The sequence below is a fragment of the Agromyces sp. ISL-38 genome, assembly GCF_018613935.1.
GTDB lineage: Bacteria > Actinomycetota > Actinomycetes > Actinomycetales > Microbacteriaceae > Agromyces.
Genome location: NZ_JAGGPF010000001.1, coordinates 394034 through 506709, shown reverse-complemented (window position 1 = coordinate 506709; position 112676 = coordinate 394034). Strand labels below are relative to the sequence as shown.

Annotated in this window: 107 protein-coding genes (2 of these 107 running past the window's edge); 51 read left to right on the top strand and 56 right to left on the bottom strand. The window is 70.0% G+C overall.

The annotated features are described in order from the left end of the window. The 7 genes from J7E25_RS02425 to J7E25_RS02395 form a co-directional block, all read right to left on the bottom strand. Positions 1-132, bottom strand: partial view of a class I SAM-dependent methyltransferase gene (locus J7E25_RS02425; RefSeq protein WP_214867577.1) — the 5' portion only. It extends 987 nt beyond the left edge of the window; the window shows 132 of its 1119 coding nt (coding positions 1-132); it begins with the start codon at positions 130-132; the stop codon falls past the left edge of the window. 38 nt (positions 133-170) lie between these two features. Further along, entirely contained in the window at positions 171-851 is a 681-nt protein-coding gene (locus tag J7E25_RS02420) for a GntR family transcriptional regulator (RefSeq protein WP_214867575.1), read from the bottom strand. A 22-nt stretch (positions 852-873) separates the two neighbouring features. Next, positions 874-1167, bottom strand: coding sequence for a hypothetical protein (locus tag J7E25_RS02415; protein WP_214867573.1), 294 nt, complete (start codon positions 1165-1167; stop codon positions 874-876). Continuing rightward, positions 1154-1558 carry a phage holin family protein gene (locus J7E25_RS02410; protein ID WP_214867571.1) on the bottom strand — a complete coding sequence of 135 codons (405 nt, stop codon included), beginning with the start codon at positions 1556-1558 and terminating at the stop codon, positions 1154-1156. Before J7E25_RS02410 ends, J7E25_RS02415 begins: the two co-directional genes overlap by 14 nt. 22 nt (positions 1559-1580) lie before the next feature. Continuing rightward, positions 1581-2012, bottom strand: a complete 432-nt coding sequence (locus tag J7E25_RS17690; RefSeq protein WP_215006662.1) for a hypothetical protein — start codon at positions 2010-2012, stop codon at positions 1581-1583. Positions 2013-2100: 88 nt separating this feature from the next. After that, positions 2101-3600 carry a protoporphyrinogen oxidase gene (hemG, locus tag J7E25_RS02400; protein ID WP_214867569.1) on the bottom strand — a complete coding sequence of 500 codons (1500 nt, stop codon included), beginning with the start codon at positions 3598-3600 and terminating at the stop codon, positions 2101-2103. Continuing rightward, positions 3597-4796, bottom strand: coding sequence for a uroporphyrinogen decarboxylase (locus J7E25_RS02395; protein WP_214867568.1), 1200 nt, complete (start codon positions 4794-4796; stop codon positions 3597-3599). Before J7E25_RS02395 ends, hemG begins: the two co-directional genes overlap by 4 nt. A 69-nt stretch (positions 4797-4865) precedes the next feature. Here J7E25_RS02395 and J7E25_RS02390 point away from each other — a divergent pair, with 69 nt between their 5' ends. Both J7E25_RS02390 and J7E25_RS02385 read left to right on the top strand, forming a co-directional pair. Then, complete coding sequence (locus J7E25_RS02390; protein ID WP_214867566.1) at positions 4866-5612, top strand: hypothetical protein; 747 nt, start codon at positions 4866-4868, stop codon at positions 5610-5612. A gap of 2 nt (positions 5613-5614) precedes the next feature. Then, on the top strand, positions 5615-6052 hold the full coding sequence (locus tag J7E25_RS02385) for a helix-turn-helix domain-containing protein (protein ID WP_214867564.1): 438 nt from the start codon (positions 5615-5617) through the stop codon (positions 6050-6052). Between the two features lie 528 nt (positions 6053-6580). Here J7E25_RS02385 and J7E25_RS02380 read toward each other — a convergent pair. Continuing rightward, positions 6581-7597, bottom strand: a complete 1017-nt coding sequence (locus J7E25_RS02380; protein WP_308164317.1) for a LacI family DNA-binding transcriptional regulator — start codon at positions 7595-7597, stop codon at positions 6581-6583. Positions 7598-7697: 100 nt separating this feature from the next. On the opposite strand from J7E25_RS02380, the gene J7E25_RS02375 reads away from it, so the two are divergent. Then, positions 7698-9455: a beta-galactosidase family protein gene (locus J7E25_RS02375; protein WP_214867560.1), complete on the top strand. Its 1758-nt coding sequence runs from the start codon at positions 7698-7700 to the stop codon at positions 9453-9455. Continuing rightward, positions 9452-10027 carry a hypothetical protein gene (locus J7E25_RS18410; protein WP_214867558.1) on the top strand — a complete coding sequence of 192 codons (576 nt, stop codon included), beginning with the start codon at positions 9452-9454 and terminating at the stop codon, positions 10025-10027. Before J7E25_RS02375 ends, J7E25_RS18410 begins: the two co-directional genes overlap by 4 nt. 264 nt (positions 10028-10291) lie before the next feature. Here the strand turns inward: J7E25_RS18410 and J7E25_RS02365 are convergent, their stop codons facing one another. The 3 genes from J7E25_RS02365 to J7E25_RS02355 are packed head-to-tail and all read right to left on the bottom strand — an operon-like array spanning position 10292 to position 13442. Continuing rightward, positions 10292-11803, bottom strand: a complete 1512-nt coding sequence (locus J7E25_RS02365) for an aldehyde dehydrogenase family protein (RefSeq protein ID WP_214867556.1) — start codon at positions 11801-11803, stop codon at positions 10292-10294. A gap of 50 nt (positions 11804-11853) precedes the next feature. Continuing rightward, positions 11854-12645 carry an IclR family transcriptional regulator gene (locus tag J7E25_RS18250; protein ID WP_214867554.1) on the bottom strand — a complete coding sequence of 264 codons (792 nt, stop codon included), beginning with the start codon at positions 12643-12645 and terminating at the stop codon, positions 11854-11856. Then, positions 12642-13442, bottom strand: a complete 801-nt coding sequence (locus tag J7E25_RS02355; protein ID WP_214867552.1) for an NAD(P)-dependent oxidoreductase — start codon at positions 13440-13442, stop codon at positions 12642-12644. Before J7E25_RS02355 ends, J7E25_RS18250 begins: the two co-directional genes overlap by 4 nt. Positions 13443-13596: 154 nt before the next feature. On the opposite strand from J7E25_RS02355, the gene J7E25_RS02350 reads away from it, so the two are divergent. From J7E25_RS02350 to J7E25_RS02320, 7 genes are read left to right on the top strand one after another with little or no spacing between them, the layout of a single operon-like run. Beyond that, on the top strand, positions 13597-14928 hold the full coding sequence (locus J7E25_RS02350) for an ABC transporter substrate-binding protein (protein WP_214867550.1): 1332 nt from the start codon (positions 13597-13599) through the stop codon (positions 14926-14928). Continuing rightward, entirely contained in the window at positions 14925-15863 is a 939-nt protein-coding gene (locus tag J7E25_RS02345) for a carbohydrate ABC transporter permease (protein WP_214867548.1), read from the top strand. Before J7E25_RS02350 ends, J7E25_RS02345 begins: the two co-directional genes overlap by 4 nt. Further along, complete coding sequence (locus tag J7E25_RS02340; RefSeq protein ID WP_214867546.1) at positions 15856-16737, top strand: carbohydrate ABC transporter permease; 882 nt, start codon at positions 15856-15858, stop codon at positions 16735-16737. Before J7E25_RS02345 ends, J7E25_RS02340 begins: the two co-directional genes overlap by 8 nt. A 44-nt stretch (positions 16738-16781) precedes the next feature. Beyond that, on the top strand, positions 16782-17687 hold the full coding sequence (locus tag J7E25_RS02335) for a 5-dehydro-4-deoxyglucarate dehydratase (protein WP_214867544.1): 906 nt from the start codon (positions 16782-16784) through the stop codon (positions 17685-17687). Then, positions 17684-18937 carry an enolase C-terminal domain-like protein gene (locus J7E25_RS02330; protein ID WP_214867542.1) on the top strand — a complete coding sequence of 418 codons (1254 nt, stop codon included), beginning with the start codon at positions 17684-17686 and terminating at the stop codon, positions 18935-18937. The genes J7E25_RS02335 and J7E25_RS02330 overlap by 4 nt, the downstream gene beginning before the upstream one ends. After that, the gene (locus J7E25_RS02325; RefSeq protein ID WP_214867540.1) at positions 18934-20019 is read left to right on the top strand and encodes a hypothetical protein; all 1086 of its coding nucleotides are present in this window, start codon (positions 18934-18936) and stop codon (positions 20017-20019) included. The genes J7E25_RS02330 and J7E25_RS02325 overlap by 4 nt, the downstream gene beginning before the upstream one ends. A gap of 33 nt (positions 20020-20052) precedes the next feature. Next, positions 20053-21363, top strand: coding sequence for a BNR-4 repeat-containing protein (locus J7E25_RS02320; RefSeq protein ID WP_214867538.1), 1311 nt, complete (start codon positions 20053-20055; stop codon positions 21361-21363). A gap of 71 nt (positions 21364-21434) precedes the next feature. Here the strand turns inward: J7E25_RS02320 and J7E25_RS02315 are convergent, their stop codons facing one another. Further along, positions 21435-23423 (bottom strand): DUF2264 domain-containing protein, encoded by a 1989-nt coding sequence (locus J7E25_RS02315; RefSeq protein WP_214867536.1) that lies wholly within the window; start codon positions 23421-23423, stop codon positions 21435-21437. Between the two features lie 64 nt (positions 23424-23487). Here J7E25_RS02315 and J7E25_RS02310 point away from each other — a divergent pair, with 64 nt between their 5' ends. Next, complete coding sequence (locus tag J7E25_RS02310) at positions 23488-24507, top strand: hydroxyacid dehydrogenase (RefSeq protein ID WP_251038703.1); 1020 nt, start codon at positions 23488-23490, stop codon at positions 24505-24507. A 135-nt stretch (positions 24508-24642) separates the two neighbouring features. Then, on the top strand, positions 24643-24975 hold the full coding sequence (locus tag J7E25_RS02305; RefSeq protein WP_214867534.1) for a hypothetical protein: 333 nt from the start codon (positions 24643-24645) through the stop codon (positions 24973-24975). On the opposite strand, the gene J7E25_RS02300 is transcribed toward J7E25_RS02305, so the two are convergent. Together J7E25_RS02300 and J7E25_RS02295 are read right to left on the bottom strand one after the other, a co-directional pair. Continuing rightward, positions 24967-25329 carry a type II toxin-antitoxin system PemK/MazF family toxin gene (locus J7E25_RS02300; RefSeq protein ID WP_214867532.1) on the bottom strand — a complete coding sequence of 121 codons (363 nt, stop codon included), beginning with the start codon at positions 25327-25329 and terminating at the stop codon, positions 24967-24969. The genes J7E25_RS02305 and J7E25_RS02300 overlap by 9 nt on opposite strands. Beyond that, positions 25326-25547, bottom strand: a complete 222-nt coding sequence (locus tag J7E25_RS02295) for a ribbon-helix-helix domain-containing protein (protein WP_214867530.1) — start codon at positions 25545-25547, stop codon at positions 25326-25328. The genes J7E25_RS02300 and J7E25_RS02295 overlap by 4 nt, the downstream gene beginning before the upstream one ends. A 242-nt stretch (positions 25548-25789) precedes the next feature. Here J7E25_RS02295 and J7E25_RS02290 point away from each other — a divergent pair, with 242 nt between their 5' ends. The 4 genes from J7E25_RS02290 to J7E25_RS02275 all read left to right on the top strand — a co-directional run bounded on the left by J7E25_RS02290 (position 25790) and on the right by J7E25_RS02275 (position 29597). Then, positions 25790-26332 carry a GNAT family N-acetyltransferase gene (locus J7E25_RS02290; protein WP_214867528.1) on the top strand — a complete coding sequence of 181 codons (543 nt, stop codon included), beginning with the start codon at positions 25790-25792 and terminating at the stop codon, positions 26330-26332. A gap of 382 nt (positions 26333-26714) precedes the next feature. Further along, positions 26715-27434: a hypothetical protein gene (locus J7E25_RS02285; RefSeq protein WP_214867526.1), complete on the top strand. Its 720-nt coding sequence runs from the start codon at positions 26715-26717 to the stop codon at positions 27432-27434. Positions 27435-27510: 76 nt separating this feature from the next. Beyond that, positions 27511-28842 carry a glutamyl-tRNA reductase gene (locus tag J7E25_RS02280; RefSeq protein ID WP_214867524.1) on the top strand — a complete coding sequence of 444 codons (1332 nt, stop codon included), beginning with the start codon at positions 27511-27513 and terminating at the stop codon, positions 28840-28842. 65 nt (positions 28843-28907) lie between these two features. Then, on the top strand, positions 28908-29597 hold the full coding sequence (locus J7E25_RS02275; protein ID WP_214867522.1) for a GNAT family N-acetyltransferase: 690 nt from the start codon (positions 28908-28910) through the stop codon (positions 29595-29597). Positions 29598-29683: 86 nt separating this feature from the next. On the opposite strand, the gene J7E25_RS02270 is transcribed toward J7E25_RS02275, so the two are convergent. From J7E25_RS02270 to J7E25_RS02255, 4 genes are all read right to left on the bottom strand, one after another. After that, positions 29684-30271 (bottom strand): VOC family protein, encoded by a 588-nt coding sequence (locus tag J7E25_RS02270; protein ID WP_214867520.1) that lies wholly within the window; start codon positions 30269-30271, stop codon positions 29684-29686. Between the two features lie 173 nt (positions 30272-30444). Continuing rightward, positions 30445-31185, bottom strand: a complete 741-nt coding sequence (locus J7E25_RS02265; protein ID WP_214867518.1) for a cytochrome c biogenesis protein CcdA — start codon at positions 31183-31185, stop codon at positions 30445-30447. Beyond that, on the bottom strand, positions 31182-31673 hold the full coding sequence (locus tag J7E25_RS02260) for a thioredoxin (protein ID WP_214867516.1): 492 nt from the start codon (positions 31671-31673) through the stop codon (positions 31182-31184). The genes J7E25_RS02265 and J7E25_RS02260 overlap by 4 nt, the downstream gene beginning before the upstream one ends. A 176-nt stretch (positions 31674-31849) precedes the next feature. Then, on the bottom strand, positions 31850-33235 hold the full coding sequence (locus J7E25_RS02255; protein ID WP_214867514.1) for a glycine--tRNA ligase: 1386 nt from the start codon (positions 33233-33235) through the stop codon (positions 31850-31852). Between the two features lie 178 nt (positions 33236-33413). On the opposite strand from J7E25_RS02255, the gene J7E25_RS18245 reads away from it, so the two are divergent. Genes J7E25_RS18245 through J7E25_RS02240 form a run of 3 tightly spaced genes read left to right on the top strand, consistent with a single transcriptional unit; the run spans position 33414 to position 37724 of the window. Then, the gene (locus J7E25_RS18245; RefSeq protein ID WP_214867512.1) at positions 33414-34718 is read left to right on the top strand and encodes an alpha/beta hydrolase-fold protein; all 1305 of its coding nucleotides are present in this window, start codon (positions 33414-33416) and stop codon (positions 34716-34718) included. Positions 34719-34727: 9 nt separating this feature from the next. Further along, entirely contained in the window at positions 34728-37289 is a 2562-nt protein-coding gene (locus J7E25_RS02245; protein ID WP_214867510.1) for a bifunctional lysylphosphatidylglycerol flippase/synthetase MprF, read from the top strand. 27 nt (positions 37290-37316) lie between these two features. Continuing rightward, positions 37317-37724, top strand: coding sequence for an NUDIX domain-containing protein (locus J7E25_RS02240; RefSeq protein ID WP_214867508.1), 408 nt, complete (start codon positions 37317-37319; stop codon positions 37722-37724). A gap of 37 nt (positions 37725-37761) precedes the next feature. Here J7E25_RS02240 and J7E25_RS02235 read toward each other — a convergent pair whose 3' ends face one another. From J7E25_RS02235 to J7E25_RS02215, 5 genes are read right to left on the bottom strand one after another with little or no spacing between them, the layout of a single operon-like run. Beyond that, positions 37762-38538 (bottom strand): ABC transporter ATP-binding protein, encoded by a 777-nt coding sequence (locus J7E25_RS02235; protein WP_214867505.1) that lies wholly within the window; start codon positions 38536-38538, stop codon positions 37762-37764. Further along, positions 38535-39461: an ABC transporter ATP-binding protein gene (locus J7E25_RS02230; RefSeq protein ID WP_308164314.1), complete on the bottom strand. Its 927-nt coding sequence runs from the start codon at positions 39459-39461 to the stop codon at positions 38535-38537. Before J7E25_RS02230 ends, J7E25_RS02235 begins: the two co-directional genes overlap by 4 nt. Then, positions 39458-40354 (bottom strand): ABC transporter permease, encoded by an 897-nt coding sequence (locus tag J7E25_RS02225; RefSeq protein WP_214867503.1) that lies wholly within the window; start codon positions 40352-40354, stop codon positions 39458-39460. Before J7E25_RS02225 ends, J7E25_RS02230 begins: the two co-directional genes overlap by 4 nt. Beyond that, entirely contained in the window at positions 40351-41424 is a 1074-nt protein-coding gene (locus tag J7E25_RS02220; protein ID WP_251038702.1) for an ABC transporter permease, read from the bottom strand. Before J7E25_RS02220 ends, J7E25_RS02225 begins: the two co-directional genes overlap by 4 nt. After that, positions 41408-42991, bottom strand: coding sequence for an ABC transporter substrate-binding protein (locus tag J7E25_RS02215; RefSeq protein ID WP_214867500.1), 1584 nt, complete (start codon positions 42989-42991; stop codon positions 41408-41410). Before J7E25_RS02215 ends, J7E25_RS02220 begins: the two co-directional genes overlap by 17 nt. Positions 42992-43165: 174 nt before the next feature. On the opposite strand from J7E25_RS02215, the gene J7E25_RS02210 reads away from it, so the two are divergent. Beyond that, on the top strand, positions 43166-43726 hold the full coding sequence (locus J7E25_RS02210; protein WP_214867498.1) for an Lrp/AsnC family transcriptional regulator: 561 nt from the start codon (positions 43166-43168) through the stop codon (positions 43724-43726). A 12-nt stretch (positions 43727-43738) separates the two neighbouring features. Here the strand turns inward: J7E25_RS02210 and J7E25_RS02205 are convergent, their stop codons facing one another. Next, complete coding sequence (locus tag J7E25_RS02205; RefSeq protein WP_214867497.1) at positions 43739-44128, bottom strand: hypothetical protein; 390 nt, start codon at positions 44126-44128, stop codon at positions 43739-43741. A 183-nt stretch (positions 44129-44311) separates the two neighbouring features. Between J7E25_RS02205 and J7E25_RS02200 the strand changes: the two genes are divergently transcribed. Both J7E25_RS02200 and J7E25_RS02195 read left to right on the top strand, forming a co-directional pair. Further along, a complete protein-coding gene (locus J7E25_RS02200; RefSeq protein ID WP_214867495.1) occupies positions 44312-45724 on the top strand; it encodes an aminopeptidase P family protein in 1413 nt (470 codons plus the stop codon). Positions 45725-45733: 9 nt separating this feature from the next. Continuing rightward, positions 45734-47242, top strand: a complete 1509-nt coding sequence (locus J7E25_RS02195) for an alpha/beta fold hydrolase (RefSeq protein ID WP_214867493.1) — start codon at positions 45734-45736, stop codon at positions 47240-47242. Between the two features lie 98 nt (positions 47243-47340). Here the strand turns inward: J7E25_RS02195 and J7E25_RS02190 are convergent, their stop codons facing one another. The 4 genes from J7E25_RS02190 to J7E25_RS02175 all read right to left on the bottom strand — a co-directional run bounded on the left by J7E25_RS02190 (position 47341) and on the right by J7E25_RS02175 (position 52497). After that, on the bottom strand, positions 47341-48246 hold the full coding sequence (locus J7E25_RS02190) for a serine hydrolase (RefSeq protein ID WP_215006712.1): 906 nt from the start codon (positions 48244-48246) through the stop codon (positions 47341-47343). Positions 48247-48344: 98 nt separating this feature from the next. Next, positions 48345-50327: a M13 family metallopeptidase gene (locus J7E25_RS02185; protein WP_214867489.1), complete on the bottom strand. Its 1983-nt coding sequence runs from the start codon at positions 50325-50327 to the stop codon at positions 48345-48347. Between the two features lie 102 nt (positions 50328-50429). After that, positions 50430-51128, bottom strand: coding sequence for a TrkA family potassium uptake protein (locus J7E25_RS02180; RefSeq protein WP_251038701.1), 699 nt, complete (start codon positions 51126-51128; stop codon positions 50430-50432). Next, positions 51121-52497 (bottom strand): TrkH family potassium uptake protein, encoded by a 1377-nt coding sequence (locus tag J7E25_RS02175; RefSeq protein WP_308164312.1) that lies wholly within the window; start codon positions 52495-52497, stop codon positions 51121-51123. The genes J7E25_RS02180 and J7E25_RS02175 overlap by 8 nt, the downstream gene beginning before the upstream one ends. 31 nt (positions 52498-52528) lie before the next feature. On the opposite strand from J7E25_RS02175, the gene J7E25_RS02170 reads away from it, so the two are divergent. From J7E25_RS02170 to J7E25_RS02160, 3 genes are read left to right on the top strand one after another with little or no spacing between them, the layout of a single operon-like run. After that, positions 52529-53950, top strand: coding sequence for an MATE family efflux transporter (locus J7E25_RS02170; protein WP_214867487.1), 1422 nt, complete (start codon positions 52529-52531; stop codon positions 53948-53950). A gap of 54 nt (positions 53951-54004) precedes the next feature. Next, the gene (locus J7E25_RS02165) at positions 54005-54754 is read left to right on the top strand and encodes an SDR family oxidoreductase (protein ID WP_214867485.1); all 750 of its coding nucleotides are present in this window, start codon (positions 54005-54007) and stop codon (positions 54752-54754) included. After that, entirely contained in the window at positions 54751-55191 is a 441-nt protein-coding gene (locus tag J7E25_RS02160) for a DUF4345 family protein (RefSeq protein WP_214867483.1), read from the top strand. The genes J7E25_RS02165 and J7E25_RS02160 overlap by 4 nt, the downstream gene beginning before the upstream one ends. Here J7E25_RS02160 and J7E25_RS02155 read toward each other — a convergent pair. The 4 genes from J7E25_RS02155 to tdh form a co-directional block, all read right to left on the bottom strand. Continuing rightward, positions 55157-56377 carry an amidohydrolase gene (locus J7E25_RS02155; RefSeq protein WP_214867482.1) on the bottom strand — a complete coding sequence of 407 codons (1221 nt, stop codon included), beginning with the start codon at positions 56375-56377 and terminating at the stop codon, positions 55157-55159. The two genes, J7E25_RS02160 and J7E25_RS02155, sit on opposite strands and share 35 nt — an antisense overlap. A 51-nt stretch (positions 56378-56428) precedes the next feature. Next, positions 56429-57490, bottom strand: coding sequence for a LacI family DNA-binding transcriptional regulator (locus tag J7E25_RS02150; RefSeq protein WP_214867481.1), 1062 nt, complete (start codon positions 57488-57490; stop codon positions 56429-56431). 217 nt (positions 57491-57707) lie between these two features. Further along, positions 57708-58895: a glycine C-acetyltransferase gene (locus tag J7E25_RS02145; RefSeq protein ID WP_214867479.1), complete on the bottom strand. Its 1188-nt coding sequence runs from the start codon at positions 58893-58895 to the stop codon at positions 57708-57710. Then, the gene (gene tdh, locus J7E25_RS02140) at positions 58895-59938 is read right to left on the bottom strand and encodes an L-threonine 3-dehydrogenase (RefSeq protein ID WP_214867477.1); all 1044 of its coding nucleotides are present in this window, start codon (positions 59936-59938) and stop codon (positions 58895-58897) included. The genes J7E25_RS02145 and tdh overlap by 1 nt, the downstream gene beginning before the upstream one ends. Before the next feature lie 255 nt (positions 59939-60193). On the opposite strand from tdh, the gene J7E25_RS02135 reads away from it, so the two are divergent. From J7E25_RS02135 to J7E25_RS02110, 6 genes are all read left to right on the top strand, one after another. Next, complete coding sequence (locus tag J7E25_RS02135) at positions 60194-61438, top strand: sugar MFS transporter (protein ID WP_214867475.1); 1245 nt, start codon at positions 60194-60196, stop codon at positions 61436-61438. Positions 61439-61582: 144 nt separating this feature from the next. Then, positions 61583-62278, top strand: a complete 696-nt coding sequence (gene nucS, locus J7E25_RS02130; RefSeq protein ID WP_214867473.1) for an endonuclease NucS — start codon at positions 61583-61585, stop codon at positions 62276-62278. Between the two features lie 84 nt (positions 62279-62362). Further along, complete coding sequence (locus J7E25_RS02125; protein ID WP_214867471.1) at positions 62363-63055, top strand: HAD hydrolase-like protein; 693 nt, start codon at positions 62363-62365, stop codon at positions 63053-63055. A gap of 77 nt (positions 63056-63132) precedes the next feature. Beyond that, a complete protein-coding gene (locus J7E25_RS02120; RefSeq protein ID WP_214867469.1) occupies positions 63133-63999 on the top strand; it encodes an endonuclease/exonuclease/phosphatase family protein in 867 nt (288 codons plus the stop codon). Positions 64000-64008: 9 nt separating this feature from the next. Further along, positions 64009-64614, top strand: coding sequence for a hypothetical protein (locus tag J7E25_RS02115; protein WP_214867467.1), 606 nt, complete (start codon positions 64009-64011; stop codon positions 64612-64614). A 133-nt stretch (positions 64615-64747) separates the two neighbouring features. After that, the gene (locus J7E25_RS02110; protein WP_214867464.1) at positions 64748-66034 is read left to right on the top strand and encodes an amidohydrolase family protein; all 1287 of its coding nucleotides are present in this window, start codon (positions 64748-64750) and stop codon (positions 66032-66034) included. 9 nt (positions 66035-66043) lie between these two features. Here J7E25_RS02110 and J7E25_RS02105 read toward each other — a convergent pair whose 3' ends face one another. Beyond that, positions 66044-66994: a PDR/VanB family oxidoreductase gene (locus J7E25_RS02105; RefSeq protein ID WP_214867462.1), complete on the bottom strand. Its 951-nt coding sequence runs from the start codon at positions 66992-66994 to the stop codon at positions 66044-66046. Next, positions 66991-67665 carry a helix-turn-helix domain-containing protein gene (locus J7E25_RS02100; protein WP_214867460.1) on the bottom strand — a complete coding sequence of 225 codons (675 nt, stop codon included), beginning with the start codon at positions 67663-67665 and terminating at the stop codon, positions 66991-66993. Before J7E25_RS02100 ends, J7E25_RS02105 begins: the two co-directional genes overlap by 4 nt. 198 nt (positions 67666-67863) lie before the next feature. On the opposite strand from J7E25_RS02100, the gene J7E25_RS02095 reads away from it, so the two are divergent. The 8 genes from J7E25_RS02095 to J7E25_RS02060 all read left to right on the top strand — a co-directional run bounded on the left by J7E25_RS02095 (position 67864) and on the right by J7E25_RS02060 (position 75769). Further along, positions 67864-69117 (top strand): amidohydrolase family protein, encoded by a 1254-nt coding sequence (locus J7E25_RS02095; RefSeq protein ID WP_214867458.1) that lies wholly within the window; start codon positions 67864-67866, stop codon positions 69115-69117. A 7-nt stretch (positions 69118-69124) separates the two neighbouring features. Next, positions 69125-69892, top strand: a complete 768-nt coding sequence (locus tag J7E25_RS02090; RefSeq protein ID WP_214867456.1) for an ABC transporter ATP-binding protein — start codon at positions 69125-69127, stop codon at positions 69890-69892. Continuing rightward, the gene (locus J7E25_RS02085; protein ID WP_251006818.1) at positions 69889-70815 is read left to right on the top strand and encodes an ABC transporter permease; all 927 of its coding nucleotides are present in this window, start codon (positions 69889-69891) and stop codon (positions 70813-70815) included. Before J7E25_RS02090 ends, J7E25_RS02085 begins: the two co-directional genes overlap by 4 nt. Before the next feature lie 83 nt (positions 70816-70898). Next, positions 70899-72062, top strand: a complete 1164-nt coding sequence (locus tag J7E25_RS02080; protein ID WP_214867455.1) for an ABC transporter substrate-binding protein — start codon at positions 70899-70901, stop codon at positions 72060-72062. A gap of 89 nt (positions 72063-72151) precedes the next feature. Then, positions 72152-73504, top strand: coding sequence for an FAD-binding oxidoreductase (locus J7E25_RS02075; protein ID WP_214867453.1), 1353 nt, complete (start codon positions 72152-72154; stop codon positions 73502-73504). Further along, entirely contained in the window at positions 73501-74334 is an 834-nt protein-coding gene (locus J7E25_RS02070) for a creatininase family protein (RefSeq protein ID WP_215006742.1), read from the top strand. The genes J7E25_RS02075 and J7E25_RS02070 overlap by 4 nt, the downstream gene beginning before the upstream one ends. A 29-nt stretch (positions 74335-74363) precedes the next feature. Next, positions 74364-75011: a pyridoxal 5'-phosphate synthase gene (locus tag J7E25_RS02065; RefSeq protein WP_214867451.1), complete on the top strand. Its 648-nt coding sequence runs from the start codon at positions 74364-74366 to the stop codon at positions 75009-75011. Between the two features lie 2 nt (positions 75012-75013). Beyond that, a complete protein-coding gene (locus J7E25_RS02060; RefSeq protein ID WP_214867449.1) occupies positions 75014-75769 on the top strand; it encodes an SDR family NAD(P)-dependent oxidoreductase in 756 nt (251 codons plus the stop codon). 36 nt (positions 75770-75805) lie between these two features. Here the strand turns inward: J7E25_RS02060 and J7E25_RS02055 are convergent, their stop codons facing one another. The 7 genes from J7E25_RS02055 to J7E25_RS02025 all read right to left on the bottom strand — a co-directional run bounded on the left by J7E25_RS02055 (position 75806) and on the right by J7E25_RS02025 (position 81996). Then, a complete protein-coding gene (locus J7E25_RS02055) occupies positions 75806-76183 on the bottom strand; it encodes a hypothetical protein (protein WP_214867447.1) in 378 nt (125 codons plus the stop codon). Positions 76184-76478: 295 nt separating this feature from the next. Then, positions 76479-77546, bottom strand: coding sequence for a hypothetical protein (locus J7E25_RS02050; RefSeq protein WP_214867444.1), 1068 nt, complete (start codon positions 77544-77546; stop codon positions 76479-76481). Between the two features lie 280 nt (positions 77547-77826). Further along, positions 77827-78504: a TetR/AcrR family transcriptional regulator gene (locus J7E25_RS02045; RefSeq protein ID WP_214867443.1), complete on the bottom strand. Its 678-nt coding sequence runs from the start codon at positions 78502-78504 to the stop codon at positions 77827-77829. Between the two features lie 63 nt (positions 78505-78567). Beyond that, positions 78568-78921 carry a putative quinol monooxygenase gene (locus J7E25_RS02040; RefSeq protein ID WP_214867441.1) on the bottom strand — a complete coding sequence of 118 codons (354 nt, stop codon included), beginning with the start codon at positions 78919-78921 and terminating at the stop codon, positions 78568-78570. Continuing rightward, on the bottom strand, positions 78918-79733 hold the full coding sequence (locus J7E25_RS02035; protein WP_214867439.1) for an ATP-binding cassette domain-containing protein: 816 nt from the start codon (positions 79731-79733) through the stop codon (positions 78918-78920). The genes J7E25_RS02040 and J7E25_RS02035 overlap by 4 nt, the downstream gene beginning before the upstream one ends. Beyond that, positions 79730-80770 (bottom strand): ABC transporter permease, encoded by a 1041-nt coding sequence (locus J7E25_RS02030; protein WP_214867437.1) that lies wholly within the window; start codon positions 80768-80770, stop codon positions 79730-79732. The genes J7E25_RS02035 and J7E25_RS02030 overlap by 4 nt, the downstream gene beginning before the upstream one ends. Positions 80771-80895: 125 nt before the next feature. Continuing rightward, on the bottom strand, positions 80896-81996 hold the full coding sequence (locus J7E25_RS02025) for a substrate-binding domain-containing protein (RefSeq protein ID WP_214867435.1): 1101 nt from the start codon (positions 81994-81996) through the stop codon (positions 80896-80898). Positions 81997-82112: 116 nt separating this feature from the next. On the opposite strand from J7E25_RS02025, the gene J7E25_RS02020 reads away from it, so the two are divergent. The 3 genes from J7E25_RS02020 to J7E25_RS02010 all read left to right on the top strand — a co-directional run bounded on the left by J7E25_RS02020 (position 82113) and on the right by J7E25_RS02010 (position 87224). After that, positions 82113-83171 (top strand): LacI family DNA-binding transcriptional regulator, encoded by a 1059-nt coding sequence (locus J7E25_RS02020; RefSeq protein ID WP_308164310.1) that lies wholly within the window; start codon positions 82113-82115, stop codon positions 83169-83171. A gap of 3 nt (positions 83172-83174) precedes the next feature. Beyond that, positions 83175-84119 (top strand): carbohydrate kinase family protein, encoded by a 945-nt coding sequence (locus J7E25_RS02015; RefSeq protein WP_214867433.1) that lies wholly within the window; start codon positions 83175-83177, stop codon positions 84117-84119. A 159-nt stretch (positions 84120-84278) separates the two neighbouring features. Then, the gene (locus J7E25_RS02010) at positions 84279-87224 is read left to right on the top strand and encodes a GH32 C-terminal domain-containing protein (protein WP_374196186.1); all 2946 of its coding nucleotides are present in this window, start codon (positions 84279-84281) and stop codon (positions 87222-87224) included. A 95-nt stretch (positions 87225-87319) separates the two neighbouring features. Here J7E25_RS02010 and J7E25_RS02005 read toward each other — a convergent pair whose 3' ends face one another. Both J7E25_RS02005 and J7E25_RS02000 read right to left on the bottom strand, forming a co-directional pair. Then, a complete protein-coding gene (locus tag J7E25_RS02005) occupies positions 87320-87799 on the bottom strand; it encodes a RidA family protein (protein ID WP_214867431.1) in 480 nt (159 codons plus the stop codon). Between the two features lie 485 nt (positions 87800-88284). Next, the gene (locus tag J7E25_RS02000) at positions 88285-89871 is read right to left on the bottom strand and encodes a glycoside hydrolase family 68 protein (RefSeq protein WP_214867429.1); all 1587 of its coding nucleotides are present in this window, start codon (positions 89869-89871) and stop codon (positions 88285-88287) included. A gap of 751 nt (positions 89872-90622) precedes the next feature. Here J7E25_RS02000 and J7E25_RS01995 point away from each other — a divergent pair. Then, complete coding sequence (locus J7E25_RS01995; protein WP_214867427.1) at positions 90623-92383, top strand: glycoside hydrolase family 32 protein; 1761 nt, start codon at positions 90623-90625, stop codon at positions 92381-92383. A gap of 121 nt (positions 92384-92504) precedes the next feature. On the opposite strand, the gene J7E25_RS01990 is transcribed toward J7E25_RS01995, so the two are convergent. The 3 genes from J7E25_RS01990 to J7E25_RS01980 form a co-directional block, all read right to left on the bottom strand. Next, positions 92505-95462, bottom strand: coding sequence for an AAA family ATPase (locus tag J7E25_RS01990; protein ID WP_214867425.1), 2958 nt, complete (start codon positions 95460-95462; stop codon positions 92505-92507). 65 nt (positions 95463-95527) lie between these two features. Next, positions 95528-95710, bottom strand: a complete 183-nt coding sequence (locus tag J7E25_RS01985) for a hypothetical protein (protein WP_214867423.1) — start codon at positions 95708-95710, stop codon at positions 95528-95530. Between the two features lie 321 nt (positions 95711-96031). Then, positions 96032-96694 (bottom strand): pyridoxamine 5'-phosphate oxidase family protein, encoded by a 663-nt coding sequence (locus tag J7E25_RS01980; protein ID WP_214867421.1) that lies wholly within the window; start codon positions 96692-96694, stop codon positions 96032-96034. An 85-nt stretch (positions 96695-96779) separates the two neighbouring features. Here J7E25_RS01980 and J7E25_RS01975 point away from each other — a divergent pair, with 85 nt between their 5' ends. The 4 genes from J7E25_RS01975 (at position 96780) to J7E25_RS18240 (ending at position 100341) form a co-directional block, all read left to right on the top strand. Continuing rightward, positions 96780-98279, top strand: coding sequence for a PLP-dependent aminotransferase family protein (locus tag J7E25_RS01975; RefSeq protein WP_214867419.1), 1500 nt, complete (start codon positions 96780-96782; stop codon positions 98277-98279). Positions 98280-98436: 157 nt separating this feature from the next. Further along, entirely contained in the window at positions 98437-98919 is a 483-nt protein-coding gene (locus J7E25_RS01970) for a DUF4383 domain-containing protein (RefSeq protein ID WP_214867417.1), read from the top strand. Between the two features lie 100 nt (positions 98920-99019). Further along, positions 99020-99580: a GIY-YIG nuclease family protein gene (locus J7E25_RS01965; RefSeq protein WP_214867415.1), complete on the top strand. Its 561-nt coding sequence runs from the start codon at positions 99020-99022 to the stop codon at positions 99578-99580. Between the two features lie 395 nt (positions 99581-99975). Next, the gene (locus tag J7E25_RS18240; RefSeq protein WP_214867413.1) at positions 99976-100341 is read left to right on the top strand and encodes a LysM domain-containing protein; all 366 of its coding nucleotides are present in this window, start codon (positions 99976-99978) and stop codon (positions 100339-100341) included. 35 nt (positions 100342-100376) lie between these two features. Here J7E25_RS18240 and J7E25_RS01955 read toward each other — a convergent pair whose 3' ends face one another. From J7E25_RS01955 to efeU, 6 genes are all read right to left on the bottom strand, one after another. Beyond that, positions 100377-100643 carry a type II toxin-antitoxin system RelE/ParE family toxin gene (locus tag J7E25_RS01955; protein ID WP_214867411.1) on the bottom strand — a complete coding sequence of 89 codons (267 nt, stop codon included), beginning with the start codon at positions 100641-100643 and terminating at the stop codon, positions 100377-100379. Next, positions 100640-100903 carry a type II toxin-antitoxin system Phd/YefM family antitoxin gene (locus J7E25_RS01950; protein WP_214867409.1) on the bottom strand — a complete coding sequence of 88 codons (264 nt, stop codon included), beginning with the start codon at positions 100901-100903 and terminating at the stop codon, positions 100640-100642. Before J7E25_RS01950 ends, J7E25_RS01955 begins: the two co-directional genes overlap by 4 nt. A 71-nt stretch (positions 100904-100974) precedes the next feature. Then, positions 100975-101994: a LacI family DNA-binding transcriptional regulator gene (locus tag J7E25_RS01945; protein WP_214867407.1), complete on the bottom strand. Its 1020-nt coding sequence runs from the start codon at positions 101992-101994 to the stop codon at positions 100975-100977. A gap of 71 nt (positions 101995-102065) precedes the next feature. Then, positions 102066-103361, bottom strand: coding sequence for an iron uptake transporter deferrochelatase/peroxidase subunit (gene efeB, locus J7E25_RS01940; protein WP_214867405.1), 1296 nt, complete (start codon positions 103359-103361; stop codon positions 102066-102068). Then, positions 103361-104566: an iron uptake system protein EfeO gene (gene efeO, locus J7E25_RS01935; RefSeq protein ID WP_214867403.1), complete on the bottom strand. Its 1206-nt coding sequence runs from the start codon at positions 104564-104566 to the stop codon at positions 103361-103363. Before efeO ends, efeB begins: the two co-directional genes overlap by 1 nt. Next, positions 104563-105492, bottom strand: a complete 930-nt coding sequence (gene efeU, locus J7E25_RS01930) for an iron uptake transporter permease EfeU (protein WP_214867401.1) — start codon at positions 105490-105492, stop codon at positions 104563-104565. Before efeU ends, efeO begins: the two co-directional genes overlap by 4 nt. Positions 105493-105698: 206 nt before the next feature. On the opposite strand from efeU, the gene J7E25_RS01925 reads away from it, so the two are divergent. Next, positions 105699-107861 carry a S9 family peptidase gene (locus J7E25_RS01925; RefSeq protein ID WP_214867399.1) on the top strand — a complete coding sequence of 721 codons (2163 nt, stop codon included), beginning with the start codon at positions 105699-105701 and terminating at the stop codon, positions 107859-107861. A 30-nt stretch (positions 107862-107891) separates the two neighbouring features. Here the strand turns inward: J7E25_RS01925 and J7E25_RS01920 are convergent, their stop codons facing one another. Further along, positions 107892-108500 carry a dihydrofolate reductase family protein gene (locus J7E25_RS01920; RefSeq protein WP_251038700.1) on the bottom strand — a complete coding sequence of 203 codons (609 nt, stop codon included), beginning with the start codon at positions 108498-108500 and terminating at the stop codon, positions 107892-107894. 100 nt (positions 108501-108600) lie between these two features. Here J7E25_RS01920 and J7E25_RS01915 point away from each other — a divergent pair, with 100 nt between their 5' ends. Next, positions 108601-109920, top strand: coding sequence for an FAD-binding oxidoreductase (locus J7E25_RS01915; RefSeq protein WP_214867396.1), 1320 nt, complete (start codon positions 108601-108603; stop codon positions 109918-109920). A gap of 61 nt (positions 109921-109981) precedes the next feature. Here the strand turns inward: J7E25_RS01915 and J7E25_RS01910 are convergent, their stop codons facing one another. Genes J7E25_RS01910 through J7E25_RS01900 form a run of 3 tightly spaced genes read right to left on the bottom strand, consistent with a single transcriptional unit; the run spans position 109982 to position 111730 of the window. Continuing rightward, on the bottom strand, positions 109982-110599 hold the full coding sequence (locus J7E25_RS01910; RefSeq protein WP_214867394.1) for a DUF1349 domain-containing protein: 618 nt from the start codon (positions 110597-110599) through the stop codon (positions 109982-109984). A 28-nt stretch (positions 110600-110627) separates the two neighbouring features. Beyond that, on the bottom strand, positions 110628-111365 hold the full coding sequence (locus J7E25_RS01905) for an MIP/aquaporin family protein (RefSeq protein WP_308164308.1): 738 nt from the start codon (positions 111363-111365) through the stop codon (positions 110628-110630). Beyond that, positions 111362-111730, bottom strand: coding sequence for a metalloregulator ArsR/SmtB family transcription factor (locus J7E25_RS01900; protein ID WP_214867822.1), 369 nt, complete (start codon positions 111728-111730; stop codon positions 111362-111364). The genes J7E25_RS01905 and J7E25_RS01900 overlap by 4 nt, the downstream gene beginning before the upstream one ends. Before the next feature lie 102 nt (positions 111731-111832). On the opposite strand from J7E25_RS01900, the gene J7E25_RS01895 reads away from it, so the two are divergent. Further along, positions 111833-112676 carry the 5' portion of an FAD-dependent oxidoreductase gene (locus tag J7E25_RS01895; RefSeq protein ID WP_214867392.1) on the top strand. 527 nt of this gene lie beyond the right edge of the window, so the window shows 844 of its 1371 coding nt (coding positions 1-844); its start codon is at positions 111833-111835; the stop codon falls past the right edge of the window.

Genomic DNA, 112676 nt, shown 5'->3' with positions numbered 1-112676 from the left:
CCGGTACCAGCCGAGTCGAACGCCGAGATAGATGCTGAGAATCTCGAGCGCGCCGAGCGCCGAGGCGAACACCCGGCCGACGAAGTCGCTGACGGCGTCGCCCTGGCCCTCCTCATTCGAATCATCGGACATGAGTCGCTCCCTTCCGTGCACGCGGGCGGGTGCCGCGATCAGCCGTCGACGAGCAATCGCGTCGAGTGCTCGAGGTGTTCGCGCAGGGCCGACGGGCCGCGGGCGGGCAGCTCGTCGAGCAGGGCGCGATGCTCGGCGATGAGGCTCCCGAGCGTGTAGTGCGGGCGCACGTGCAGCAGGAACAGCAGCAGTTCGCTGCCGAGTGCGGTGTGCGTCTCGATGATGCGGGGGCTCGCGGATGCCGCGACGAGCGCCCGGTGGAAGTCGGCGTGGATGCGCTCCACCTCGAGCCAGTCGACGGGCTCGCCGCGCGCCTCGCGTGCGCTGATCGCGTCGAGGCGGCCGAGCGCGTCGCGGGCGGGCGCGAGCGCCGACTCGGGCCACTCCGCTCCGAAACGCTCCCCGGCGATGCGCACCGCCTCCACCTCGAGCGCTGCGCGCAACTGCTGCAGCGCGATCACCTGGTCGCGGTCGAAGCTCGTCACGCGCACCCCGCGGTACGGCTCGGCGACCGCGAGCCGCTCGGCCACGAGGCGCTGGAAGGCGGCTCGCACGGTGTGTCGCGACACCGCGTAGTGCTCGGCGGCGGATTCCTCGCGCAAGGGCGAGCCGGGCGCGAGCGCGCCGCTCAGGATGTCGGCGCGAACGGCCGCGGCGACCCGGGCGACCGCGGTCTGGGCGACCGCGGGCTGCGCGGGGGCTGCGGCAGTCGTGGGCATCGCAGCATCCGCCCGCCCGCTGCTACCGGTCGAGGTTCGCACGCACGACGAGCCAGACCGTCACCCCGACAGCGGCGACCGCCGCCACTGCCACGCCGATCGCGGCCACCGGCTGCTCGTCGGCGAACCTGCGCAAGCGCACCTTGGCCGCAGCCGACTTGGCCCTGAACTGCTTCGGCACGTTGAGTTTCTCTTCGAGCGCGTTGAGCGTCGAGACGAGGTCGGCTCTCGCGGCCGCGGCGTTGTCGTGCGCCTGGATGCGGGTGAGGTTGCGTTCGGTCTTCTTGTTCAGCCGTTGCCGGTCAGTAGCGGTCATAGTCGCCGACTCCCTTCACCGCATCGAGGTCTTGGCGCACGCTCTCGATGGTCTCGAGGGGTTCGCTGCCGCGCTTGAAGCTCCGCCAGGCGATGCCGAGCAGGATCAGCACGATGAGCAGCAGCACGCCCGAGACGATGAGGGCGGCCGCCCAGCCGGGCATCACGAGCGAGAGGGCGAGGATGCCGGTGGCGATGAGCGTGCCGAGCAGGAAGATGCCGACGAAGCCGGCGATCACGACGAGCCCGGCGCCGATGCCGAAGTGCTTCGCCTTGTAGCCGAGTTCGGCCTTGATCTGGTCGATCTCGGCGCGAACGAGGTTCGAGAACCGCTCGGGGAGCTCACCGATGAGGGTGAGCAGGGAGCGCTCGTCGTTCACGGGTGCAGCCATCGCGTGGTCACCTTCCGCGCGATCAGGAGTCGGATGCCGCGGTGGAGCCGCGCGGCGTGGTCGCGGGTTTCACCGTCTTGGGCTTGGCTTTCTCGCCGGTGGCGCCCGGACCGCCCGTCGGCTCGTCGCCGACCCTCGTGGGCCCAGATGACCCCGAGGACTCCTTCTTGCCGGTGCCCGATGCCTTGGGCTTCGTGGCCGACCCCTTCGCCCCGCTCTCGCCCTTCGTGACGGTGCTGACGAACGACTTCACATTGTCGAGCACGGTGTCGCTGAGGTCGCCCACCCGCGACATGGCGAACTCTTTGGCCGTGCCCACGGTCTCTTGCACCGCCGGCGTGTTCCAGATCTTCTCCGCGCCCTTGCGGATCTGCTCGTAGCGTTCTCGGCCCGCTCGCGTGCCGAGCACGTAGCCGACCCCAAGCCCGACGACGAAGAGGATCTTGCCCTTCATGTGGAACCCCATTCCATGTAGGCGTCTAACCAGAGTAGACCCCGAGCCGCGGCGCGCAAGGGGGTTGCGCCGCAATATTCCCCTCGGGCTATGCGATGTCGCCGGGGTGCACGGCGTCGTGCCGGATGCGGCGCGCAGCCGCGAGCGCGTGCGGGATCACCGACGCCAGGCCGGTGCCAGAGACCCATGAGCCGGTCGCCTCGATGCCGGGTTCTGCGGCGAGTGCCTCGTCGAGTGCGCGCACCCGATCTCGCTGGCCGATCGCCGCGTGTGAGAGCGCGTCGCGCCACGCGGTGCGCGCCGAGGCCCTCAGCATGGTCTCGTCGAGGGGAACGCCGAGCAGCGCTGCCGCGTCGGCGAGCGCGAGCCGCGCCACCTCGTCGTCGCCCAAGCCGTCGAGCGGGTTGGGCTCGCCTGCCCGGCCGTACGAGAGGCGCACGACGTGCCGCCCGCCCGCTGCCTCGGCGAGCCACGACCATTTCGCGGTCGCGTGGGTGAGCGCCTTCGCGGTCACGCCGGGGGATCCGGATGCCACGAGCACGCCGGTTCCGCGCGGTGCGGCGTCGAGCGCGGGTGCGTCGAGCACGAGGGTCACGAGTTCGACGGATGCCGCGGCAGGCCAGCTCGCGGCATCCGCCCATCCTTCGACGGCGTCGCCGAGCAGGCGGCGCGACGTCTGCGCCGGGGCGGCGAGCACGACGTAGCGGGCATCGACGAGGAGCTCGGCCGCGGGGGTGGTCGCGGTGACGCGCCACTCGGGTGCAGCGGTGTGCGATCGGGAGAGACCGTTCACCTCGGCGAAGACGACCACCGTCACGCCGAACCGGTCGAGCTCGCGCCGCAGCGCGTCGACGAGGCGGTGCATGCCTCCGCGAAGTCCCAGCACCGCGCTCCCGGCCTTGCGCGCCTCGACGAGCTCGCCGACGCCGCCCGAGAGCGAACCGGCGCGGGTCATCGCCTCGTTGAGTCCGGGTGCCACGACATCGAGATCGAGATCGTCGGGGTCGGCCGAGTACACGCCGGCCGAGATCGGGGTGACGAGCCGGTCGAGCACGGCTTGCCCCATGCGCGTGCGCACGAGCTGTCCGAGGCTGTGGGCGCGGCCGATGCGAACGATGGGCATGAGCCGGTCGGCATACGCGCGGATCGCACCGCCCCACCCGATGATGCGCCGCACGTCGTCGCCGAGGGGGTTCGCGGGGATGCCGAGCACGCCCGTGCGTGGCAGGGGCGCTGCCGTCAGGTCGCCGTTCGAGCCGGGCATGGCGAGCCACGCGCCTGCCGGGTTCGGACGCTCGATGTCGCCCGTGAGGCCGAGCGAGCCGAGGAGCTCTTCGACCGAGCCGCCGCGGGTCGCGAAGGACTCGGCGCCGCTGTCGAGCGTGAGGCCGTCGAGCTCGACGCGCCCGACGCATCCGCCGACCTCCTCGCGCCGTTCGAGCAGCGTGACGTGCAGCCCGACCTTGGCGCACTCGAGCGCGGCCACGAGACCCGCGACTCCGCCGCCGACCACGACGACGTCGGCGCTGAGGCTGACGGTCTCGAGGTCGTCGTCCGACCCGAGCGACACAGTCGGGTCGTCGGTCATGCGCCCGCCTCGTGCACGAGCTCGACGACCCGGGTGAGCACGGTGGGATCGGTCTCGGGCGGCACGCCGTGGCCGAGGTTGAACACGTGGGCGGGAGCGACCTCCCCGCGGCGCAGCACCTCGCGCACGGCTGCCTCGAGCACGTGCCACGGCGCGGCGAGCAGCGCGGGGTCGAGATTGCCCTGCAGCGGCACGCCGGCGCCGACACGCTGGGCGGCGACGTCGAGCGGCACGCGGTAGTCCACACCCACGGTGTCGACGCCCACGCCCTCCATCGCGCCGAGGAGTTCGCCGGTGCCGACGCCGAAGTGCACGACCGGTACGTGGCGGGTCACGGCCGTGCCCGCGGCATCCGTCGCCTCGTACTCGAGGTCGTGCACGAAGCTGAGTGCCTTCGCCGAGGCGGGCGCGACGTGCCGCTCGTAATCCTCGAGCGAGAGGGCGCCGGCCCACGAGTCGAAGAGCTGGGCTGCGGATGCCCCGGCGAGCACCTGTGCGCGCAGGAAGCGTCCGCTGAGTTCGGCCGTCCAGTCCATGAGCGCGCGCCATGCGCCGGCGTCGGCGTGCATGAGCGTGCGGGCGGCGAGGTGGTCTTTCGACGGCCCGCCCTCGGCGAGGTACGCCGCGAGCGTGAACGGCGCCCCCGCGAACCCGATGAGCGGGGTCGCCCCTCCGGTGGTCGAGCCTGTCGAAACCCCACTGCTGGTTGAGCTTGTCGAAACCCGCCCCCGCGGCGCCGTCTCATTGAGCTCAGCGATCGTGCGTGCAACCGCCTCCGAAATCGGCCCCGATGCCTCATCAAGCCGAGCAGGATCAACCTTCGTCAACTCAGCGACGCCCGCGGCATCCGCATACGCCCTGCCGAAGACGGGCCCGCGGCCCGGCTGGATCTCGACGTCGACGCCCACGAGCTTCAATGGCACGACGATGTCGCTGAAGAAGATGCCCGCGTCGACCTTGTGCCGCCGCACCGGCTGCAGCGTGATCTCGCTCGCCATCTCGGGGTCGAGGCATGCGTCGAGCATGCGCGTGCCGACGCGCAGGTCGCGATACTCGGGCAGAGACCGCCCGGCTTGCCGCATGAACCACACGGGCGTCGTGTCGGAACGCTCTCCCCGATATGCGCGCACGAGGCGCGAGTCAGACGTGAGGCCGGCGGAGAGCGGATGCTGCGGGGAGAGGATCACGCGTGACATTGTCTCGTATCGGGCTGGGTGGGAAGCTTGCCGTTCGAGCAATTGTATCGGATCTGATACGCTTCTTGCATGGCGGAATTGGAACCGGCAAAAGCTTCCGAGCTGATTTCTGCCGACATCGCTGCGCTGCATCCAGACGTCCGCGACGTGCTCGAATCGGCGGCGCGACTTCAAGAACTCGTACCCGACGCAGTGCTCGTCGGCGGCTCGGCTGCGGCGATCTACGCACAGCACCGCGCCTCGTACGACCACGATCATGTGCTCGTCGACCTGCGCGATCGATTCGACGTCGTGCTCGAGGCGCTCGAGAGCGAGGGAGGGTTCGTCACGAACCGGCTCACGCCGGGCAAGATCATCCTCGGCGAGCTCGGCGGCATCGAGACCGGCATCCGACAGCTGATCCGAACGCGCCCACTCGAGACCCAACGGGTCACGCTGCCGTCGGGGCGCTCACTCACCGTTCCGACGATGGCAGAGACGCTGCGCGTAAAGGGATTCCTCATCGTGAGGCGCAATCAGACGCGCGACGTCATCGATGTCGTGGCACTCGCCTCCCGCTACGGCCTCGATCGCGCGGCCGAGGTGCTTGCGCGAATCGACGACGCGTACCGCGACGACACCGGGCCGGCCGACGAGCGCCCCGTGCGCGACCAATTGGTGCGTCAGCTCGCCGACCCTCAGCCGCGCGACCTGCGCACCACCCGTCGGCTCGCCGACTACAAGGGGTTGCAGCCGCGATGGCACGACTGGTCGACGGTCGTCGACACGGCGCAGTCGCTTGCGCGCGCGATCTACGACGTCGAGAAGGAGCGGTAGGCATGGCGCTCAGGTTCCGCAACCTCAACGTCTCGCCCGATGACCCAGTTACCGAGTGGGGGGTTGAGGGCATCCTCGCCGCGATTGACCGTGGTGGCCTCGATGACTGGTCCAAGGTCGGCGTCGCCGTCGAAGTCGCCCCATACGGTCCTGTCGCAGCCGACCTCGAAGAAGCGCTCGCGATCGCGGAGTCCGGAGGAGCGGCAGCGCTGCTGCGCCGCGTGCTCGACGACGCACGAGCGAGCGCCGAGGAGCGCACCGTTCGCCGACTGCGCGAGCTCGCCCGCGCCGCCGACCTGCCGCAGCAGCGCCTCGCCGAGCGGATCGGCACCTCGCGATCGCGGCTGAGCAGCTACCTCTCGGGCGCGGTGACCCCGTCGGCCGTGGTCATCACCCGGCTCGAAGAGGTTGCACGGAGCCGCCAATCCGAACTGGCGTGACCTGCGTCTGAACTTACGAAGCTGTGGCTGGAGGCGCTCTAGTGTCCTCTAGGCGAAGCCCAGTTCCGTTCAGAGTGCGTCGTGGCTCACCTCCGTCGCTGTCGCAAAAGGACCACGACCACGATCACTGGTGCGAGTGCTCCAGGCCTGAGAGAACGATGTACCAGTTGTCAAACGAACCGACTACCGACCCTGATACGTCGAACGAAGTGATCACTACCGCCAGGAGGAATGCCCCATCACAACTTCTGATTCCCAGATTGCCCGCCACATCATGCGGATGCTGACTCAGCGAACACTCGCCGATGGGAGTCCCTGCGAGAAGGCCGCGCGATCGGGTACGAGCCACGCGATGACTCGGATTTCTTTGCAGAGCGGATCCTCGCCCGCGAAAACGACGGTGGCCTCGCCTGGGACAAGACTCGCCGGGCCGTGGAGAAGCTCCGACGAGGACCACCGTTGGCCAGACGAAGCTTCTCGTCAGCCGTATAAGACGCTTCCCCAGCGGGACGATTGACACAGCTGCCCCTACGCACGCGGTCTCGCTACGGAGTCACGGACAACGACGTGCGTCGCGAGCGTGACCACCTGGCTGGGATCCCGCACGTCACCGTCCTGGTGCTCGAGGGCGCGCCTGACGGCGGTTCGTCCGAGCTCCTGAGCAGGGACCGCGACGGAAGTCAGCGCGGGGGTGAGATTCGAGGCCAGGAGACTGTCGTCGTAGCCGATGACCGAGACATCCTCCGGCACGCGCAGGCCCGCCTGACGCACCGCCAGAAGCGCACCCGCAGCAATGTGGTCGTTGTAGGCAACGATGGCCGTGAAATCGCGCCCCCTCGCGAGACGCTCCTGCACCGCCGTCCGCCCGAAGGCTTCCCGGTGCGAGCCGAGGAGCACACGTCCCTCCGTCGGCAGGCCGCGCTCCTGCATAGCCCGTCGAAAGCCACGCACACGATCGTCCGTCGTGGAGATTCCCTCGACGCCTCCGACAAAGATCACGTCCTCGTGTCCTTTCGACAGAATGTAGTTCGTGGCGGCGTATGCGCCCTCTTCGTTCTCGTACGCGACGACCAGATGAGGCACGTCGGCGTCCAGTCGCGGCCTCCCGCACAGGACGAGTACGGAGCCGACCGCGTTGAGGGACTCCGCGTAGCGGGCCATGCGAATCTCGTACTCACGTGAGGGGGTAATTCCCCCGACGATGATCACCGCGTCGGTACCCTGATCGCGCAGCATGTTCACAAGCGCGAGCTCCTGGGCAGGATCCCCGTGCGTCGTACAGATGAGGCACAGGCGCCCCCCGGCGGCGGCCTGCTCCTCCACGCCCTGGGCGACCGCCGCGTAGAACGGAGAGGTGACCTGCTCCACGAGTATCGCGATCGTCCGGGTTCCCTGTCCTGCGAGCCCGCGTGCGTGCGCGTTCATCACGTAGTTCAGCTCGTCGATCGCCGCAAGAACTTTCTTCTTCGCATCCTCCGATGTCGGGTAGTTGCCGGCCAGCACGCGCGACACGGTGGCGACAGAAACTCCGGACTTCGCTGCCACGTCCCGGATGGTGGTTCGCGAACCCGCCTGTTTCCTTTGCCTGCTCATCTGCCTAGTATCAACGTAGTAACCGATTACTGCTTCTCTGAAGGAGACACGGATGCGGGATTTCGAGCCGGCCACCAACGGAGGAGTACGCGTGTTCTCTGGTGCTCTGCATTACTTCCGCGTCCATCCCGACCAGTGGGAGCACCGCATCGCGATGAGCGTCGCGCTCGGACTCGACACCATCGAGACCTACGTCCCCTGGAACCTCCATCAACCCCGGCCCGGCATCACGACCTTCGACGGTCGGGCGGACCTGGCGCGGTTCCTCGATCTCGCACACGCAGCCGGGCTCGGGGTCATCGTGCGGCCCGGCCCGTACATCTGCGCCGAGTGGGACAACGGAGGCATCCCGAGCTGGGTGAGCGCGATCCCGCAGATCACGCTGCGTTCGCGGGATACCCGCTGGCTGCAGCACGTCGACGAATGGTTTGACGTGCTCGTGCCGTTGATCGCCGAGCGCCAGGGATCCCGCGGCGGGCCGGTGCACATGGTGCAAGTCGAAAACGAGTACGGGTCGTACGGCTCTGACGCCGGCTACCTCGCGCACCTCCGGGACGGTCTCCTCCGCCGCGGAATCGACGTCCCCCTTTTCACGTCCGACGGACCGACACAGGTGATGCTGACGGGCGGCTCCGTGCCCGGGGTGCCCGTGACCGTGAACTTCGGCAGCGACCCCGATCGCGCCTTCACCGCCCAGCGCGCATTCCGACCGGAGGATCCGCTCTTCTGCATGGAACTCTGGATTGGTTGGTTCGACCACTGGGGAAGCACTCACACCGTGCGGGACGCAGCCGACGTCGCGGATCTTGCGCGCCGGACGCTCGATGCAGGCGCCTCCCTCAACCTCTACATGGCGCACGGAGGCACGAACTTCGGCACCGGCGCAGGCGCCAACCGTTCCGGCCCACTGCACGACGGCGAGTATCAGCCAACCACGACGAGCTACGACTATGCAGCCCCCATCGACGAATGCGGCGCTGCCACGGCCACCTACTGGGCGCTTCGCGACGTATTCGCCGAACGACGAGGGATCATCCTGCCGGATCCCCCGCCGCCGAACAACCCGGCGGTCGCCGGGCCCGTGCGAATGCACGCGCACAGCTCGCTCGACTCGGCGTATCGCCCCCTCGGACGCTGGCCCGTGCCGCCGACCTTCGAACAACTCGGCGTGGACCATGGCCTCGTCCGCTACCGCGCACGCGTGCCCGGCCCCCGGGCGGAAGCGGCACTGCGCATCGACGACGTACGGGATCGCGCGCACCTCGTTGTCGACGGCCGACTGGTCGCGGTGCTCGAATCGGGCGACCACATCGTGCCGCTCGAGGTCATGGGATCGGGCGTGGATATCGAGGTGATCGTGGAGTCCATGGGCCGCGTCAATTACGGACCGCGCCTGGGTGAACACAAGGGACTCGTGGGCGGCGTGCGTCACGAGCGTCAGATCGTGCACGGCTGGGACGTCGACGCCATTGAGCTCGCCGCCCTCCCGTCGATCCAGGGGCTGGGCGTCGGAACCGGGTCGACACCGGTGACCGAGGGGTTACCGGTGCGATCCGAGGGCATCGTCGACGTCTCGATAGTCGGCGACGCCGTGCTGGACGTCGGCGGGTTGTCGAAGGGATACGTCTGGATCAACGGGGAACTGCTCGGACGCTACTGGGACATCGGGCCGACGAGAGGGCTGTATGTCCCGGCGCCCGTGTTGCGGCGGGGCCGGAACGACGTCACCGTCGTCGACGTGAACGGCGTGATCCTCGACGAGCTGTCCTTCACGGAAACCATGGGGATGCTATTCGAGGCCGCCCGATGAGCGTGCCGATTATCGTCGGAGCCCGCGCGGTCCCCCTCGCCTTCCCGGATCCGCCGCTCCTGAACGCTGTCGGCGTCCACGAACCTTGGGCGCTGCGATCCGTCATCGTCGTACGCACGGACGAGGGGATCACGGGTCTCGATGAGAGCTACGGACAGGCATCGCATCTCGCCCTGCTCGATGATACGGCCCGCCGACTCCACGGGACACCCGTGCACGACATCAACGGGCTACGCCGGATCGCTGAAGACGTCGCACGGTCGTCGGTGACGGGCCGGGCGCACTTCGACGCTCGCGGCGTGGCCGAGACGGCGGCCCGCCTCGTCTCCGCCTTCGAGGTCGCCCTGTGGGACGCGCGAGCACGGCGAGACAGACTGCCCGTGCACGCCCTGCTCGGCGGACGGGTCCGCGCGTCCGTCCCGCTGGCCGGCTACCTGTTCGCCCAGCCTGCAGGCCGCCCGGCGGGTGGAACGAGACGCCCGGCAGCCAGCCGCCGATCGCCGCGGCCCAGGCGGGATAGTCGCGGAGGCTCGCGACGCTCGTGTGCATCGCGAGCACGCCGATGCCTATGAGGGCGCGGTCGAGGGCCGCGACCGCAGCGGGATCGGGCCAGCGTCGGGGTCCGGACCGCGCCACGGGTCGCCCGCGTGACGACGAGCAGCTCGACGCCTGCGAGCGAGCCGTGCGCGGCATCCACGTTGCCGGCGACACGCGTCGTGAAGCCTGCATCCCTCAGCAGCGCCGCGAGGCGGTCGGTCGTCTCGTCGAAGGGATGCCAGGGGTCGGCGTAGCGGCCAACCCCCGGGAGCACGAGCGCGACGCTCATGCGCGGAGCGTCACGGCAGGACCAGCACGCCGTCGACGCGGCGTGGTACCCCGGCGGCGCCGTCGCGGAGCTCGACGGGCAGCAGCTGCTCTGGCGCGTTCTGCCAACTCACGGCCCGCACGAAGCGGCCGATCGCGGCCGCACCGACACTCGTCTGCGACGTCGTGGCCGCGGGGAACGGGCCGCCGTGTTGCTGCGACCAGTTGACGGCGACGCCGGTCGGAAAGCCGTCGACGATGACGCGGCCGGCGCGCAGCGCCAGCAGCTCGCCGAGTCCGTCGGGCACCGGCTCACCCTCGCCGAGGTGCACGCTCGCGGTGAGCGAGCCGGGCATCTGCTGCAGCAGCGAATCGAGCTCCGATCCGTCGTAGCGGACAGCGACGCCGAGCGGGCCGAAGACCTCCTCGAAGACCCAGGCGCCCGCGTCGGCGGCATCCACCTCAAGGAGAGTCGGCGCGACACTCGGCCGCTCCTGCACGGGTGCGGGCGTCGCGGTGAGCGTACGCACGGCCGTCCGCGCCCCCGCCTCATTCGCCGCGGCAAGGTAGCGCTCGCCGATCATGGTGTTGAGCGGGGTCTGCGCCCCGACGGCATCCATCGCCGAGACGGCCGCGGCGAGCAGGCGGTCGCCAGCCTCGCCGCGCGGGACGAAGGCGATGCCCGGCTTCGTACAGAACTGCCCGGCGCCTCCGGTGAGTGCGCGCGCGAGTCCGTCGCCGATCGCCTCGGCGCGCTCGGCCGCGGCTGAGCCGGTGATCACGATGGGGTTGCTCGAGCCGAGCTCGCCGTAGAAGGGGATCGGCGACTCCCGCTCCTGGATCGCGCGCATGAGCGCCTGACCGCCGCCGAGCGAGCCGGTGAAGCCGACCGCGGCGATCGTCGGGTGGCGGACGAGGTCGAGCCCGGCGTCGACACCGAAGACCATGCCGACGGGCGGGTTGGTGAGGCCGGTCTCGCGGGCGGCGCGGACGAGCGCCTCGTGCACGGCGATCGAGGTCGCGGGATGAGAGGGATGCGCCTTCACGACGACCGCACAGCCCGCAGCGAGCGCACTTGCGGTGTCACCGCCCGCGACGCTGAAGGCGAGCGGGAAGTTGCTCGCGGCGAAGACACCGACGACGCCGAGCGGCAGGTGCATACGGCGGAGGTCGGCGACGGGCGGCACGGCGTCGGGATTCGCGCGGTCGATCGCCGCGTCGAGGTAGGCGCCCTCGCGCACGACCCCTGCGAGGAAGCGGAGCTGGCCGGTGGTGCGGCCGAGTTCGCTCGCGATCCGGGCCGTGCCGAGCGCCGACTCCTGCTCGGCGAGGGCGCGAATGCGCTCGCCGTCCGCCTCGAGCGCCGCCGCCATCGCGTCGAGCAGTGCCGCACGGGCCGATCGGTCGAGTCCCCTCAGCTCCGCCCATGCGGCTTGCGCCACGGCGACCACCTCGGCGAGCTCCCCGGCGCTCGTCTCGTGGGCGAGCGTGTCGCCCCATCGTCCAGTTCGGGCATCCCAGGCGCGTACCTCGGGCTGGCTCATCGGTCCTCCTGTTCGTGTCGCGCTCGGTGGCGCTGACGTGGTCGTGGGTTTCAGCGGATGCCGAGCCAGCGCAGCTGCGAGGCGAGGCCCGCCACCTCGCGCTCGAGGACGCCGATGACCTCCTCGAGCCGCTCCGGCGTCGCCTGCGCGAGCGACATCGAGCAGCTGATGGCATCGGTCGCGGGCAGTCGGTACGGCACCACGACGGCGACGCAGACGACGTCGTCGAGCGTCTGCGAGCGCTCGATCGCGTGGCCGTTCGTACGCGCCGCCCGGATCTCCTCGAGCAGCTCGTCGAGGTCGGTGGTCGTCGACGAGGTGACCTGGAGGCGCGGATGCCGTTCGAGCTCCTCGCGCACCTCTTCGTCGGTGAGCTCGGCCAGCAGTGCCCGGCCGAGCGCGGTGGCGAAGGCGGGCACTCGTCTGCCGGTGCGCGACGGCAGACTGCGCCGGTCGGCCGCTTCGCGGGTGGCGAGGTAGATGACCTCGTCGCCGATGCGGCGGGCGAGGTTGGTCGTGCAGCCGAGCTCCGTGCGGAGCCGTTCGAGCGCCGCGGTCGCGTGGGGCGCTGCGGGGTCGCGGTCGATGTAGGAGACCCCGACGCTCAGCGCGAGCGTCGAGATGGTGAAGCGGCCCGGATCGACCTCCTCGATCCAGCGCTGCCCGAGCAGCGTCTGCAGCAGCCCGTGGAGGCTGGATCGCGGGAAACCGGTGCGCGCCGCGATCTCGGTCGCGGTGAGCGGTTCGGCGGCCTCGCCGAACAGCTCGAGGAGTTCGAGAACGCGCTTCGCGCTTTTGACGCTTGCCGATTCGCCGCCATCCGCGGCCCGTGCGGCACTCACGGGTTCGCCTCCTGCCACCGGAAGTCGGGATCAGGACCGCTCCAGGGTCCGCCGAGCGTGGACCAGGCGAGAGAGTCGTCGTCGGGGTTGGCGAGGATCGGCGGCGCGAAGTGCTCCGAGTCGTCGCGCGGCACGTAGCCGATCACGCGTCCTGCCGAGAGATCCACCCATCGCCTGGCGTTCGCGGAGACCGCCCAGACGGGGAAGGCGCCTCCCTGCTGCAGGCCGACGGTTGCGTCGACGAGCCTGCCGAGGTCGTCGGGGGAGAGCCAGGTGGCGAGCTGCCGCTTCGTGCGCGGCTCGGCGAGGACCGTCCCGATGCGGGCGAGCACGATGCGCATCCCGAACTTCGAGGCGTGCACGCGGGAGATCGCCTCGACGGCGACCTTGGATGCGCCGTAGAAGGAGCCGGGGGCGACGTCGTCGGGGGCGAGGAGGTGCGCGCGGTCGATGCCGGCCGCGCCGACGGCGTGCGCGGAGCTCGCGACGAGGACGCGGCGGACGCCGCATTCCCGCGCGGCCTCGAGCACGGTGTGGGTGCCGCGGATGTTCACGTCGATCATCGGCTCGAACCCGCCCTCGGTCGAGATGCCCGCGAGGTGCACGATCGCGGTCGCGCCCGCGAAGGCGTCCAGTAGCAGCTCGCGGTCGAGGATGTCTCCCTGCACGGCGCGCTCGCCCGGCTGGGCGGTGAGCGGCTGCCGATCGACGAGCACGAGTGCATAGCGATCCCGCAGCACCGGCCGGAGTAGGGTTCCGGCGATGCCGCCCGCTCCGGTGATGACGACCTTCTGCATCCTCGGCACCTCTCGCTTGTTACAACTTCGTGTCGGGGGGTGGATTGTGCACCGATCGTAGCGTAGATTCCTGAAGCACGTCGGGTATATGAAGTGAATTCATATACATGAACGTCTCGGAAGTTCGAACCCTTCATCGATTGAGAGCGCAGAGATGCCCAAGTCTTCCATCCTCCGTATCGGCGCGGCCGGCCTGGCGATCGCCGGACTCACCGTGCCCCTCGTGGCCTGCTCGAGCGAGCCCGCGACGACCAGCCCCGACCTTGCCGAGCAGACCATCGAGGTCTGGACCCGCAGCGATGAGACGGCCGCCGTCAACTACGAGGCGATCTTCGAGGCCTTCACGGAGGCGACCGGTATCAAGGTCGACTACGTGCCTGACCCCGACCTCGCCACGAGGCTCCAGACGGCCGCGGCGGCCGGGGACCTCCCGGACCTCGTCATCAACGACGCCTCGTCGCTCGGCTCCTACCAGACGCAAGGCCTGCTGGTGAAGGTCGACTCCTCGACCGTCGACCCCGACGGACTCGTGGGCGAGGAGCTGTGGGAGTCGGTCGTCGGCATCGACGGCGAGACCTACGGTGTCCCGTACTCCCGTCACGTCATCGGAGCGGGCATCCGCACCGACTGGCTCGAGAGCCTCGGCCTCGAGGAACCGACGACCCTCGAGGAATTCACCGAGGTCGCCTCGGCGTTCTCCGCCGAGGACCCGGACGGCGACGGCCAGGACAACTCCGACGGCTGGTCGGTCGCGCTCTCCTCGGAGTCCGGCTACGCCGCCTGGTGGACGGCGCCCTTCATCTGGTCGTACGGCGGCGACCTGGTCACCGACAACGGCGACGGCACCTACACCTCCGCGATCCTCGACGACGCCACGGTCGAGGGCGTCGAGGCCGCCAAGCAGCTCGTCTGCACCGAGCCCAGGGTCGTCCAGGCCGACGCGATCACCGCGACCACCGGGAAGGCAGCCGACCTCTTCTACAGCGGCGGCGCCGGGATCTACAGCATGGGCCCGTGGCAGATGAAGGGGCTCGACACGAACGTCGGCGCGGAGAACTGGACCGTCGTCGCGCCCGCATCCGGCCCCGAGGGCACGCAGGCGCTCGCCGAGGGCGAGAACGTCTACCTCATGGCGGGCTCCGAGGTCCCCGTGGCGCAGCTCGCGCTTGCCGAGTTCCTCGTCAGTGCCGAGGGGCAGAAGATCGGCATGACCGCGGGCGACGTGCCCTCGGTGCGGCTCTCGGTCAACAGCACGCTCGACGCCGGCGAGGTCCGGGACGACGAGCGCTGGGCGAACATCCAGGAGATCTACGAGGAGTCCGGCCACGCCTTCCCGTCGGCGATCGACTTCGCGCCGATCCGCTCGGCGGCGGGCGAAACGCTCAACGCGACCTACGCAGACTGCTCGAGCGACGTCGCCGCTCAGCTCGCCTCGCTCGATGACGCGGTGACCGAGATCCTCGACGAGCAGGGTGTGCTCGGATGACGTCTCTCGCCGAGCGGGCGATCTCGAGGCGTAGCCTCGGGGTCGCCCGGAAGGGCCAGCTCGTCATGCGCTTGAAGCTCGGTTCGATCGCGTGGGCGTTCGCGCTCCCCGCCATCGTCCTCGCGCTGCTGTTCAAGTTCATCCCGTTGTTCAACAGCTTCATCTATAGCTTCCAGAAGGTGCAGCCGTTCCTCGGCAACGAATTCATCGGGCTCGAGAACTACACCGAGGTCCTCACCGACGAGAAATTCCAGCTCGCGGCACTGCACACCGTGCAGATCGCGTTCTTCCAGACCCTCGGCGGGGTGGTCGTCGGGCTCGGGCTCGCGCTGCTGCTCGAGGGCCAGGCGCGCAGCCTCTGGTTCGTGCGCACGACCGTCTTCCTGCCCGTCGTCGCGGCAGTCGCCGTCGTCGCCGAGGCGTGGCGCTCCCTGCTCTACCCGAGCGAGCTCGGCTTCGTGAACTCGCTGCTCGGTTTCGTCGGGATCCCGCCGCTCGAGTTCCTCAACAGCCCGGGCACGGCGATCTGGACCATCATCTTCATCGGCATCTGGTCGGGCGCGCCGTACAACATGGTGATCTTCATCGCCGGACTGACGAGCATCGAGCGCGAGATGTACGAGGCCTCGGCGCTTGACGGCGCCAACCGCTGGCAGCGGCTGCGCTACATCGTGATCCCCTCGTTGCGCGCGTCCTTCGCGATCGTGCTCACGCTCGCCGCGATCCGCGCGCTGCGCGTGTTCACTGAGGTCTACGTCCTCACCGGCGGCGGGCCCGCCGGGTCCACGGATGTCTGGATGACGCGCATGTACAACGTCGGCACGATCGGCAACAACGTCGGCCAGTCCTCGGCCGCGGCGATCATCCTGCTCGTCGTCATTGGCGCGCTCGCCGCAGTCACGCAGTACATCACCAGAAGGAGGAGCGATGCCTAGGCGACGCAGCGACGTCGAGGCGCAGACCGCGACCGCGATGGGCTGGAGCGCCCGCTTCGGCCCGAACATCCTGGTGCGGGCGCTGCTCATCGCGGCGGTCCTCGCGCTCTTCCTCGGCCCCTTCCTGACGACCCTCTCGGGCGCGCTGGACGCGCGGGTGACTGCTCGGTCGATCTCGTTGTGGCCGAGTGACCCGACCATCGAGCACTTCATCACCGCCGCCGAGTACGGCATCTACGAATACCTCGGGCGATCGCTCGTCATCGTCGGCGGCGGCCTCGCGCTGCAGATCACCACCTCGGTGCTCATCGCCTACGCGATCTCGCTGCTGCACATCCCCGGCAAGCGCTTCGTGATGGCGCTCATGCTCGCGACGATCATGGTGCCCGAGGAGCTCATCGCGGTGCCGCTCGGCCTCGTGCTGCGCGACGTGCCGATCTTCGGCGGCAGCCTCATCGGCTCGATGTGGGGCGTGATCCTGCCGGTCGCGGTGTGGGGCTTCTCGGTGCTGCTGCTGTCGGAGTTCATGGCCGAGATCCCCAAGGAGCTCGTCGAGGCGGCGAAGCTCGACGGGGTCGGTCCGCTGCGGATGCTCTGGGCGATCGTCCTGCCGCTCAGCACGCCGGCGCTGGGCGTCGTCACGATCTTCGGCTTCAACATGATCTGGGATCAGTACCTGCTCCCGCTCATCGCCGCGAAGGACACTTCGGACTACACGCTCACGGTTGCCCTGCAGGGCCTCGCGGGGCAGGCGGAGGCCTCCATCGGTACCGTGCTCGCGGGATCCTTCCTCGCGCTGCTGCCCTCGCTCGTCATCTACATCCTGCTGCAGCGCTCGATGGTCCGCGGGATCACGAGCGGAGCGCTCAAGTGACGCGCGCAGCCCGAACCACCGACCACCACCCAGAAAGACGTTCGATGAACCTCGAAGGACTCCTCTTCTTCCCCGTCACCCCGTTCCGCGCCGACGGCGCCGTCGACCTCGAGGTCTTCGGTGAGCACGTGCGGGGCGGCGTGGAGCGCGGCGCGGGCGCGGTCTTCGCCGCGTGCGGCACGGGCGAGTTCGCCGCGCTCGACGGCACGGAGATCGACGAGCTGCTCGCGGTCGCCGTCGCCGAGTCGGCGGGCCGGCTGCCCGTCTTCACCGGTGCGGGCGTGGGCGTCGGACCGGCGTGCGAGCGCATCCGCCGCGCCGCCGAGCTCGGCGCGGACGGGGCTTTGCTCTTCCCGCCGAGCGGCGCAGCGAGCGGCGACACCGGCTACGTCGGGTACGTCGAGCGCGTCGCAGCGGCCAGCCCGCTGCCGATCATCGTCTACCAGCGCGCCGGCATGATCCTCTCGGTTGACGCGGCGACCCGCATCGCGCAGCTGCCGCAGGTCATCGGCCTGAAGGACGGCTCGGGGAAGATCGAGCTCGTGCAGGGCCAGGTGCGCGCGATCCGCGCCGTCCGCGAGGACTTCCTCTTCGTCAACGGCCTGCCGACGGCCGAGGTGACGATGCCCGCGTACCGGGCGGTGGGCGTCGAACGCTACTCTTCGGCCGTGTTCGCCTTCGCCCCCGACGTCGCACTGGCCTTCCACCGCGCCTTCACCGAGCACGACGTCGCCGAGCAGCAGCGCCTGCTCGACGCGTTCTTCCTGCCGCTCGCACAGCTGCGCTCGGTGCGGCCGGACTACGCAATCTCGCTGGTCAAGGCCGGCGTGGAGCTGCGCGGGCTCGCCGTGGGCTCGCCCCGCGCGCCGCTCGGCCGCCCCGAGCAGGGCGTGCTCGACGCGCTCGAAGAACTGTTGCAGGTCGAGCGCGGGCTGGTCGCCGTCCCGTGACCGAGCGCATCCGCCGGATCACGGTGACGCCCATCGCGTTCCCGGATCCGCCGCTGCTCAACTCGGCGGGCGCGCACGAGCCGCTCGCGCTGCGCGCGATCGTCGAGCTGGAGACGTCGAGCGGCGTCGTCGGCCTCGGCGAGGCGCACGGCAGCGCGCGGCTCCTCGCCGAGATGGGCGAGATCGCGGATGCGCTGCTCGAGCTGCCCGTGCATGCGACCGCCGAGGCCGGCGCCCGCGTCGCCGCGATCCTGGGGCGGGCGCGGGGCGACCGCGCCTTCGCCCCGTTCGAGGTCGCGATGCTCGACGCCTTCGCGCGGCTCCTCGGCGTGCCGCTCGTCGAGCTGCTCGGCGGGGCGGTGCGCGAACGCGTCGAGTTCTCCGGTTACCTCTTCTACAAGTGGGCGGGGCACCTGGACGAGGAGCGGCCCGACGCCTGGGGCGAGGTCGCGACGCCCGAGCAGCTGGTCGGGCTCGCGCGGCGCTTCGAGGCGAGCGACGGGTTCCGCTCCTGGAAGCTCAAGGGCGGCGTGCGCCCCATCGCCGAGGAGCTCGAGGGCGTCCGCGCGCTGCGGCACGCGTTCCCGGACTCGCCCGTGCGGATCGACCCGAACTGCCGCTGGAGCCTCGACGCGTCCGTCGAGGCCGCGCAGCAGCTGGACGGGGTCGCGGAGTACCTCGAAGACCCCTGCCTCGGCCTCGCGGCGATGCGCGAGCTGCGTGAGCGGGTCGCGGTGCCGCTCGCCACGAATATGCTCGCCGAGGACTTCGACGCCCACCTGCCGGTGATCGCCGAGCGCGCGGCCGACATTGTGCTGCTCGACCACCACGTCGTTGGCGGGCTTCGCCGCGCCGTCACCCTCGCGTCGCTCTGCGAGGCGGCGGGCATCGGCCTGTCGATGCACTCGAACTCGCACCTCGGCATCTCCTTCGCCGCGATGATCCACCTCGCTGCGGCCGTGACGGGCGACGTCCGCACGAATGACACCCACTACCCCTGGAACCGCGAGCACGACATCATCGTCGGTGGCCCGATCCCGATCGAGGGCGGCACCGTCGCGGTGCCCGGCGCTCAGGGACTCGGCGTGGAGCTCGACCACGAGCTCCACGCCATCGCGCATGAGCGCTATCTCGCCTCGGACATCCGGGAGCGCAACGACGGGGCGTACGCGCGGCGGCTCGTACCGGGCTTCAGCGGCGGCCTCGGCCGCTGGACGGCCCGGCGCTCCGGCTGGGTGGTCGGGTCGTGAGCCCCGCCGAGCTCGTCGGGTACGCCTACCCGTGGGATGCGGGTGACCGCCTCGCCCGCGTGCTCGACGAGCTCGCGCCCCACCGTCTCGCCGTCGCAGGGCTCTACCACGCCGTCCGCGCGGCGAGCTTCGCCGACGGCGTGCCGCGCGTCGTGGACGCGTGGCACGCCGCGAGCTACCTCGGCACTTCGCGCTGGCGGGACGCGGCGATCCGGCCGCTGCCGCCGAGCGGCTGGGCGTCCGGCGATGCCTTCGGCCGCACGAGCGAGCTCGCCCGCTCCCGCGGCATCGCCGTCGACGCCTGGCTTGTGCTCACCCACCTCGACGGCTCGACCGGCCGCGAGCACTTCGCGGTCGACGCGAGCGGCACGACGCTTCACCACACCGTCTGCCACGCGGGCACCGGCATGCGCGAGCACGCCCGCGCCGCCGTGCTCGCCGCGGCCGACGCGGGCAGCGACGGCATCGTGCTCGAGGCCATCGCCTCGCTCGGTGCTGATCATCCCGTCGGCCACGACAAGACCGCCTCCCTGCGGCGGAGCGCGACCGTGCGGCGCTTCGCTTCCTGGTGCTTCTGCGATGACTGCCGCACGCGCAGAGGCGACGCGGGCGAGCGGCTACGCAGCGTCGTCGACGACGTCCTCACCGGGCGCGTGGATCCCGGGACGCCCGACGCGGTCGCCGCAGCGGCCTCCCTCGTGCTCGAACGGCTCGCAACGCTGCGCGTGCTCGTCGCCGAGCTCGCCGCGACGGCGCGCGATGCGGGCATCGAGCGGATCGCGGCGTTCGTCACGGCGGCGCCCGACGCCTTCTCGCCCGCACTGCCGCTGCTCGCACTGCCCGAGGGCGCGGTGGACACGGCGATCGTCCCCGCCTGGGGGCCGCCGGCCGCCGCGGCCGAGGAGCTCGGGATCGTCACGCGCCGAAGTGGCGTCCGCACCGGCGCATACGTGTCGGTGCTCCCCGAGTCCGGCATCCACCGCAGCACGCGCGCCGAGGCAGAACGCCTGGGCGCCGACGAACTGCATCTCTACCACCTTGGACTCGCTGACGACGAGGTTCTCCGCGCCTGGAGACCCTGACCCCCATCCACCGCATCACCGAGAGGAACCAACATGACACGTCCCGCCGGCAGACGCCGCATGGCGCTCGCGATCGCGACCGCGACCGCGATCACCCTCCTCACCCCCGCCGCCGCGTTCGCGACACCCGAGCAGGCGGATGCCGCGGCGAGCGTCACGACCGAGGTCGTCGCCGACGACGCCAGCTACCAGGCGCGGCGCACCCAGGGCGGCGGGCTGTACGACGCCGTCTCCGACACCACATACATCGTCTGGAACGCCTCGGCGATGGACATCTGGATCCGCGGGTACGACCACCCGAGCGAGAGCTGGGAGGACCCGATCAAGGTCGCCGCCTGGGGCAACACCGGCACCTGGGCGTACCACGACTATGCCGTGCTCGACCAGTTGCCCGACGGCCGCCTCGTCGTCTACGGCTCGCACCACACGAGCGATCTCGTGCAGCACGTCGCACCGACGCCGCACTCCGCCCAGGGCACCTGGACGAGCAGCACGGTCTCCACGGACCTTGTCGCCTACCCCGAGCCGGTCGTGCTCGACGGCACTGTGTACCTCTCCTACAACCGCAACGATGACCAGAGCTTGCCGTACCGGACGTACAAGATGATCCGCTCGAGCGACAACGGCACGACCTGGAGCGGCCCCTCGAACATCATCGACACGGGCAAGACCGAGGAGGGCTTCGACGAGGTCTACGTGAAGAGCGCCGACGCCGTCGACGGCAGGGTCTGCCTCACCTGGACGCTCGCGGGCGGCACCGCGCACAACGCCGCGAGCCGCAACCTCTACGCCGCCTGCTACGACCCGTCCCAATCTCGCATGGAGACCCTCCCAGGTGCCTCGCTCGGCACGACCGTCGACGCCGGTGACCTCGCGGCCACGCTCGTGCTGGCGGCGCCCACCTCTGCCGCGGTCGCACACCCGGTACAGCTCGCCTCGATCGCGCTCGATCCGGCGACGGACGAGCTCGTCGTCGGCGTCGGCGTGACGCTCGACGGGGTCGGGCAGGTGCTCGTCGGCCGCCAGGGGAGCGGCGGATGGAACTGGACGACGGTGCAGAGCGGAAGCTCTCGCTTCCGTGACATGACCGCCGACGAGGGGCAGATCGAAGTGCTCAGCATGACCGGCACCACGACGCTCAGGGCCGACGTCGTGAGCGGCGCCACGGTGACGAACCTGTGGTCGACGGCCGTGCCGTATGGCACCAGCGGGGCCGACGATAGCTACACCACGAACTTCATCGAGCACCGTGACTCCATCACCGCCGTGATCGCCACGATCAACGTCGCGAGCCGCACGAGCGACTACAGCGGCAGCTGGCCTGTCGCCGTCGTGCACCGTTGACCCTGCTGCGCCGCGCAGCGGACGACGCGATGGTGCCGGCCATCCAGGCTCCCCGGGCCGGATGCTGCGGATCAGAAGCGGTGTGCGGGCACCTCGAACACCACGGTGTCGACGACGGTGTCGTCCGGCCAGGCGACCGAGACGCTGTCGCGATCGCCGACGGTGAGCGTCGGCCGCGCCGCCCGCTCGCGGTCGCCCCGCAGCGACACGAGCACGCCGATGACCGCGCCGTCGGCGAGCGAGCCCGGGACCGCCCGCGCGAGCGGAACGGCCGTGCGCGGCCCGAGCGGGCTCACGTCGCGCAGTCGCCGCAGCCCCGGCTCGAGGGGTCCGGCGACGAGCTGCAGCCCGCTGCGCAGCCCCGCCGCCGTCACTGCCTCGATGCCGTGCGCCGTGGCGCGCGCCGAGGGCTCTGCGGCATCGTCGATCGGCCAGCCGCTGCACTCGAGTCCCAGCCGTGCGAGCGGCACGCCATCGGAAGCCTCGTCGACGCAGATGAGGCGCAGTTCGTCCACGCCGTGCACGATCGAGGCGACCGTCACCCACGGGCCGAGCAGTGCGGTGCCGCGCCGTGGGTGTCCGGCGTCGTAATCGTCGTCCCGGTCGAGCATCCAGTGCGCCCGCGCGCGACTCAGGCGCGCACGGCCCTGCGTGGGGAGGCGCTCGAAGCCGGTGCGGTGCGAGCCGCGGCCCACGCCGTCGACGAGCACGACGGCGTTGTCGAGCGGGCGATCCCACGACGCAGCGCTGACCGGCGGCACGGTGGCGGTGGAGTACGCGAGTCTCGCGTACCAGGGGGAGTCAGATCGCTGCTCACCCGGGAGGGCGTGGTCTGTGCCGTGGTTCGTGACGCGCACGATGCCGTCGGCGGGCGCCGAGACGAGCTCCCAGCCCGCGGCCTCGATGACGTCGCGCTGCGGGCCCCGCTCGACCAGCAGCTCGGCTTCGCGGGCCGTCCAGACCGGATGGTCGGCGGGCAGCATGAGCCCGGCCATGCCCTTGACGGCCCAATACGGCGAGCCCGGGCCGGAGTAGCTCTGCGACATCGCGGGCCACGACTGCCCGAGTCCCTGGGTGAGGAGCCCCCGCTCGTCCGGCGCGCCGCGGCGCAGGAAGGAGCCGAGCATGCCGGAGGCCGCCCTGCGCAGCATGCCTGGATCGGGCAGCGACGCGCGGCGGGCCGGGTCGAGCTCCTCCTCGTCGAGCGTGGCCGCGAGCCACAGCGGTGCCGCGGGGGCGAAGCGGTAGATGAGGCTCCTGCCCTGCAGCAGGGGCGTGCCGTCCGCGCCGATGAGGGCGAGCAGCCGCGGCAGTGCGTCGGCGAGGCGCTCGGCGTAGCGCCTGCGTCGCCCGTGCTCGCAGGCCTCGCCAGCCATACGCGCCCACAGCAGCGGGTAGAAGTGCAGCGCCCAGCAGTTGTAGTGGTCGTAGGCGCGCTCCTCGCCGTCGCTCATCCAGCCGTCCGCGCGTACGAGTGTCTCGTGGAATGCGAGATCGGCCTCGAGCTGCTCCCCGGAGGCGCTGCCGCCGTGCCGCCGCAGGAAGGTCGAGACGACGATGCGGAACCACACCCAGTTGTTCGCGTGGTGAAACGATGCCGCGGAGCGTGCAAGCCACGCCAGCACGCGCTCGCGCGTGCGGTCGTCGAGCTCGTCCCAGAGCCACGGCTCGGTGAGCCAGAGGGAGAGCGCAATCGACGCCGCCTCCACCCGCGCCTGCGGTACGGCGTCCGGCAGCGGCCAGGCGTCCGGCGCACTCGGATCGACGCCGGCGCGGATGCCGTCGGCAAGCCGTTGCGCGAGCCCGCCGTCGCCGCGTTCGCCGCGAAGCCGGAAGGCCGCGAGCAACATCGTGCGGGCGAAGCCCTCAAGACCGTCGGAGTGCCTGCCGCTGTGGCTCGGGGGGCCCGGCAGCTGGATGAGCGCGCCGCCGGGCGAGGCATAGGGGCGCACCGAGCGCAGCATGTGGTCGGCGAGTTCCGCCCAGTGGGCGCGGCCGAGCCCGGTCAGCGGCGAGCGGGGGTCAGCGGGCTCCGAGAGCGCCGGATGGTTGGGAAGCATCCCCGACAGCTTCGCCGGGATCCGGCGCGAACCGCAAGCGACGTCAGCAACGGAGGACACGACAATGACAACGGACGACCGGCCCGCGGGCCTGCTGCTCATGAACGACCTCGCCCACCGTATGCACTTCGATGCCGCCAGGCATGCCGAGCTGGAGCGCCGGATCCGGCTCGTGGCGCCCTCGCCACGCACCTTGCTCGAGGGGCTCGACGACGCGGCGCTCGCCGAGGTCGAGGTCATCGTGAGCTCCTGGGGCGCCCCGGAGCTCGACGAGGCGGCGATGGCGCGGCTGCCCGGTCTGCGCGCGCTGTTGCACGGGGCGGGAAGCGTTCGAGGCATCGTCACCGAGGCGCTGTGGTCGCGCGGCGTCGAGGTGACGAGCAACGTCGACGCGAACGCCGTGCCCGTCGCGGAGTTCGCGCTCGCGGCGATCGTGTTCGCCGGCAAGCAAGCGTTCCGCCTCGGTCGCGATGGCGGCGCCCAGCTCGATGGGCGGCGCGAGCTCGGCGAGCGCTTCGACCTGTCGAACTATGAGCGGACGATCGGGATCGTCGGCTTTTCGCGCATCGGGCGCCGCGTCGTCGAGCTGCTTCGCGTCGTGCTGCCGACGGCGAGGATCCTGGTGCACGACCCCTACGTCGACGCCGACGCGGTCGCAACGGCGGGTGCCGAGTTGCTCCCGCTCGAGCGCATCCTGCCACAGGTGAGCGTGCTCTCGCTGCACGCGCCGGCGCTCGACAGCACGCGCGGCATGATCGGCGCCGCGGAGCTCGCGGCGCTGCCGGACGGTGCAACGCTCGTCAACACTGCGCGCGGCGCCCTCGTGGACCACGCAGCGCTCGAATCCGCCTGCGCGAGCGGGCGACTGTCTGCAGTGCTCGACGTGACAGAGCCCGAGCCGCTGCCCGCCGACTCGCCGCTGCGGGCGATGCCGAACGTGTTCCTCACGCCGCACATCGCGGGCTCGCTCGGCAGCGAGGTGCACCGGATGACGGACGAGACGCTCGCCGAGCTCGACCGCTTCCGGCGCGGCGAGGCACTCGCGCACCGCCTCACCCTGGCCGTGCTCACAACCTCCGCGTGAGCCCGCGCGGCTCGCGACGCGGCGGCTGCGAGGATCGCAGGCGTGATGTGCAGATGATCGAACCCGCGGGCGGGCTGCTCGTCGCCCTGGTCATTGCCGTCTGGGCGATCACGGGGCCGGTGTGGGTATCATCGGGTGCTTCCGCTCGAGAGCGAGGGAGGGTTCGTCACGAACCGGCTCACGCCGGGCAAGATCATCCTCGGCGAGCTCGGCGGCATCGAGACCGGCATCCGACAGCTGATCCGAACGCGCCCACTCGAGACCCAACGGGTCACGCTGCCGTCGGGGCGCTCACTCACCGTTCCGACGATGGCAGAGACGCTGCGCGTAAAGGGATTCCTCATCGTGAGGCGCAATCAGAGTGACCTGCGTCCGCCCCACCCGAATACCGTCGGCCGCGGCCGGCTGGGTTGGTTGCTTCAGCGCCCGTTCTGCGGGAGTCGCCCTGAAGCCAGCGGCTCAGAGTGAAAGGTGGAACCGCAGCGCCGCGTCGACCGACGCGAGAAGCGGCGCGGGAAGACGACCGACGACGCGCCGCACGCGGGCTGCCGAGATCGAACGCACCTGCTCGGCCTGCGCCTTGGACGGTACTCGAAGGCCGGCGGCAGTCAGATCGTCATCGCCGAAGATCGGCACCTGGAATGCGTCGAAGACCCGCGACACGTTGGACGTCACCGGAACGACCGTGATCGTCCCTCGGCCGAGCCGCTCGACGGCGAGGTTGGCGCCCTCGTTGCTCACAACCACTGCGGGCCTGAGCTTCGCAGCCTCACCCGCCAGCGCCGGATCGAGGTCGACCAATACGACGTCACCGCGCCTCACGAGTCGATGCCGTCTGCCGTCGTGGCCTCCCACTCCACATCCGTATCGGAACTCGACCAGTCTGCGAACGCGACGGCGTACTCCCTGGCCGCGTGAACCTCGCGCGCCGTGCGGATGACCTCGTGCACTGCGGCTGAGCGATTACCGTCGAAGGACTCTGCGAGCGCGTCGAGGAAGCGGAGATCGTCGTCGGGAAGACTGACGCTGAGCTTGGTCATACTCCGATACTACTCTGGTCGTACCGTCGCTTTCCGCGCCGTTGACCCCCGGGCTGACCCCGTTTGTTCGGTCCGACCCGTGCCCGGGATACCCGCAGCGACCGGGTTCAGCCCCGGACCCTGCGTGCTCGGCAGGGTCTGGCTCGGCACTGACTCGCGACCGAACGGCACCCAGCGGGTGCGCACGCTCCTTCCAACATGCTGCGGGATGTGGCGTAGCCGTTCGCCTGCGACAATCGACCATGGTCCTCGAACCACGGATGCTGCAGCCGCCGATCGAGCTCCCGGCCGACGCCGCCCTCCCGCGCGGTTTCATGGTGCGTCGCCCTCGGGTCGCCGACCAGCCCGCGGTCGTCGCCGCGATCCCCGACTGGTGGGGCATGCCCGGCACCTCGATCCACCTGCTCCTGCCACCCCTGTTCTTCCAGCACTTCAGCGACACGAGCTTCCTCGCCGAGGACGCTGACGGCCTCGCCGCTTTCCTCATCGGGTTCCACTCGCAGGCACAGCCCGGCGTCGCCTACGTCCACTTCGTCGGCGTCCGCCCCGACCTCCGCCAGGCGGGGCTCGCACGCACGCTCTACGAGACGTTCTTCGCCGAGGCACGAGCGGCCGGATGCCACCGCGTCGACGCGATCACGGGGGTGCCGAACCGTCGCTCCCAGGCGTTCCATGCGGCGCTCGGATTCGAGGCATCCGGCGACGCCGACTTCGACGGTGTGCGGGCTTGGCACGACTACGACGGCCCGGGCGAGCACCGCGTGGCGTTTTCACGGGCGCTCTGACTCACAAAACGTGCGCGGCACTAGGTGTGACGTCCAGGGACGCCCTGCGGGCAATCCGATCCAACTGTGTTGCCCCGGTCGATGAGAGCCCGTCACCTTCTGATCCTGTCGAGGCGCTGGTCCGCCATCCTGCATCCCAGCGGATGCAGGTCGCGCGATGTGGGTCAACCGCCCCAGAAAGTACTGTCGCTGAGAGCGCTCCCGCGCTACAGTCGGTTCCGTCGTGTTCACCCAAACATGACGACGCGCCGAGTTCCCGATGACGCGCCTCCGCCCCCCACGGAGAAGACATGCCCAATATCATGCTGTGCCCGTTACCCGTTGAATCACACCTGACCTCGCCGGCTGGTGCACCTGTGCCCAGGCGACGGGCGGCCGAGCGATGAACGTCGCCGCACCGCACCGTCGCGGCCTGACCGCGCTCGTCGCGGCCGCCGCGGCGCTCCTCGTCGGCGGCATCATCGCTGGTTCATCGTTCCTCGATCGGCTGATGACCTTGCTGCCACCGGTGCCCGGCGCTCGTGCCGCGGTCGGCTTCGTCGCGATCGTGGCGATCGGCGCGTTCGTCTGGCTGTTCATGCACCTCAGCGATCTGGCCCGGGCCCGCTCGCGACGAGCCGCGCTCGAAGACACGATGCGGGGCGAGGTGAGCTGCGGCATCCGGAGCCGGATGCTCGTACGCAGCCTGAACGAGCTTCTGCCCGAAGGGTCGCGCGAAGTGCGCCTCGCGCGACGCTACTCGATCGTCGTCGACCCCTCCGGCATCTCATTCTGGAACGGCGGGCGCCGGCCGCGGCGCGCGATCCAGTTCCCGTGGCGCGAGGTGCGCAACATCCGCAGCGACACGATCGTGGTTGGCACCTCAGTGGTGCCCGTGCTCGTGATGCGCGTGCGCCGGCGCGGCACGAGCGTCGAGTTGCCGATCATGCTCGGCAACGAACGGCCCGGTTCGTTCGCGCTCAGCGAGGCTCCGTTCTACGCGGTCGTGCGCAGCTGGAAGGCCAAGCACCGCGACGCGCTGAAGGCCGAGGGGCTCGAGCTGAGCCCGCAGACGGCACCTACTGCGCTGGGCCGGTCGAGGTCGCAGCTCGCGATGCGCTGAGCTCCGCGACATCCGCTCGGTTCAGCGGATGACGCCCCACGGCAAAAACGGATTCGACGGCGGGTAGAATCTCATCGTGCTCATCTGCCTCACCGCGAGTCACAAGAACGCCGGGTTCGATACGCTCGAGCGTCTTTCGGCGAACGCGGAACACGCCGCGCCGCGCATCCTCGCGGTCGACGACGCGGTTCAGGGCGCCGTCGTAGTGGCCACGTGCAATCGCTTCGAGGCCTACCTCGATCTCGACGCGCCTGAAGGCTCGTCGCCGGTTCCGCTCGTGCACGAGGCGATTCGCGCGGTGGGCACCGCTGCAGGCCTCGAGCCTGAAGAGCTGCGCACGACCTTCGGCTTCGTCCACGGCAACGCCGTGGCCGGCCACCTGTTCGCCGTGGCAGCCGGACTCGAATCCGTCGTCATCGGCGAGGGCGAGATCGCCGGCCAGGTGCGCCGTTCGCTCGAACGCGCTCGCGCCGAAGGCACGACGACCCCTGATCTCGAGCGCCTCTTCCAGCGCGCCTCGCAGACCTCGCGCCGCGTGAAGAACGAGACCGGCATCGGCGGCGCAGGCCGCTCGCTCGTGCGCCTCGCCCTCGACCTCGCCGAGAGCCGCGTGCCCGACTGGGCCGAGACCCGGGTACTGCTCGTCGGCACGGGCCGCTACGCCGGCGCCTCGCTTGCGGCGCTGCGCGAGCGCGGCGCGACCGACGTGCGCGTCTACTCCCCCTCGGGCCGCGCCGGCAAGTTCGCGGCGAGCCACGCGATCGACGCCGTGACCAAGGGCGACTACGCGGTCGCCGCGGCGAGCGCCGACATCATTGTCACGTGCACCACGGTCGAGCACCACGTGGTCGACAAGGCGGTGCTCATCGAGGGTCGCGAGGTGCTCGCGGCATCCGCTTCCGATGCCGCCAAGCCCGGTGCCCGGCAGCTCGTGGTCGATCTCGGCCTGCCCCGCAATGTCGCCCCAGACGTCGCCGAGGTGCCCGGCGTCGACCTGCTCGACCTCGAGACCATTCGCATCCATGCGCCGCTCGAAGAGCTCGGAGCCACGGATGCCGCCCGCGAGATCGTCGGCCGCGCCGCCCGCACCTTCGGCGAGTCACGCGAAGAGCTCGACGTCGCCCCGGCGGTCGTCGCCCTGCGCAAGCACGTGTTCGGCATCCTCGAAGACGAGATCGAGCGCGCTCGCGCCCGTGGCGACGAAGACGGCCGTACCGAGGCAGCGCTTCGCCACCTGGCCGGCGTGCTGTTGCACACCCCGATGGTGCGCTCGCGCGAGCACGCACGCGCCGGCGAGCAGCGCGCCTGGGTCGACGGTGTCGCCGCGGTCTTCGGTGTGACGCCGGATGCCGCTGCGTCCGAGGTGTCGCGGCCGCAGTCGGCGGCCGGGGCTGCCGACGCGTCCTGAGCTTCGGCCGTCGGCGAGATTGTTCCGCTGAGGCATCCGCTAGTGGAATCAGTAGATTTGTAGACGTGCACGAGACAGCGGAGCCCACGGTGGATGACGAGCGCGCGAAGCTCGCGGCTGCCGACGGGCCGCCCGCCCTCGCCGTGCCGTTCGACGCGACCCCCCTCGACGCGACGCCGCTGCGCACGGAGCGCATGGTGCTTCGCCCGCTCCTGCCGAGCGACGCCGACGACGTCTACGAGTACCAGCGATTGCCCGAGGTGCTGCGGTTCATCCCGTGGCCGGAGCGCGACCGGGTTGAGGGCCGGCAGCACACCGAGAAGCGCGCCGCGTGGCGCACGATCGCCGACGACGATGACGCACTGATCTTCGCGATGGTGCTCGTGGGTGAGCCCTCGGTCTCGATCTCTCGCGAGGGCGCCAAGGGCGACCGCGTGATCGGCGACCTGATGCTGCGGGTGTCGAGTGTGGAGCATGCGCAACTCGAGATCGGCTGGGTCGTGCATCCCGCGTTTCAGGGCCGCGGACTCGCGCTCGAGGGCGCGCGCGAGGTGCTGCGGTTCGCGTTCGAGTCGCTCAGGGCGCACCGCGTGCATGCCCTGCTCGCCGCACGCAACCTCGCGTCGGCAGCGCTGTGCGAGCGCCTCGGAATGCGCCGCGAGGGAACGATGCTCGAGGAGGAGTACCACTACGGCGAGTGGGAGGACTCGGCGGTCTACGGCATCCTCCGGCGCGAGTGGGCGGCCTACCTCTAGGGCGTGTCCGACAAATGCGGACCGCGCTGGGGTTTTGGCCTCGTGGGAAGACGAAGATCTCGACGTACTCGAACCGCCCGCTCCGCTCAGCGCGGCAGAGGGTTCGGGCCAGTCGCCGTGACGAGCCGCTGCGGGACCCAGCCGTCGACATGGTGGATGCCGTCGAACGTCCCGCCCTGCAGCTCGATCACCGCGCGCAGCGAGCGGCGGTGGAACTTCACGTGAGTGAAGTCCTCGAACAGGACGTAATACGGCTCGTTCCACTGGCTCTGGAACTGCTGGCCGGTCAGCGCCGCCCGATGCCGGCGGGAGAACGCGTCGACCTCCTCGCCGACGACCACGCCGAAGTGCTCCATGCCCATCTTGTAGACGCGCTGGTGGACGGGCGGGATGAGCTCGATGAGCGGGATCACCTGGCCGTCGAGGACGCGGAGCGGCTCAGCGAGGAGGATCATGGACATCGGCCGCCCGTTCCAGACGTTCTCCATATTGGCGATGGCGTGGCGTTCGAGCAGGGTCCGCAGGTGGACATACTGGTCCCACTCCGGCACGCGGACGGCGAGGTGGCTCAGCTCGTACGGCGCGATGTCGATGCCTCGCGCGAGCATGCGGTCGCGCTGCTGCGCGGCGAACGCCCGATAGTCCCCGATGATGTCGCCCACCGGATCGGCCATCGCCCTCCTCCTCTCCGCCGCCTGCTTACGACGGGGTATGCGGCGAACCTATCAGGCCACCGCACGCCGGCCGACGGAGCGACTTGCGCCGGCGGGCCCGAAATCCCCGCGGAGGGGCTTAGCGCCGCTGACCAGCATCGCGCCGCACCGGCGCCGCGTTTTTCAGACACGCCCTAGCTGAAACCGAGGAACTCCTCGAGTCGCGCGATCGGCTCGTACCAGCCGAGATCGAGGATGAGGGTCTGCAACTGCTTGTCGAGGCCCGCGACGACCGCGACGCCGACGAGGATGAACACGGCTCCGATGGTGCGCCGGAACCATCCGTTCGGGTTCGCGAGCCAGCCGAGTCGGCGCACGAAGGCGCGGCCGAGGAGCGCGATGAGCAGCAGCATCCCGGCAAGTCCGACCGCGTAGGCCGCGACATAGCCGAGCCCTTCGCCGAACGAGACGGGCAGCACTGCCGCGACGATGAGGGCGTACGTGGGGCTGCAGCTGCTGAACACGGGCCCGAGTGCGGCGCCCGTGAGGATGTCGCCGGCAACGCTCTGCCGCCGCACCGACCGATCGAGCAGCTCTCCGCTGCGCGACTGGAGGCGGAGCGCGCTCGAGAGCCGATCCCACAGGAAGGGGAAGAGCAGGTCGACGCCGAGCAGGATGATGATGCCGCCGGCGATCACCTGCCAGACCTGCGGGGGGATGCCGAGCAGCGCGGTCGTCGCCTTCAGCAGGAGGGTGAAGACCACGACGCTCACCGCGAGCGAGCCCGCGATGACGAAGGGCCGCCATTGGGCACGCCGTTCGTCGCCGTCGCGCACGATCGATCCGCCGATGATCACGGGCAGGAGCGGCAGCACGCACGGGGCGGCGACCGTCAGCACGCCGGCGGCGAGGGCGAGGAAGAGCGAGGCGGTCACGGGCCCGCGGCGACGAGCGAGGCGACCGACGGCTCGTCGTAGATCACGGCGCTCGAGAGCATCTGCCCCGCGTCGTCGACGTAGACGACCGTCGTCTGCAGGGTGACGCCGTAGCGCTGCCGCAACTCGGTCATGCTGTCGTAGTCGACCTTGATGACGGTGAGCCCGTCGGGCACACCCTGGGTACGCAGCTCCTCGTCGAGGGCGCGGCACTGCGGGCACCAGCTCGCGTGGAAGAACAGCACCTTCTGGCCCGGGGTCGTCGCGATGACGTCGTCGGTGTAGTCGACGTAGGCGCCCGGAGCATCCGCCGCCGGTTCCTCGGTCGGCTCAGCAGTGGGCTCGTCAGTCATCGGGTGGTCGGTCATCGGCGATTCGGTCATCGGTGCCGTGGTGGCCGGCGCCTCGGTGCCGCCGGCGCACCCCGCGAGCGTGAATGCGGCGAGCGCGATCGCGATCATCGCACCGGTCGTTCGTGCCTGCTGCATCAGTTCCCCACCTCGGTTCGCGAGTCACTGAGACTCTGCCTGCTCTCACGCTAACCAAGGCGGCATGCAGAGACGCGGCGAAGACCTTACGGAATGCTGACGGGGTGGGGGCGGCGGCGACGACGGCGCGTCGACGAGACCCGGGCGCCGGGCGCCGTGCGCCGATGGAATGAGCGCTACGCGCCGAGCAGTCGCGACGCCAGGTAGCCCTGCAGCTCGGCGAGCGGCACCCGCTCCTGCTGCATGCTGTCGCGGTCGCGCACCGTCACCGCGTTGTCATCGAGCGAGTCGAAGTCGACGGTGATGCAGAACGGCGTGCCGATCTCGTCTTGGCGACGGTAGCGGCGCCCGATGGCGCCCGCGTCGTCGAAGTCGACGTTCCAGTTCTGGCGAAGGGATGCCGCGACCTCGCGAGCAAGCGGCGAGAGTCGTTCGTTCCGCGAGAGCGGGAGCACGGCGGCCTTCACGGGCGCGAGGCGCGGGTCGAGGCGGAGCACCGTGCGGGTGTCGACGCCGCCCTTCGCGTTCGGCACCTCTTCGACGTCGTAGGCGTCGATCAGGAAGGCCATGAGCGCTCGGGTGAGGCCGAACGCGGGCTCGATGACGTAGGGGGTCCAGCGCTCGTTCTTCGACTGGTCGAAGTAGGAGAGGTCTTTGCCCGAGTGCTTCGAGTGGGTCGAGAGATCGAAGTCGGTGCGGTTCGCGACGCCCATGAGCTCGCCCCACTCGCCGCCCGTGAACCCGAAGCGGTACTCGATGTCGATCGTGCGCTTCGAGTAGTGCGACAGCTTGTCTTTCGGGTGTTCGAAGTAGCGGATGTTGTCGGGCTTGAGGCCGAGGCCCGTGAACCAGTCCCAGCAGTGCTGGATCCAGTAGTCGAACCACTCCTCGTCGGTGCCGGGTTCGACGAAGTACTCCATCTCCATCTGCTCGAACTCGCGCGTGCGGAAGATGAAGTTGCCGGGCGTGATCTCGTTGCGGAACGATTTGCCGATCTGGCCGATGCCGAACGGCGGCTTCATACGCGCCGTCTGCAGCACGTTCGCGAAGTTCACGAAGATGCCCTGCGCGGTCTCAGGGCGGAGGTAGTTCATGCCGGCTTCGTCTTCGACCGGGCCGAGGAACGTCTTCAAGAGGCCCGAGAACTCGCGCGGCTCGGTCCACTGGCCGCGCGTGCCGCAGTTCGCGCACGCGATCTCGGCGAGGCCGCCGACGGGCTCGCGACCCTTCTTCTCCTCGAACTCCTCGAGGAGGTGGTCTTCGCGGTAGCGCTTGTGGCAGTGCAGGCACTCGACGAGCGGGTCGCTGAAGACCTCGACGTGACCGGATGCCTCCCACACCTGCCGCGGCAGGATGACGCTCGAGTCGAGGCCGACGATGTCGTCACGGCTCTGCACCATGTAGCGCCACCACTGCCGCTTGATGTTCTCCTTCAGCTCCACGCCGAGGGGCCCGTAGTCCCACGCCGAGCGGGATCCGCCGTAGATCTCGCCGGCTTGGAAGACGAAGCCCCGGTGCTGGGCGAGGGTGATGACGGAATCGAGACGGCTGGCTGCGGCCACGGTGGCTCCAATGGTCCTGGGGGAATCGGGCGAAGGCCCGGAAACGTACGGACACCATCTTATGGGCGGGCGCGGGCGCTGCCGTGTCCCCCCGACTCGGGGCATCCGCTTCATGGCCCGGCGCCGGTGCGACCACTACGCTGGCGTCATCGTCACTCCTGGGGCGAGGGGGCGCACTGTGTGGGATTTCCTGCTCGACGTGAACGTGATCGATGGTCCGTTCCTCTGGGCCGTGTATGCGCTCGGCGCGCTCGTCGCGATCTACCTGCTCGGCCGCGAGGCATCCGGACACTGGGTTCTCACCGCGATCGTGCTGATCATCGTCGGCGGGATGGTCGGCGCGGGCGTGCTCTGGGCGGCAGTGTACGTGCTCAAGTGGTTCGGCGGACCCGTGACCGAAGCGGCGTGGTTGTGGGTTCCGGCGGTGTTCGCGGGCATCTTCGTCGCGATCTGGAACCTGTGGTTCACACGGTGGTGGCGCAAGCTCATAGCCCTGCTCGCGATTCCGATCTTCGCGCTCACGGCCGTGTTCGGCATCAATGCGGCCTACGGGCTGAACGCCACGCTCGGATCGATGCTGCACATCTCCACCGTCGGCACGATCGACCCTGAAGCACCCGACCTGAGCGAGACCGACCCGGTCGACCCCCTCTACCTCACGTGGCAGCCGCCGGCCGGCATGCCGGAGACCGGCTCGATCGGAGCCGTCGAAGGAGGGATCCCGAACGCGAACTCGGGGTTCCCGGCCCGGCCGGCACAGCTCTACCTGCCGCCGGCAGCGCTCGTCGACGACGCCCCGCGACTGCCCCTCGTGATCATGATGATGGGCCAGCCGGGCGACCCCGACGCGAGCTACATCGGCGCGGTCCTCGACGAGTACGCGGCGCAGCACGACGGCCTCGCGCCGATCGCCCTCGTCATCGACCAGCTGGGCGACCCGGCCGATGACCCGCTGTGCCTCGACTCGGAGCGCGGCAACGTCGAGACCTACGTGATGAGCGACGTCGTGCCGTGGGCGTTGCAGGAGCTGAACGTGCTGCGCGGGCGCCAGTTCTGGACGGTCGCGGGCTACTCCAACGGCGGCGAGTGCGCGGCGTACTTCGGCACGAAGTACTTCGACACCTTCGGCAACCTGCTCGCGGTGTCGCCCGTCGAGTTCCCGGGCGCCGAGCAATCCGAAGAAGTGCTCAGCACGATCTTCGGGGGCGACCAGGCCGCCTACGACGCCGTGAAGCCCGCCAACATGATGGCCGCCAGGGCGCCGTATCCCGACACGACGGCGATCTTCACGGTCGGCGCCGACGACTCCGGGTTCGGCCCGGGAACGCAGCGATTGTCGGATGCCGCGGCGCTGGCCGGCATGAACACCACCTTCTACGCCGTGCCCGATGCCGACCACGGGGTGAGCGCGCTGAACGGCGCCCTCGAGAAGGGCTTCAAGGTGCTCTCCCCACGGCTCGGACTCGCAGCACCGGCACCTTAGGAGCGCAGTATGAGCGACACCGACCGAGCGGCCGGCGCATCGGCCACTGCCGAGACCGACGTCGAGCCCGCCGGCCGGCTCCGCTCGACCGCCTCGGCCGTCGCGGGGTTCGCGCGGCGCGTCCCGTTCAGCTTCGCCCTCGCCGTGCTCCTCATCGCGACGGCGCTGATCACCGGTTCGATCTTCGGCGCCGCGAGTGCGGACGTCGAGACGACCTGGGCGGCCGGAGTCGGAACCACGATCGAGCTCGGCCACGGGTGGAGCGTGCTCACGGCGCTCGCCATCCCCGCCGACCCGTTCCAGCTCGCGGCCGGCGTGGTGCTCGCGGCGACCCTGCTCGGCATCGCCGAGCTGCGCCTCGGCACCGCGCGGTCGATCCTCGCGTTCGTCGTCACGGGCGTCATCGGCGTGACCCTCGGCGTGTCGCTGCAGTGGCTGGGCAGCCTCGCCGGGGAGTGGTGGGCGACCGGCACCTCGATCGACCTCACGCTCGATCCGCTGACGGGCATCGTCGGCGCGCTCATCACCGCCACGGCGTTCATGACGGCGCTGTGGCGCCGACGCATCCGTATCGTCACCTTCGCCTTCGTGCTCGTGTTCGTGCTCTACGACGGCGACTCCTCGAACGTCTACCGGCTGATCGCGGGCATCGCGGGACTCGCGCTCGGCGCGGTGCTCGCCCGCAGTCCGTCGACGCTCGCGCCTCGCCGCAGCTCGCACCGGGAGACGCGCACCCTCATCGCGACCGCGGTGGCGATCACGGCGATCGGTCCGATCGTGTCGCTCATCAATGGCGAGGAGCTCACGCCGTTCGCGTTCTCGGCGACGCTCTTCGGCGCGGAGGTGCCCGACGCCGACACCGTGCTCACCGAGTGCGCGAGCGCGGCCTCGGCATTCTGCGACCGGCAACTCGCGCTGCTGAGCGCGCAGGGGCCGGGCGTCATCGTGCTCTCCTTCCTGCCGCTCGTGCTCCTGTTGCTCGCGGCATGGGGGCTGCGCAACGGCCGCCGGTTCGCGCTCATGCTCGCTGTCGCGGTGAACCTCGCGCTCGCCCTGCTCGCCTGGTTCTCGTTCGATCTCGCGGCGACGATCGCCGACGGCGAGGAGTGGACGGGCTTCGACATCGGCGAGCTCATCGTCTGGACGGTGGCCGCGGTGCTGTTGCCGCTCGGCATGGCCCTGCTGCTGCTCGTGTTCCGGCGGCAGTTCGCCATCCGCGCGCCGCGTCGCGCCGTCGCCCGCTTCACGAGCGTGGTGGTCGGTTCGTTCGTGGTGCTCGCGGGGGCGTACTTCATCACCGCGCTCGTGACGATCGAGGAGTTCGTTCCGGATGCCTCGCCGCCCGACGTGCTCGTCGACACCGTCAAGCGATTCGTGCCGGTGCATTTCGTGGCCGCGTTCGACCCGATCGTCGTGCCCGTGCACGACTTCACATTCGTGCTCTACCAGCTCGTCGGGCCGCTGTTCTGGGCGATTTTCGTGATCGCGGCCGTGCCGTTCCTGTCGGCGACCGCCGATCGCTCGCATGCGCGCGACCGCGCCCGCGTGCTGGCGAACCTGCAGCGCGGTGGCGGCGGTTCGCTCGGCTTCATGGCGACCTGGCCGGGCAACTCCTATTGGTTCAGCGACGACGAGCAGGCCGCCGTGGCCTACCGCGTGGTGAACGGCATCGCGATCACGATGTCCGACCCGATCTGCCTTGCGGAGCGCGATGCGCAGGCGATCCGCGAGTTCGCGGCCTTCTGCGACCGAAACAGCTGGGTGCCGGTGTTCTACAGCGTGCACGATCGCTACCTGCCGGTGTTCGAGGCGCTCGGCTGGCAGCACATGTCGGTCGGCGAGGAGACCGTCGTCACGACGACGGGCCTCGAACTCACGGGCAAGCCCTGGCAGAAGGTGCGGCAAGCGCTCAACCGCGGCATCAAGGAGGGGCTCACGACGGTGTGGACGACGTGGGCCGAGCTCCCGCTCGCGACGGTCGCCGAGATCAACGCGATCTCCGAGGAGTGGGTCGCCGAGAAGGAGCTGCCCGAGATGGGCTTCACGCTCGGCGGCATGGAGGAGCTGAAGGATCCAGAGGTGCGGCTCATGCTCGCGGTCGGCCCGAACGGGCGCCTGCAGGCCGTGACGAGCTGGCTGCCGACGTTCCGCGACGGCGTTCCGGTCGGCTGGACGATCGACTTCATGCGCAGAGCCGACGGCTCGATGAACGGCGTGATGGAGTTCCTCATCGCGTCGGCGGCGCTGCATATGAAAGAGGAGGGCGCCGAGTTCCTGAGCCTCTCCGGCGCTCCGCTCGCGACGAAGCCCCTCGCACTCGGCGAGGAGCCGCCGCCCGCGACGGTGATGACCCGCTTGCTCGACTGGCTCGCCAAGACCCTCGAGCCCGCCTACGGCTTCACCTCGCTCTTCCGCTTCAAGGCCAAGTTCAACCCGGAGTACCACACCATCTCGATGGCCTACCCCGACCCGCTCGCACTGCCGGCGATCGGCGTGGCGATCGGCCGCGCCTACCTCCCCGAGGTGTCGCCGAAAGAGGCCGTCGCACTCGTGCGCACGCTCACCAAGTAGCCGCCGGGGGCACATAGGGTGGAACGGATGCCGCACCTGCCCGACCTCCTCGTCGCCGCGATCGCCCTCGTGCGCGATCGCCGCGTGCTCATGGTCACCGCACGCGACCGCGACGTCTACTACATGCCCGGCGGCAAGATCGACGCCGGCGAGAGCGCAGCGGATGCCGCGGCGCGCGAAGCCCGCGAGGAGGTCGCGCTCGACCTCGACCCCGCCGCACTCGACGAGCTCTTCGAGGTCGTCGTGCAGGCGCACGGCGAGCCCGATGGCCGGCTCGTGCGCATGCGGGTCTTCCGGGCCGAGACGGATGCCGCGCCCGCCGCCTCGGCCGAGGTCGGCAGCGTGCACTGGGTGACCACGGCCGACGCGCACCGCTGCCCGCCCGCGGGCGCCGAGGTGCTCGCCCGGCTCGCGGCATCGGGCGTCATCGACTGAATCGGCCCACCCGGCGCCGAGCGCACGCGGCGTCGGATCAGCCCGGGAGCACGCCCAGACCGTCGACGACGGGGATGGCCGCCAGCAGGCGCTGGGTGTACGCATGCTCGGGTGCCGACCAGACCCGGTCGACCGGCCCGTGCTCGACGATGCGGCCGGCGCTCATCACGGCGACGTCGTCGGCGATCACCCGCACGACCGAGAGGTCGTGGCTGATGAACAGCAGGGCCGCGCCCGTCTCGACGGCGAGGTTGCGCATGAGGATCGCGATGCGGGCTTGCAGCGACGCGTCGAGCGACGCGATCGGCTCGTCGCCGATGAGCAGCTCGGGGCCGGCTGCGATGGCGCGGGCGATGGCGACCCGCTGGCGCTGACCGCCTGAGAACTGGTGCGGGAACCTCGAGCGGCTGGCCGGGTCGAGTTCGACGTGCTCGAGCAGGTCGGGCACGTTCCAGGCGTCGCGGTCGGGATTCACCCGCAGGCCGTCTTCGATCTGGCTGCCGATGGTGCGCCGCGGGTTGAGCGACGCGTACGGATTCTGGAACACCATCTGGATCCGCATCAACGCGGGGTCGCGCCTGCGCAGGCCGAGCTTGCCGACCGGCCGGCCGTTGAACGAGATCGAGCCACCCGATGCCGGCTCGAGGCCGCACACCGCCCGGGCGAGGGTCGACTTGCCGCATCCGGACTCGCCGACGAGCCCGAGCACCTGGCGTGGCTCGAGGTCGAAGCTCACGCCGTCGACCGCCTTGAGCGAGCCGCGACCGGGCAGCTTGTACGAAACCTCGAGGTCGTCGAGCTTCAAGAGGGTCATGATGCGGTCTCGCTTCCGGACGTGCGGTCGCTGCGTTCACCCGGGTCGCCCGCGTCGCCCGGGCCCCCGTCGCCCGAGCGCGCCCCCGACTCGGGCAGCGCGTCGATGAGTGCCTTCGTGTACGGATGCCTCGGGGCGGTGATCACCTGGTGCCGATCACCGTGCTCGACGATCTCGCCCATGCGCATCACCGCGATCGTGTCGGCGAGCGCCGACATCACCCCGAGGTCGTGCGTCACGAGGACGATCGCGATGCCGAGCTCATCGCACAGCTTGCGCAGGAGCCGGAGGATGCCCGCCTGCACGGTGACGTCGAGCGCCGTGGTCGGTTCGTCGGCGATCAGCACCGACGGCTCGCACATGAGTGCCGACGCGATCGCGATGCGCTGCAACTGGCCACCCGAGAACTGGTGCGGGTACTTCCGCAGCGCCGCCTCGGGGTGCGGCACGGCGACGAGACCGAGCATCTCGAGCGCGCGTTCGCGCGCGGCGCGCTTCGACGCACCGGTGTGATGGCGGTAGTGGTCGACGAGCTGCGCCTCGATCGTGAGCATCGGGTGCAGGCTCGCCGTGGGGTCCTGGAAGATCATGGCGATCTTCGCGCCGCGGAAGCGGTTCATGCTGCGCTGCTTGAGGCCGATGAGCTCGGTGCCCTCGAAGCGGATGCTGCCGCCGAGGTCGGCGCCGGCCGGGAGCAGTCCGCACACCGCCAGGCCCGTCATGGTCTTGCCCGAGCCCGACTCGCCCGCGAGACCCGTGATCCGCCCGGCGGGCACGTCGAGGTCGATGCCCCGCAGGATCTCCTTGCGCGCCTCGCCGCGGCCGAAGCCCAGCGTGAGGCCCGAGATGACGACGCCGCCCTGCGCGGCATCCCGTTCGGTCATACCGGCTCGGTTCGTGGTGTTCACCGTGCTCTCGCTCACAGCGCCCTCCCCTGCACGGCCTCTTGCGACCGCGGATCGAGGGCGTCGCGGAGCGCGTCGCCCAGGAAGTTGAAGGCGAGCACCACCGTGAGGATGGCGAGGCCGGGGAACACCGCGATCCACCACGACGAGAAGTTCTGCACGCCGTCGGCGACCATCGAACCCCAGTCGGGCGTGGGCGGCACCGCGCCGAGGCCGAGGAACGACAGCCCGGAGAGCAGGAGGATCGCCGTTCCGACGTCGAGCGTCGCGAGCACGACAACGGGCGAGAGCACGTTCGGCAGGATGTCCTTGCCGAGCGAGGTGAACGGGCCGTTGCCGAGCAGGCGGCCCGCGATCACGTACTCGGCGTTGCGCGCACCGAGCACGAGCGACCGGGTCACGCGGGCGTACGCCGGCCACGACACGATGAGCATCGCGATGACGGCGTTGGTGAGGCTCGGGCCGAGGGCGGCCGCGATCACCATCGCGAGGATGATCGTGGGGAAGGCGAACACGAGGTCGGCGATGCGCATGATCGTCTCGTCGATCGCCTTGCCGAAGTAGCCGGCGATCGCACCCAGTAGGGAGCCGATGAGCATCGCGAAGACCACGAGCATGACGGCGAGCGGGATCGACACCTGGGCACCGCTGATGACGCGCGAGAGCACGTCGCGACCGACCTGGTCGGTGCCGAACCAGTGCTCGGCGCTTGGCGCCTGCAGCCGCTGGAAATATTGGGCGAGCGGATCGTACGGGCTGAGCCACGGCGCGAACACCGCGACGAGCAGCCAGAACACCACGATCGCCCCGCCGGTGATGGCGAGCGGCGTGCGGAGCTGCTTCGAGATGCGCAAGCGGCCCTTCCGCCGCGTCTGCACGGCGAGGACGTCGGTCGTGCCACGCTCGGTCATGCCACCCTCACCCTCGGGTCGATGAAGCCGTAGAGCACGTCGACCAGGAAGTTCAAGCCGATGTAGACACATCCGACGACGAGGCCCACCCCCATGATGGCCGGCAGGTCGAGCTTGGTGGCGGCCGAGTAAGCGTACTCGCCCAGCCCGTGCCAGGAGTAGACCTTCTCGACGAGCACCGTGCCAGAGAGCAGCGAGCCGAACGCGACGCCGAGCACCGTGATGATCGGCACGAGGGCGCCGCGCAGCACGTACCGGCTGACGACCACCCGGCCGGGCAGGCCCTTGGCGCGGGCGGCACGCACGTAGTCGAGATCGAGCACCTCGAGGATGGCCGACCTTGCGAAGCGCGTCAGGAGGCCGATCGTGTAGAGCGCGAGCACGGCCGCCGGCAGGATCAGGTGCGCGACCGCGTCGGCGAACGTGACCCACTGGCCGGCGAGCAGGGAGTCGACGGTGTACATGCCGGTCACCTTCGGCGGCGGGATCGCCGCGGGCGAGAGGCGACCGGAGCCCGGGAACCAGCGCAGCTGCGAGAAGAACACGAAGTAGACGACGAGTGCCAGCCAGAACGACGGCACCGAGATGCCCACGAGACTCACGACCCGGATGACCTGATCGGTGATCGTGCGTCGCCGCAGCGCCGCCCACATTCCCAGCCCGACCCCGAGGACGATGGAGATCAGGATCGCGGTGAGCGCGAGCTCCGCCGTCGCCGGGAACGCCTTGCCGAGGTCATTCGAGACCGGTGCCCGCGTCTGCTGCGACACCCCCAAGTCGCCCTGGAGCACGTTGCCGAGGTAGGTCACGTATTGCACGGGGAGCGGCTGGTCGAGACCGGCGTTCTCCCGGAACTGCGCCACGATCTCGGGGTTCGCGGCGGCCTGTTCGCCGAGCGCCGCCTGCACCGGGTCGGCCGGCACGAGGTTCGTGAGGGTGAAGGTGACGAGCGTCACCCCGAATAGCAGGAGGATCGTCAGGGCTGCCCGGACGCCGAGATAGCGCGCGAGCGGGTGGATGCCCGCTCGCGCGCCCTGCTTCTCTGGTGCCGTGTTACTCGATACCGGCAAGATCGACAGTCCAGGTGGGGTTGAGGGGCACCGAGGTGATGCTCGTCGCGGTCACCACGTTCTGCGCCGGCTGCAGCAGCGGGATGAACGGTCCGCTCGCGTTCTGCGCCTTCTGCAGCTCCTCGTAGGCGCCAGCACGGGCGTCGGCGTCGGTCGCGGCCACGGCAGCGGCCGCCAGATCAGTCACCGCGGGGTCGGCGCCTGCAGCCCAGCCGGCCCGCAGGCCCACGAGCTCGCCGGGGGTGAAGGCCAGGTAGTTCGACGGGTCGGGGAAGTCGGGGCCCCAGTACCAGAGCCCGACCGTCTCCTTGCCGTCGCGGTAGGCGTCGAGTTCGGTGGCGACCGGTGCGGGGGCGAGCGTGATGGTGATGCCCACGTCTTTCAGTTGCGCCTGGATCGACTCCGCGACGCTCTGGAGCGAGAGCCCCTGCACGGTGATGTCGTTGGGGAAGTTCAGCGTGACCTCCTCGCCGGCGTACCCGGACTCGGCGAGCGCGGCCTCTGCCGCGTCGGCGTCGAACTGGTTGCCGTCGGCCGCGTCGAGGGCGCCGTTGAAGATCGACGGGATGAAGCCGCCCGGACGAATCGAGCCCTCGCCGGCGAGATCGACGATCTTGTCGTAGTCGATGCCGAGCTTGAACGCCTCGAGGAACTTCGGGTTGCTCGTGATCTGGCTGACCGCGGGGTCTTGGTTCAGGAACAGGAAGATCATGTACCGCGAGGGGTTCGCGATGATCGAGACCTTGGAGGAGTCGAGCTCGGAGACCTGGTCGGGATTGAGGTCGAGCGCCACCTGCGAGTCGCCGGCCTCGACGTTGAGCTTCTGCGTCGGGCCCTGCACGTTGCGGAGCACCACGCGCTCGTACGCGGGCTTCGTGCCGGTGTACTCGGGGTTCGCCGTGAACACCACTTGGGATGCAGCGTCGAAGGACTCGAGGATGTAGGGACCGGAGCCCGCCGACTCGGTGTTGAGGAACTCCTCGGCCGCGTCGTCGGCCGTGGTGGTGCCGCCGTTCTCCTCGACGACCTCCTGGTTGACCACGCCGAGCGCCGGGTTCGGGAGAATGAAGGGCAGCGCCGGGTTCGGCGTCGCGGAGGTCAGCGTGAGCGTGGTGTCCGACGTCTTTTCGATCGTCACGCCGTCGAGCAGGAACGACGGATTGCCCTTGACGCCCTGCACGCGCTGCAGCGAGAACACCGCGTCGTCGACCGTCACCTCCGAACCGTCTGAGAACGTGTGGCCCTCGTTCATGGTGAGCGTCAGCACGGTGTTGTCGGCGTTCATCTCATAGCTCGCGAGCCCGTCGACGGGCGTCGTGACGTCGTCGCCGTCGAAGGTGAGGAGCGTCTCATAGAGGGCCTTCGCGACGATCGAGCCGGTCGTCTCATACTCGCGATTGGGGTCGGCGGTCTTCAGGTCGAACGAGGCATCGACGACGAGCGACTCGCCGGGGGCGGAGTCAGGGGAGGCTGCGGGCGAGCAGGCGCTGAACGCGAGCGAGGCGGCGAGGGCCAAGCCGAGTGCTGCCGCGCTGCGCCGGGCTGTGCGGCGGAACGATCGTGACAAGGTGGTGCTCCTTATCTGAATGGAGGATGAGTGCGAAAATAGTGCGCCCGGAGATCATTCGTCAATCATCGATGCGGTAACGAAGAAGAATTGTCTCGATTCTGCCACCCGAATGGCATATTCTCTCAATCGAAGTCCCTCCCCATTGCTGCGACTGGACAGATGGAGTCCTTGATGCAACTCGATGACACGCACATCCGGATGCTGGAGCTCTTGCGCGAAGACGGCCGCACGTCCGTCGCAGCCCTCGCAGAGCACCTCGGCATCTCCCGGTCCAACGCCTACACGCGCTATGAAGCCCTCGTGCGTGCGGGCGTCATCCGGGGCGTTCATGCCGAGGTCGATCCGGCGGCCGTCGGCATCGGCGTGGCCGCAATGGTGTTCGTCACGCTCCGCCAGAGCCAATGGGCCGACTTCCGCGCGCGACTCTCGTCGGTGCCCGAGCTCGAGTACTTCGCGGTGACCACGGGAGAACACGACGCCATGCTGCTCGTGCGCGCTCCCGACGTGGCGGCGATCCATGAGCTCGTCGCCACCAGGCTCGCGCAATGGCCGTCGATCAAGGCGACGACGACCGTGTTCCTCATGGACGAGGAGCGCGCCCAGGTCTCGCTCCGGATGATCCGGTCGGAACGCACCTCGGTCGAGGACTCCGGTGAGCGCTTCGGGATGACGCGGTTCGTGCGCACGAGCGACGATCGTGCCCAGCGCGTGCCCGATCGACGCCGGCGCTGAGCGCCGAGCAGATCAGGCGGGCTGCGCCCCCACGACCTCGCGGCAGACGCTCGTGTGGAGCACGCCGTCGGGCGTGCGGAACTCCTCGGTGAGCAGGAGGGTGCCGTCCTCGTTCCGCGAGATGACCGACGAGGCGTTCCCGGTGGTCGTCCCGGCGTCATGGCCACGGTGCACGAAGGAGATCTCGATGCGGGCCTGGTTCCGCACGCCGCAGAAGCGGCCGACCGCAACCGTGTCCCCCACGTACTCCCCCCACAGCACGCCGTCGGCCTCGTGGTAGACGAAGCGCGTCGGGGCATCGTGGTCGACGATGCTCGAGGTGGACGAGACCATGTCGAACACCCGCCGGTCGAGGTCGACGTCGAGAGTGGCTGGGGTGGTCTGATGGTCCGATCCGGTCATGACGACATTGTGTGGAGGCGGCGAAACGAGTGTCAACCGCGTCGCGTTCCGTCTCGATTCGAGGCGCCTGGTGGTCTGGTTCTGAGACAAACTGCACCGGATGTCGCTTCCTGCCCGGATGTTTCGTCGAGGGCCCTCCTGATGACTTGACGACCTTTCCCGGCTGGTGGCTTACTGGGCACTATGCGTCCAGAGCCTTTCGTCTTCCGCGACCCTCGCACCCAGCCGCTCCCCGCGACCGAGGAGTTCCGGCGCTACCTGGCCTCCGGTTGGGGGCCCGTCGATCGACGCGCTGACGTCGTCGCCGGCGCCGGCCCCGCTGCGAGTCGGCACCGCGCGACGATCGGGGAGCAGTTCCCGGGGCGCACGATCGTCGTGCCCGCCGGCCGCGCCCACGTGCGCTCGAATGACACGGAGTACGGCTTCCGCCCGGACAGCGACTTCGTCTGGTTGACGTCATGCCAGGCCGAAGGCGCGGTGCTCATCATGACGCCGGCTGGCGGCGGACACGATGCCACGCTGTTCATCCCGGAGCCCGTCGCGCCGGGCGATGAGGCCTTCTACGCCGACCCGCTGCGCGGCGAGCTGTGGATCGGCCCGGCCGCGGGCCTCGTGGAGTGGACGACCGCCCTCGAGGTCGACGTCAGGTCGCTCGACGCGCTCGGTGACGCGCTCGACGCCGACACACTCGGGGCGGGCGCATCCGAGCCTCGACTCATGGGTCGGGTCGCCCCGTCGGCGGACCTTCTCGTGGCACTCTCGGCTGCGAAGCTCGAGAAGGACGACTGGGAGATCGCGCAGCTGCGTTCGGCGGTGGATGCCACGGTGGCCGGATTCCGTGCCGTCGCCGCCGAGTTCCCGGCAGCCATGGACTTCGGCGGGGAGCGCTGGTTGCAGGCCACGTTCGAGCGCCACGCGAGGACGTTCGGCAACGGTGTCGGTTACTCCACCGTCGTCGGCAGCGGCCCGCATGCTCCCACCCTGCACTGGACGCGGTGCGACGGCCCTGTGCTCGCAGGGCACGTCGTGCTCATCGACGCCGGCGTCGAAGCCCGTTCTCTCTACACCGCTGACGTGACCCGCTCGCTGCCCGTCGACGGCACCTTCACACCCGTGCAGCGGGAGGTGCACGATCTGGTCGAGCGCGCGCACCGCGCGGCGATGGCCGAGGTCGGCCCCGGCAAGTCGTTCCTCGACATGCGGAGCACCGCCTACGAGTCGATCGCGACCGCGCTGCGCGAGCTCGGCATCCTCCAGGTCTCCGTCGACGAGGCCATGTCACCGACCGGGCAACAGCACCGTCGGTATCTCCCGAGTGGCACCGGGCACCACCTCGGACTCGACGTGCACGATTGTGCGAAGATCGGCGATGAGCGGTACCTCGCTGAGCCGCTACGCCCCGGAGCGGTCCTCACCGTGGAACCGGGCCTCTACTTCCAACCGAACGACCTCACGGTGCCGCCCGAGTTGCGCGGCATCGGCATCCGCATCGAAGACGACCTGCTCGTGACGGCGACAGGGCATGAGGTGCTCACCGCGGCGTTGCCGATCGACGCCATCGGTCTCGAGGCCTGGTTGCAGGAGTCGCCCGCCTAGACTGCCGTCATGGCGAGCGCCCGTGAATTCCGCAGCGGCGAATACGTGGTCGTCATCCGGCAGTCGGGCATCGCCGACGGGCCCGACTACGTGCTCGTGCACGGCCTCGGCATGGCGCACGAGTACTGGGACGGCGTCGCCGAGGTGCTCGAGCCGACGGGTACCGTGTACGCCCTCGACCTGCCCGGATTCGGCGACGCTCCTGAGCCGGTTGAACCGCTGAGCATGTCCGAGTCGGGTGAGCTGCTCGCCGAGCTGCTCGTGGCGGAGGGCATCGAGCGGCCGGTGCTCGTCGGGCATTCCACGGGCGCGCAGGTCGCCGCCGAGACCGCGGCGCGGCATCCGGAGCTCGTCGACCGGCTCGTGCTCATCGGGGCCAGCGTGAACCCCCGCGAGCGGACGCTCGCGAAGCAGATCCTGCGGTTCCTGCAGGACATCGCGGTCTTGAACCCCAAGGCGCTCGTGGAAGGGTTCGCCGCGTACACGCAGGCGGGGCCGCGGTGGTTCGTCGCGAACCTGCGGCCGATGCTCGAGCACCGCCTCGAACGGGCACTGCCGCTGATCGAGGCCGACACGCTCGTCATCCGCGGCGAGCACGACCGCCTCGTGCCGCGCTACTGGGCCGAGGAGATGGCGGCGCTCACGCCGAAGGGCCGCTTCGTCGAGGTCCCCGGCCGTGGCCACGACACGATGATCGTCGGCGGGCGCGAGGTCGGCGAGATGGTGGTCCGACACGCACGCGGCGAATCGGTCGGCCGTGTGGTGACACAGCCCCGGGAGCCGCTCGAGGCCGAGCGGATGAATCGGCTCAGTGCCCTCGGATGGTGGGCCCGCGACTACGCCTACGCCGCCGGCCGGCAGCTCGCCTTCGCCGGCGCACGCCGGCCGCCGGTGCACTGGCGCACCGGCGACCCGGCGAAGCCCGAGGTCGTGCTGCTGCCCGGCGTGTACGAGCACTGGTCGTTCCTGCGGCCGCTGGGCGATGCGCTGAACGCCGCGGGCCATCGCGTGCTCGTCGTGCACGGACTCGGCCCGAACCGGCTGGGGGTCGCCGAGACAGCGACGCGTCTCGAGCGTGCCCTCGCCCGAGTGCCGGTGCCCCCGGCGGGCCGCGTGATCGTGGGGCACAGCAAGGGCGGGCTCATCGGCAAGTATCTGCTGGTCGGCGGCGACGACAGCGGCGACCGTGCCGGCGCGCTCGGCATCCGCGGGGTCGTCGGCGTGTGCACCCCGTTCGGCGGAGCGCGGCGGGCGCGGCTGTTCCTCGACCCGAGCATCAGGGCACTGCTGCCGAGCGACGAGACGATCGTGATGCTCGGGAGCGCGGCATCCGTCAACGCCCGCATCGTCTCGGTGTTCGGCACGTACGACCCGCACGTGCCCGACGGCAGCGTGCTCGACGGCGCCACGAACGTGCGAGTGCCGGTGGCCGGGCACTTCCGGGTGCTCGCGGCGCGCGAGACGCTGCTCGCGGTGATCGACGGCATCGCGCAGCTCACCGCCGACACCCGCCCCTGAGCCGCTCGAGCCGGTCCCCGCGATTCGGCGCAGGTACATCGCCGGGGCGCAACGAACACCGTGCGCCGAGCCGGCCAACGTGCGCCGGATCGGCAGTGTCAGTGCACGTACTCGAGCAGGTCGAGGCCGACCTGGTGCATGCCGTCGAGCACCGCGAGGCGCGACGAGAGCATCGTGTCGGCGAAGTACATCGACACGGCGTAGGACACGCTCGCCCGCGGGCCGCGGAGCACCCCGACCTCGCTGCGCACGCCGCCGTCGGTGCCGGTCTTGTTCATGAGCAGCACGTTGTGGTCGGGCATGCGGTGCGCGAGCGGGTCGAGGCCGAACGCGCTCGCGACCATCGACAGGTCGGAGTTGAGTGAGAGCCATCCGACGACCCGCTGCGAGACCTCGGGGCTCACGATCTCGCCGCGCGCGAGCGAGGCGAAGAGCCACGTGAGCTCTTTGGCCGAGCCGATCGAGAGCTGCGGGGCGTCATCGGGGCCGCGATGGTCGCGCACGAGGTCGAGGAGCGCGGTGCGGGTGAGGCCGAGGGTCTCGGTGCGGGCGCGCACCGCTTCGAGGCCCACGTGGCGGATGAGCACGTTCGTGGCGAGGTTGTCACTCGTGGCGCCGATGAGCGAGGCGAGATCGGCGAGCGGCAGCGACGGCGACTGCATGTGCTGCCAGATGCCCGAGTCGCCCACGGAGTCGCGCGGGGCACGGTCGAGCACCGTGAACGCCTCGGCGCTCGTGCCCGCGAGGCGGGAGGCCACCTCGACGAGGAGCAGCACCTTGCCGATCGATGCCGTCGGCATCACCACGTGGTCGTCGACCGAGAACAGCACCTTGCCGGTCGCGAGATCGGTGGCGCGTGCCGAGACCTGCACGCCCGCGAGCGCGAGCTCGCCGAGGGAGTGGAAGCCGCGGGAGAAGTTCTCGTTGGGCTCCTCGGTGCGATGCCGTCCGCGCCGGATGCTGGCGTGCCTCGCTCGTCGCTCGGAACCCTGCGACGACGTCACCACGGTGCTTGCACGATCTTCCTCGGACGGTCGGCGCTCCCCCACCGCGGTCTGCGGCGCGCTCGAACTTGGTGAATTTGGCGGTTGCGAGAAGTCGACTACCAGATCGTCACCCGCTCGGCTGGATCCAGCCAGAGGGCGTCATGAGAGGTCACTCCGAAGCCAGCATAGAACTCGTCGATGTTCCTGACGATCTGGTTGCAGCGGAACTCGTTCGGCGAGTGCGGATCGATCGCGAGCAGGCGCACGACCTCCTCGTCACGGCCTTTCATCTGCCAGGCCTGTGCCCAAGAGAGGAAGAACCGCTGCGAACCCGTGAGGCCGTCGATGACGGGCGGCTCGCTGCCCTCGAGCGAGATGACGTAGGCCTTCCATGCGATCGCGAGTCCGCCGAGGTCGCCGATGTTCTCGCCGATGGTGAGGGCGCCGTTGACGTGGTGGTCGGGCACCTGGGCCGGCGCGAGCGCGTTGAATTGCTCGATGAGTGCCTTCGTGCGCTCCTCGAACGCCTCGCGGTCGGCCGCGGTCCACCAGTCGGTGAGCCGGCCGTCACCGTCGTACTTCGACCCCTGGTCGTCGAAGCCGTGCCCGATCTCGTGCCCGATCACCGCGCCGATCGCGCCGTAGTTCGCCGCGGCATCCCGCTCGGGCGTGAAGAACGGGTACTGCAGGATCGCCGCCGGGAAGACGATCTCGTTGAAGCCCGGGTTGTAGTACGCGTTGATCGTCTGCGGGGTCATGAACCACTCGTCGCGATCGATGGGCTTGCCGATCTTGCCGAGCTCGCGGTTGAACTCGAATTCGGCGGTCGCGCGCACGTTGCCCACGAGGTCGTCGCCGATCTCGAGCGCCGAATAGTCACGCCATTTCACGGGGAACCCGATCTTCGGCGTGAACTTGTCGAGCTTGTCGAGCGCCTTCGCGCGGGTCTTCGGACCCATCCAATCGAGCCCCGAGATCGACTGCCGGTAGGCCTCGACGAGGTTCGCGACGAGCTCGTCCATCTCGGCCTTCGCCGCCGGCGGGAAGTGCCGCTCCACGTAGATGCGGCCGACGGCCTCGCCCATGGCGCCCTCGACGAGCGAGACACCGCGCTTCCACCGCTCGCGCATCTGCGGCGTGCCGGTGAGGGTGCGCCCGTAGAAATCGAAGTTCGCCTCGACGAAGTCGTTGGAGAGGTAGGCGGCGCTCGACCGGATCACCTGCCAGGTCAGCCAGTCGCGCCAAGCCGGCAGGCGGTCATCGGTGAGGAGCGCGCTGAGGCCCTCCACGAACGAGGGCTGGCGCAGCACGAGCTCGTCGAACGCTCCCGCGGGCACGCCCATCGCGTCGCGCCACGTGGCCAGGTCGATGCCGCCATCGGCTTCGGTGGTTCCGGATGCCGCCGCTGCGGCATCCGCCCACTGGTACAGGTTGTACGTCTTCTCGCTGTCGCGCGACGCCACGTTGTCCCAGTGCGCCTTCGCGATCTCCGTCTCGAGGTCGAAGACGCGGACCGCGCGGTCCGCGGGATCCTCGAGCCGGGCGAGCCCGAACATCCGCTCGAGGTGGGCACCGTAGGCGGTGCGGATCTCGGCGAAGCGCTCCTCGCGGAAGTAGCTCTCGTCGGGCAGGCCGATGCCGCCCTGCTCGACGAACACGAGGTAGCGCTCGGGGTCGCCCGGGTCGTTGTCGACATAGAGCTGCGCGAAGCCCGAGACGCCTTGGCGTTCGAGTCGGCCGAGCGTCTCGAGGAACGTGTCGATCGAGGCGATGAGCGACACCTCGACGAGCTGTCCGGCGATGGGCGTGGCGCCGAGGAGGTCGGCTCGCTGGTCGTTCATGAAGCTCGCGTAGAGGTCTCCGACCTTGCGCGCCTCGGTGCCGGGCTCAGCGTCCTGTGCCTCTTCGATGATCTCGCGCACCGCGTGCTCTGCCTCTTCGTGCAACACGAGGAAGGAGCCGTAGCGCGCCTTGTCTGCGGGGATGGCGGTGCGTTCGATCCACTTGCCGTTGACGTGCCGGAAGAGGTCGTCTTGGGGGCGGACCCCCTCGTCGAGCTCGTCGTGCGCGATTCCTGAGGAGAGCGTGACGTCAGTCATTCCGCCAGCCTACGTCTCGGTGCCCTGCGAGCGGATGCTTCGGCCGCGCGTCTCACGGCGCACTCGCAGCGTGGCGGCATGCCCGCGGCATCCGGTACCCGCTCACCGCAGCTGCGCGAAGCCCTCGGCCATGCGGGTCGGACCCACGATGAGGATCCTGTCGTCGGGCCCGAGCACGGTGTCTGCGTCGGCGTTGTGCCAATCGGCGCCCGGCTTCTTGAATGCGGCGACGGTGACACCGAACTCCTTTCGGAGGCCGCTCTGGCCGAGCGGCACGCCGCAGAGCCGGGCAGGCGGCGACGCCTTGACGATCGCGTAGCCCTGCTCGACCTCGATGTAGTCGAGCGCCGCACCGCGCACAAGATGCGCGACGCGCTTGCCCATGTCCTTCTCGGGGTAGATCACGTGGTGCACGCCGAGCTGCTCGAGGATGAGGCCGTGCCGGTCGTCGACCGCCTTCGCCCAGATGATGGGCACGCCCATGCCGAGCAGCACGGAGCACGTCAGGATCGAGGCCTGGATGTCGTTGCCGATCGCCACGACGACGCGGTCGAACTCATCGACTGCGAGCTGACGGAGGGCCTCCTCCTTCGTGGCGTCCGCGCGCACGACCTGGGTGAGCTGGGTGTTCAAAGCCTGCACGAGCTCTTCGTCCATGTCGATGCCGAGCACGTCCGTGCCGGCAGCCATCAACTCGAGCGCAAGCGACCGGCCGAAGCGGCCGAGGCCGATGACGGCGACGGAGTCGGCCTCGGCGATGCGGCGAGTGGTGTCGCCGCCGAAGATCGAGAATCTAGCCAATGGCGGGCCTTTCCTTGGGGTACTCGTAGAGGATGCGGCGGTCGCGGAGCGCGATGGCCGAACCGAGGGTCAGCGGCCCGAGTCGGCCGAGGAACATGAGCACGACGAGCACGAGCTTCGCGGCATCCGGAAGCTCGAACGTGATGCCCGTGGAGAGCCCCACCGTGCCGAACGCGGACACCGCCTCGAACATGACGCGGTCGAGGTCGAGGCCCGTGATGAGCATCAGGGCGAGTGTGCCTGCCATCACCGCGGCGACCGCGATGAGGGCGACGGTGATCGCCTGGCGGTGCACCGCGCGGGAGAGCCGCTTGCCGAAGATGTTCACGGCGGCCTCGCCGCGCAGCTCCGTCATGATGATGAAGAAGAGCACGGCGAACGTCGTGACCTTGATGCCGCCCGCCGTGCCCGCAGGGCCGGCGCCGATGAGCATGAGCACGTCGGTGCCGAGCCACGACTCGTTATGCATCGCGGCGGTGTCGATCGAGTTGAACCCGGCGGTGCGCGCCTGCACCGACTGGAAGAAGCCTGCGAGCACCCGCGCGCCCGGGTCGAGGCCTCCGAGCGTCTTGGGGTTGTCCCACTCGAGCAGGGTGATGTAGACGGTGCCGAGGACGAGCAGCACGAGCGTGGCCCACAGCACGATCTTCGTGTTCATCGACCAGTGCAGCGGATGGCGGAACTCCTTGCGCAACTGCATGATGACCGGGAAGCCGAGGCCGCCGAGGATCACGGCCGCAGCGATGGGCAGGCAGATGAAGGGATCGCTCACGAACCCGATGAGGTTGTCGCTGTAGAGCGCGAAGCCGGCGTTGTTGAACGACGACACGGAATGGAACACCGCGTGCCACGCGGCCTCGCCCACGCCGTAGCCGTATCCGAACAGGAAGCGCAGGAACAGGAGGAGGAACGTGGCGGCCTCGACCAGGAGGGTGATGAGCACGATGCCCCGCACGAGCCCGCGCACGTCGTCGTAGCCGACGGACTTCGCCTCGGCCGCCGTGTTGAGCCGCGACCGAACCGAGAGCTTGCGCGCCAGCACGAGGCCGATGAGGGACGCGAAGATCATGATGCCGAGGCCGCCGAGCTGGATGAGCAGCAGGATCACGACCTGCCCGAACGAGCTCCAGTACGTCGGGGTGTCGACGACCACCAGACCCGTCACGCAGACCGCCGAGGTCGACGTGAAGAGCGCATCGACGAAGGAAGCGGGTGTGCCGGTCGTGGTCGCGAAGGGCAGCGAGAGCAGGCCGGTGCCCGCGAGGACCGCCGCCGCGAAGCCGAGTACCACGGTCTGTGCGGGGTGCAGTCGAAGGCCGCGGCGGGCAGACCCGCGCCGCGCCGCGTCCACCGTCGAACGTGTGGTCACCTCGGTACTCTAGACCTCCCTGCACTTCGCCATGCCTCGACGTGACGAAGTGCTCCGAGATCGAGCGAGCGGATGCCGCGAGCCGGCCGTGTCGGCCCCGCCGCGTAGGCTCGAAAACATCAGCACCACCACGTCCCGCGGCGTCGACCGCGACATCCTGCGCCTCGCCGTGCCCGCGCTCGGGGCGCTCATCGCCGAGCCGTTGTTCCTGCTCGCCGACACGGCGATGGTCGGCCACCTCGGCGCAACACCGCTCGCGGGCCTCGGGCTCGCGAGCGCCGTGCTGCAGACGATCATCGGCCTCATGGTGTTCCTCGCCTACGCGACGACCCCCGCGGTCGCGCGGCGGCTCGGCGCGGGCGATGCGCGCGGCGCCGTGGCATCCGGCATCGACGGGTTGTGGCTCGCGCTCGGCATCGGTGCGGTGCTCGCCCTCGCCGGGTGGTGGGCGGCGCCGGTGCTGGCGGGCGCGTTCGGTGCTTCGGCGGAGGTGACGGCCGAGGCATCCGTCTATCTGGCGATCTCGATGGCGGGGCTGCCGGCGATGCTCATCGTCTTCGCGGCGACGGGCCTGCTGCGCGGGCTCCAAGACACGCGCACGCCGCTCTTCGTCGCGGGCATCGGCTTCGCGGCGAACATCGCGTTGAACTACGTCTTCATCTACGTCGCCGGCTGGGGCATCGCGGGCTCGGCGGTGGGCACGGTCATCGCGCAGTGGGGCATGGTCGCGGTATACCTCGTGGTCGTCGGCCGGCATGCCGCGAGGGTCGGCGCGAATCCGTGGCCGCACCACGCGGGAGTGCTGCGAGGGGTGGCGTCGGGCGGCTGGCTGTTCCTGCGCACCCTGAGCCTGAGGGCCGCGCTCCTGCTCGCCACGTGGGCGGCGACTTCGCTCGGCTCAGAGGAGCTCGCGGCGTTCCAGGTCGCGATCACGATCTACTTCACGCTCGGGTTCGCGCTCGACGCCCTCGCGATCGCCGCCCAAGCGCTCATCGGGCACGGGCTCGGCTCTGGCGACGTCGACGCCGTGCGGGCGGTGCTGCGCCGATGCCTGCAGTGGGGTGTCGCGAGCGGTGCCGTGCTCGGCGCCCTCGTGGTCGCGACCGCGTGGGTGATCCCGGCGGTGTTCACGAGCTCGGGCGAGGTCGCGGCGCTCCTGCCGCCCGCCCTCGTGGTGCTCGGCATCTCGGCGCCGCTCGGCGGGCTCGTGTTCGTGCTCGACGGCGTGCTCATCGGAGCCGGCGACGTGCGCTACCTCGCCTGGACCGGCCTCGTGAACCTCGCGGTGTTCGTTCCGCTTGCCGTCGCGGTCGTGACGGTGGCGCCACCGGGGGCTGCCGGGCCCGCGTGGCTCATGGCCGTGTTCGCGATCGGCTACCTCGCTGCCCGCGCCGTCACCCTCTCGCTCCGCGCTCGCGGGTCGGCGTGGATGGTCACGGGCGTGCTTGGGTGAGCTTGGTGAGCTTGTGAACTCGTGAACTCGTGAACTTGTGAACGAAAGGCAAAAATGACCTCCATCCTCGTCACGGGCGGCACCGGCCGGCCCGGCAGGCCCACGGTCGAACTCCTCCGATCCGCCGGCCACGACGTTCGCGTGCTCAGCCGCCACGAGGGCCCTGGCCGCGTAGTGGGCGATCTGCGCTCGGGCGACGGAATCCGCGAAGCGGTCACCGGCGCGGGCACGGTCGTGCACCTCGCGACGCGGAACAGCTTCGGCGACGGCGCGCTGATGCGAACCCTCCTCGATGCGTCGCATGCGGCCGGCGTCGGCCACGTCGTCTACCTCTCCATCGTGGGCGTCGACCGGATCCCGCTCGGCTACTACCGGCAGAAGCTCGAGGCCGAGCACCTGCTCGAGTCGTCCGGCCTGCCGCACACCATCCTCCGGGCGACGCAGTTCCACGAACTCGTCGCCGGGCTCTTCGCGGCGCAGCGGTTCCTGCCCGTCGTGTTCGCCCCGAAGATCTCGTTCCAGCCGATCGCGGTCGGCGATGTCGCGACACGGCTCGCCGAGCTGGCCGGCGGCGAGCCCGCGGGCCGCGCTCCCGACGTCGGCGGGCCCGAGCAGCTGCCCGCACGCGAGCTCGCACGGCAATGGGCGGCGGCGGCATCCGTGCACCGCAGGATCGTGCCGGTGTCAGTGCCGGGCCGCACCTTCGCCGCGGTGGCCGCCGGCCACAACCTCGTTCCCGGGCCGGCGTTCGGCACGACGACGTTCGCCGACTTCCTCGCCGCGAGATACGGGGCGAGCGTATGACGCTCACGCTGCGCATCGGGCTCGCCGTGCTCGCCCTCATCGAACTCATGCTCGGCGTGTGGACGTCGTTGTTCCCCGAGAGCTTCTACCGCGACGTGCCGACCGTGAACCTCACGCCGCCGTACAGCGAGCATCTGTTCCGCGACTTCGGCGGCGCCACGCTGGGGCTCGCCATCGTGCTGGGCGCGGCAGCGATCTGGCCGACAACACGACTCGTCGTCATCGCGCTGCTCGCGTACCTCGCGTTCTCGGCACCCCATTTCGTGTTCCACCTCGGACACCTGCACGGCGCAACGGCCGTCGAGGCGAGTCTGCTCACGGTGGCGCTCGCCGCGACGGTCATCCTGCCGTTCGCCCTGATCGGCGTCGCGACCATCCGTGTGCGGCGAGCTCCCGGCGGAGTCAGCGCACCCCGAGCCACTCCCGAGCAGCAGTGACGAGCGTGCTGACGCCGACCGTGAGCGTCGGCTCGATCACCGGTGCGAACTTCGGCGAGTGGTTCGACGGCAGGTTGTCGGGCAACCGCCCGGTCATGTGGAAGTCGGCGAAGAGCTCCGGGTCGGCCCCGCCGAGGAGCCAGTAGCAGAGTGGTGCGCCCGCCGAGGTGGCGAGCACGCTCACGTCCTCGCTGCCCGAGACGACGCCAGGGTCCAGCACGCGCTCATCGCCGAGCAGCCTGCGCAGGGCCGCGGCCGTGCGCGCCGTCGCGGCCTCGTCGTTGACCGTGCGCGGGTAGTGGTCGTCGTAGTGCACCTCGGGCTCGATGATGGCGCCGGATGCCGCAGCCTCCGCCTTCACGATGCGCTCGATCGCGGCGAGCACCCTCACGCGCACGGCGTCATCGAACGTGCGCACCGTGAGGCCGAGCCGCGCTTCGGACGGGATGATGTTGTTCTTGGTGCCGCTGTGCACCTGGCCGACCGTGACGACGGCACCGTCGGCAGCCGCGATCTCCCGCGACACCACGGTCTGCAGCCGCATGATCGTCGAGGCGGCCATCACGACGGGGTCGACCGTGGTCTCGGGGCGCGAGCCGTGGCCGCCTGATCCGTGCAGCACGATCGTCATCGAGTCTGCGCTCGCGAAGGCGACGCCGGCCCGCACCGCCGCGAACCCCGCCGGCAGCGGGCCGACATGCTGGCCGAGCACGACGTCGGGCTTCGGCATCCGATCGTACAAGCCGTCGTCGACCATCACGCCGGCGCCGCCGCCCCACTCCTCGGCGGGCTGGAACACCACGGCGAGGGTGCCCGTCCACTCGGCGCGGTCGCCGGCGAGCTGCTCGGCAGCCCCGAGCAGGCACGTGACGTGCACGTCGTGGCCGCACGCGTGCATGACGGCCACATCGTTGCCCTCGTGATCGGTGCCGCGCGCCGTGCTCGCGTACGGCAGGCCGGTCGCCTCTTCGACGGGCAGGGCGTCCATGTCGGCGCGGAGCAGCACGGTCGGCCCGTCGCCGTTGCGGAGGAGGCCGAGCACGCCGGTCGTGCCGATGCCGGTGGTGACGTCGTAGCCGAAAGATCGGAGCTGGTCGGCGACGATGCCGGCGGTGCGATGCTCCTGGAACGACAGCTCGGGGTTCGCGTGCAGGTCACGATAGGTCGCTTCGAGGTCGACGCTCATCTCGTCAGCCTAGGGACGACCGTGCGGTCGATCAACGACCCCGTCAGGGGTTCAGTGGCGCGGCGGCGCGGTCGTGTCGCCGATGTGCAGGGTGCTGACGAAGGCGACGGATACCGCCTGCTCACCCGCGAGCATCCGCACGAGCGCCTCCCCGGCCGCACGGCCCTTCGCAACCGACGGTTGCACGAGCGTCGTGAGGTCGTGCTGCAGGCCGTCGACGCGGATGCCGTCGAAGCCGAGCACACTGAGCTCGCGCGGCACGGCGATGCCGAGCTCCTCGGCCGCCTGGATCACGCCGGCGGCGAGCAGGTCGCTCTGCGCGATGATCGCCGTCGGCCGGTTCGCGGGATCGGAGAGCAGCGCACGGCCCGCCTCGAGGCCCTCTTCGATCGAGCTCGCGGCGGCTGCGAGACCGGTGGCGTCGGGGAACACGGCGCGAGCGCCCGCAAGTCGCTCGGTCGCGACGGCGGTGGTGCTGTCTCGTTCGAGCTCGGCGGTGAGCCGGCCGCGGGTGCGCTCGGCGTCGAGCGGCAGCGTGACGAGGGAGACCTGCGAGTGGCCGAGCTCACGCAGGTACTCGGCACCGCGGCGAGTGGCATTGCGGTTGTCGATGGAGATCTCGGGGATGTCCTCGCCCGTCTGCCCTTCGATCGCCACGGCCGGGATGCCGCGCCGGCGGAGCACCTCGACCGAGTGCCCGAGCCGTGGGCTGCAGCCGATGAGCACGACCGCATCCACGGGGGCGCTCTCGATGCCCACGGCCTGGCCGCCCGCCTCGCCGGTGTCAGTGAGGAGCAGGAGGCCCGCCCCGAGCGGGGCGATGCCTTCGCTGATGCCATCGAGGGTCTGGATTTTCACGGGGTCGAGGAAGGCGGCGCGAACTCGCTCCTCGAGTACCACGCCCACGATGCCCGAGCGCCCACGGCGGAGCGAGCGCGCTCGCGGGTCGGGCCCGGCGTAGCCGAGCTCGGTGGCGGCGGCGAGCACGCGCGCCTTCGTGGCATCCGACACCGGTCCTGAGCCGCTGAAGGCGAGCGACGCCGTCGACGCCGACACCCCGGCCCTCGCCGCGACGTCGGCGAGGGTGGGGCGCGGAGCGGCATCCGTCTGCATACGCCTGATTGTAGGCCGAATCGATTCGAGTGGGCCCGGATGGGCGGTTTGACGAGTCCGCGCCGAAGAAGTGCAGGAGAAACGCGCCTATGCCCCGCCGAGCGGGTGCATGCGACGAAATCTCCTGCATTTTCACGCCGCGGTCAGCAGCCAAGCGCCCGAACGCGCCGTTCACGCCGGTGCCAAGCGGGTGCCCAGCGGATGCCTCGACCCGCCGTCACACCGAGACCGCCACCTCGTCGCGCGCGGCGACGAACGCCTCGACGCAGCGCCGCACCTCCTCCTCGGAATGCGCGGCCGACAGCTGCACGCGAATGCGTGCCCGCCCGCGCGGCACCACCGGGAAGCTGAACGCCGTGACGAACACCCCGCGCCCCTGCAACGCCTCGGCCATTCGGCCCGTGAGCACGGCATCGCCGAACATCACCGGCACGATCGGGTGCTCGCCGGGCAGCAGGTCGAACCCGGCATCCGTCATCAGCGACCGGAACAGCTCGGCGTTGCGGCGCAGGGTGGCCCGCAGCTCGCCCGATTGCTCGACGAGGTCGAGCGCCTGCAGCGTGCCCGCGACGATCGCAGGCGCGAGCGTGTTCGAGAAGAGATACGGGCGCGCTCGCTGGCGGAGCAGATCGACGATCTCGCGGCGACCGGCGACATAGCCGCCGGATGCCCCGCCGAGCGCCTTGCCGAACGTGCCCGTGTAGATGTCGACCCGGCCCTCGACCCCGCAGAACTCGGGGGTGCCGCGGCCGTGCTCCCCCACGAAGCCGACGGCGTGCGAGTCGTCGACGAACACGAGCGCGTTGTAGCGCTCCGCGAGGTCGCAGATTTCGGCGAGCGGGGCGAGGTAGCCGTCCATCGAGAAGACGCCGTCGGTCACGACCACGCGGCGCCGGGCGTCGGATGCCGCGGCGAGCTGCGCCTCGAGGTCGGCCATGTCGCGATTCTTGTAGCGGTACCGCGCGGCCTTCGAGAGCCGGATGCCGTCGATGATCGACGCGTGGTTGAGCTCGTCGGAGATGATCGCGTCGTCGGGCCCGAAGAGCACCTCGAAGATCCCGCCGTTCGCGTCGAAGCACGAGGAGAAGAGGATCGTCGCGTCGACGCCGAGGAACTCCGACATCCGCTCTTCGAGCCGCAGGTGCAGCTCTTGCGTGCCGCAGATGAATCGCACGCTGGCGAGCCCGTAGCCCCACTCGTCGAGGCCGCGGCGGGCCGCCTCGACGATGCGCGGGTCGTTCGCGAGGCCCAGGTAGTTGTTGGCGCAGAAGTTCAACACTTCGCGGCCCGCGACCTCGATCTCGGAGGACTGCGGTCCGTGGATGCCGCGCTCCCGCTTCGTGAGCCCGGCGGCCTCGATCTCGTCGAGCTCGGCTCGCAGCTGTTCCTTCACCGATCCGTACATCACAGCTCCGTCCAGTCGAGGATCACCTTGCCGACACCGCCGGATGCCGCTGCGTCGAACGCCGCGCGCCACTCGCGTGCCGGATAGCGGTCCGAGATGATCGAGGCGACGCGGTCGTGCAACGTCTCGCTCGTCTGCAGCATCGCGCTCATCGAGTTCCAAGTCTCGAACATCTCGCGCCCGTAGATGCCCTTCATCGTGAGCATGTGGGTGACGACCTTGCCCCAGTCGATCGCGAAGGGCTCGGCGGCGAGGCCGAGCAGGGCGATGCGGCCGCCGTGGTTCATGTTCTCGATCATCTGCGGCAGGGCCGATGGCGCGCCGCTCATCTCGAATCCCACGTCGAAGCCCTCGCGCATGCCGAGCCGGTGCTGCACGTCGTGGAGGTTCTCGAGCGTCACGTCGACCGCGGCATCCGCGCCCATCTGCAATGCGAGCTCGAGGCGAGAGGGGCTGACGTCGGTCGCGACGATGAAGCGGGCGCCGACGTGCCGGGCGACCGCGATCGACATGAGCCCGATCGGGCCGCAGCCCGTGACGAGCACGTCTTCGCCGACGACCGAGAACGTGAGCGCGGTGTGCACGGCGTTGCCGAACGGGTCGAAGATCGCGCCGACGTTCGGCTCGATGGGCGAGGTGTGCACCCACACGTTGGCCCCCGGGATCACGACGTATTCGGCGAACGCGCCGTCGCGCTGCAGGCCCACGCCCTGGGTGCGGATGCACATCTGCCGTCGCCCGGCGCGGCAATTGCGGCACATGCCGCACACGATGTGACCCTCGCCCGAAACGCGGTCGCCCACGATGACGTCGTGCACGAGCTCGCCGACCTCGACGACCTCGCCGTAGAACTCGTGGCCCGGAATGAGCGGCGCCGCGATCGTGGATGCCGCCCAGTCGTCCCAGCGCTCGATGTGCAGGTCGGTGCCGCAGATGCCGGTGCGCAGCACCCGGATCTTCACGTCGGCGGGACCCGTCTCGGGCTCGGGACGATCGACGTACTCGAGCCCCGCGCCGGGTGCGGGCTTGAACAGGGCCTTCATCGAAACCTCGGTGTTTCTCTGGAACGCGAGCCGGCTCGTCTCCGGCTCTGGGCGGGGCGGGATTGTGTCCGGATGCCCCGAGTGCCAGTCAGCTCATCGTATCCACGGATGCCGCGGCATCCGTCACTCCTCACGACTCGGGCGGGTGGGCGAGTGGTGTTGCGGACGTCGGACGTCATCGATATGGTTCTTCAACCGGGGTTGTCGAATCGATTCGACCTGCACGGCCGCGTCAGAGACAATGAAGTAGAGACCATGACGGAAACACCACGCGAAACCACACGAATGCGCCACTCCACCCGTGAACTCGTCGGGTGGCGCAACGCGATCTTCACGGTCTTCTTCCTCAGCGGGCTGAGCCTCGCGAGCTGGGTGGCTCGCATCCCGGCGATCCGCGACGACACGAGCCTCAACACCCAAGGCGTCGGCCTCGTCATCCTGAGCGGGTCGATCGCCTCCGTGGTGGGCCTCATCGCCGCGCCGGGCATCCTGGCGCGCTTCGGCGCGCGCTCCGGCATGATCGGGGCGCTCGTGACCGTGTCGACGGGTCTCGTGCTCGTGGGCCTCGGCGGGTCCGTAATGCCGTCGATCCCGCTCCTGGTGATCGGCCTCGCACTCTTCGGATTCGGCAACGGCGCGGTCGACGTGATGATGAACGTCGAGGGGGCCGAGGCCGAGCGGGAGATCGGCCGCACCCTCATGCCGCTCATGCACGCGTTCTTCAGCTTCGGCACGGTCGCCGGCGCGGGGCTCGCCGCTGCGGCATCCGCTCTTTCCATCTCGGTCGCCGTGCACCTCGTCGTCGTCGCCGTGCTCATCGCGGTCGGCGTCGTCGTCGCCGTGCGCTTCGTGCCGTTGCGCGAGGAGCTCGGCGACGATCCGCACACCGAGACACCCCGAGTGCCGTGGCGCGATCGCCTGCGCGAGAGCCTCTCGGTCTGGGGCGAGTTGCGATTGATTCTCATCGGCGTGGTGGTGCTCGGCATGTCCTTCGCCGAGGGCAGCGCCAATGACTGGCTCGCCCTCGCGGTGGTCGACGGGCACGGGTACGACGAGACGATCGGCGCCGCGGTCTTCACCGTGTTCACGGTCGCGATGACGGCGGGGCGGGTGCTCGGCGGGCCGTTCATCGACCGCTTCGGCAGAGTCCCGATGCTCCGAATCCTCGCCGCGACCGGCGTCGCCGGCCTGGCACTATTCATCTACGCCACCGAGCCGTGGATGCTCGTCGTCGGCACCGTGCTCTGGGGTATCGGCGGCGCGCTCGGCTTCCCCGTCGGCATGTCGGCCGCGGCCGACGTGCCCGACCGCCGCACCGCGGCTGCACGCGTGAGCGCCGTGGCGATCATCGGATACTGCGCATTCCTCGCCGGCCCGCCGTTCCTCGGATTCCTCGGCCAGCAGTTCGGCATCCTGAACGCGTTGCTCGTGATCCTCCTCCTCATGGTGATCGCAGGGCTCGCGGCCCCGGCTGCCCGCGAGTCCCGGCGCGGCGCGTAGCGACGCGGCAGGACTCGAAAGGCGGCAGCCGTAGCGCTCGCGACGCGCCAGCGTTGCGAAGCGTACGCGGCAGATCCGAGAACGGGACGCTTGCCCGCAACCATGCGGGCGCCCCGCGTCATCCGCTCCCCGTACACTCGACAGGTGCGTCTCGTCATCGCCCGCTGCTCCGTCGATTACGCGGGCCGCCTCACCGCCCACCTGCCGCTCGCAACGCGGCTGCTCATGGTCAAGGGCGACGGCAGCCTCCTCGTGCACTCCGACGGCGGCAGCTACAAGCCGCTCAACTGGATGAGCCCGCCGTGCACGCTTGCAACCCTCGAGCCCGACGAGGACCAGCGCGAGGCCGGCATCCTCGAGCTCTGGAAGGTCACGCACACGAAGACCGCCGACCAGCTCATCGTGTCGATCCATGAGGTGCTGCACGATTCGGCGCACGAGCTCGGCGCTGACCCGGGCCTCCAGAAGGACGGCGTCGAGGCGCACCTGCAGAAACTGCTCGCCGAGCAGATCGAACTCCTCGGCGAGGGCCACCGGCTCGTGCGCCGCGAGTACATGACCGCGATCGGTCCGGTCGACATCCTGGCGACGGATGCCTCGGGCGCCTCGGTCGCGGTCGAGCTCAAGCGCCGCGGCGACATCGACGGCGTCGAGCAGCTCACCCGCTATCTCGAGCTCATGAATCGCGATCCGCACCTCGCACCGGTGCGGGGCGTGTTCGCCGCGCAGGAGATCAAGCCGCAGGCCCGCATGCTCGCCCAGGACCGCGGCATCCGCTGCCTCGTGCTCGACTACGACGCGATGCGCGGGCTCGACGACAGCGACTCCCGCCTCTTCTGAGGATTCCCTGACGATTCCCTGACGAAGCACTGGCCAACGCTTTCCTGAGAATGGCTCACGTCTAAGTCCGCGTAGGATGTCACGGTGACTTCCCCGACCACACCCATAACGACGACCATTGCGCCGACGCGCACCTGGTCTGCCGTGCTCTTCGACCTCGACGGCACCATTGTCGATTCGGCGTCGGACATCACGGCATCGCTCGCCCACATGTTCACGGAGCTGCGACTCGACGTTCCCTCCGAAGAGGTGCTGCTCGCCTACGTCGGACCGCCGCTGCTCGACAGCCTTCGACTGAGCGCCGGGTTCGACGACGCCGAAGCGTGGGCAGCCCTGAACATCTACCGCGACCACTACGCACACAGTGTGCTGAACTCGCCGGTGTTCCCGGGCGTCGCCGGCGTGCTCGAGCGGCTGCACGCCGCGGGCATCCCGGTCGCGCTCGCGACGAGCAAGCCCGAGTCCATGGCTCGGAAGGTGCTCGATCACGCCGGACTCAGCGAGTACTTCACCGAGATCACCGGCGCGAGCGACGACGAGGAGCTCAGCACCAAGGCCGAAGTCGTGCGCGAGGCGCTGCGCCGCCTGGAGGCGAAGGGCGTCGACACCGGCAACACCGTGATGGTCGGCGACCGTGGCTACGACACGCTCGGCGCCGCCGCGAACGGCGTGCCGACGATCATGGTGGAGTGGGGCTACGGCTCCCCCGCCGAGGCCGGCGACGCGATGGCGGTCGTGCACTCCGCCGACCAGCTGCGCAACCTGCTGCTCGGCTGAAACGCTCCCGAGTACCCGCCCGTCGCCTTCGCGCGCAGCGGGCTGAGGCCGGCCGCGTCGCGAACTACGCTGGGGCCATGACCGATGCCGCGCTGATCGGTCCGGTGTCGCCACCTGACCTGCATGTGATGACCTTCAACATCCGCCGGCGCTTCGCCCGGGTCAGGCCGGGGAGTCCCGATCGTTGGGTCACGCGCAAGCAGCTGGTCCGCCGCATCCTCGCCGCAGAACAGCCGACGCTCCTCGGCGTGCAGGAGGCATTGACCGACCAGGTCGACTTCGTCGCGGAGGCCCTCGGGCCGCACTACCGATGGGTCGGCCGCGGCCGCGATCCGTCGGGTGGTGGCGAGCATTGCGCCATCTTCTATGACTCGCGGCGATTGGAACTGACGGACTGGCAGCAGCTTGCCCTGTCGGCGACGCCCGATCTGCCGGGTTCCAGGTCGTGGGGCAACCTGACACGGCGCGTCGTCGTGTCGGCCGCCTTCACGGATCTGGCGACCGGGGCACGGCTCGTCGCCTTCAACACCCATCTGGATCACCTCTCGTGGCGGTCGCGGCTCGAGTCGGCGCAGCTGATCCTGAAGCTTGCGCAGGATGCGCGTGACGCCCAACCGGGCACCGCGGTCGTCGTGCTCGGCGACTTCAATGCAGGCGAGGGTTCCGCCGTCTACCGCCGGCTGACGGCCGACGGCGTGCTCCGTGATGCGTGGGATGCAGCGGCGGAGCAGCTGACGCCGCAGTGGGGCACCTTCTCGCACTACCGGGGCCGCCGCCCGGGCGGCAAGCGCATCGACCTCATCCTCCTTGGCGAGGGAGTCGAGGCGGTGAGCACGGGAATCAACGCCGCTCGATTCGACGGCAGGGCGGCATCCGACCACGAACCCGTGCAGGCGGTGCTTCGCTACGGCAACCCCTCGTCCGGGGCATCCGACCGGGTCTAGTCTGCTGCCATGATCCGCCGGTGGATGCGTGCCCCCACGGGGCCCGCCGAGGTGGTCGCCGACGCGCTGCGGGCGCTCGCCGCGATCGGCATCGTCGTCGCCGGCATCGGCTGGGGGCCGCTCTCGGGGGTGAGCCTTGCACTGGTGACCGGCGCGATGTTCCTCCCCCGCCTGATGGGCGTTCGGCCGGCCTTCGACATCGCATTCGGCATCGCGTCTCTCGTCGCCGTATGGAGCAGCGTGCTGGACATCTACGTCACGGTGCGCTGGTGGGATCTCCCGGTCCACTTCCTCACCAACGGACTCTGGGCGGCGCTCGCGTACCTCCTGCTCGTGCGACTCGGCGTCTTGGCGGACGCCGCGACGCTCCCGCGCCCGGCGGTCTCAGCCGCAGTGATGACAACGGCACTCGGGCTGTCCTTCGGCGTGTTCTGGGAGATGTTCGAGTGGTTCGGGCACACCTTCATCGACGGTGAGATCTATGTCGGCTATACGGATTCGATCGGTGACCTGCTCGTGGGCGGCGTCGGGGCCCTGCTCGCGGGGTGCGGCATGGCGTACCTGGCGGCCCAACCCGGTGCCGCCGAGGACCGACTGCCCTCGGTGGTTGAGTAGCCCGCACCCGGTGGTTGAGTAGCCCCGGTGGTTGAGTAGCCGCGCGAAGCCGGCGTATCGAAACCACCCCGCCGTCCCTCCTCCGGAGGCATCCGACACACCCGCGACACACGCCGTTGCTAGAACGGTGGGCATGCTCTCCCTCACCGGCGCCGAAGCGATCCTCGTCGACCCCCGCACCGTGCGGGGCGGCGACCTCCATGTGGCCGACGGCGTGATCGTGAACGAGGCACTGCCAGACGCCGAGTTGATCGACGTGAGCGGCTGCGTCGTCACCGCCGGCCTCGTGAACGCGCACCACCACTTGCTGCAGAGCGCGTTCCGCACGCTGCCCGGCACTCGCAGCGTGCCGATGGCGGAGTGGCTGCCGGCGATGGCGGCCGCATACTCGACAGCGGTCGTCGACCCAGAGCTCGCCTCAGTCTCCGCGCGGGTCGGGCTCGCCGAGGGCCTGCTCTCCGGGGTGACCACGGTGGCCGACCACCACCTCACCTGGCCGAGCGGCGCCGACGGCGTCGGCATCGCGCAGGCGACGGCCGATGCCGCCCGGAGCCTCGGTGCGCGTCTCGTCTTCGTGCGCGGCGCCGCTCGCGACGACGCCGAGGAGGCCGCGGCCTCCGCCGCTGGGATCGCGCGGGCGCTCCCGCTCGGCGCAGGCGGGGTCTCTGCCGACGGCATGCTGCAACTCGCGGTCGGGCCGGCCGGCGTGCACAGTGACGGCGAGGAGACGTTCCGTCTGCTCGGCGAGGTCGCCGCGCGACACGGACTCCGCCGCCGCACCCAGGCGAACGAGCAGGTCGACGTCGCGATCGCACTCGAGCGGTACGGCCGGCGCCCTCTCGACCTGCTCGAGGAGTGGGGATGGCTCGCGCCCGATGTCACGCTCGCACACCTTTGCGGTGTGACCGACGACGAGATCGGCCGGCTCGCGGCATCCGGCATCACCGCCACCCACGCGCCGGGCTGCGACGTCATGATGGGCTGGGGCGTCGCCCCCGTCGCCGCGCTCCGCAACGCCGGCATCGTCGTGGGGCTCGGCACGAGCGGCGGCGGATCGAACGACGCGGGACACCTGCTCGCCGATGCACGGCTCGCGATGCAGGTCTCCGGACTCCTCGGCCCGGCGCTTGCAGCGCAGGACGTGCTCGGGATGGCCACCGAGGGGTCGGCACTCGGCCTCGGGCGGCCCGAGCTCGGCCACCTGAGGCCCGGCGCTGCCGCCGACCTCTGCGTGTGGGATGTCTCGGGCGTCGCAGATGCGGGCGTCGCCGACCCGGTCGCGGGACTGCTGTGGGCGTCGCCGGGGCGCCGGCCGAAGCACGTGATCGTCGCCGGCCGCGTGGTGGTGCGCGACTCCGTGCTCGTCACCGCCGCTGAGCACGACCTCGTCGCGGCGATGCGAGCCCGTGTCGGACGCTGAGCGCCCCGACTACAGCTCGAGCACGAGGCGGGGACACGCCGCCCGTGAGACGCAGATCATCATGCGGTCGTTCGCGCGCTGCTCCTCGGGGCTCAGGATCGAGTCGCGGTGGTCGACCTGGCCCTCGACCACGACGGTCTCGCACGTGCCGCACGTGCCCTCGCGGCACGAGGAGAGCACGAAGAGCCCCGCCTCCTCGACGACGTCGAGCACGGTGCGCTCGGGGGGCACCGTGAGGGTCTCCCCCGAGAGCAGGAGCTCGACCTCGAACGACTCGTGCAGCACGGGTTCGGCGAGCGGCTTCGCCTCGAAGCGCTCGACGTGCAACGTCGAGGGCGGCCAACCGGTCGAGAGCGACGTGAGCTCGTCGATCATCCGCGCGGGGCCGCACGCGTAGACGAGCTCCCCTGCCTGCGGGGTCAGCGCTGCGAGATCGAGGCGCCGCCCCTCGTCGGCGACATGCAGCCGCACCCGTTCGCCTCCGAGCGCGGCGAGCTCGGATGCGAAGGCCATCCGCGACGTCGAACCTCCCGCGTAGTCGAGGGTCCATGAGGCACCGGATGCCTCAGCGGCACGGATCATCGGCAGCAATGGCGTGATGCCGATGCCACCGGCGACGAAACGGTAGCTCGCGGCATCCGTCATCGCGAAGTGGTTCCAGGGGCCGCGCACGCGAATCGACCCGCCCACCTCGAGGACGTCGTGCACCCAATCGGAGCCGCCGCGGCTGTGCTCCTCGCGGAGCACGCCGATCGTCCAGACGTCGCGATCGGCCGGGTCGCCGCAGAGCGAGTACTGGCGTTCGACGCCGATCGGCAGCACGAGGTCGAGGTGCGCACCCGGCCGCCACCCCGGGAACGGCTCGCCGTCGGTGCGCTCGAGGTCGACACGCACGACGCGCTCGGCGACCGCCGTTCGGCCGCGCACGATCACCTCGAATTCGGGAGCGACCGTGGTCATGAGCCGGTGCGCTCCGCGCCCGGCGTCGGGCCCGGCGTCAGGCCCGGCGAGGTGCCGGCATCCGGTTGGATCCGCTGCTTCACCACGAGCACCCGGTACACGCCGCCGTCGGGTGAGCGCCAGCGGTGGGGAGTGCCGCCGCGGTAGTAGAACGCCTGTCCGGCGTGCAGGACGCGGGTCTCGGCGCCGCCGAAGTCACCTTCGACCAAACCGTCGACCACGTAGCAGAACTCCTCTTCGTCGTGCACGAAGTACTCGCCGAAGTCGCGATTGCGGGCGATGAACTCCATGGGCGTGAAGGCGGACGCGCCGGTCACGAGCACCCGGGCCGAGCCCTCGGCGAACGGGCCGGAGACGCCGACGCCCTCGTCGATGACCACGGCACCCGAAGTCGGCATCGCGGCGGGCGCGGATTGCGCGAGCGCCGCGAAGAGCTCCACCTGCGTGGTGCCGAGTGCGCGGGCGATGCGTTCGAGGGAGGCGAAGCTCGGTCTCGCCCTGCCGTTCTCGACCTGGCTGAGGAACGGGTGCGAGAGGCCGGAGAGCTCGGCGACCTGCACGAGCGTGAGGGACCTCGCCCGGCGCAGGCTGCGAATGCGGGCACCCACGAGCTCGACCTGCCGGTCGATGGCGACGCCCTCGTTGTGCGCGCCTTGTTTCACCCTCGGCATCTCATCTCCCTCCTCTGCGCCGGCAGTTCGGCGCCCAACTCCGCAGCGTCTTGGAACCGAAACATTCGGGTTACGCAGGCGAAACCCCGCGTCCGTACGCTCGATCGTGTTGAGAACATCAACATTGAGAGTATCAACATTCGCCGCCCGATGACGTGCAGCATCCACACCCCACGACCGCTGTCAGGAGGCAACACCGTGCATGCCGAGCCCGTCTCACTGCTCCGCCGGGCCACGCTCATCGACGGCCGCGTCGCTGACATCGCCATCGCCGGCGACACCGTGACCGAAGTGCTCCCGGCGGGCACGGCGCTCGTGACGGATGCCGCGCGCACCGTCGACCTCACCGGCTACGTACTGCTGCCGGCTGCGGCCGAACCGCACGCGCACCTCGACAAGGCGCTCACGTGGGACATGATCAACCCGCCCTTCGGCGACCTCGAGCATGCGATCGAGAGCTTCCACGCATTCCAGGAGCATCTCTCCGAGGAGGACATCTACAACCGGGCGCGCACGGCCGCGCTGAAGTTGCTGCGCACCGGCACCACCGCCATCCGCAGCCACGTGAACATCCTCCCGGGCGACCGCCCGTATCGCGGCGTCGACGCCCTCGTTCGGCTCCGCCACGACCTCGCCGGCCTCGTCGACCTCGAGCTCGTCGCACTCCCCCCGGTCGGCATGGACGACGAGACCATCGAGGGGGCGCTCGACCGCGGCCTCGATCTCGCGGGCGGCGCACCGCACCTCGCAGCCGACCCGCACGCAGAGGTACGACGACTCCTCGCCATCGCCGACCGCCGCGGTATCGGCGTCGACCTGCACACCGACGAGTCGCTCGACGGACCCCTGACGATGCGGGAGTTCGCGCGCATCGTGCGCGAGTGGCCCGAGCACCTCGTGCGCACGGCGGGTCACAGCGTGCGGCTCGGCACATTGCCCGCAGCGGAGCTCGCCGTCGTCATCGCCGAGCTCATCGAGGCCGGCATCGGCGTCGTCAGCCTTCCCATCACGAACCTCTACCTGCAGGGCCGACGGCATCCTGTCTCGACGCCGCGCGGGCTCACGGCGCTCCGCTCGCTCATCGACGCGGGCGCCATCGTCGGCGCGGGTGCCGACAACGTGCGCGACCCCTTCAACCCGCTCGGTCGCAGTGATGCGCTCGAGACCGCGGCCCTCCTGGTCCTCGCCGGGCACCTCGACCTCGAAGACTCCTGGCACCTCGTCTCGAACGGCGCGCGCGCCGTGATGCGGATGCCTCCGGCCGGCGCCGCGCCGGGCGCGGCAGCCGAGTTCGTGGCGGTGCGCGGGGCGAGCCTCGGCGAAGTCATCGCCGAGGCATCCGCTGAACGCATCGTCATCCACGCGGGCCGCGTCGTGGCCCGCAGCACCGTCGATCACCAGATCGCCGAGCCGGCACCCCAGTCGGCCGGACCCCTCATCGGAAAGGGGTGAGTCGCGCATGGCCATGACCGACAGCGCACCCGCGACCACGTCGACACTGCTCGACTTCCAGAATGTGCAGCTGACCTACCCGAACGGAACCATCGCGCTTTCGGGTGTCGACCTGACCGTCAGGCGCGGCGAGTTCGTCACCGTCGTCGGCCCCTCGGGCTGCGGCAAGAGCACGCTGCTGCGCATCGCATCCGGGCTCGAGGTCTCATCGGAGGGCATCTCGACCGTCAACACGAAGCGCGTCGGCTACGTCTTCCAGGATGCCACGCTGCTGCCGTGGCGGAACGTGCGGGCGAACGTCGAGCTGCTGGCCGAACTGCAGTGGGACACCCAAGCAGTTCGCCGCGAGAAGGCGCAGAAGGCCATCGATCTCGTGGGGCTCACCGGCTTCGAGAAGCACCTCCCGCGCCAACTCTCAGGCGGCATGCGCATGCGCACCTCGCTCGCGCGCTCGCTCACCCTCGACCCAGAGCTCTTCCTCTTCGACGAGCCGTTCGGCGCGCTCGACGAGATCACGCGCGAATACCTGAACGACGAACTCCTGAAGCTCTTCGTCGAGCAGCAGTTCGCGGGCCTGTTCATCACGCACTCGGTGTCCGAGGCCGTGTACCTCTCCACGAAGGTCATGGTGATGTCGGGCCGTCCCGGACGCATCGTCGACACGTTCGACGTGCCGTTCCCGATGCCGCGCGACCCCGACATCCGCTATACCGGCGAGTTCGCCGCCCTTGTCGGCGAGGTCTCGCACGCACTCCGAGAGGGGCACGGCGCATGAGCATCGAGCGCGTCACCGACGAAGGCATGGACACCGCTGAGGCGATCGACGACCTCACGGGCGACGAGCGGCAGGCGCTCGAGCATCGCGAGACAGTACAGGAGATCGCGCCGGCCACGGCCGCCGCGGTACCGCTGAAGCGGCGCCGCTCCCGCGGCGGCGGCATCGCGAACTGGGGACCGCCCATCGCCGTCGCGATCCTCATCGTCGGCCTCTGGTATCTCGTCGGCCTCATCGACCCGTCCAAGTCATTCCTGCTGCCGCCACCGCACGAGGTGTTCGCGGTGTACCTCGACCCGAAGATCGCCCCCGACATCTACGAGGCGCTCTGGAACACGGCGGTCGTCGCCCTCACCGGACTCGCGATCGCGATCGTGGTCGGCATCGTGTGGGCCGTCGCGATGAACCAGGCGAAGTGGGTCGAGCGCTCGCTCTACCCGTACGCCGTCATCCTGCAGACGATCCCGATCCTTGCACTCGTGCCGCTCATCGGTTTCTGGTTCGGGTTCGACTTCACTGCCCGGGTCATCGTCGCGGTCCTCATCGGACTCTTCCCGATGGTCTCGAACACGCTCTTCGGCCTGCAGTCCGTCGACGCCAGCCAGCGCGAGCTCTTCAAGCTGCAGCAGGCGAGCCCCTGGATCATGCTCAAGAAGCTGCAGTTCCCGGCCGCCCTTCCGGCGATCTTCGCGGGCATGCGCATCTCGGCCGGTCTCGCACTGGTCGGGGCGATCGTCGGCGACTTCTTCTTCCAGCGCGGCACGCCGGGCATCGGCGCGCTCATCTCGAAGTACCAGTCGCGCCTGAACGCCGAGCCCCTGTTCGCCTCCATCATCCTCGCCTCGCTCTTCGGCGTCGTCGTCTTCTGGTTCTTCGGCTGGCTCGGCAAGCGAGTCGTCGGCAAATGGTACGACTTCGCCTGACCCCCTCCCCCAGCAGTACTGCCACGACATCACCCCGCACCACCGGCACCCCGCCACAGCACCCCCACCACAGAGGAGATCCCATGCGCACCACCACCAAGCGCGCGGCCGCGGTCGCCGGCTTCATGGCCGGCAGCCTCGCCCTCGCGGCCTGCAGCAGCTCCGCGAGCGGCGACACAGCGGACGCACCCGAACTGGAGATCGGCTCCGTCGACCTCGCGGCCGCCGGCTGCCCCGCCGACATCAAGATCCAGACCGACTGGAATCCCGAGGCCGAGCACGGTCACCTGTACGAGCTCGTCGGCGACGGCTACACGATCGACGACTCGATCAAGTCGGTCACCGGGCCGCTCATGGCCGGCGGCGAGTACACGGGCGTCGACGTCACGATCCTCGCGGGCGGACCCGCGACGGGCTTCACGCAGCCGAACGCGCAGATGTACACCGACGACTCCATCTTCCTGGCGTACGTCGGCACCGACGAGTCCATCGCGCACGCGAGCGACCTGCCGACCGTCGGCGTGTTCGCACCCCTCGAGAAGGACCCGCAGATGATCATGTGGGACCCCGAGACGCTCCCCGACGTGACGAGCATCGCCGACCTCGGCTCCGAGGGCACGACGATCCGCGTCTTCCCCGGCGGCACGTACATCGACTACTTCGTGGGCGCCGGCATCCTGCAGGCCGACCAGGTGGACGCGACCTACGACGGCAGCCCCGCCGTGTTCGTCTCCGAGGGCGGCGCCGTCGCCCAGCAGGGCTTCGCCTCGGCCGAGCCGTACATCTACAAGAACGAGATCACGGAGTGGGGCAAGCCCGTCGAGTACGAGCTCATCAACGACGCCGGCTACCCGAAGTACGCCGCCGTGCTCTCGCTCAAGCCCGAGGCCGTGACCGAGTACGCCGACTGCCTCACCGAGCTCGTGCCGGTGCTGCAGCAGGCCGAGATCGACTTCTTCGCGAGCCCCGACGCGACGAACGAGCTCATCCTGGAGCTCATCGACGCGTACGACACCGGATGGCTGTACTCGCAGGAGGTCGCCGACTTCTCGGTCGAGACCATGAAGAGCGAGCTCGTCGGCAACGGCCCCGACGACATCCTGGGCAACCTCGACCCGGCGCGGGTGCAGGAGCTCTTCGACATCGTCACGCCGATCTACGCCGAGCAGGGCTTCGAGGTCCCAGAAGACCTGACCGCCGAGGACCTCTACACCAACGAGTTCATCGACGAGTCGATCGGCTTCTAGCCGGCGAGCGGATGCCGCGCGCCGAGCTGTGACCGAGCTGCAGCGCGCGGCATCCGCGCTCCCCGTTCCCACAACCCGGAGGATCCCGAATGACCCCGACCACTCCCGACCTCGCCGGGCTCGCCGCCACGCTCACCGAACTGCTCGGCGAGCGCGGCGTCAGCGTCGACCTCGCGACGCGTGAACGCGCCTCCGTCGACGGCTGCAAGCTCTCGCCGGTGATCTCGGCGAAGCTCCCCCTCGGACTCGCCGACATCGTCGCCTACCCCACGTCGGCCCAGCAGATCGCGCAGGTGGTCGCCGCCGCGGTGCGCCACGGCGTGCCGATCACCCCCCGAGGCAAGGGGACCGGGAACTACGGGCAGGGTATCCCGATGTCGGGAGGCCTCGTGCTCGACATGAGCCGTGCGCGCACGATCGTCGAGGTCGGCGACGGGTTCGTCACGGCCGACGCGGGCGCCGTGCTGGCGATGATCGAGAACCAGGCGTGGTCGGCAGGCCAGCAGCTGCTGCTCTATCCGTCCACGGCGCAGAGCACGCTCGGCGGCTTCCTCTCGGGCGGCTCCGGCGGCACGGGCTCGATCGCCCACGGCGTCATCGCCGGCGGGCCGTTCGTGGTCGCCCTCGATGTCGTGCACGCGACCAGCGACGCCGAGCTCGTGCATTTCGAGGGCGAAGCCGCGCAACCGTACCTGCACAACTACGGCACCGCCGGGATCATCGCACGAGCGACGGTGCGGCTCGAGCCGCTGCAGGAGTGGCGTGCGTTCTACGCGAGCTTCGACGACTTCTCGCAAGCGCTCTCGATCATCCGCCAGGTGGGCGACCTCGAGCCGACGCCACGGCTGGTGTCGGCCGACCTGCCCACGCTCGCCGACGCCTTGCCGTCGAACGCCGGCATCCCGAAGGGGCGGGCGAGCCTGCGGGCGATCCTCGACGCTCGGGCGGTGGCCGCGGCCGCCGCGCTCGTCGAATCGGTCGGCGGCGTCGTCGAAGACGTGCGCGACGGCGCCCAAGAGGTCATGAGGCTGAGCATGATCTCGTACAACCATCCGATCGAGTGGTTGCAGAAGGCCTACCCCGGTACCTACTTCCACGTCGAGGTCGGGGGTGACGCCCTCGTCGAGCGCATCGACGAGGTGCACGCCGTCTATGCCGGTGGAATGCTGCACATCGAGGCCCAGAAGGGCCGGCCGATCGGTATGCTCGCGGGCGAATACGAGAGCGAGGAGGCCGTCGTCGCCGGGTTCGCGACGCTCGCCGAGCTCGGCGTGAACACGCACAATCCGCACCAGTGGTACGTCGATGTCGAGATCGAGCGCACGCGCGAACTGAAGGCCGAGACCGACCCGCAGGCGCTTTTGAACCCAGGCAAGCTCCCGGCCCCGGCGCCCACGTCGGCCGTGAGCAATCCCCTCATGGTCAGCGGAACCACCGCATGAGCCGACTGCTCGAGGAGCTCTCGGGGCCGGCCGTGGCCCGCACCCTCACGGCTGACTCCGTGCTCGTGCTGCCGACCGGGGCGATCGAGCATCACGGCGACCACCTCCCGCTCGCGACCGACCGCATCATGGCTGAGTCCGTCGCGACGGCCGCCGTCGAGCGCGCGGTTGCGCGTGGCGTCGACGCGTGGCTCCTGCATCCGCTCGCGTACACGAAGTCCGACGAGCACAGCTGGGCGCCGGGCACGATGTGGCTCTCGGGCGAGACGCTCATGGCGACCCTCGTCGATCTCGGCCGGTCGGTCGCGATGACGCCCGCTCGGAAGCTCGTCTTCCTGAACGGCCACGGCGGCAACGTCGCCCTACTGCAGGTCGCGCTCCGCGAGCTGCGTCGGCGCTTCGGCCTGCAGACGTTTCTCATGGGCTTCCCCGTGCCGGCGGGCGACGGCGACGCGGGCCCCGATGAGCTGGGGTACGGCATCCACGGCGGGCACGGCGAGACCTCGCTCATGATGCACCTGCGCCCCGATCTCGTCGATCTCGGCCGCGCCGAACGGCGGGTGCCCGACCACTTGACCGCCTACCCGCGCATCGGGTTCCACTCGAAGCCCGTGATCATGGGCTGGCTGAGCAGCGACTTCCACCCCGACGGCGTGATCGGCGATCCGACCGGTGCGAATGCCGCGTACGGGGCAGCGATCTTCGCGGCCGCCGTCGAGGAGAGCGCACGCTCGTTCGAGGAGATCGCGCGGTTCGACCCGGCGCCGCCGATGAGCAGAGCCTCTGGCGAACCGACCGGCGACATCCCCGGCGGAACGCGCCAAGCTTGAGGCATCCGGAACAGGAGAGGAACGCCCGCATGAGTGAACCTGGACCCTACCCCGTGACCATCACGAGCACGCAGACGTTCGGCGAGGACCAGCCGAACCCCGACGAGACGCTGCCCGACCCGCTGGCTCTGCTCGGCCGGTGGCTGCCCGAGAACTCCGACGAACTCCGGCCGCTGATGACGCTCTCGACGATCGGCGCCGACGGCTACCCCGACTCGCGCAACGTGCTGCTCAGCGAATTCGACGGCGAGGCGCTCTACTTCCACACCGACGCCCGGAGCCGGAAGGCGAGCGAGCTCGCGGCGAACCCGCGCGTCACGCTCACCTTCGTCTGGGTCGAACTCGGTCGGCAGGTCACCGTGGTGGGCGACGCGGCGCCCGCCTCCGCCGAGGAGGCCGCCGCGGTCTTCGCGTCGCGCTCGCGCTACCTGCAGCTCCTCGCCTGGTCGAACACCGCGGAGCTCGCCGAGCTCGGCCTCGCGGCGCGCCGGGAGGCGTGGGCGGCCTTCGCCGTGGAACACCCCGACGGCACGCTCGACGCGCCACCGACCTGGGTGGGGTTCCGAGTGACGCCGCGCCGGATCACGTTCTGGCGAGGCGACCTCGACGGCCCGAGCAACCGCGTGGAGTACACCCGGGCGGGCGACGGCTGGAGCGCCGAGCGCCTCCCCGGCTGACCATGATCACTCCCACAGCACCGGCGCCGCTCGCCGGCCGACGCGCGATCGTCACAGGGGCCGCGCGAGGCATCGGCGCCGCCATCGCCTCCCGGCTCGCGGCCTCGGGCGCACGGGTCGCGATCCTCGACCTGCTCGAGGAGCCGGGGCGCGAACACGCCGAGCGGATCGGCGGTGTCTTCCACCGTGTCGACCTCGGTGATGCCGACGACACGAGACGCGCCGTCGGTGCCGCGATCGACGGGCTCGGCGGCGTCGACGTGCTCGTGAACAACGCCGGCATCCTGCGGTTCGCGCCGCTGCTCGAGATCGACGTGTCCGACTGGGACCAGACGTTCTCCATCAACACCCGCTCGATGCTCGTCACCACGCAGACGGCGGCGCGGGCGATGATCGCGGCCGGGCATGGCGGCAGGATCATCAATCTCGCGAGCATGGCCGGCAAGGCAGGCGGCCAGGGCCATGCGCACTACGCGGCATCGAAGGCAGCGGTGATCGCGCTCACTCGCGTCACCGCGCTCGAGCTCGGCCGGCACGGCATCACCGCCAACTCGCTCTGCCCCGGATATGTGCTCACCGAGATGGGGGCGGCGACACGCACCGAGGCGGATGTCGCGCAGTGGTCGTCGTACTCACCGCTCGGGCGCCTCGGCGTCGCCGACGACGTGGCGGGCGTCGCGCACTTCCTCGCGACCGACGATGCCGACTATCTCACCGGCCAGGCGTTCAACGTCACCGGCGGCATGATCATGCACTGACGCCGCGACACCGGCCCCGTGGCATCCGCTCGCGCGCTAGTAACCGGCCGACTTCGGCACGACCTCGACCGTGAACGTCACGGCGTCTCCGGTCTCGCCGTTCTCGAGCGTGACCTCGGTCTCCCCGACCGATTTCGCGGTGAGGCCGGGGTTGAACTGCGCGCTCCCGTCGTCGCGTCCGGGCTCGAACTCGACGATGTCGGGGTCGGCGATCTCCGCCGTCCATTCGGCGTACGTCTCGTCATCGCCCGTCAGGTCCACGGCGCCGCCCTCGGGCACCTCCACCGTCGTGCCGTCGACTTCGTCGAGCTCGACGATCACGGGTGGCAGCGCCGACGAGCCACCCGCCGGGCCTCCCGACGAGCACCCGCTGAGTCCGAGCGAGCCGGCTGCCAGCGCGCCCGCGAGACTCACGGATGCCGCCACGCGACGCCGTATGGTCGATCCCCCGATTCCCGGCATCTCGCACCACCCCCGCGACCGATGGTACGCCCGCAGGCCCGTGGCTGAGTAGCTCGCGAAGCAGGCGTATCGCAACCACCCGGCCGCCCAGGAGAGGGTGGAGCGCAACGCGCCTCCCCGACTGAACCCCAAGGCATCCTCACCATCGGTGAAGCGGGTGCCGAGCGCGGCGTCGCACCCGACGTGATCCTCTCGAGCTGCTCTGGCGCACAACACGTGAGCAGGGGGTGAGGAGGACACAGACGCGCTAAGCGGCCTGCTTGGTGTTCGTGAATGTGCAGACCACGTCCTCGCCCGCATCGATGTCGAGCGTCGCCGTGCGAGCGGCCAGATCCGTCGACGAATCGCCACCCGCACCCGTGCACTCCAGACCCGTCAACGTCCAGCCCGCAACCGCGGACTCGCTCACCGTGTGCGCGCCGAAGTCAGCAACGTCCAGCTCGAACTTCTGCGACGACGGCAACGTCGCACTACTCGCATCCGTATCGAGGTCGACATCCGCCGGTATCCCCGCCCCGGTGAGATCGAAATCGAAGTCCTGCGGATCCGATGCCGGATCGGTCACCTTCACAACCGTGAGCGACGCTCGCTGCTTGGTGTTCGTGAATGTGCAGACCACGTCCTCGCCCGCATCGATGTCGAGCGTCGCCGTGCGAGCGGCCAGATCCGTCGACGAATCGCCACCCGCGCCCGTGCACTCCAGACCCGTCAACGTCCAGCCCGCAACCGCGGACTCGCTCACCGTGTGCGCGCCGAAGTCAGCAACGTCCAGCTCGAACTTCTGCGACGACGACAACGTCGCGTCGCCCGCGTCCGCGTCCATATCAAGATCTGCCGGCACCCCGGCCCCGGTCAGATCGAAGTCGAAGTCCTGCGGATCCGATGCCGGATCGGTCACCTTCACAACCGTGAGCGACGCGGGGTTCGCGGACACGTACACGGCATTCTCGTTCGCCGAGCACTGCGCCGCGTCGGTCACGTAACGCAGCACGCCACTCGGCATCGCGGCGCAGAAGGAGATCGTCCCGCTTGCCGGCGGCAGTTCGAGGAGGACGGCGCCGGCGGGCTTGCAGGTGACCTGCCCGCTCGCGCGACGGACCGATCCGTCCGGCTTGATGCAGACAAAGAGCGGCCCTGGCTTGATGGTGATTGCGTCTTCGTTCTTCTTGCACTGGCCGGCGCTGTCAGCTGCGCGCACCAATCCGTTGCTCTTCAGGGCGCAGGCGAACTGCAACTCGACCGGCGCAGCGGCGCGCGCCGGCGCAGGGACGTCGACCACCAGCAGCGCCGTCGCAAATGCCAAAAAGAATGCCATCCGCAGGACTCTCATGTCGCTCCTTCCACCACCGGCAAGCCGGGCTCGGCGGTGAGGGCGCCGTCGCGAATGCACCGATCCGATCGCGACGCTACGAGTCCGAGCTCAACATAGCCCCGGCGCGCGCAGGTCGCAACGATCACGTTCAGCCCGGCAGTCGTGCGTGCGCGCACGGCGGTGCCGCGGCATCCGCGCCGAGCGCGGAGTAACGCACCACCGGCACCACCGACATCGCACCACCGGCGAGGCGTCGGCTCCTTCTCGGGGCCGGCGCCTCGCCTCAAGCGCTGCGCGCCGGCACGGTGCCGATTAGCCCGTCGAGCAAGCGGTTGATTCCCCACGTGAACTCGTCGTCGGCTCCCGCGGCGAGCGCGAGGTGCGCGGTCGCCTGGGTGAGCGGGAAGCGCGAGGCATCCGTCCAGAGGGGTCTGGATGTCGCACGGCCGGTACCCTCGTCGGAGCCCGCTTCAGCTACCCGGCCGGCGCGCTCGGCTGCCTCGAGGGCGCTCACGCCGAGCACGTGCGCCCGCACGGCCACTGCGACCCGCGCGGCGTCGTCGACTGGGAGGCCCGCCTCGACGAACAAGCGGATGAGCGCCTCGCCGAGCGCGAGGGCGTGCGGCCCGTCGAGCGGCCCGCTCGTGACGAGCACCATGGCGCCGGCATGCTCGGCGAGCCTCGCCCGCACGGCGAGCGCGAGGGCGTGCACGCGGTCGCGCCATCCGCTCGACGCGTCGGACGCCGCAGCCACGTCGACGCCCGCGAGGAGCTCTTCGACCATGGCCCGCATGAGCGCGTTCTTCGACGGGAAGTACGTGTAGATCGCGGTGGGCGTGAGCCCGAGCGCCGCCGCCACGCCCCGCACGGAGACGGCGGCGAAGCCCTTCTGCTCGAGGATCTCGAACGCCGCGTCGACGATGTCGACCTGGCTGACGCTGCGCCTCGGTCCGGGTCTCATGGTGCTCCTCGGGGTCAGCCACCCACGCTAACGCACGTCGCGGAGGAGCCCGTTCCGCCGGCGTCAGCCGAGTCGCGCAAGGAAGGTGAGCGACGAGCGGTCCTCGACGATGAGCGGATGCAGCGCCGCGTTGAACTCCGCCCCGTACTGCCCCGCGAGGTGGGCGGCGAACGCCTCCTCGTCGCGATACGCCTCCGTCACGTGGAAGCGCGAGCCCACGGGCGCGGAGCTGGTCGCGACCGCCGCCCCGGCAGGAGCGTGGGCGACGCGGTGCGGCGTGAACTCGAGGCATCCGGGCTCATTGCGCACCTCGGCCGTGAGCGCGAGGAGGAGGCGCTCGACCTCCTCCTCGCGGCCGGGGAGCGCCGTGAACTCGGCGACGAGTTCGACGACGCCCTCGGGTTTCGACCAGCTCACACGCGGGCCGCGCCGGTCATGATCGCGACCGCGTCGGTCATCGAGTGCGACTCGGGCGTGATCGTGGCGGCGCGCTTGCCGAGCCGCTGGATGTGGATGCGGTCGGCCACCTCGAACACCTGCGGCATGTTGTGCGAGATGAGGATCACCGGGATGCCGCGGTCGCGCAGGTTCTTGATGAGCTCGAGCACCTGCTGCGACTCGCGCACGCCGAGCGCCGCCGTCGGCTCGTCGAGCACGACGACCTTCGACCCGAACGCGGCGGCACGTGCGACGGCGACGGCCTGGCGCTGCCCGCCCGAGAGATTCTCGACCGCCACCGTGACATCCTGGAGCGTCGAGATGCCGAGCTCCTTGAGCTCGTCCTTCGCGCGCTGCCGCATGCCCTTCTGGTCGACCATGCGGAAGACCGACCCGAGGATGCCCTTCTTGCGCACCTCGCGACCGAGGAAGAGGTTGGCGGCCACGTCGAGCGCAGGCGAGACGGCGAGGTTCTGGTACACCGTCTCGATGCCGGCGGCATGCGCGTCTTGCGGACGCTTGAAGTGCACCGGGTTGCCGTCGAGGAAGATCTCGCCCTCGTCGGGGATCTCAGCGCCCGTGAGGCACTTGATGAGCGTCGACTTGCCGGCGCCGTTGTCGCCGATGATGGCGAGCACCTCTCCGGGATAGAGCTCGAGGCTCACTCCGTCGAGGCCGACGACGCGGCCGAACGTCTTGACGAGCCGCTTGGCGCGGAGGATCGGCGTGCGGCCATCGGATGCCGCGGCTGCCGCCGCTCCAGCAGCGGTGGTGTCGGTGGTGTCGGTCATTTGCGTACCTTTCGAATCCACTGGTCGACGGAGACGGCCACGACGATGAGCACACCGACGGCGAACGTCTGCCAGAGCACGTCGAGTCCCGCGAGCGAGAGCCCGTTGCGGAAGATGCCGACGATGAGCGCGCCGAGGAGGGTGCCCCACACGGTGCCACGACCGCCGAAGAGGCTCGTGCCGCCGATCACGACGGCGGTGATCGAGTCGAGGTTGAGGTCGGCGCCCGCGTTCGGCGACGCGGCGTTCGTGCGCCCGATCTGGATCCACGCACCGATCACGAGGATCGCGCCCGCTGCGAGGTAGACGCTCATGAGCACCCGGTTCACGCTGATGCCCGCGAGTCGCGCCGCCTCGGGGTCGTCGCCGACCGCGTAGACGTGCCGGCCCCATGCGGTCTTCTGCAGGATGAACGCGAGCACGACGTAGAGGATCAGCATCATGAGCACGCCGATCGTGATGTTCACGCCGCCGAGATTGAACGTCGCCCCCATCGCGGTGAGGAGGTCGGGCATCTCGCCGCCACGAACGGTCGCGCCGCCGGAGTAGAGCAGCGTGAGCGCGACGAAGATGTTGAGCGTGCCGAGGGTCACGATGAACGGCGGCAGCTTGAGGCGGGTGACGAGGAAGCCGTTGAAGGCGCCCGCGCCGAGCCCGACGACGAGGCCGAGGAAGAGGCCGAGCACGGCCGGCACGCCCATCTGCACGGTCGTCTGTGCGACCACCATCGAGCTGAGCACCATGACGGCTCCGACCGAGAGGTCGATACCTGCGGTGAGGATGATGAGGGTCTGGGCGAGAGCGAGGGTGCCGACCACGGCGACCTGCTGGGTGATGAGCGAGAGGTTGGCCGGGTTCAGGAAGCGGTCGTTGAGCAACCCGAACACGATCACGGCGAGCACGAGCACGATGGCCGGGCTGAGAGCCGGGTAGCGATGCAGGGTGTTCCGGATGCGGCTGAGCGGCGTGCTGCGGTCGAGGAACTCCTCGGCCAGGTCGAGCGCCGAGGTCGGCGGCTCTGTGGTTTGCTGACTCACGTTGATTCTCCGATTTCTCAGGGTGAGGCGGTGCGGATCGGGCGTATGACGGATACCCCGGCCCGGGAGGGCTCACGCGACATCCGTCGCCCGAACCGCACCGCCTCACGTTGCGGTGCTGGGGACTAGCCCCAGCAGATCTCGCTGCCCTCGGTGGTGTCGATCGACTCGACGCCCTCCTGGGGGTCGTCGGTCACGAGCGCGACACCCGTGTTGTAGAAGTCGAGGCCCTCGGTGGTCTCGGGCACCTCGCCGGTCTTCACGAGGTCGTGGATCGCCTGCACGCCGAGCTGGGCCATCTTGACCGGGTACTGCTGGCTCGTCGCGCCGATGATGCCTTCGGACACGGCGTCGACGCCCGCGCAGCCGCCATCGACCGACACGACGATGAGGCCGTCGGTGGTGCCTGCGGCCTTGAAGGCCTCGTACGCGCCGTAGGCCGTCGGCTCATTGATCGTGTACACGACGTTGATGTCGGGGTTCTTGCTCAGGAGGGTCTCGGCCGCGGTGCGGCCGCCGTCCTCGGCACCACCAGACACTTCGTTGCCGACGATCTCGTAGTCGCCGCCGCTGTATTTGCCGGTAGCGGCCTCGTCGCCGTTGACCTCAGGATCGGCGGGGTCGATGCCCATGCCATCGAGGAAGCCCTGGTCGCGGTTGTAGTCGACCGAGACGACCTTGTCGTCGAAGAGGTCGATGAGCGCGATAGTGGCCTTCTCGCCGCCGAGCTTCGAGGCGGTCCACTTGCCGATCTCCTGGCCGGCGAGGAAGTTGTCGGTCGCGAACGTGATGTCCACCGACTCCGGGTCGGTGGGCGGGGTGTCGAGTGCGATGACGTAGAGGCCGGCGTCGCGTGCCTTCACGAGCGCGTCTTCGACGGCGGGGCCGTTCGGCGTGATCAGGATGCCGGCGTCGCCCTTGGAGATGGCGTTCTCGATGGCCTGGATCTGGGTGTCCTCGTCGCCGTCCTCCTTGCCTGCGGCGAACGTGAGCTCCACGCCGAGTTCGTCGGCGGCGTCTTCGGCGCCCTTCTGCATGGCGACGAAGAACGGGTTGGTGCTCGTCTTCGTGATGAGCGAGACGCTGATGTTCTCGTCATCGCCGCCTGCGGTGTCGCCGCCGCCGCCCGAGGACGCGCATCCGGTGAAGGCGAGAGCGGCGACCGCGGTGAGCGAGCCTGCCGTGATGAGTCGGCGACGGAGTGCGCCGGGTGCTGCGTGATTCATCGATGAATCTCCTCTTGTGTGGGTGACCGTTGTCGCCCTGACAACGATGTCATATCTAGGTCTAGCCTCTTTCCTCATGTACAGTCAAGTCCAGATTGCACATTGGGGAGCAAATTGTGACACCGTTGTCAGAGCAGAATTCCGCGGCTCACGGGTCCCGCCGGCCGACGATGCGGCAGGTCGCGGCACTCGCCGGCGTCGGCGTGAAGACCGTTTCGCGCGTCATCAACAACGAGCCGAACGTCTCGGCAGCGACCATCGCCAAGGTCATCGCCGCGGCCCGCACGCTCGACTACGAGCCCGACCTGCACGCCGGGAACCTGCGGCGTGCCGACGGACGCACGCGCACGCTCGGTCTCCTGGTCGGCAGTGTCGACAACCCGTTCGCCGGCGCCGTGCATCGCGCCGTCGAAGATGTCGCCCTCGAGCGCGGCGTCTCGGTCTTCGCCTCGAGCCTCGACGACGACCCCGACCGCGAACAGGCCGCGGTGTCGGCGTTCCTCCGGCGCCGCGTCGACGGCCTCATCCTCACGACCATCTCCGAGAGCCAGGCCTACCTCGCACCCGAGCTCCGGCGCGGCACGCCCGTGGTCTTCGTCGACCGCGAGCCCGCCGGCATCACCTCCGACTCCGTCGTGAGCGACAACTACGACGGCGCCGCGCTCGCCACCCGGCACCTGCTCGAGCGCGAGCACCGGCGCGTCGCCTACCTCGGCGACAAGGCCTTCATCCGCACCGCTCGCGAACGCCGCCAGGGCTTCCTCGACGAACTCGGCCGTTTCGGCGTCGCGACACGCGATGTGCCCGTCGTCGAGGGCCTCCACGATGCGGAGTCCGCCCGTCTCGCGACGCTCACGCTCTTCGACTCCCCCACTCCGCCGACCGCGATCTTCAGCAGCCAGAACATCGTGACGATCGGCGTCATCCACGCGCTCCGCGAACTCGGCCGGCATCGCGACACGGCCCTCGTCGGCTTCGACGACGTTCCGCTCGCCGACCTGCTCGAACCCGGCATCACCGTCGTCGCGCAGAACCCGCAGGAGATCGGCCGCATCGCCGCCGAGCGCGTGTTCGCCCGGCTCGACGGCGACAGCTCCCCCGCCGCCCGCACCATCGTCCCGACGCGACTGATCGAGCGCGGTTCGGGCGAGATCCCACCACGCCAGGAAGGCTGACGGATGACCCACCCAGCTCAATCGACGCAGCGGATCACCGTCGTCGGCGACGCACTCATCGACGAGCTTCGCGATCCCCACGGGTCGCGCGAGTTCGTGGGCGGCGCCGCGCTCAACGTCGCCGTCGGACTCGCGCTCCTCGGCCAAGACGTGACCCTCGTCGCGATGCTCGGCGACGACGAGTCGGCCGGGCGCATCCGCTCGTACCTCGACGACTACGGTGTGAGGCTCGTCGAGAGCCCATCGGCGCTCGGCACCTCTCGGGCGATCTCCGATCGCACCGACGGCGAGCCGCGATACGAGTTCAACGAAGCGGCACAGCACCGGAGCATCCGCTTCGACAACGCGACCCGAGCCGCGCTCGACGAGGCCGACCTCGTCGTCGTGAGCTGCTTCCCCTTCGACAATGCCGCGCAGTATGCCGAGCTCGTCGGCGCGATCGCGCGGCCCGAGGAGCGGGTCGTCGTCGACGGCAATCCACGGGCCGGCATGCTCGCCGATCGCGCCGCGTTCCTCGAGAACTTCGAGGATTTCGCCTCGCGTGCCCTGCTCGCGAAAGTCGGCGATGAAGACGCCGAGCTGTTGCTCGGCGACTCGCTCGACGCGTTCGTCGCCCGGCTCAGCCGGGATGCCGAGGCCGACACCGCGCCGGGCTTCGGGCCCGCGATCCTCGCGACCGCCGGTCGCGAGGGCGCGACCGTGCATGACGGCCGGCTCGTGGTGCACGCCGGCATCGTCGAGCTCTCCGGGCCGGTGGTCGACACGATGGGAGCCGGCGATGCGACCCTCTCGGCGATCGTGCAGCACGTCGCGGAGCGCGGCCTCCCGCAGACCACGATCGACTGGGAGACGGCGCTCCACGAGGCGATGACGATCGCCGCGGCGACCGTTCGCCACGAGGGCGCACTGCTTCGCAAGCCTGCGCACGATCCGGTCTACCCGAGCTGACGCCGGGCCCCCGACCCGGCCCCGACGACCGCCCGAGACATCCGACCTTCGACGACCCTCTTGCAATGTCCGCCGGACAGTGCGTAGCGTCACGGCGAACAGACTGACAACGATGTCATCATGGCATCGGCATCGCGCAATGAAGGGCGAAACCAAACAATGACGAGCAAAACACGCTGGCGGAACGCCGCCGCGGCGGTCGCCGTTGCGGCACTCTCGCTGGGCACATTGGCGGCCGTGCCCGCGATGGCCGAGGAGGCCGGGCCCGACCCGGCCGCGGAGCAGTACCGCCCGCGCCTGCACTTCACACCGGAACGCAACTGGATGAACGACCCGAACGGCCTCGTCTACGACGACGGCACCTGGCACCTCTTCTTCCAGCACAACCCGTACGGCACCCGCTGGGGCAACATGAGCTGGGGCCACGCGACGAGCACCGACCTCGCGCACTGGGAGGAGCAGCCAGTCGCGATCCCGCAGACCTTCGACGAGCAGGGCGTCGCGATCGAGGACATCTTCTCGGGCTCGGTCGTGGTCGACGAGGGCAACACGAGCGGCTTCGGCACCGCCGAGAATCCCCCGATGGTCGCGATCTACACGAGCGCGTACACCCCGGCGCATCCGACGCACGCGGGCGAGCAGGCGCAGTCGCTCGCCTACAGCACCGACGACGGCCAGACATGGACGAAGTTCGAGGGCAACCCCGTGATCGACCGCGATTCGGCGAACTTCCGGGACCCGAAGGTGATCCGGTACACCGACCCCGAGACCGGCGAGGCGTACTGGGTTATGGTGGCGGTCGAGGCACTGCAGTACAAGGTCGTGCTGTATCGCAGCGACGACCTGAAGACCTGGACCCACCTCAGCGACTTCGGTCCGGCCAACGCGAAGGGCGGCATCTGGGAGTGCCCCGACCTGTTCCCGCTCGCGGTCGACGGCGATCCGGCGAACACGAAGTGGGTCATGGTCGTGAACCTCAACCCCGGCTCGGTCGCGGGCGGCTCGGGCGGCCAGTACTTCGTCGGCGAGTTCGACGGCACGACCTTCACCTCGGAGAGCACGGTGTCGGATGACGCGGTGCCGGCCGGCGAGCTCTTCGCCGGGTTCAACGACGGCACCTACGAGGGTTGGACCGTCGCCAACGAGCCGGGCAACTGGGCGAACGGACCGTGGACGGATGCCCCGGCCACGGGCACGCTCCCCGGCCAGAATCCCGTTTCGGGCTTCATCGGCGCCGGCCTCGTGAACGGCTTCGCCGACCACGACTGGCCTGTGGGCACGATGGAATCGCCCGCCTTCACGATCGAGGACGACTACGTGAACCTGCTCGTCGGCGGCGGCAACCACCCGCACGTCGACGGCACGCAGCTCGGCAACGAGCCGCCCGCGGGGCGCTTGCTGTTCGACGGCTTCGAGTTCGCCGACGGCACGACCCTCGCCGACACGGGATGGGAGGCGACCGGCGACCTCGCGATCGACCCGTCGCGCAACCCCTCCACGCAGGGCGGCGACTACGTCATCGGCCAGAAGCGCATCAACACCTGGGAGGGCGGGCCGTTCGGTGACGACAACCGCGGCGACCTGACCTCGCCGCCGTTCACGATCGCCGACGGCGGGGAACACCTCTCGTTCCTTCTCGGAGGCGGCAAGCGCTTCAACGGCACCCTCGAGGTGCAGCTCCTCGTCGACGGCGAGGTCGTGCGCACCGCGACGGGTCCCGAGGCCGGCCAGCTCAACTGGCAGTCGTGGGATGTCGCCGAGTTCGCGGGTCGCGACGCGCGCTTCCGCGTGCACGACGACGCGACGGGCGGCTGGGGGCACCTCACCCTCGACCACCTCGTGCTCGGAGCGGAGCCCGCGCAGGCTCGCTCCGAGGAGACGTCGGTGAACCTCGTCGTCGACGGCGAGATCGTGCGCTCCGCGACCGGCCGGAACAGCGAGAGCCTCGACTGGACATCGTGGGACGTGTCGGAGTTCGTCGGCCACGATGCATCCGTTCGCATCGTCGACAACAACCGCTTCGGCTGGGGTCACGTGCTCGCCGACGAGGTGATGTTCTCGGATGCCCCGGCCGCACCGCGCATCGAGGGCTACGACTGGCTCGACTGGGGCCGTGACTACTACGCGACGGTCTCGTTCAGCAACGCGCCCGACGACCGCCGCGTGATGCTCGGCTGGATGAACAACTGGGACTACGCCAACGACATCCCCACCGGTTCGTGGCGGAGCGCGATGGCACTGCCCCGCGAGGTGTCGCTCGTCTCGACCGCGCGCGGTCCGCGTCTCGTGCAGGAGGTCGTGCCCGAGTTCGGCGAGCTCGAGCAGACCGAACTCGCGTACACGGATGCCTCGCGGCCCATCGCGTCGGGTTCCGAGACGCTCCCCGTCGAGGGCGAGGTCCTGCGCATCGACGCGGTGATCGCGCCGGGCGATGCCGAGGCGGTCGGGCTCAGCGTGCTCGGCGACGACGAGTCGGCGACGCGGATCGGGTACGACGCGGCATCCGCTCGCCTCTTCGTCGATCGCCGTGACTCGGGGAACACGGGCTTCCACCCCGCGTTCGCCTCACTCGACGACGCGCCGGTTGTGCTCGACGACGGGCGCCTCGCCCTCACCGTGTACGTCGACCGCTCGTCGGTCGAGGTGTTCTCGGGCGACGGACGCACGACGATCACCGACCAGGTGTTCCCGAACGCGGGCGCCGATGCGATCGGCCTCTGGGCCGAGGGCGAGGGCGCGACGCTCGAGTCGCTCACCGTCACGCCGATGCACGGTGCGATGTACAAGGAAGCGGGCGTCGACGGCGCGACGGCCCCGCCGCCCACCGCGGAGGTGTCGGCGCTCACCGGGCCGAAGCGCGGCCCCGACGCCGACGGCGACTTCGTCGTCAAGGTGAAGGTCGGTCGCGGCGAGCCCACGACCGTGGTTCGGCTGCTCGAGGACGGCCGCGTGATCGACCGCGTGTACCGCAGCTCCGACTCGGATCGCGTGGTGAAGTTCGCGATCACGGATGCCGCTCCAGGCGAGCATCACTACACGGTCGAGCTCGAGAACTCGGCCGGCACCACCGACGGGGGCGACCTCGTCGTGCGGGTCGCCGGTTGAGCCGTGCGGGTGGGACGCGGCGCTGCTGACCGCCGCGTTCCACCCGCTGCCGGACCGACGCGAGGACTGACGGTGAGAGTCGGCGGAGCGGAAGACTATCGGGCGGAGCGGAAGGCGAACACGAGCTGCACTTCGACAACTGCGTTCAACGGCAGCGACGTCACGCCGACGGTCGTGCGCGGATGTGGGCCGAACGCCACGCCGACGACCTTGCTCGCTCCGTTCGCGACGAGATGATGATCGTGGAAGGTCGGAGCGCTGGCGACGTACACGGTCATGCTTGCCAGGTCCACGTCGTCCAATCCCCCGAGATGAGCGTGTGCAGCGCCCAGGGCGTTGAGGGCGGCAAGGGCGGCCTGGCTCGTCCCGACTTCTTCCGAGACGTCTTCTCCAAGCCGGCCTTGTACCAGGAGCTCGTTCTCCACGAAGGGAACCTGCCCCGAGAGGTAGACGAAGCCACCGACGGTCTTCGCCGGGAGGTAGTCGGCCCGCGGCTGGGGAACGCCAGGAAGCACATAACCGGCATCCAACAAGCGCCGTCCGACCACGGTGGATTCCTGAGACGGCGGAGTCATCTTGGCACCTCCCGAGGTGGTGAACCTACCTCACTTTAGCGATCCTGATCACGGCGCGCTCGCCCGCCGAGTGAGCAAACGTCCGATGAAAGGTTGACGGCATCCCGTGAGAGCGTGTAACATCGCCGCATTCGCTGACAACGATGTCACCTTGACATCGCCAACCCCCAACGAAGGCGACGAACCCAATGATCACGAAATCACCCTGGCGTACGGCCGGAGCCGCCGCGGCTGCGGTCGCTGCACTCGCCGCGCTCGGTGTGCTCGCCGTGGGCATCATGGGCGCCATGGCCGCGCTGGTCGTGTAGACCGCGCCGATACCGCGCCCGACGAGCCCCCTACGAGCCCCCCGACCCGCGACGCACAACCCGAAGTACCACCACAGCAGGCGTGCGGGTGGGTTTGCGGCATGCTGACCGCCGCATCCCACCCGCGCTCGGATGCCCCGAAGCCCGACGGCCCCGGGGCATCCGTGCCCGCGGTTGCTACTGCACCTTGCCGCCCGGATTGACGGCGATGTTGGCCGGGATGTCGGCCCAGCCGCCGAGCCCGCCGTTGCCGTAGGAGTAGTCCACGGCGCTGCTGTCACCATCGAGGTCGATCTTCACGGTCGGGGCGAGCGTGCCGCCGCGCACGAAGTCGTCGCTCGTGCCGATGGTGTCGATGAACGACTGCACCAGCCCACCCGGCATGACGTAGTGCGAGTACGCCTGGAAATGACCGGGGTGCTGGTTGAAGTCGGGCGCGAACGGCTGGCCACCGCCGAAGTTCAGGTTCGTCGGATTGCCGAGCGCCAGGCCCGAACCGCTGTTCAGCGGCTGGAAGTCGCTTCGGATGCCGTCGCCGACGAAGGCGTACACGCCCTCGGGTCCGTCGAGGCCCTCCGCGAACGTGCTGCGGTGGCTGATCGTGAACAGGTAGGATTTTCCGTCCTTGAACACGAACTGCGGCCGCTCGGTCTGGTCGGTGACGCAGTTCGCCGAGAGGATCGGCGGCAGGAACTCCCACTCGGTGAGGTCGTCGTTCTTCGCCTTCGCGAGGCCGATGTTCCCGATGTTCAGGGTCGCATCCGAGGCATTGACCTCCTCGACGGTCTCGGCGTACGGGTCGCCCTCGCGGTACCCGAGGTCCTCCTCACTGCACTGAGCGGATTCGCGCGGCATGGCCGAGTTGCCCTCGAAGACCATGTAGGTCTCGCCCGGGTGCGCCGGGTCCTCGAAGGTGAACGGGTCGCGGAAGTTGAAGAACGGGTTCTGCGCGCCGGTCTGGTAGTACGTGCCGTCGGCCTGGAGGAGGTCGGTGACCTTGTCGAAGCCCGTGAGCTTCACGCCGTTCTGGTTGGCGTGCACCTTGCCGGTGCTGAGCGCGATGCGCGGGTCGTACGGCTTGACGTCGTTTCCGGCGGCGTCACGGTAGAAGGCGACATCCGTGAAGAACAGCTTGATCTCGCCGCCCTTCATGATGCGCGCTGATCCCGACCACTGGGTCTGGTGGCTGTACGACTGGTCCTCGAAGATCTGGCCGGTCACGCCCTCGTCGAAGACGAGCCCGCCGTAGGTCCAGCCGCCGTTCTCGGGCCGCTCCTCGGCCGGAATGCCGGCCGGACGGAAGAAGTAGCCGATCTTCGCGAAGACGTGGCGGTCATCGAAGCCGAGGCTGCGGTCGGCCACGAGGGAGAAGATGATCTCCTGGCCGTTGACGCTGTACTGGTTGCCGTCCTCATCGGTCAGCGGCCAGGTGTCCCAGACCCAGACCTCGCCGTTCGACATGTCGGGGAAGTCCTTCGGCACCTCCGGCATGGTGAGGGAGGCCGGCATCGAGTTCTCGCGCGGGGCCGCATTCGGGTCCGACAACCGCGCGAGCTGACGTGCATCTGCGCGGGTCCACTTCGAGGTGAAGTCGTCCTCGGGTGCGTACGCCTCCTGGGTGTGCACGGTGGGCTCCGGGCCGGGCTGCACATCCGGGGCCGCGACGGCTCCCGCCGTGCCGGTGAAGAGGGTCGCGACCAGTGCTCCGGTCGTGACCACTCCTCCGACGATCAGGCGCTTGAAGCGCCGAGTGGGTGTTGACATGTACTCGCCTTTCGTGGTGAACGAACCGACTGCGGCCCATCTCGCGGACATCCGATGTCCCACGGAGATGGCCGTGGCCGAGGCCGCGCGCAGTCGGCATCCGGCGGACTGTGCGTCCGTCGAATTGGTGGACGGGCTCCCCAACGCGGGGACCATCCGTGGATCGCCGCGGCGTGCGCGGCGATTGCGGTGACGGATGCCGCGACCGTACGTGGTCGCGATCACGGCGTCCGGCTCCGCAGTGCCCGAGCCGTTCGGCGTCAGCCGATCGACCGGGAGTCGTGGTGCGTCGTCAGCCCGCGAATGGGGTCGCCGGCATGCGCACGGCGCGACCTGGATGCGGCGTGCTCGATGCACGGTGTGATGTGTTCACGTTCTTCGCTCCCCTTCGTGGACCGACCTGAGCGGTGGACGAATCTTCGAGAACGTGGCGTTGCGCTTCCCCCGAGACAGGAACCTATGCGCAGGCTTAGAACGCTGTCAAGTCGAGAACAGGCTTCGCGAGAACGATGCGTCTGCATGGACATTGGACCGATCGGCGCGCTGCCGCCGATGATCGCGCTCCCAACCGGCCGAATCTTGAGAGAAAGTTTGCAAAACGATTTGGTCGGGGTTAGCGTGGCCCTCGATTCCTCGAGTGGCGCTTGCGCTTCTCCCAACAGACAGCTGCGAAGGCGCGCCGCCGATTTCGACGGACCCGCCTCGCAAGCGGGCTTGAGCGTCGGCGGTGCGCGAACCACGACGGAAGATCATGAACCCAGCACAGCCACGCGACGCGCCGCCCGGCGCGGCTGAGCGTGCGCGGAAGCGTCCGAGATCCACCCTGTGGATCTCGGCTGTGCGTGCGCGCTTGCGCGCTCGACGGTGGCCGCGATCGCTCACCTGGGTGATCGTCGCGGTCGCGGCGGCCACCGGCGTGGTGCTCGCACTCGTGCTGGCCTCGGGCGGCCGTTCGGGCGCCCCCGCGCCGACGCCCGAGGCATCCGCCGCCCCCGAGCCCGAGTACACCCGCCCCGCCGACTGGTCGCCGTACCGCCCGGCGGTGCACCTCACCCCCGGTGAGCGCTGGATGAACGATCCGCAGCGGCCGTTCTGGCTCGATGGGCGCTGGCACTACTACTACCTCTACAACGCCGACTACCCCGACGGGAACGGCACCGAGTGGTACCACGCGACCTCCACCGACCTCGTGCACTGGCGCGAGGAGGGCGTCGCGATCGAGAAGTACCAGAACGGTCTCGGCGACATCGAGACCGGCAGCGCCGTGATCGACACCGAGAACACCGCCGGCTTCGGTGCCGGCGCCGTCATCGCCATCATGACCCAGCAGCTCGAGGGCGTGCAGCGGCAGTCGCTCTTCGTCTCGACCGACGGCGGCTTCAGCTTCGAGCCGTACGACGGCAACCCGGTGATGGACAACCCAGGCGAAGCCCACTGGCGCGATCCCAAGATCATCTGGGATGACGCGAGCGGCGAGTGGCTCATGGTGCTCGCCGAGGGCGACAAGGTCGGGTTCTACGCGTCACCCGACCTGAAGGACTGGACCTTCCGCTCGGCGTTCGCGCGAGGCGACCTCGGCATTCTCGAGTGCCCCGACCTGTTCGAGATGTCGGTCGACGGCGATCCCTCGAACACGAAGTGGGTGCTCGCGGCCGGCGTCAACGGCGGCGAGCATGGCATGACGACGGGCACCGCCTACTGGACGGGCGAGTGGGACGGAACATCGTTCGTCGCCGACGATGAGGAGCCCGCATGGCTCGATCGCGGCGCCGACTTCTACGCGACTGTCACCTGGGACGACCCTCGCCTGCCCGAGGCCGAGCGGCTCGCCTCCCGCTACGCGATCGGCTGGCTGAACAACTGGGCGTACGCCGGCGACCTCCCGACCGACGACTGGCAGGGCGGCGCCGATTCGATCGTGCGCGAGATCGGGCTCCGCACCGTCGACGGTAAGGCGACACTCGTCTCGACGCCTGCCGGCGCGCTCGAGTCGCTCGAGGGCGAAGCTGAGACCCGCACCGATCTTCGCGTGACGGATGCCGCACCGGATGCCGCAGGCGCACGACTCCCCCAGCCGAGCTCCGACGCCTACCGGCTCCGCCTCGAGGTCGCACCCGATCCGCGCGACCCGGCATCGGAGGTGCGGGTCCGCATCAAGGAGGGCGACGGCTCGTTCGCCACGGTCGGCGTCGACTTCGAGGCTGGCGTCGCGTTCGTCACACGGGACGCGGATGCCGCGGCCGCCGATATGCCGCCCGTCTACCGCGAAACGCGCTCGGCTCCCGCGCCGGTTCGTGACGGCGTCGTCACCCTCGACGTGATCGTGGACGCCTCCTCGGTGGAGGTGTTCGTGAACGGCGGGGAGTCCGCACTCTCGAGCCTTGTGTTCGGTGCGCCGGGCGCGAATGGACTCTCGATCGAGTCGGTCGACGGGGTCACCGAGCTCCACTCCCTTCGGCTCACTCCCCTGGCGGTCGCGAAGATCGAGCGCGCAACCGACGTCGCGGGCTGAACCCGCGGCGCGTCCGTCGCCTGCGGGGTGCGTGCTGGGTCCTGGCGGTCACTCCGGCACGCCTGGAGCGACGAGGGTCGGGCGCATGCGGGCCGAGATCAGCTCAGCGCACCGCCGGACGTCAGCTCAGCGCGCCCGCGCGGTAGGCCGCTTCGGTGCGGGTCGCCGCACCGAGCTTGCGGAGGATCGCCGAGACGTGCACACTCGCGGTCTTGCCGCTGATGAAGAGACGCTCGCCGATCTGCCGGTTGCTGAGGCCCTCGGCGATGAGCTCGAGCACCTGGCGCTCGCGCGCGGTGAGCTCCGCGGTTGCCGCGGTCGTCGCGTCGGCGGTGGCCGCCGCAGCGCGCCCGTCGGCGCTCGTTCCATCGTCGAGCCCGAGGCCCGCCGCGCCGCAGACCCGCACCACGCGATCGCGCACGGCGCCCACGCCACTCGATTCGGAGACATCGAATGCCGCTTGAAGGGTCGCGCGCGCCGCGAGCCGGTCGCCCGCCGCGAGCTCCGCCTCACCCTGTCGGAGCAGGGCGTAGGCGGCGAGGTAGACCGGGGCCGTCGGGCCGGCAGCTACGGTGACCGCGTCGCGCCACGCCGCGATGTCGGTGCCGGGACCATCGGATGCCGCGCCCGCGAGCTCGGCCTCGAAGAACGCACCCCAGAGCGGCTGGCTCGGCCAGAACGCGAAGCGGGCGAGAAGCGAACGCAGGGCCGGCTCGGCGGCGGCGATCTCGGCCGCGGTGTCGGCCGGCACGGCGTCGGGGTGGCGGTGCGCGTCGGCGATGAGGCGACCGCCTGCCCAGATGATCGGCAGTGCGTAGCCCGGCAACGGGAGGAAGCGTTCGTGCAGGGGGCCTCGAACCTCGCGCCAGGCTGCAACGAGATCGCCGTTCGCGAGGGCGATGTCGGCGGCGACCCGCGCGACGCCGAGTCGCGTCTGCATCTCGACCTCCATGATGGGGGCCATGAAGCTGCGCGCCGCGCGCAGCGCGTCGGCGGCTGCGGCAGCGTCGCCTCGCCAGAGCAGCGACCAGATGCGCGCGCGCTGCAGGTAGGCGGTGAACGGGGCCGGCGGGTCGAGGGCGATTGCGCGATCGATGAGCTCTTGCGCTCGGTCCCACTCGCCGAGAGCGAAGAGGGGATCGACGGCGTTGGAGGCGAGGATGACGCCCGAGCTGCGCTCGACGCCTTGCGTGCGAGCGGCCGCGAGGCCCTCTTCGGCGAGCCGCACCGCTTCGCGATGATTGCCGACGAGGAAGTGCAGGTCGGAGGCGTTCACCCAGTACCGCAACAGGGCGCCACCATCGCCCTCGGCGAGCGCGCGGGCGCGCTCGAGCACCTCGATGCCCTGCTCGACCTCGCCTCGATGGGCTCGACTCACCGCGGCGATGTTCGTGGCGATCGAGGCGAATCGCGGCGACCCGATCTCGAGCGCCATGTCGAGGGCCCGCTCGGCCGTCTCGACCGCCTCGTCGAGACGGCCTTCGATCATGAGCCGCCCGGCGAGCCCCGTATAGGTGGTGGTGCGCAGCTCGCTCGGTGCGTCGCCGAGCACTTCGAGGGCCTCTTCGAGCAGGGGAATCGACCCACCGCGTCCGACGTTCGCGAGATTGAGTGCCTTGTCGCGCAAGAGTCTCGGGTAGTTGGGGTCGTCGCGCGGGCACTCGGCGAGCGCCGCCTTCACGAGGGCGAGGCTGCGTTCGCCCTCCCCTGCGTTGCGCAGGTGCGAGGCGGTGCGGCCCATGAGCTCGAGCTTGCCCATGCCGGCGGCCTGCTCTGGATCGGGCACGACGTCCCACAAGCCGAGAGCACGTTCGCCGAGCTGCGCCGCGGTCTCGTAGGCGGCGGCGTCACGAGCTTCACGCATCGCCTGCATCGTCGCGGGGAACGCTCGCACGGCGTCGTGCGCCCCGAGCCAGTGGAACGAGATCTCGGCCGCGAGCCGCCTCGTGCCCGCCGCGGCCATCGCTTCGTAGGCCTCGGCGTATCGCGCATGGAATCGCGCGCGCTCGCCCGGAAGCAGGTCGGAGAGGATCGCCTCGCGCACGAGCGCGTGACGGAAGGCGTAGTCGTCGCCCTCGATTGTCAGCACTCCGGCGAGCACGCTCTGGCGCGCGGCGGCGTCGAGCTCATCCACGGTGCCGGCATAGACCGCGGACAGCAGCGAGTGCGAAACGCGCACGCCACCAGTGGAGATGAGGCGCAACAGCTCTTGGGCCGATTCGGGCAGCCGCTCGTAGCGGGCGAGCAGGAGTTCACGAAGGGTGTCGGGCACGAAGCCCTCGTCGCGGCATCCGTCGATGCCGACGAGCTCTTCGACGAAGAACGGCACGCCGTCGCTGCGGCGGAACAGCGTGTCGAGCGCGGTCTGGCTCGGCGTGGTGTCGACGATGAGGGACTTCGCGAGCTTACGCACCTGCGCGCGCGTGAGCCGGCTGAGCTCGCGGCGCTCGACCCATCGGTCGCGCTCGGCTTCGGAGAGGAACGCGCGCACCGGGTGGCCCCGCGTGACGTCTTCGGTGCGGTAGCTCAGTACCGTGAGCACGCGGCTCGACCCGAGCGCGCGCATGAGGAAGCGGAGCAGCGCGAGGCTCGCCGCGTCGATCCAGTGCAGGTCTTCGATGACGAACACGATGGGGCGCTCGCGCGAGAACGTCTCGAGGAGCACCGCGATGGCCTCGTGCAGCTGACTTGCGGCCGCGCCGGCCGGTGGCGGTGCGGTGGCGGTGTCGGCATCGGATGTCACGAGCTCGGGCAGGAGCGCCACGAACGCGGCGCGCCCGGGGCCGACCGCCTCGAGCACGCGCTCGGCGCCCACTTCGGAGACGAGGGTGCGCAACGCGGTCTTGACTGGCGCGTAGGGCGCAGCGACGCTGCCGAGGTCGACGCATTGCCCGGCGAGCAGCCGGATGTCTGGCGCGAGCCCCGCCGTGAACTCACGGAGGAGCCTGGTCTTGCCGATGCCCGCCTCACCGCCGATGATGACGGTGAAGGGCGCGCCGGCACGCACCTCGTCGAGGCGTGCTTCGAGCCTCGCAAGGTCGGCGTCTCGGCCGATCATGGCCGGCGCTGACGTGGTCACCAGTTCATCGTCCCACGTACCGCCGACACCGAGGGCGGCCGCATCGAGTGCGGCGACCCGAGCACTCACCGCAGGGCGAGGCGCACTACGAAGTGGTGGCCGCGGTTGCGGCTCGGCGCCGCCTCGGGCGACGTCACGTCGCCCGAGCGCCGCTCCTCGATGCTGCGCCGCACGGCGAGCTCCCGCTCGGAGCGGTGCACGTCGGCGTGGTGCGTCTGCAGGGCGACGAGATCAGCCGAGAACTGCATGATTCCTCCTGGTTTTCGATCCGGCCTCTCCGACCGGATGCCTCCAGCGTGCTCGCTAAGGCCCCACCCGCTCATCGGGCGATCGCCCTATTTCTCCGCACGGGGCGGCGGGCGCGCCTCAGACCGTGGAGTTCCACGGTCTGAGGAGGGTGGGGTCGAGCGCGACTGGTCGTTCTTCAGCTCAGTGCTGCAGCGTCGGCGTACGGTGGTAGCCGTCGCGCCGGAACTGCACGAACGCAGCGGTGATCGCCAGCGCGGCGATCAGAGCAAGTACGAGCATGGTTGCGAACATCACGCACCCCCTTTCCAACAGTCGAGTCTTCAGTTCGCGGGAATCGGCGTCGCCAGTGCCGCCACCGATTTCGGTGTCAGGGTGCCGGCAGGTGTCAGCCCTGAGGGGACGGGCGCACCCCATGCGCGCCCGAGCGGCACCACGCCGGCCCAGATCGTGTGGTCCTCGCCGTCGTCGGCCGCCTCGGACGGCCCGGCCGCCCGCGCCTTCATGACCACGTCGTCGAGCGGGAGGCGCAGCACGCGAGTGGCCGCGACCTCCTTGCGGGTCATCGCGCGCACTTCGGCCGATCGGCCCGGCATGAGCCGTTCCGAGAGTGCGAGGAGGGCGGCATCCGCTCGCTCTCCCTCGACCGGTTCGAGCACCCCGTAGACGACCGCGCTGCGGTAGTTCATCGAGCTGTCGAAGAGCGAGCGGGCGAACACGAGGCCGTCGAGCGCGGTGACGGCGAAGGCCACCGTCGCCCGCTCGGCCGCGGCGCGCAAGGCGAACCCACCGCCGGTCGATCCGTGCACGAGCACGTGGTCGCCATCGCGTGCGAATCCCATCGGCACGACCACGGGCATACCGTCGACCGCGGACGCGAGATGGCCGACGAGCTCGCTGTCGAGCAGCTCGAAGAGCGCGTCGCGGTCGTGGGTCTGGCGTTCGGCGAGGCGGCGGATGCGGCGCTGGGCACTGGTGTTCGTCATGGTCACGCTGCTAGTGTCGCGGGCATACTGGTCGCCTTGACAGTCCAGTTCACGCGGTATCCACCAGTCCAGTTGAGGAGGGTGCATGGACGGCCCCCTGCTCGTCATCGACCGCGACGCAGCGCAGCCGATCGGGGTGCAGCTCGTCGCCGGACTCCGGCGTGGCATCCTCACGGGTGCGCTGCGCCCCGGCGATCCGGTTCCGTCGACGCGGGCGCTCGCGTCTGAGCTCGGCGTCTCGCGCAGTGCGGTCGTCGCGGCGTTCGAGCAGCTCGCCGGCGAGGGGTACCTCGAGATGCGGCAGGGGGCGGCCACGCGCGTCGCCGCGATCGAGCGCGAGCGAGTGGCGGTCGCGGCGATCGAGCACGAACGAGTGGCGGTCGCGACGAGCTCGGGTGCGCGCACGGCACCGGCGGGCCCCGCGAGCCAAGCGACCGGATCGACGGATGCCGCGGCGCCGCCCAGTTCGGCCGGCGCCATCCGTGCGCGCATCGACCTGCTCCCCGGGCGGCCCTCGACGGCGCGCCTCGACACCCGCGCCTGGCGCGCGGCCTGGCGGCACGCCGCGTCGCTCGAGATCCCCGCGGTGCCGCCGCCGCCGTTCGGGGTGCCGAGCCTCCGCGCCGAGATCGCCGACCACTTGCGGCAGGCCCGCGGGGTCGCGTGCTCGGCCGACGACGTGGTCGTCACGGCGGGAACGAGCGAGGCCCTGACACTCGTGGCATCCGCTCTCCGTGTTCTCGTCGACGGCACGCCGGTGATCGCCGTCGAGCATCCCGGCTACCCCTCGGCTCGCCGCACGCTCGAGCACCGCGGCGCCCGCACGGTGCCGGTGGCCGTCGACGCCGACGGACTCGTCGTCGCGTCGGTCGCACGGATGCCGCAGCCGCCGCATGCCGTCATGGTCACGCCGAGTCACCAGTACCCGCTCGGCGGGCGCCTTCCGGTGGCCGCGCGGCTCGAGCTGCTCGAGTGGGCGCGCGCCGCCGACGCGCTCGTCATCGAAGACGACTACGACAGCGAGTTCCGCCACCTCGGTGCACCACTGCCCGCCCTCGCCTCGCTCGATCGCGGCGAGCACGTCGTGCTCGTGGGCAGCTTCTCGAAAGTGCTGACGCCGTGGCTCCGGCTCGGCTACCTCGTGCTGCCGCGGAGCGCGGGGCTTCGCGAGGCCATCGGCGGCATCCGCGCCGACGAGCCGTGCCCGGTGCCCGGTGTCGCGCAAGAGGCGGTCGCGGCGCTGCTCGCGAGCGGGGCCGTGCGCCGGCACATCGCGGTGACCCGGCGTGACTACGCGCACCGGCGGCGGCTCGTGCTGCATGCCCTCGACGGCATAGACCGGGCACCGCTCTCGGGACTCGACGGCGGGCTGCACGCGGTGATCGGGCTCGCGAGCCACGCGGCATCCGTCGCCGTCGTCGCCCGGTTGGCCGCCGAAGGGGTGGCCGTCGCGCCCCTCGCCGACTACTCGGCGGTGCCCGGAGACGAGCAGCCCGGCATCGTGCTCGGGTACGCCGGCCCCGGCGACACGCTGCTCGCCGAGGGGCTCGACCGCATTCGCGAGACGCTGCTGGCGCTCGCCTGAGCAGCCGGGTATTGCAAGAGCATCAATGCCCGGTCAGCTGCCGAAAACGTGGACCGAACTCCCAGCGAATGTCAAGGGACTACGCAAACGGGGCTGGTCGTGGTGCAGTTGGTCTGCAGGCGCGACGGAGATCGCGACCAACCGAAGGAGGCAGACCATGAGCGAAACCAGGAGCGTCGCCGACCGCGGCTACGCAGAGACAGCGGTGCAGAAGGTCGCATTGGTCGTCGGGATCGTGTTCCTCGTCGTCGGCATCGCCGGATTCATTCCCGGGCTGACGACCGACGTCGACTCGATGACCTTCGCGGGCCACGAATCGGGAGCGCTGCTCCTCGGCGTGTTCCAGGTGTCGATTCTCCACAACATCGTGCACGTGCTCTTCGGTGTCGCCGGCCTGGCCTTCGCGCGAAGTGCGGCCGGATCGCGGAACTTCCTGATCTGGGGCGGCGTGGTGTATCTCGTGCTCTGGGTCTACGGCCTCATCGTGACCGGTGAGAACCCCGCGAACTTCGTGCCGATGAACGCCGCAGACGGCTGGCTGCACCTCGTGCTCGGCGTGGGCATGGTCCTCCTCGGCATCTTCGTCGGGCGGGACCTGGCGACCCGGGCGCGCACCCCACGCGGACGCACCGCGGTGTGACGATCGCGTGATCGAGCCAGGTGGTCGGTCGGAAGGCCGGCCACCTGCTCGCGCAGCCCTTCCACAGGCAGGTGTCGGGGGGCGGGGCTAGCCTGCTGGCATGAGCCGATGTGGCATCGTGCTCGCCGATGGGCACCCGTGCTCGGGGCCGGTCGACGCCGATGCGCCGCTGAACCTGTGCAACGAGCACCTGCTCGTCGCCAACGACTGGGTGGCTCACGATGCAGGGGTCGTCGACCTGCTGCCGAGCCCGTGTCTGGCCTGCGGCTCGCGCATCGGCGTGCGGTATCCGTCGGGGTGGCTGTGCGCAGAATGCGAGTGGCGGGTGGGCGACATTCCCGACGACGAGTTCGAGCGTCCGAGGGTCGAGGTCGTCTACTACATCCGGTACCGCGATCAGATCAAGATCGGCACCTCGGCGAATCCTCGGCTTCGGCTCGCGAGCATTCCGCACGACGTGGTGCTCGCGTTCGAGCGCGGCGGCCGCGCCCTCGAGCGGCGACGAGACGAGCAGTTCGCGGCGCACCGCTACCCCGGCACCGAGTGGTTCGCCGTGCACGACGCGCTCCTGGCGCATCTCGCCGAGGTCGGCGCCGGCGTCGACGACCCGTGGCTCGAGTACGAGCGCTGGCGTCTGCGCCAATCCGCCCTCCGCGGGTAGCGGCGCGACGCGTATCGACATCACCACCGCGCGACTGCGGATGAGGCAACATCCGGCGACGCGCCGATCGCGGGCCTCCGCTCGACGGCGTGTCGCGCGAACATGCCTCATCCGGCCGCGACGTCGTCGAGGACGCCCACCTGCGCGAGCGGGCCCGCGACCTCCTTGGTCATTCGCGGTCGCCGCGCTGCTCGACGACATGGTCAGCGGACGCCGCCGCGCTGAGATGTCGGCCGATGGATAGAGTGGTGCGACGGGCGCCGCGACGGGGAGCGCCCTCGGCATCGGCGGGGGGCCGTGTGGGGCACAAGATCGGTAAGGCAGCGGCATCCGCGAGCCTTACGGCACTCGTACTGAGCGGATGCACCGCAGCCCCGATACCCACACCGCCACCGGTGACGATCACGGCGACGGTCACGGCGACGCCGACGCCCACGCCCGAGCCGACGGCCGCTCCCGCGCCACCCGCCGAGCCGGCGCCGCCCGCCGCGCCGGTGCCCAACGCACCGGCGCCGGTCGTCGAATGGGGCCCGGCCTACGACCTGGGCGCAACGCGGGGTGCGATGGGCACACCTGTGACCGACGGCAGCGGGATGCCCGTAAGCTACACCGTCGTCGAGGGCGATTACTTCTTCGACATCGCCCAGCGCTTCGAGCTGCCGCAACAGCAGCTGCTGCGCATGAACCCGCAGATCCACGACTTCGGCGAGACCGTCTACATCGGCGACGTCATCAACCTCGACTGGACGAAGACCGGCTGACGCCGGCTTCCGCCGGGTGGGCCACCTGGCCGGCGTCAGAGGTCGCGGTGGACGTCGCGTCGATTCGCGATCCTGAAGACGGTGACGAGCACGAGCTCATCGACAATCTCATAGAGGACCCGATAGTCGCCGATACGGATACGCCACGCGTTGTCGAGACCCACGAGCTTCTTGACGTCTGGGGGTCGCGGATCCACCTCCAGCTCGGTCAGTACGACGAGCACGCGACGTCGTGCGACCTGATCCAACTTGCGCAGCTGCTTGGCCGCCGAACCAGTGAGCTCGACCGCATACCGCGTCACTCGGCGAGCTCGGCGCGCACGTCGGCAAGCGAGACACGCTCGCCGTCGTCGACAGCCTTCGCGGCCTTGAACTCCTCGACGTCGCGAATCATCTCGAACGCCTCGAGCGCCTCGAGGTCGTCGACGCCGATCACGACCGCAGCGAGCTTCCCGTGACGGGTGATCCCGACCCGCTCATGTCCGAACGCGGCTCGCCCCAGCACGGACGCGAGATCCTGACGCAATTCCCGTGTAGTGACCGATCTATTCACTGCAACCATGCCCAAAGAATAGCAGATGTGTACACAGTGACACTATGGACATATAGTGCCAACCGAAGAAGATGCCTGGTTCAGCGGCGCAGACGGGCCACTGAGTCGCGCTCGACGAGCTCGCAGCGGTACCGCTCGTGAACCACGGGTGGCGGATCCTCGTGCTCGAGCACGCGCTCGACCTGGTCGATCGCCCATCGCCCCATCTCGTAATGGGGCAGCGCGATGGTGGTCAGGCCCGGGAGCAGCGCGCCCGCCACGAGCTCGAGGTTGTCGACGCCGACGACCGAGAGATCGTCGGGCACCTGCACGCCGTGCTTCGCAGCGGTCTGATAGAGGCCCATGGCCATCTGATCGTTGAAGCAGAATACGGCGGTCACGTCGGGATGCCGGTCGAACAGCTGCTCGGCCGCTTCGCGTCCGCCGACGGCCGTCGCGCCCTCGGTGGTGCTCACGATGATCGGCGCGAGCCCGTGCTCCTCCATCGCCGCACGGTACCCGGCGACCCGGCCGTCCCTCCCGAGCCCTGGCTGCTCGATCGTGAGGTGGGCGATGCGTTCGTGCCCGTGGTCGATGAGGTGGCTCGTGGCATCCTTGCCGATGTTGAACGAGTCGGGGACGACCCAACACGTATCGAAGCCCTCGTCTCGCGTGTTCACGAGAACGGTGGGGATCGAGCGCAGGGCCGCCGGCACTGTCGACGGGCGATGGTACATGGTCGCGTACACGATCGCGTCGACCTGCTGCGCCAGCAACGTGTCGATCTGCCGCTGCTCGATGAGCCGGTCGTTGCCGGAGTTCACAACGACGATCAACCAGCCGCGATCGGATGCCGCCTCTTGGGCGCCGAGCACGATTCGACCCGCGAACGGCGTCGTCGCCACTTCGTCGCTCACCAGGCCGATGACTCCGGTGCGTTTCGAGCGCAAGCCGCTGGCAAGCCGGTTCGGAGCGTAGCCGAGCTCAGCCGCGACATCGACGACCCGCTGTCGCGTCCGATCGCTGACCTTGCCCTGGCCGCTCAGCGCATGCGACACCGTGGTGATCGACACTCCGGCAGCGGACGCGACGTCGGTGATCCCGACTCTCTTTCCGCTCATGTTTCTCGCCCCCGATACCATCCTGCACGACCTGGCGGGCAAGTCGTGGGCCGCGCGAACGGGGTGAGCGCTCAGGCGAAGAGCGCCTGACCCACGAACTCGCCCTCGGCGACGCCGCCGGGAACGGCGAAGATCGCCGAGCCGACGTGCTTCAGGTACTCGTTGAGGCCGTCGGCGGCGAGGCTCGTCTGCACGTCGATGAACTGCTGCGGCGACCGCTGGAACGACAGGAAGAAGAGGCCCGCATCGAGACGTCCGAGCTCGTCGTTGCCGTCGACGAAGTTGTATCCCCGGCGCAGCATACGAGCGCCGCCGTTGTTCGAGTGGTGCGCGAGCCGCACGTGCGCCTTCGTGTCGATGAGGGGCTTGTCGGCCGGGCCGGTCGCGTCGAAGTCGGGCTCGGTGAACTCGGTGCCGCCCGACAGCGGCGCCCCCTCGCGCTTCGACCGCCCGACGAGCATCTCCTGCTCGCCGAGCTGCACGCGGTCCCAGTTCTCGATGATCATGCGGATGCGCCGGGCGACGAGGTACGAACCGCCCGCGAGCCACGCGGGCTCATCGGATGCCGCGACCCACACCTGCGCGTCGAGGGTCTTCGTCTCCTCGGCCTTCACGTTGGCGGTGCCGTCCTTGAAGCCGAACATGTTCCGCGGCGTGGTCTGCGAGGTCGACGTCGACGACGTTCGCCCGAAGCCGAGTTGCGACCAGCGCAGGCTCGCGCGTCCGAACGCGATGCGGCTGAGGTTCCGGATGGCGTGCACCGCGACCTGCGGGTCGTCGGCGCAGGCCTGGACGCAGAGGTCGCCGCCGCTGCGCTCGGGCTGCAACGCGTCGCCCTGGAAACGCGGCAGCGGTTCGAGGGCGGCCGGCCGGCGGGCGGCGAGCCCGAACCGGTCGACGCCGTCGGCATCCGTGAAGAGGCCGGGCCCGAAGCCGAACGTGATGGTGAGTCCGCTCGCGGCAAGTCCGAGTGCTTCACCGGTGTCGACCGGTGGCGCGTAGTCGGAGCCGTCGACGGCGCCGCCCTCGGCGACCTCGAGGCCCTGGGTGAGGCGCTCGGCGGCATCCGTCCACTCGGTGAGCAGCTGGATGAGCCCGTCACGGTCGAGGGTCGCGTTCACGTCGAATGCCGCGAAGTGCAGTCGATCTTGCGCCGGCGTCACGATGCCGGCCTGGTGCACTCCGAAGAAGGGGTAGACGGATGCCGCGCTGCTGGATGCCGCGCCCGATTCCGTGGCGGCCATCGCCACCCCGGCGCCACCGGCCGCGCCGACGGCAGCGCCCGCCGCACCGGCCCCGAAGATGCCGAGGAGCTGGCGGCGGCTGACGCGACCTTCAGGGGCCGGGGTCGAAGTCTCGTCGCTCATCAGATGCCCAGCACCGTGTGGGTGAGCTTCGAGAGCGGCTCGGCGAGGGCGTTGACCTGGTCGCTCAGCACCTTCTTGTCGGCGTCGGAGAGCTCGGCGTAGTCCACGAAGCCGGCCTCGATCGAGCCGTACTCCGAGAGCCGGTGCTCGAGCACGCCGAACTGCTCGTCGATCTCGGCGGCGAGCGCCTCGCCCTCGGTGCCCTTCGACTCGGCGAGCGCGCGCACCGCACCGAACGCCACGCCGGCGCCCTGCACGTTCGCGGCGAAGTCGGAGAGGTCGGTGCCCGACCACCAGTCCTCCTCGCCGGTGATCTTGCCGGCCGCGACCTCGTCGAGCAGCGAGATCGCGCCGTTCGAGATGGCGTCGAGCGAGACGGTGAAGTCGTCGGCGGTGACGAGGTCGTGGAGCTCGGTGACATCCGCCACCAGCCCGTCGGCGAAGGCCTGGCGCTCCTCGGGCGTCGAGGGCGCCCAGTTCGCGAGCGCGTCCTGTCCGTCGGAATTCAGGTCGCCCGCGGCCGGCGGCCAGAGGTCCTTCTCGATGCGGTGGAAGCCGGTCCACTCGAGGCCGTCGGCGACCGCGTCGACCTCGCGGAAGTCGATCTTCGGGTCGAGGTCGCCGAACGCCTCGGCAGTCGGCTCGATGCGCTCGTAGGGCACGCGGGTCGCGGCGAAGAGCGACCGAGCCGCCTCATCGTCGCCCGCGGCGTAGGCGGCGGCGAACGCCTCGACGGCGGGGATGAGCTCTGCGGCCTGCGAGCGCACGTAGGCGATGTACTCGGTGACGGCCTGATCGGCGAGCGCCTGCTCGTCGGCCGAGACGGCGCTCGCCTCACCGGTGACCGTGAACTCGGCGAGCCCGACGGGAGCGCCGACCTGCTGGAACTTGCACGCCGTGTAGTACGTGCCGGGCGCGAGCTGCGCGACGAACTCGACCTCCTGGCCGGGCGTCACGTTCTCCTTCTCGCCGACGATCCGCAGCTGGTCTTCGGCGAGGATCTCGAACTCGTTCACGGCGCTGCCGTTGTTCGTGAGTGAGAACGTCACGGCTCCGGCTGCTGCGGTCGGCGTCGCCACGGCGCATCCGTCGTCGGTGATGTCGACGGCGATCGCCGCCGCGAGGTCGGCCTTGGCGACGCAGCCGGTGAGGGCCAGCGCCAGTGCGGTCACGGCAGCGGATGCCGCGAGGGCACGTCGGGTCATGTATTGCTCCTGATCGGGGTGGAGGTGTTGGGGGTGGGCGCGGTGGGGGCGGGCGCCCTCGATACGCTCGCTGCGCTCGCTACTCGGCCACCGGCCACGTCGGTGCTCGGCACTCGACCACCGGCCCGCCGCTGCAGCATGCCGAGGTAGAGCGCCGTCGTGATGGCGACGTAGACGAGCCATCCGATGACCTGCGCCCACGTGGGTTCGGGCGTGAAGTTGAAGATGCCGCCGAGCAGCGTGCCGTACCAACTGCCGGGCGGCACCGCGGCCGCGAGGCTGTACGCGGGGTGTCCCCACCCGGGGATGACGGACGCCTCCTGCAGGTCGCCGATGCCGTACGCGAGCACGCCGCCCGCGACGAGCACGAGGAAGAGACCGGTCCAGGTGAAGAAGACGGAGAGGTTGAAGCGCACGAGGCCACGTGAGATGCCCCAGGAGATGACCACGGCGGTGAGGATGCCGAGCACTGCGCCGGTCGTGCCGAGCACGGGATCGCTGCCGCCGGCCACGTTCGCCCACACGAAGAGCGCGGTCTCGATGCCCTCGCGACCGACGGCGAGCGCGCCGAGCAACACGATCGCGAACCATGAGCGGTCGACCGCGGCATCCACTTGGCCGCGGAGCTCCTTCGACAGGCTCGCGCCGTGCGTGCCCATCCAGAAGATCATCCAGGTGACGAGCGCCACCGCGACGATCGAGAGCGTGCCGCCGAGGATCTCCTGCGCCTGGAAGCTCAGCGCGTAGGGACCCCACGTGAGGATCGCTCCGACGCCGAGCGAGATCGCCACGGCGATGCCGATGCCGAACCAGAGCCGGCCGTAGAGATCGCGGCGCTCGATCTTGCCGATGTAGGCGATGAGGATGCCGACGATGAGCCCTGCTTCAAGGCCTTCGCGGAGGCCGATCAGGTAGTTGGCGAGCACGCGCGTCTCCCGGAACTGAACGGATGGATTAGCACAGGCTAACCTAACTGGTTCGCCGCGGCGAATCCATGTCATGTCCCGCTCGCACGGGGCAGAATTCAGGAGCTCGCGTCGCCTTCCCGCCCCGGGCGAGGTGGATCTGCTCGCTGACCGAGCGGCTCTGCCCACCACCTCCTGAATCCTGCGTGAGGGCGTAGCGTGGAGACGTGCTGACTCCTCCTGCAACCGAGAAGCGACCCATCCAGCGCGTGCACCACGGCGACACCGTGATCGACGCCTACGAGTGGCTCCGAGAGAAGGACGATCCGGCCGTCGTCGCGCACCTCCACCAGGAGAACGCCTACACGAAGGCGAAGACCGAGCACCTCGCGATCCTCCAGGAGCAGATCTTCGAGGAGATCAAGGCGCGCACCAAGGAGACCGACCTCAGCGTGCCGAACCGCGAGGGTGACTGGTGGTATTACTCCCGCACCGTCGAGGGCGAGCAGTACGCCATCCACTGCCGCGCCCCGATCGCCGGCCCCGATGACTGGGAGCCGCCGGTACTGCCGGCGACCGGCGAGGATGAGCTGACGGATGCCGCGAGCGACACCCTGCCCGGCGAGCAGGTGCTCCTCGACGACAACGCCGAGGCCGCGGGCCACGACTTCTACTCGCTCGGCAGCTTCGACGTGACGACCGACGGGTCGACGCTCCTCTATGCGATCGACACCGAGGGCGACGAGCGCTACACGATCCGCTTGCGCGCGATCGACGGATCGGGCCGCGTCTACGACGACGTCATCGAGGGCACGGCGGCCGGCGCCGTCTTCGACCCGAGCGGGCGCTACCTCTTCTATGCGACGGTCGACGAGTCGTGGCGGCCCGACACGGTCTGGCGGCACGAGGTCGGCACCGCGGCATCCGACGACGTCTCGGTCTTCCACGAGCCCGACGAGCGCTTCTGGCTCGGCGTCGGCCTCACCCGCAGCCGCAAGTACCTCGTGATCGAGGCGGGCTCGAACATCACGAGCGAGTCGTGGCTGCTCGACACCGCCGAACCCACCGGCGAGTTCGGGGTCGTGTGGCCCCGCAAAGACGGCGTCGAGTACGACGTCGACCACGTCGTGGCGGGCGGCAAAGATCGCCTGCTCATCGTGCACAACGACGGGGCCGTGAACTTCGAGCTCGTGAGCGTCGCGGCATCCGACCCCCAAGGCGACCGGCGGATGCTGCTGCCGCACAATCCCGATGTGCGACTCGAGGGAGTCGACGCGTTCCGCGACTTCGTCGCCGTGGAGTACCGGCGCGAGGGCCTGCCCCGTGTCGCCATCGCGAAGGTGCCGCCGGCTGGGCTTGCGGCCGACGCTCGCGCCGACGACACCCTGCACGAGCTCACCTTCGACGAGGAGCTCTTCTCCGTGGGCGTGGGCGGCAACCCCTCGTGGGAGCAGCCGACGCTGCGCATCGGCTACACGAGCTTCGTGACGCCGTCGACCGTGTACGACATCGTCGTGGCAACGGGTGAGCGACGGCTCCGCAAGCGCCAGCCCGTGCTCGGCGATTACCACCCGGCACGGTACGCGCAGCGCCGGGAGTGGGCGATCGCCGACGACGGCACGCGCATCCCCGTGTCGCTCGTGTACCGGCACGACCTCGTGAACCTCGGCGAGCCCGCGCCGACGCTCCTCTACGGCTACGGCTCGTACGAGCACTCGATCGATCCGGGCTTCGGCATCCCACGGCTCTCGCTTCTGGATCGCGGCATGATCTTCGCGGTCGCGCACGTGCGCGGCGGCGGCGAGATGGGCCGGCTCTGGTACGAGAACGGCAAGAAGCTCGAGAAGCGCAACACCTTCACCGACTTCGTCGCCGTGGCTCGCCACCTCATCGACAACGACATCACGGCGCCCGATCGGCTCGTGGCCCAGGGCGGCAGCGCCGGCGGGCTGCTGATGGGAGCGGTCGCGAACATGGCGCCGCGCTACTTCAGCGGCATCCTCGCCGAAGTGCCGTTCGTCGACCCGCTCACGTCGATCCTCGACCCCTCACTGCCCCTCACGGTGATCGAGTGGGACGAGTGGGGCGACCCGCTGCACGACGCCGAGGTGTACGCCTACATGAAGTCCTACTCCCCCATCGAGAACGTGCACGAGAACCACTACCCGCGCATCCTCGCGGTCACCTCGCTGAACGACACGCGAGTGCTCTACGTCGAGCCCGCGAAGTGGGTGGCCCGCTTGCGGGAGTGCGGGGCCGACCCGCTGCTGAAGATCGAGATGGCGGCGGGGCACGGCGGCGTCTCGGGGCGCTACAGCGCGTGGCGCGAGCGGGCGTTCGCCTACGCGTGGGTCATCGACGCAGCCGGCGCGCACCCGAGCGGGGAGTGAGCGGATGCCGCGGCATCCGCTCACTTGTGGTCAGCGCTTCACGTCGTAGGTGATGTGGGTGGCGAGTTCGTTGCTCAGCACATCGACGGGCTTGAGCGTGAGGCCGTCGAGATCGTCGAAGAGGCGCGCGCCCGCGCCGAGCATGATCGGCGAGATGCTCACGATGATGCGGTCGATGTGGCCCGCGGCGAGGTACTGGCGCACGGTGCTCGCGCCGCCCGCGATGGAGACGCGACCGTCGCCGGCGGCGCGCTTCGCCTGTGCGAGGGCGTCATCGATTCCCGTCGTGACGAAGTGGAACGTCGTGCCACCGGCCATCTCGACGAGCTCGCGCGGGTGGTGGGTGAGCACGAACACGGGTGCGTGATAGGGCGGGTCGTCTCCCCACCAGCCCTTCCACTCGTCGTCCGGCCAGTCGCCGCGGATCGGCCCGAACATGTTGCGCCCCATGATGAACGCGCGCGGCGCGAGGATCTGGTCGACGATCGCCTGGTTCGCCTCGCGCTGCTGGAACATCCAGTCGTGCAGGCGTTCGCCGCCCTCGCCGAGCGGGTCCTGAAGGGACTGGTTCGGCCCGGCGACGAAGCCGTCGAGCGAGATCGACATATTGGCGGTGACGAGGCCGTCGTTGAACGTCATGTACGGCACCCTACGCCCGTCTCGCATGCATTCGAAGGGATGAATTCCGCGCTGAGCGAGCAACCTTTCGCGTATCGGAGGCCGCTGCCAGACTGACGGAATGTCCATTCTCTCCGAATTGAGTGAGCGCGTTCCAGGCCGGGCGCATGGCCCCGGCGCAACCCACTATGACGCCGGCCGCACCGTCTTCGCGGGCGTCGGCGAGCCCGATGCAGTCGTCCGCCCGCACACGGCCGACGAGGTCGCTGTCGCCGTCAGCCTCGCCGCAGCCGCAGGCCTGCCCATCGCGGTCCGCAGCGGCGGCCACGGCATGATGCCAGTCGACGACGGCCTCATCGTCGACCTCGCCGAGTTCACTTCGATCGACGTCGGCGCCGGCGGCCTCGTCACCGTCGGCGGCGGTGCACACTGGGGCGACGTCGCCGCGGCCCTCGCCGAACATGGGCTCGGCATCAGCTCGGGCGACACGCGAGATGTCGGTGTCGGCGGGCTCGCGCTCGGCGGCGGCATCGGCTGGCTGGTGCGCGAGCATGGCCTCACGGTCGACGCGCTCCGCGAGGTCGAGCTCGTCACCGCGGCGGGCAAGGTGCTCACCGTGAATGCCGACGAGCACCCCGACGTGTTCTGGGCTCTTCGCGGGGGCGGCGGCAACTTCGGGGTCGTGACCCGGTTCGTGTTCCAGGCCTCCCCGGCCGACGGTCTCGTCGGCGGGCACGTGCAGTTCGACCAGTCCGAGGTGCCGGCGGTCCTGCGGGCGTGGCGCGACGTCATGCGCGCCGGGCCCGATGAGCTCAACTCGACGCTCATGGTGATGCCACCATTCGCCCCCGAGATGCCGGCCGGTCCGCAGCTCGCCGTCGCGCTTCGCGGCAGCGAAGAGCGGCTGCGCGAGCTGCTCGAGCCGCTGCTGTCACTGCCTTCGGTGACCAGTGTCTCGCTCGCGCCCGTCGCCTACGGCGACCTGCTCGAAGACGCGCCTCCCGGTCGTCCGCCGTTCCTCTTCGTCGGCGGCAACGGGTTCGTGCCCGACCTCTCCGATGAGGCGCTCGACGCGATCACGGCCGCGTTCGATCGCGAGGTGCCGACGATGATCTTGCTCCGGGGGCTCGGCAGGGCATTCTCACGAGTCGCTCCCGAAGCCACGGCGATCGCCCACCGCGATGCCGAGGCCCTGCTCATCGTGAACGGCGTGCTCCCGGCCGACGCCACACCCGAGCAGGTCGCGGCGGCGAAGGCAGGCAGCGATGCCGCCCTCGCCTTCACGACCGGCACCTACGGCAACTTCTCGGTCGAGCGGGGCGACGAGGTCATCCGGGCGATGTACCCGCCGGCGACGCTCGAGCGGCTGCGGCGCGTGAAGGCCGAGCTCGACCCGGGCAACGTGTTCCGGCAGAACCACAACATCACGCCGGCCGGCTGAGCGAGCGGGCGGCGGCGGTCGGGGCGACCCGGCCGCCGCTGCTCGGCCTCGCTCGAAGAGCTCAGGCGATCGGCGGGTCCTCGTGCAGGTCGGTGTCGAGGGCGAGGTGGGCCCAGCGCGTGAACTTCACCTCGAGGTCGGGCCGCATCGGCGCGCAGAGCAGCGGACCCGCCGATGCCGCGCCGGCGGTGAACGGCGCGACGCGCAGGGTGCGCCATCCGCTCGTCTCGGTGCGCGCGCGCAGCACCACCGCGTCGCCGGCGACCCCGGCGCGGCTCGCGCGAATGGTCACGAGCTGTCCCGCCCACTCGGGCACCGGGGCGAGCGACCAGTCCGAGACGCCATTCGTGACGACCGCACCGAGGTGCAGCACGCCGTCCGACAATTCGAGGCCCGACTTGATCCACTGCTCGGGTCCGACGTGCAGCATGAGGCCGGCTTGGTCGTAGAGGGCGGTGAGGCTCGAGGCGTCGAAGGTCACCTCGACGGCGACATCCGTGGGCCACTCGGCGAGTAGGGCATGACCGTTGTCGTGAACGAAGCCGTAGTGGGTGGTGCGCCAGAAATCACTGTCTTCGATCGCGGTCGCGATGAGTGCGCCGTCGGCTGTTCGGGTTGCGGCGGGCTCTCGCGTCCACGTGCCGGTGGTCCAGTCGAGCGTGCCCTGTTCATGCGTCATGCTCACACCGTATCGAAGACGGATGACGCTATGACGCGGTCGTCGCGGGTGCCGCCTCGGTCTCAGTCTCGGTCTTGGTCGAAGCCGAGGTACGCCCCGGCACCTGCAACAACCACCGCACGAGCGCCAACCCGAGGACTGCGCCTGCAAGCTGCGCAGCAATGAACCACGGCGCCGAGCCCGGCGCGATGCCGGCGAAGCTGTCGCTGAACATGCGGCCGATCGTGATCGCGGGGTTCGCGAAGCTCGTGGAACTCGTGAAGAAGTAGGCCGAGCCGATGTAGGCGCCGACGACGACCGCGGCGAGATGCGCACGCCCCGACCGCACGAGGGCGAAGATCGCGAAGATCAGTCCGGCGGTGGCCACGACCTCAGCGACGAGATGGCCGGGCGACACGCGATCGGTCGTGCTGATCGAGACGACCTCCGCGTCGAACATGACGTTCGCGAGCATCGCGCCGACGATGCATCCGGCGATCTGCGCGGCGATGTACGCACCCACCTCGCGCGCACCCCGGTGCCCGAGCACGAGGTCGGCGAGCGAGACCGCCGGGTTGAAATGCGCGCCGCTGATCGGACCGAGCACCGTGATCAGCACGAAGAGGCCAAGGGCCGTCGAGGCCGCGTTGACGAGCAACTGCACGCCCACGTCGTTCGAGAGCCCGGTGGCGGCGATGCCGGAACCCACGACGATCGCCGCGAGCAGCATGGCGCCGAGGAACTCGGCCGCGACCCGGCGGGTCACGGCCGCGGTGGGCGCGCTCACACCGAGACCAGGGGTGCCGCGACGGCCTCGAGCGCGCCCGGCACGAGCCGGTAGTACGCCCACGTGCCGCGCTTCGAGCGCGAGAGGAAGCCCGCCTCGGTGAGGATCTTCAAGTGATGCGAAACGGTGGGCTGGCTCAGCCCGACGGGCTCGGTGAGGTCGCAGACGCACGCCTCGTGACCCTCGGAGGCGGCCACGATCGACACAAGCCGCAAGCGCACGGGGTCGGCGAGTGCCTTGAGCCGGCGCGCGAAGGTCTCGGCGTCGGCGGGGCTGATCGTCTCGCGGGTGAGCGGCCCGCAGCACGCGGCATCCGGAGCCGAGCCGAGTGCAACGGCGGCGGTCTCGCGCGTGACGAGGGGCAGGTCGATGGCGGTCACGATGCCAGTCTAGCTGAATATTGACATCCATCGATATAGTCGTCACAATCTGTATATCGACGAACGTCAATGAATAAAGGACAGCGGATGACCCTCCTCGACCTCACCACGCCGAAGCCGATCGCCTCGCGACTGCACGGGCTCCCGGTCGCCATCATCGGCGCCGGCCCGATCGGCCTCGCGACCGCCGCGAACCTCACCGACCGCGGCATCGACTTCGTGGTGCTCGAAGCAGGCGACCGCATCGGCGCGAGCGTGCAGGAGTGGGGGCACGTGCAGCTCTTCTCGCCGTGGAAGCATCTCGTCGACCCGGTCTCGCGGCGACTGCTCGCCGACACCGGGTGGACCGAGCCGCCCGCCGACTCGCTGCCGACCGGCGCCGAGCTCGTCGAGCGATTCCTCACGCCGCTCGCCGCGCTGCCGGCGATCGCCTCGCGCACCCGGTTCAATGCCACCGTGTCGGATGTCACCCGCGAGGGCATGGACCGCACCCGCACCACCGGCCGCGCGCAGGCTCCGTTCCTGCTTCGCGTGCACACGCCGGCCGGCATCGAGGAGCTCACCGCGCGCGCGGTGGTCGACGCCTCGGGCACCTATCGGACGCCGAACAGCCTCGGCTCATCGGGCCTCGATCCGCTCGGACTCCCCGAGGTCGCCGACCTCGTGAGCCACGCGCTGCCCGACGTGCTCGGCCGCGAACGCGCCGCCTTCGCCGGGCGTCACACCGTCGTCGTCGGGGCCGGGCACTCGGCGGCGAACACGCTGCTGAACCTCGCGGCCCTCGCCGAGCAGGAACCCGGCACGCGCATCACGTGGGTCATCCGCAATGCCACGGCCGCGCGCGTCTCGACCTCGCCCGGCGACGAGCTGCAGGCCCGCGCCTGGATCGGCGCTCGCGTCGATGCGCTCGTCGACGCCGGCCGCATCGAGC

What these genes read in the sequence shown, in the direction of transcription:
- J7E25_RS02105 (WP_214867462.1), bottom strand. Translation starts at nt 66,994, where the DNA reads ATGACCACGGTCGCTCCCGAATTCGAGGTGATCGTGCGCGGCCGAACG.
- J7E25_RS02060 (WP_214867449.1), top strand. Translation starts at nt 75,014, where the DNA reads ATGATCACTCCCACAGCACCGGCGCCGCTCGCCGGCCGACGCGCGATC.
- J7E25_RS01950 (WP_214867409.1), bottom strand. Translation starts at nt 100,903, where the DNA reads ATGGTTGCAGTGAATAGATCGGTCACTACACGGGAATTGCGTCAGGAT.
- J7E25_RS02085 (WP_251006818.1), top strand. Translation starts at nt 69,889, where the DNA reads ATGAGCATCGAGCGCGTCACCGACGAAGGCATGGACACCGCTGAGGCG.
- J7E25_RS02170 (WP_214867487.1), top strand. Translation starts at nt 52,529, where the DNA reads ATGCCTCGACGTGACGAAGTGCTCCGAGATCGAGCGAGCGGATGCCGC.
- J7E25_RS02015 (WP_214867433.1), top strand. Translation starts at nt 83,175, where the DNA reads ATGACCCACCCAGCTCAATCGACGCAGCGGATCACCGTCGTCGGCGAC.
- J7E25_RS02210 (WP_214867498.1), top strand. Translation starts at nt 43,166, where the DNA reads ATGCAACTCGATGACACGCACATCCGGATGCTGGAGCTCTTGCGCGAA.
- J7E25_RS02120 (WP_214867469.1), top strand. Translation starts at nt 63,133, where the DNA reads ATGACCGATGCCGCGCTGATCGGTCCGGTGTCGCCACCTGACCTGCAT.
- J7E25_RS02390 (WP_214867566.1), top strand. Translation starts at nt 4,866, where the DNA reads ATGGCGGAATTGGAACCGGCAAAAGCTTCCGAGCTGATTTCTGCCGAC.
- J7E25_RS01980 (WP_214867421.1), bottom strand. Translation starts at nt 96,694, where the DNA reads ATGACGAACACCAGTGCCCAGCGCCGCATCCGCCGCCTCGCCGAACGC.
- J7E25_RS02025 (WP_214867435.1), bottom strand. Translation starts at nt 81,996, where the DNA reads ATGAATCACGCAGCACCCGGCGCACTCCGTCGCCGACTCATCACGGCA.
- efeB (WP_214867405.1), bottom strand. Translation starts at nt 103,361, where the DNA reads ATGAGCGACGAGACTTCGACCCCGGCCCCTGAAGGTCGCGTCAGCCGC.
- J7E25_RS02345 (WP_214867548.1), top strand. Translation starts at nt 14,925, where the DNA reads ATGACGTCTCTCGCCGAGCGGGCGATCTCGAGGCGTAGCCTCGGGGTC.
- J7E25_RS02420 (WP_214867575.1), bottom strand. Translation starts at nt 851, where the DNA reads ATGCCCACGACTGCCGCAGCCCCCGCGCAGCCCGCGGTCGCCCAGACC.
- J7E25_RS02285 (WP_214867526.1), top strand. Translation starts at nt 26,715, where the DNA reads ATGAACGTCGCCGCACCGCACCGTCGCGGCCTGACCGCGCTCGTCGCG.
- J7E25_RS02165 (WP_214867485.1), top strand. Translation starts at nt 54,005, where the DNA reads ATGACCTCCATCCTCGTCACGGGCGGCACCGGCCGGCCCGGCAGGCCC.
- J7E25_RS02195 (WP_214867493.1), top strand. Translation starts at nt 45,734, where the DNA reads ATGGCGAGCGCCCGTGAATTCCGCAGCGGCGAATACGTGGTCGTCATC.
- J7E25_RS18410 (WP_214867558.1), top strand. Translation starts at nt 9,452, where the DNA reads ATGAGCGTGCCGATTATCGTCGGAGCCCGCGCGGTCCCCCTCGCCTTC.
- J7E25_RS02200 (WP_214867495.1), top strand. Translation starts at nt 44,312, where the DNA reads ATGCGTCCAGAGCCTTTCGTCTTCCGCGACCCTCGCACCCAGCCGCTC.
- J7E25_RS02320 (WP_214867538.1), top strand. Translation starts at nt 20,053, where the DNA reads ATGACACGTCCCGCCGGCAGACGCCGCATGGCGCTCGCGATCGCGACC.
- J7E25_RS02355 (WP_214867552.1), bottom strand. Translation starts at nt 13,442, where the DNA reads ATGCAGAAGGTCGTCATCACCGGAGCGGGCGGCATCGCCGGAACCCTA.
- J7E25_RS02225 (WP_214867503.1), bottom strand. Translation starts at nt 40,354, where the DNA reads ATGACCGAGCGTGGCACGACCGACGTCCTCGCCGTGCAGACGCGGCGG.
- J7E25_RS02260 (WP_214867516.1), bottom strand. Translation starts at nt 31,673, where the DNA reads ATGCAGCAGGCACGAACGACCGGTGCGATGATCGCGATCGCGCTCGCC.
- J7E25_RS01975 (WP_214867419.1), top strand. Translation starts at nt 96,780, where the DNA reads ATGGACGGCCCCCTGCTCGTCATCGACCGCGACGCAGCGCAGCCGATC.
- J7E25_RS02375 (WP_214867560.1), top strand. Translation starts at nt 7,698, where the DNA reads ATGCGGGATTTCGAGCCGGCCACCAACGGAGGAGTACGCGTGTTCTCT.
- hemG (WP_214867569.1), bottom strand. Translation starts at nt 3,600, where the DNA reads ATGACCGACGACCCGACTGTGTCGCTCGGGTCGGACGACGACCTCGAG.
- J7E25_RS17690 (WP_215006662.1), bottom strand. Translation starts at nt 2,012, where the DNA reads ATGAAGGGCAAGATCCTCTTCGTCGTCGGGCTTGGGGTCGGCTACGTG.
- J7E25_RS02135 (WP_214867475.1), top strand. Translation starts at nt 60,194, where the DNA reads ATGACGGAAACACCACGCGAAACCACACGAATGCGCCACTCCACCCGT.
- J7E25_RS02045 (WP_214867443.1), bottom strand. Translation starts at nt 78,504, where the DNA reads ATGAGACCCGGACCGAGGCGCAGCGTCAGCCAGGTCGACATCGTCGAC.
- J7E25_RS02010 (WP_374196186.1), top strand. Translation starts at nt 84,279, where the DNA reads ATGACGAGCAAAACACGCTGGCGGAACGCCGCCGCGGCGGTCGCCGTT.
- J7E25_RS02395 (WP_214867568.1), bottom strand. Translation starts at nt 4,796, where the DNA reads ATGTCACGCGTGATCCTCTCCCCGCAGCATCCGCTCTCCGCCGGCCTC.
- J7E25_RS02090 (WP_214867456.1), top strand. Translation starts at nt 69,125, where the DNA reads ATGGCCATGACCGACAGCGCACCCGCGACCACGTCGACACTGCTCGAC.
- J7E25_RS02035 (WP_214867439.1), bottom strand. Translation starts at nt 79,733, where the DNA reads ATGACCGACACCACCGACACCACCGCTGCTGGAGCGGCGGCAGCCGCG.
- J7E25_RS02290 (WP_214867528.1), top strand. Translation starts at nt 25,790, where the DNA reads ATGGTCCTCGAACCACGGATGCTGCAGCCGCCGATCGAGCTCCCGGCC.
- J7E25_RS02315 (WP_214867536.1), bottom strand. Translation starts at nt 23,423, where the DNA reads ATGCTTCCCAACCATCCGGCGCTCTCGGAGCCCGCTGACCCCCGCTCG.
- J7E25_RS02155 (WP_214867482.1), bottom strand. Translation starts at nt 56,377, where the DNA reads ATGAGCGTCGACCTCGAAGCGACCTATCGTGACCTGCACGCGAACCCC.
- J7E25_RS01920 (WP_251038700.1), bottom strand. Translation starts at nt 108,500, where the DNA reads ATGACGTTCAACGACGGCCTCGTCACCGCCAATATGTCGATCTCGCTC.
- J7E25_RS02365 (WP_214867556.1), bottom strand. Translation starts at nt 11,803, where the DNA reads ATGAGCCAGCCCGAGGTACGCGCCTGGGATGCCCGAACTGGACGATGG.
- J7E25_RS02110 (WP_214867464.1), top strand. Translation starts at nt 64,748, where the DNA reads ATGCTCTCCCTCACCGGCGCCGAAGCGATCCTCGTCGACCCCCGCACC.
- efeO (WP_214867403.1), bottom strand. Translation starts at nt 104,566, where the DNA reads ATGACCCGACGTGCCCTCGCGGCATCCGCTGCCGTGACCGCACTGGCG.
- J7E25_RS02205 (WP_214867497.1), bottom strand. Translation starts at nt 44,128, where the DNA reads ATGACCGGATCGGACCATCAGACCACCCCAGCCACTCTCGACGTCGAC.
- J7E25_RS02065 (WP_214867451.1), top strand. Translation starts at nt 74,364, where the DNA reads ATGAGTGAACCTGGACCCTACCCCGTGACCATCACGAGCACGCAGACG.
- J7E25_RS02335 (WP_214867544.1), top strand. Translation starts at nt 16,782, where the DNA reads ATGAACCTCGAAGGACTCCTCTTCTTCCCCGTCACCCCGTTCCGCGCC.
- J7E25_RS02415 (WP_214867573.1), bottom strand. Translation starts at nt 1,167, where the DNA reads ATGACCGCTACTGACCGGCAACGGCTGAACAAGAAGACCGAACGCAAC.
- J7E25_RS01985 (WP_214867423.1), bottom strand. Translation starts at nt 95,710, where the DNA reads ATGCAGTTCTCGGCTGATCTCGTCGCCCTGCAGACGCACCACGCCGAC.
- J7E25_RS02075 (WP_214867453.1), top strand. Translation starts at nt 72,152, where the DNA reads ATGACCCCGACCACTCCCGACCTCGCCGGGCTCGCCGCCACGCTCACC.
- J7E25_RS02160 (WP_214867483.1), top strand. Translation starts at nt 54,751, where the DNA reads ATGACGCTCACGCTGCGCATCGGGCTCGCCGTGCTCGCCCTCATCGAA.
- J7E25_RS02235 (WP_214867505.1), bottom strand. Translation starts at nt 38,538, where the DNA reads ATGACCCTCTTGAAGCTCGACGACCTCGAGGTTTCGTACAAGCTGCCC.
- tdh (WP_214867477.1), bottom strand. Translation starts at nt 59,938, where the DNA reads ATGAAGGCCCTGTTCAAGCCCGCACCCGGCGCGGGGCTCGAGTACGTC.
- J7E25_RS01910 (WP_214867394.1), bottom strand. Translation starts at nt 110,599, where the DNA reads ATGACGCATGAACAGGGCACGCTCGACTGGACCACCGGCACGTGGACG.
- J7E25_RS02270 (WP_214867520.1), bottom strand. Translation starts at nt 30,271, where the DNA reads ATGGCCGATCCGGTGGGCGACATCATCGGGGACTATCGGGCGTTCGCC.
- J7E25_RS02350 (WP_214867550.1), top strand. Translation starts at nt 13,597, where the DNA reads ATGCCCAAGTCTTCCATCCTCCGTATCGGCGCGGCCGGCCTGGCGATC.
- J7E25_RS02240 (WP_214867508.1), top strand. Translation starts at nt 37,317, where the DNA reads ATGCCGCACCTGCCCGACCTCCTCGTCGCCGCGATCGCCCTCGTGCGC.
- J7E25_RS01995 (WP_214867427.1), top strand. Translation starts at nt 90,623, where the DNA reads ATGAACCCAGCACAGCCACGCGACGCGCCGCCCGGCGCGGCTGAGCGT.
- J7E25_RS02050 (WP_214867444.1), bottom strand. Translation starts at nt 77,546, where the DNA reads ATGGCATTCTTTTTGGCATTTGCGACGGCGCTGCTGGTGGTCGACGTC.
- J7E25_RS01965 (WP_214867415.1), top strand. Translation starts at nt 99,020, where the DNA reads ATGAGCCGATGTGGCATCGTGCTCGCCGATGGGCACCCGTGCTCGGGG.
- J7E25_RS02100 (WP_214867460.1), bottom strand. Translation starts at nt 67,665, where the DNA reads ATGCCGAGGGTGAAACAAGGCGCGCACAACGAGGGCGTCGCCATCGAC.
- J7E25_RS02410 (WP_214867571.1), bottom strand. Translation starts at nt 1,558, where the DNA reads ATGGCTGCACCCGTGAACGACGAGCGCTCCCTGCTCACCCTCATCGGT.
- J7E25_RS01945 (WP_214867407.1), bottom strand. Translation starts at nt 101,994, where the DNA reads ATGAGCGGAAAGAGAGTCGGGATCACCGACGTCGCGTCCGCTGCCGGA.
- J7E25_RS02245 (WP_214867510.1), top strand. Translation starts at nt 34,728, where the DNA reads ATGAGCGACACCGACCGAGCGGCCGGCGCATCGGCCACTGCCGAGACC.
- J7E25_RS02150 (WP_214867481.1), bottom strand. Translation starts at nt 57,490, where the DNA reads ATGCAGACGGATGCCGCTCCGCGCCCCACCCTCGCCGACGTCGCGGCG.
- J7E25_RS02185 (WP_214867489.1), bottom strand. Translation starts at nt 50,327, where the DNA reads ATGACTGACGTCACGCTCTCCTCAGGAATCGCGCACGACGAGCTCGAC.
- J7E25_RS02295 (WP_214867530.1), bottom strand. Translation starts at nt 25,547, where the DNA reads ATGACCAAGCTCAGCGTCAGTCTTCCCGACGACGATCTCCGCTTCCTC.
- J7E25_RS02340 (WP_214867546.1), top strand. Translation starts at nt 15,856, where the DNA reads ATGCCTAGGCGACGCAGCGACGTCGAGGCGCAGACCGCGACCGCGATG.
- J7E25_RS01970 (WP_214867417.1), top strand. Translation starts at nt 98,437, where the DNA reads ATGAGCGAAACCAGGAGCGTCGCCGACCGCGGCTACGCAGAGACAGCG.
- J7E25_RS02000 (WP_214867429.1), bottom strand. Translation starts at nt 89,871, where the DNA reads ATGTCAACACCCACTCGGCGCTTCAAGCGCCTGATCGTCGGAGGAGTG.
- J7E25_RS02115 (WP_214867467.1), top strand. Translation starts at nt 64,009, where the DNA reads ATGATCCGCCGGTGGATGCGTGCCCCCACGGGGCCCGCCGAGGTGGTC.
- J7E25_RS02385 (WP_214867564.1), top strand. Translation starts at nt 5,615, where the DNA reads ATGGCGCTCAGGTTCCGCAACCTCAACGTCTCGCCCGATGACCCAGTT.
- J7E25_RS02310 (WP_251038703.1), top strand. Translation starts at nt 23,488, where the DNA reads ATGACAACGGACGACCGGCCCGCGGGCCTGCTGCTCATGAACGACCTC.
- J7E25_RS02145 (WP_214867479.1), bottom strand. Translation starts at nt 58,895, where the DNA reads ATGTACGGATCGGTGAAGGAACAGCTGCGAGCCGAGCTCGACGAGATC.
- J7E25_RS02080 (WP_214867455.1), top strand. Translation starts at nt 70,899, where the DNA reads ATGCGCACCACCACCAAGCGCGCGGCCGCGGTCGCCGGCTTCATGGCC.
- J7E25_RS02070 (WP_215006742.1), top strand. Translation starts at nt 73,501, where the DNA reads ATGAGCCGACTGCTCGAGGAGCTCTCGGGGCCGGCCGTGGCCCGCACC.
- J7E25_RS02005 (WP_214867431.1), bottom strand. Translation starts at nt 87,799, where the DNA reads ATGACTCCGCCGTCTCAGGAATCCACCGTGGTCGGACGGCGCTTGTTG.
- J7E25_RS01915 (WP_214867396.1), top strand. Translation starts at nt 108,601, where the DNA reads ATGTCCATTCTCTCCGAATTGAGTGAGCGCGTTCCAGGCCGGGCGCAT.